The organism is Cedecea sp. NFIX57, assembly GCF_900177785.1.
Classification (GTDB): domain Bacteria; phylum Pseudomonadota; class Gammaproteobacteria; order Enterobacterales; family Enterobacteriaceae; genus Cedecea; species Cedecea neteri_C.
Window position 1 is genome coordinate 56,975 of the sequence record NZ_FXAS01000013.1, and the last position, 99,367, is coordinate 156,341.

Here is a 99,367-nt window from a genome sequence, read left to right on the forward strand (position 1 = left end):
GATTCATCGCCAGCTGCAGCGTTTGCAGGGAGCCCAGCTGTAAAAGCGCTTTGGCCGGAAAAGTCTGTAGGGGGTTGCCGGACAGATTCAAATGTTTGAGATGCGTCAGCGCGCCCAGCGATTCGGGCAGCGCCGTCAGACCTCGTTCGCTCAGATCTAATGTTTCCCCACGGCACTGAAAGTTATTCATTATTTCGCTGCTCGCGACAGCCCTGGCTTTGCCTTCTTCCGCTGTAGGAGCCGCAGCGGCCCAATTTTTGAGATCGCCGTGTAAATCACTGGCGTGCAGGCCAGAGGACGCGGCTTTCACCGCTGCCGTTGAAGATGTATTGGTCAGCGACGGCATACCTGCTGGCCGCGTCACCGTAGAATTAATATGCATAATCAGGCTCCAAAAATAGACTGCCAGTATGTGGACGTAGCTCCCCTTTCGGTTCCTTTACACCTGCTGCTCTGCGGCATTAAGGGTGGTTGCTGGCTGACGATTTAACGCCGCCTGCAGCTGATGCCCGACCCAGCCTGCCGCCGAGTTCACGGCCGCCGGGACCTTTTCCTGCAGCGTTTGCGTCATTTTGTCCGCCACAGCGTCAGCGAGAATCTCAGCCGCAGGTACGGCGAAGAACACCGGGGCAGAGGCCACGACGTTGGTCGCATGGCTGATGGCGCTCAGCGAAGCGGCATTCACTCTCGGAAAGGCGCTGGTGACAGCAGCGCCAATCGCGCTGCGCAGACTAATCACACCGGCAAAGCCGCCGGCTAGCATCGCCGTTTTCCCAAGGCTCGGCGCAGAAAGAACGCTTGCCGTCGCTTTCAGGCTGTCCGTAGCAATGTCCAGGGGCAGCTTTGCCACGCGCTGAGCAGCGTTCTTAAGCGTATCGCTCACCACGTGCGTATTTTTCAATTCAGTGAACCGCTGCTGCCAGTCGTTGCGCCCCAGCAAATACTCCGGCCCGGTTCGGCCTTTGTTTTCGTCCACCGCGTGGAGAATCGCGCTCATTGCGCCGCCAGCCACCACCCCGCCCGCAGCAGACAGCCACGTATCGGCTTCACCGGCCACTTTCGCCCCGGCAAAATGCGTCAGCGTTGCCGCCATCGCCAGGCGCGCAAGGTTACGTGCCGAATAGGTCTGAATGGCTGCCCCGGTTTCTGCCACCGTCGTCAGCAAGCTCGCTTTTGCCTCCTTTACCGCTTCTCGCATGACCGGATGCAGGTCGCTGTCTTTGGCGGACAGCCACGGATTCGTTGCCGTGGCACGGTTAAGCAACGTGGTGCCAATAGTGTCGGCGATGCTGGACTGCAGGCCAGCATGGAGGCCAATTTCCGCCGCCGTATGGGCAAAAGCGCTCAGCAGCGGGACTTTATCGTAGGCAACAGACGCAGCAGCAAAGGGAATAGCGCGTGCGGCACCTCGCGCAACTTGTCCTAGCCTGTCCAGTTGATGCCCTTTGGTCAACACGGCTTCAACAGAGGCTGGCGTTTCTCCCATTTTGTGTAATTCACGGGTTCTCGACTCAATCAGGGCATGCATTTCAGCATGGTTATCACCGTTAATGTGCTTGCCAAACAGCGCGCCAAGCTGGTGATGAATAGCAGCTTCATTGGCCGAGCCATAAACGCTGTCCCCCACAAAATGCAGGCTTTCATGCGCGCTGACGGCAGCAGAAGTGGCCACCGATGAACCCGAAGCGATCGACGCCGGTCGCTGGCCGCTGTGTTCCGGTAAGGGAGGAAGTTCCGCCGCATGTCTGTGCACGGAAGTAACGGAATTAACCATGTGAACGCTCTCCTGATAGTGGGCTAACCGATCGGGTGAGTGGCAAAAAGAGAAGAAAAGTTCCGGGGATAAAAAGAAGAAAAGCTGCTTATACAATGCGCCAAACGTTAAGCCCATTAATCAAAAAACACATCACTAAAAACCTGGCTTACCGCCGGTTAAATTACAGCCTCTGGTAGCACATCCCATCCTTACGCTATACTACTCCTTGAATTTGCTGGCTCGTTCACAAAAGCGGCCAGCATTTCTTGTGTTTGACCCCTGAGATTTATCCACTTTTCCCTTCCGAGGACCTGGCCACAACAGCCAGATAAATTATGTTAAACAGTATTTTGATAATACTTATCCTTATTGCTATTAGTGCCTTTTTCTCAATCTCTGAGATCTCGCTTGCCGCCTCTCGTAAAATCAAACTTAAGCTGCTGGCCGATGAAGGCAACGTCAATGCCCAGCGCGTGCTAAAGATGCAAGAGACGCCGGGCATGTTCTTTACCGTCGTACAAATTGGCCTGAATGCCGTGGCAATTCTCGGCGGTATCGTCGGCGATGCGGCTTTCTCCCCGGCGTTTAAAATTCTGTTGGAGCGTTTTCTGGCTCCGGAACTCGCCGACCAGCTCAGCTTTATTATCTCATTCACCCTCGTCACCAGCCTGTTCATTCTGTTCGCAGACCTCACCCCGAAACGCATCGGTATGATTTCTCCCGAAACGGTTGCTTTACGTATTATCAACCCGATGCGCTTCTGTCTGTTTGTTTTCAGACCTTTGGTGTGGTTCTTCAACGGCCTGGCTAATGTTATCTTCCGCATCTTCAAGCTGCCGATGGTGCGTAAAGACGACATTACTTCTGACGACGTTTATGCGGTGTTTGAAGCCGGTGCGCTGGCGGGCGTGTTGCGTAAGCAGGAACATGAACTGATTGAAAACGTCTTTGAGCTGGAATCGCGTACCGTGCCGTCTTCCATGACCTCACGCGAAAACGTGATTTGGTTCGACCTGCACGCCGACGAGCAAAGCCTGAAGTCCACCATCGCTGAACATCCGCATTCCAAGTTCCTGGTGTGTAACGGCGATATCGACCACGTCGTTGGCTATGTTGATTCCAAAGAGCTGCTGAACCGCGTACTGGGCAACCAAAGCATGGCGCTGAACAGCGGTGTGCATCTGCGTAACGCCCTGATTGTGCCAGACACCCTGACGCTCTCCGAAGCGCTGGAAAGCTTTAAAACCGCCGGGGAAGACTTCGCGGTCATCATGAATGAATACGCGCTGGTGGTGGGCATCATTACCCTGAACGACGTGATGACGACGTTGATGGGTGACCTGGTCGGCCAGGGGATGGAAGAGCAAATCGTTGCCCGTGATGAAAACTCATGGCTGGTGGAAGGCGGCACGCCGATTGACGACGTCATGCGAGTGCTGGATATCGACGAGTTCCCGCAGTCCGGTAACTACGAAACCATCGGTGGGTTCATGATGTTTATGCTGCGTAAGATCCCGAAACGCACCGACTCGGTAAAGTTCTCCGGCTACAAGTTCGAGGTGGTGGATATTGATAACTACCGCATCGATCAGCTGCTGGTAACGCGTATCGACAATAAGCCTGTCGCGCTGACGCCAAAGCTGCCTGACGGTGAAGAGCCTCAGGAGCAGTAAGCAAGCTCTATAAACACTAACGGCCCCTTAGGGGCCGTTTTTTTTACAATTTTTGGGCTTAGCCCATATCCGCCTGTAAGCGCATCACCTGGCGGTTGACCTCGGACATCACCGAGTAGTGCTGCTTATCCTTAACTTTCGGGACAAGGATTTTGCCCTTATCAAATTCGAAAGCGCCAACGTCCTTGATATACAACCGTCCACGGAACAGGATCTTCACGTACTTCGCCACCTGAAGGGGGTTGTAACGTTGGAAAATTTTCATTCTTCTTTACTCCTGCATGTTAACGCCTCTGCGAGCTACATTTGGCCCGACAAAATGAGGCGAAAAAGTTTGGTGCTCGAAAACTATAGTCCAGATATCGAAGGTCACCTAGTGTGTAGAAGTTTTTTTACTAAAAGATTACAAAGTTGCAGAACAATATTTTTAAATGTAAAAAACGGCAGCGTAAGCCTTCAAATTTCAGGGTTATGTGCGTCAGCCCGCAAACTGGCACTTTGCTTGCGGGACAGATGCTTATTCAGCACATATGCTTAAAACATCGACCCAAGTGGTCGGATCACCTGCTAACAACAATAAGGAGTCACCGATGACCCTGCGCAAAACGCTGGCGCTGTCTCTTCTGCTGCTGCCGCTCATGGCCTCAGCCCATAACTTTGAAAATAATCAGCGAGTGTCCCCGATTGGTATTACCGACAAGGGCGAGCTGGTGCTGGATAACGATAAGTTTAGTTATAAAAACTGGAATAGCGCGCAGTTGCCTGGGAAAGTGAGAGTTCTGCAGCATATTGCCGGTCGCACAAGCGCCAAAGAAGAAAATGCGGCCATGGTCGAAGCTATCAAAGCGGCAAAATTCCCGCATGATAAGTACCAGACCACCACCATTGTGAACACCGACGACGCGATTGTGGGCACCGGCATGTTCGTGCGCAGCAGCATCGAAAGTAATAAGAAAGAGTTCCCGTGGTCACAGTTTATCGTCGACAGTAACGGCGTAGCGGCGAAAGCGTGGCAGCTGCAACAGGGCGGATCAGCTATCGTGGTATTGGATAAAGAAGGCAGAATTCAATTTGCCAAAGATGGCCCGTTAACCCAGCAGGAAGTGCAGCAGGTGATTAGCCTGCTGCAAGGGTTACTCAGTAAATAGAAACCCGGAAGCCGGGGTTCAGGAACGACTCGCGCGGGGTATAGTCCAGCGGCTTGCCCTGCCAGTCATGAACGTGCGCCCCGGCAGCGACCGCCACGGCATGCCCTGCGGCGGTGTCCCAGATATTGGTTGGCCCAAAGCGAGGATAGAGCTGCGCCTGACCGTCGGCCACCAGGCAGAACTTCAGCGACGAGCCTATCGCAGTGGTCTGGTGCTCCCCCATCTGTTCGAGATATTCTTTCAGCTCGCTATCGTTGGCGGCATGAGACCGACTGACCACCACGCGCGGTGGACGGGCATCCCGCACATGAATCTGATTGCGTACGCCACACTCTTCTTTCCAGGCCTTCCCTTCCGCTGCGCTGTACATAATCTTCAGCACGGGCGCATAGACAACGCCCATCACCGCTTTTCCACCTTCGATAAGCGCGATATTCACGGTGAACTCGCCGTTACGTTTCAGAAACTCTTTTGTGCCGTCCAGCGGGTCGACCAGCCAGTAGCGCTGCCAGCTTTGCCGGGTATCCCACGACTGGGGATCTTCCTCTGACAGCACGGGGATGTCCGGCGTCAACGCTTTCAGCCCTTTCAGAATAATGTCGTGGGCGGCAAGATCCGCCGCCGTCACCGGAGAGTCATCAAGCTTATGCGTCGCCTGAAGCGGCTTCTCCCCCTCATAAACCTGCATGATAGCGGCCCCGGCCTCGCGGGCCAGCTGGCAAATTTGTTCTAACATTCTCCACCTCGTGTTGTGTCTCTGCGCTACATCGAGCGAATAACTTATTGTTTTACTTATATCTCATTGCACCCCGATGCGCTATCTGTGAAGCATTTCTGGTTCACCGGACTTAAATTCTGGCAAACTTCACAAAATTGTAAGCAACAGTCTGTATATACATTGCCCTTTGTGGCGTACCTCTAAAAAGGACATTTAAACATGATTAAGTTTAGCGCAACGCTTCTGGCGACGCTGATAGCCGCCAGCGTCAATGCGGCCACCGTTGACCTGCGGATCATGGAAACGACCGATCTGCACAGCAACATGATGGACTTCGATTACTATAAAGATACGCCGACAGAGAAGTTCGGTCTGGTACGCACCGCAAGTTTGATCAATGCCGCGCGCGGTGAAGTCACCAACAGCGTGCTTGTCGATAACGGCGATATTATTCAGGGCAGCCCGCTCGGCGATTACGCGGCCGCAAAAGGGCTAAAAGCCGGGGAAATTCATCCAGTTTATAAGGCGCTGAATACGCTCGACTATACGGTCGGCAACCTGGGCAACCACGAATTCAACTACGGCCTCGACTTCCTGCACAAAGCCCTCGCTGGCGCCAAATTCCCTTATGTGAACGCCAATATCATCGACGTGAAAACCCAGAAGCCAATGTTCACGCCGTACCTGATTAAAGAAACCGAAGTCAAAGACAAAGACGGCAAAACCCAGACGCTGCGCATCGGCTACATCGGCTTCGTGCCGCCGCAAATCATGACCTGGGATAAAGCCAACCTGAGCGGCAAAGTGACGGTGAACGACATTACCGAAACCGCCAAAAAATACGTGCCGGAAATGCGCCAACAGGGCGCTGATGTAGTCGTCGTGATTGCCCACTCGGGGCTGTCCAGCGAGCCTTATCAGGCGATGGCCGAAAACTCCGTTTATTACCTCAGCCAGGTGCCAGGCGTGGATGCCATTATGTTCGGGCATGCCCATGCCGTATTCCCTGGGAAAGACTTTGCCAATATTAAAGGGGCCGATATCGAAAAAGGCACCCTGAACGGCGTGCCTGCCGTGATGCCGGGCATGTGGGGCGATCATCTCGGCGTGGTGGATCTGGTGCTGAACAACGACTCAGGCAGTTGGAAGGTCACCAGCAGCAAAGCCGAAGCGAGGCCAATTTATGACAGCGTAGCCAAAAAATCGCTGGCGGCAGAAGACCAAAACCTGAAAAAAGTGCTGGAGCACGATCACACCGCAACCCGCGAGTTCGTCAGCAAGCCAGTCGGTAAATCCGCCGATAACATGTATAGCTATCTGGCGCTGGTGCAGGACGATCAAACCGTTCAGGTGGTGAATAACGCGCAGAAGGCCTACGTCGAGAAATACATTCAGGGCGACCCGGATCTTGCGAATCTGCCGGTGCTCTCCGCCGCCGCACCGTTCAAAGTGGGCGGACGTAAAAACGATCCGGCCAGCTTCGTTGAGGTCGAAAAAGGTCAACTGACCTTCCGCAACGCCGCCGACCTCTATCTTTACCCGAACACGCTGGTGGTGGTGAAAGCGACCGGAAAAGAAGTTAAAGAGTGGCTGGAATGTTCCGCCGGGCAGTTCAATCAGATCGACGTGAACAGCACTAAACCTCAGGAATTGATCAACTGGGACGGCTTCCGTACCTATAACTTCGACGTCATCGACGGCGTGAACTACCAAATCGACGTCAGCCAGCCGGCTCGCTACGACGGTGAATGCCAGATGGTGAACCCGAAGGCCGAGCGCATCAAAGATCTCACCTTCAAGGGCAAACCTATCGACCCGAATGCCGTCTTCCTGGTCGCAACCAATAACTACCGCGCTTACGGCGGCAAATTTGCCGGGACCGGCGACAGCCACATCGCGTTTGCTTCCCCGGATGAGAACCGCTCGGTGCTGGCTAACTGGATCGGCGCTCAGGGCGAAATTCACCCTGCGGCGGACAACAACTGGCGTCTGGCGCCTATAGCCAGCAAGCAGCCGCTGGATATCCGCTTTGAAACCTCGCCGACCGACAAAGCCGCCGCCTTTATCAAAGAAAAAGGTCAGTACCCAATGAAAAAAGTCGCCAACGACGACATTGGTTTTGCTGTCTATCAGCTTGATTTAAGCAAGTAAGCCCCTCAGGCGTCCCGTTTCTCGCGGGACGCCATCACCTGCGGCAAATTCCCCTCGATCCAGTCGGCCAGCGCGGCCACCTTCTCGGCAATTTCATGGCCCATTGGCGTCAGCGTGTACTCCACGTGCGGCGGCACAACCGGGTAAGATTTGCGATCCACAAAACCGTCCGCCTCCAGCCACTGCAGCGTCTGCGCCAGCATTTTCTCGCTCACGCCGCCCATCTTGCGCCTTAAATCGCTAAAACGATGAGTGCCATCCTGTAATGCCACTAAAATTAAGACACCCCAGCGGCTGGTCACGTGTTTCAGCACGTCCCGCGAGGGGCATTTGTCGCTAAACAGATTACCGTTACGCAGCTGCTCGCTCAGCGTCATGGGCGCTTCGATGATTTCACTCATTTAACACTTACCTTTTTGTACGTACTTACTAAAAGTTAGTTAGGGTGCTAGTGTGGCACAACTTGTTCGAAACATCACTCAGGAGATTGATCATGATTGCGATTACCGGCGCATCCGGCCAGTTGGGCCGCCTTGTTATTGAAGATTTGTTGAAAACGGTGAAAGCCGAAGAGATCGTGGCCGTTGTGCGCAACCCGTCAAAAGTTAACGATTTTTCCAACCGTGGCGTACAGGTTCGCGCGGCGGATTACGGCGATGTCTCTGCGCTGGCAAAAGCGTTCTCCGGCGTGGAAAAAGTGCTGCTGATCTCCTCCAGCGAGGTTGGCCAGCGCGCCGCCCAGCACAACAATATTATTGCGGCAGCTAAACAGGCAGGCGTGAAACTCATCGCCTATACCAGCCTGCTGCATGCCGACAAATCGCCACTGGCCCTTGCCGAAGAACACACTGTCACGGAGCAACAGCTCAAAGCCTCCGGCGTTCCATTCGTGCTGCTGCGTAACGGCTGGTATACCGAAAACTACCTGGCCAGCGTGCCGCCAGCGATTCAGCACGGCGTGTTTATCGGCAGCGCCGGGGAAGGCAAAATAGCCTCTGCAACGCGGGCTGATTACGCGGCCGCAGCCGCTAAAGTCCTGACGCTGGATAATCAGGCAGGTAAAGTTTATGAGCTGGCGGGAGACCACGGCTGGACGCTCGCAGAGCTGGCGGCGGAAGTCAGCCAGCAAAGCGGCAAACCCGTGGTTTATCAGAACCTGAACGAGGCCGATTTTAAAGCGGCACTTCAGGGCGCTGGCCTGCCGGAAGGTTTTGCCGCGCTGCTGGCAAACTCCGATGCAGGCGCGGAAAAAGGCGGTCTTTTTGACGACAGCCACCAGCTAAGCAAACTGATTGGCCGCCCAACCACGCCGCTTCACGACAGCGTCAAAAGCGCCCTTTAATTGTTAAAAGCTGGTTAATAACTAGCCCTGCACGCGGACATCTCTATAATAACGGGAGGATCCGCGTGGAGAGAAAGCGTGCAGGGAGTTCCCGAGCAGTTTAGCGATGAGAGAGACAGCGCCCAGTTCCGGCATTTGCCGCAGCTGCCGGGCGTTGAGCTTTATCACGCCCATATTGCGAAATACGCCTTTGAGCCACACACCCACGAAGCCTTCGGCATCGGCGCCATCACCTGGGGCGCAGAGCGCTTTCGTTACCGGGGCGAGCAACTGGTTGCCCCCACTGACTCGCTGGTATTGATGAACCCGGACGAGCTGCATACCGGCGAAGCCGCCAGCGAAGACGGCTGGCAGTACCGCATGATTTACCTGGATCCTAACCTGCTGGAGTCGCTGACCGGGGAAAGAAGCTGGTGGTTTAACGCCGCCGTGAATCACGATCCCGCCCGCGCTCGCCAGGTTTCGCAGTTTATTGCGGGCCTTTGGCAGGCCGAGGATACGCTCACCCAGCAGGGGCTTCTGCTGAATCTCGTCGAGGCGTTTCGCCCTTACGCTCGCCACCTTCCAGGGCTTCACGAGGCTGCAAACCGCTTCGCCCTCGTGCGCGAATACCTTTACGACAACTATATGCACACCATCACCCTTGAAGATTTAGCGGCACTGGTGTCCCTTAGCCCTTACCATTTCCAAAGGCAGTTCAAAGCCTGCTACCACGTAACCCCGCACCAGATGCTGATGGCGATTCGTCTGTGGCACGCCAAACAGTTTCTCACCCACGGCATGCCGGCCGCCCAGGTCGCCGCCGCCAGCGGCCTGACGGATCAGGCGCATCTGACCCGTGCGTTTGCCCAGCGCTATGGCATTACTCCCGTGCGTTACCAAAAGCAGGTTACCCGCTAACAAGACAGCAACTTCGTACAATACGCCACAGTACGGTGCCTCTACACTGCCGCTAAATTGTGTTGTTGCAGGAAATAAAGATGTTAAGTGGTGTGCTGTACGCCCTGCTGGCGGGGCTAATGTGGGGATTAATTTTTGTAGGGCCGATTATCGTCCCGGACTATCCGGCGGCCCTGCAGTCGACCGGGCGCTATCTCGCCCTTGGGTTGATTGCGATTCCTATTGCGTGGCTTGGGCGTAAGCGCCTGCGTGAGCTGAGCCGCCAGGACTGGTTTACCGCCCTGAAGCTCTCTAGCGTCGGGAACCTGATTTATTACGTCTGCCTGGCAAGCGCCATTCAGCGTACCGGCGCGCCTATCGCGACGATGATCATCGGCACGCTGCCGGTCGTTATCCCCATTTTTGCTAACCTGCTGTACAGCAAAAGAGACGGCAAGCTGCCGTGGCGACGCCTTGCCCCGGCGCTGGTGGTGATTGCCGCCGGGCTCATCATGGTAAATACCGCCGAGCTTCGCGGAGAGCAGGCCGATTTCAGCTGGTGGCGCTACGCCAGCGGTATTCTGCTGGCCTTTGTTTCGGTGGCCTGCTGGGCCTGGTATGCCCTGCGTAATGCCCGCTGGCTGCGGGAGAACCCGGATAAAAACCCGATGATGTGGGCCACGGTTCAGGGGCTTTCCACGCTGCCTTTTTCGCTTATCGGTTATATCGCCGTGTGCATTTGGATGGGGCACCATGATTCAGGCTTTACCCTGCCCTTCGGCCCACGCCCGGAAGTCTTTATCACCCTGATGCTGGCGATTGCCGTGCTTTGTTCCTGGCTGGGTAATCTGTGCTGGAACATCGCCTGCCAGCGCCTGCCGACGGTCATTGTCGGCCCGTTGATTGTCTTTGAGACTTTAGCCGGTCTGGCTTATACATTTATGATTCGCCAGAGCTGGCCACCGCTGTTAACGCTAGGCGGGGTGCTGTGTCTGACAATTGGCGTGGTGCTCGCGGTGCGTTCCAAACCGGAGAAAGTAACGGTGGTTCAGGTTTCCGAGGCATAAAAAAGCCGGGACTTAGCCCGGCTTTAAAAGAAGATCCCGGCTTAATATCGCCGGGATTTTTTTAGAAGGTTTCCCAGTTCGCATCCGAAACCGGCATCACCTGTTTTGTTTTCAACTGCGGCGTTTTTACGTGAGCTGCTTTTGCGAGAGCCGGTGCGCGGCGGCTGATTTTGAAAACCGCTACCGCTTCATTAAGGCGTGAAGCCTGCTCTTCAAGCGCCGCCGCTGCAGCCGCGGACTCTTCGACCAGCGAGGCATTCTGCTGGGTAACGCGGTCCATCTCCGCCACGGCCTGCCCAACCTGATCGATACCCCGGCTTTGCTCGTCCGACGCAGATGCAATTTCACCCATAATATCGGTAACCCGGGTTACGGCGCTGACGATTTCCGCCATCGTTTTACCGGCTTCATTCACCAGGTCAGAGCCCGCATTAACGCGCTCGCCGGAATCATCGATCAGCGCTTTAATCTCTTTTGCCGCCTGAGCACTGCGCTGGGCAAGCGTACGCACCTCACCCGCTACCACGGCAAACCCACGCCCCTGCTCACCCGCTCTGGCCGCTTCGACCGCGGCGTTAAGCGCCAGAATATTGGTCTGGAAGGCAATGCCGTCAATCACGCTGGTGATTTGGGCGATTTTGCTTGAACTGGTGGCGATTTCGTCCATCGTCCGCACCACGCCTTCGACCACATTGCCGCCTTTTTTCGCGGTGGTGGAAGCGTCCAGCGCCAGACGAGAAGCCTGCCGTGCGTTGTCGGCATTTTGCTTCACCGTGGCCGTCAGCTGTTCCATGCTGGCCGCCGTTTCCTCCAGCGAAGCCGCCTGCTGTTCAGTGCGAGAAGAGAGATCGTTGCTGCCGGCAGAAATTTCACCGGCACCGGTATAAATGGTATCGGCCCCATCGCGCACCACGCTGACGGTATTCGCCAGGGCGGTTTGCATCTCTTTCACGCTATTAGCCAGCAGGGCCATTTCGTTTTTGCCTTCGGCCTCAATAGGCCTGGTCAGGTCGCCTGCGGCAATGGCACGAATATGATCCATCACTTCACGCAGCGGCATCAGCAGGACACGACGCATCGCGACCCAGCTCACCACAATCACGCCGATGACGCCAAGCATGACGATGCCAAGGATCCACAGAATCCGCTGGTAGTCAGCCTGGTTATCGCGCACGCCCTGACTAGAAAGCTCGGCCTGCTCATCGCGCCATTCGCGGTAGACCTTCTGCATCGCCACCTGTTTTTGTTCCGCATTTTGCTTGAACATTTGCTCCAGATTGCCCTGGGCCAGGAAGGTGTTCATTTTGGCGAGCGTTGAAGCGTAGTTATGGTATTGCGCTTCCAGCTCATCGCTCAGGTGTGGACGTAAACCTGGGGTATCGGGTAACGTCTGGTACTTTTCGAAATGGCTTTGCGCTTCCGCCAGCAGTGAATTCGCCGTGGCGACTAACTCCTGAAGCTGACCACCGTTGATCTGATTCGCCATGCTGCCCTGAATACGCAGCATGCCGCGGTTCAGCGTGACGCGAGCCTGGTTGAGGCCGATCCAGGCATCGGTAAATTCAGCCACGTTCTGGCTGGAAAGTTGGGAGACGGTGAAGTTGTTCTTATCGTTATTGAGGGCATTGATGAAAACCGTGGCTGACAGCAGCTGCATGAGCCCCAGCACAATCAACACGGTAACCAGTAAGGTGATAACTTTCATTCTTTTAAACATGTATAGCCTTTTCTTATGCAGATATTGTCTGACGTCTAACTATCGGCAGCACCTCCTGGTTATTTATGCTTCGTCTACCCACAAACCACCATTTTTGGGGATTTTTTGTAATCATTCAGTATGTTAAGTGGAAAACATTTTTTGTGATCCACATCTCGCTATGATCGCTGCCCCGAAAGGGTTATAGTGCTCACATAAAGATGCATTTAAAATACATCTTATATTTTATGATAAGGAATCAAGCTATGGCCTACCGCGATCAACCTTTAGGTGAACTGGCGCTGACTATTCCACGCGCTTCTGCACTGTTCCGTAAACTGGATTTGGATTTTTGCTGCGGCGGAAAACAGACGCTGCTGCGGGCAGCAACGCGTAAGGAGCTGGATCTCGAAAAGATTGAAGCTCAGTTGGCCGCACTAGCCACAGAGCCAGCAGAGAAAGACTGGCGCGCTGCGCCGCTGGCAGAAATCATCGACCACATTATTGTGCGCTTCCACGACCGCCACCGCGAGCAACTGCCGGAACTGATTCTGCAGGCGACCAAAGTCGAGCGCGTCCATGCCGATAAGCCCAACGTGCCAAAAGGGCTGGCGAAATATCTCACCATGCTGCATCAGGAACTGAGCAGCCACATGATGAAAGAGGAACAAATCTTGTTCCCAATGATTAAGCAGGGCATGGGCACGCAGGCCGGAGGCCCGATCAGCGTGATGGAGAGCGAGCATGATGATGCGGGCGAACTGCTGGAAGTGATCAAGCACACCACCAATAACGTGACGCCGCCGCCGGAAGCCTGCACGACGTGGAAAGCGATGTATAACGGGATTAATGAACTGATTGAAGACCTGATGAACCACATCAGCCTGGAGAATAACGTTCTGTTTCCTCGCGCATTGGGCGGAGAAAAATAAGCACTTCGCCCTACAAAAAAACCTCTCCCGAAAAGGAGAGGTTTTTTTAACATTTATACTGCCCGCTTACTTGCCGATATTTGCCAGACGTTTCTTACCGATGAACAGCCAGCCAGCTCCCAGCACAATGAACCACAGCGGCGTCACGATCAGCGCCTGACGGGTATCATCTTCCAGCGTCAGCAGGACAATCACAAAGACGAAGAACGCCATGCACACCCAGCACATCAGCTTGCCCAGCGGCATCTTATAGATGGACTTCTCGTGCAGATGAGGACGCTGTTTGCGGTACACCAGGTACGAGCAAAGAATGATGGTCCAGACGAACATGAACAGAATCGCGGAAACCGTGGTGATCATAGTAAAAGCGGCAATCACGTTCGGGTTTACGTAAAGCATCACCACGCCGCCCAGCAGACAGATACAGGAGAAGGTTAAACCTTTCGCCGGTACCGCACGTTTGGAAAGCTTAGCGAACGCTTTAGGCGCCACGCCGTCCTGCGCCAGGCCGAATAGCATACGGCTGGTGGAGAACACGCCGCTGTTCGCGGAGGAAGCCGCAGAAGTCAGCACCACAAAGTTGATGATACTTGCCGCAGCCGGCAGGCCGACCAGCATGAAAAGCTCAACGAACGGACTCTTGTTCGGCACCACGGAGCTCCACGGCGTCACCGACATGATGATAATCAGCGAGAAGACGTAGAACATAATGATGCGCACCGGGATCGAGTTAATCGCTCGCGGAAGTGATTTTTCAGGATCTTTGGTTTCCGCAGCCGTGGTGCCCACCAGTTCAATACCCACAAAGGCAAAGACCGCTATCTGGAAGCCAGCAAAGAATCCGCTGATGCCTTTCGGGAACCAGCCGCCGTCGTTCCAGAGGTTGTTGAAGGAGGCCTCAACGCCGGACGGGGAATGGAAGCTGGTCAAGACCATCACCAGGCCGATGACGATCAGCGCCACAATAGCGACAATTTTGATCATCGCGAACCAGAACTCCATCTCACCGAACATTTTCACGGTGGCCAGGTTCAGGCTCAGCAGCACCAGCACAACGGCCAGCGAGGCGACCCAGTCAGAAAGTCCTGGGAACCAGAACTGGGCGTAGGCGGTTATCGCTACGACATCCGCCATGCCGGTCACTACCCAGCAGAACCAATATGTCCAACCGGTAAAATACCCGGCCCACGGCCCCAGCAAATCCGCGGCAAAATCGCTGAACGACTTATATTCCAGATTCGATAACAGCAGCTCGCCCATCGCACGCATCACGAAGAACAGCATAAAGCCGATGATCATGTAGACGAAGATGATGGATGGCCCCGCAAGGCTGATGGTTTTCCCTGACCCCATAAACAAGCCGGTGCCGATGGCACCCCCAATGGCAATAAGCTGAATATGGCGGTTTGTTAAATTACGCCGCAGCGACTGCTCGGTCGGCGCCTGAGCGTCGTCCGCGACTTTGACCTGATCTACCATGTTTGTATTTTCCTGTACCTGTCTGTTTTTTCAGGCTCTACTGGCCCGTGAACTGTTTTTACGTGATGTTGTTTTGTGTGATACGAGGTAAGAATCGGCGGGATAAATAATAAGCACAAGGGTAATGTTAATTTTTTGTTTAATTTGAGTGTGAAATCGCATTCACAGCGCGATATAGCTCACAAAAATACCCTTAAAACAGGTTAATGCAAGATAAAATCACGTTAGTTTATTATTAGGCAATGCAAAACCCCGCACCAGGCGGGGTTCTGAGCGCTTTACAGAATTTCCAGCAGCTCGACTTCAAACACCAGGGTGCTGAATGGTGGGATAGAAGCACCGGCACCGCGCTCGCCGTAAGCAAGGTTGTGCGGAATGGTCAGTTCCCATTTGGAGCCTACCGGCATCAGGGTCAGCGCTTCGATCCAGCCAGCGATAACGCCGCTTACCGGGAACTCTGCCGGCTCGCCACGCTGTACGGAGCTGTCGAAAACGGTGCCGTCGATCAGCTTACCGGTGTAATGCACGCGAACGTGATCTTTACGGGCAGGAATCGGGCCAGTGCCCTGAGTGATAACGCGGAACTGCAGGCCGGATTCGGTGCTGCTCACGCCTTCTTTCTCTGCGTTCTCAGCCAGGTATTTCTGGCCTTCTACCGCCAGCTCTTTCTGACGCTCACGACGGACTTCGTCTGCACGTTCATGAACTTCACGCAGTGCGCGGTGTACAACGTCAACAGGCACGGCAGGGGCATTCCCTTCCAGCGCGTCACGGAGGCCAGCGACCAGCGCTTCTGGCAGTAAACCTTGCAGACCGGATTCGCTCAGCTGCTGGCCTACCTGCAGACCAATACCGTAACTTGCTTGTGCTTCGACGCTGTCAAAAGAAGGGGTTGTCATGGATTTTCCTTTCATGATGTTTAAAAGCAAGCCCGAAGCATAACAGCGTCAATCCGCAGGGTAAATGACAATGGAGGAAAGGTGACAAATGCAAACGAAACGGGAACAATAGCTTAAGCAGGCGCAAAACTGTGGTTCACCATCACGGAAACCGGGATTGTTACAGGCATCAAACAGTTAGCGTTTACACTCTAAATAATTCGAGTTGCAGCCAACATCGGCAGCTTGAAGCAGGACGCGTCTATACTGGAAAGTATTCTTTTGAGGAGGGTTGCCCATGCAATTCGCTGTTAAACCATGGCTTACGCGGATTTGGCATGCACCTGAGCATATCCGCTTGTTGGATCCGTTACCTCCCCTGCACCGTCGAGGCATTATTCTTGGCTTTGCGTGCGTGATTCTCGGCTTTCTCCTGCCTGGGGCAGATAACGATAGCCGCCCGGTCACGCGCGATGCGCAGCTCTCCGTACAATCCCAGTCACCGATGCAGGCCGAACTGACGCCTTCCAACGTCCCCGCGACACGGGTTGAGCCTCCACGCGTGGAGGAGCAAACCCAGGCTCCCGTTCCCCACGACAACAATGATATCGAGCAGCAGTGGCGCTCCTATCGTGTAGCCGCCGGCCAGACGATGGCCCAGCTGTTCCGCGATCATAATTTGCCACCAGCGGACGTTTACGCGATGGCGCAGGTAGAAGGTGACAGTAAGCCGCTGAGCAACCTGCAAACTGGGCAAATGGTGCAGATAAGACAAAACGCCAACGGCGTGGTAACGGGCTTAACCATTGATATCGGTAACGATCAGCAGGTGCTGTTTACCCGCCAGCCTAACGGCAGCTTTATTCGCGCGCAGTAAACGGACCCAGCCTCAGAAAAGCAAAACGCCAGCACGAGGCTGGCGTTTTTACGAGCAGTGAATAAAAACTTATTCAGCTACAACGTTTACAGTCAGTTTAGCGAATACTTCGCTGTGAACCTGGAAGTCCACTTCGTGCTCACCGGTGGTGCGCAGAACGCCGTTCGGCAGGCGAACTTCGCTCTTAGCAACAGCAACGCCAGCTGCAGTTACAGCGTCAGCGATGTCGCGAGTACCGATGGAACCGAACAGTTTACCTTCGTCGCCAGCTTTGGACGCGATGGTTACGGTTTCCAGTGCGTTGATTTTCTCAGCGCGAGCTGCAGCAGCAGCCAGAACGTCAGCCAGTTTAGCTTCCAGTTCTGCACGGCGTGCTTCGAAGAACTCAACGTTTTTCTTGGTAGCAGGAACAGCTTTACCCTGTGGTACCAGGAAGTTACGAGCGTAGCCCGCTTTAACGTTAACCTGATCACCCAGGCTACCCAGGTTTGCTACTTTATCAAGCAGAATAACTTGCATTACCTTATCCTCTCAAAGTCGTATTAATGGACCGTGACCGATTACTGATGACGATCAGTGTACGGCAGCAGAGACAGGTAGCGAGCGCGTTTGATAGCGCGAGCCAGCTGACGCTGGTATTTTGCACGGGTACCGGTGATACGGCTTGGGACAATCTTACCGCTTTCGGTGATGTAGTTTTTCAGCGTAGCGATATCTTTATAGTCGATCTCTTGAACGCCTTCCGCGGTGAAACGGCAGAACTTGCGACGACGGAAATAACGTGCCATATGGCTAGTCTCCAGAATCTATCAATTCAATCTGCTCGGCATGCAAGACCACTTTGTTCAGGCCATTTTTCATCTGATGACAAGTAATGAACCCATGAACCGTGATTTGCGTACCGACCGTTATACTGTGAGTAATGGCCTGGTTCGCGTGCCCGCTAACAATCACTGGCATTCGGCACCATGCCTGCCGGTTAAGACCGGCTTCCTCTTGCACAGAACGGTGCTCAAGCACGAACTGGCAGTGAGGAATTCCTGAGGGGCTGACCTTACGAAGGGGCGTCTTGCACACTGTGCCAGACAACGCCAGGCGGTTGGCCATCATCAGAATTACTCTTCAGAATCCCCAGCATCTGCATCATCAGCGGTTTCGTTAGCGAAATCATCGCGACGCTCACGGCGCTCGTCTTTCGCTTTAACCATTGGAGATGCTTCGGTAACCGCGTGCTTAACGCGCATAACCATGCTGCGGATAACGGCGTCGTTGAAGCGGAAGTTAGTTTCCAGCTCATCGATCGCTTCCTGCGGAGCTTCAACGTTCAGCAGAACGTAGTGAGCTTTGTGCAGTTTGTTGATCGGGTAAGCCAGCTGACGGCGGCCCCAGTCTTCCAGACGGTGGATCGTACCTGCTGCTGCAGTGATTGCACCAGTGTAACGTTCGATCATGCCCGGAACCTGTTCGCTCTGGTCAGGATGGACCATAAAAACGATTTCGTAATGACGCATCGAATTGCTCCTTACGGATTATTCAGCCTCCTGTCAGGGTCAGCCGCGGCCCATGGAAGCAAGGAACGTGTTTGAATTGCGGCTGAAAAATTGACGCGTAATCATACTTACCCAAGCCGCTAAACTCAAGGCCGCAGGCAAATAAATTCTCTTTATGACAGGGGGAATGGCTAAGCCTGTGAATTTCAAAACAAAGCAGTAGATCGTCAAAATATTTTGAAAGAGACCATCAGAAATGGTCACTTTTTATTCAGCCATCAGGAATTACACTTATTGGTAACAGGCCGCCACAGCCATTAACAGGAGCGACGACCACGGATTTCAGGTTTGTTGTAGTGGAGCGCATCATGAAAAATATCGTTATTGCCCTCGCCGCTGTGCTGCTCTTTAGCGCCAATGCGGCCGCAGCTATAAAAATCGACGCCCGCCAGGCCAGAAATATGGACGATGTTCAGAGCCTGGGCGTTATTTACATCAACCACAACTTCGCTACCGTTTCTGAAGCGGAATCGGCCATTCAACAGGATGCTGACCAGCACAACGCGAAGTTTTATCACACGATAATCATGAGAGAACCGGGCAGCAACGGCAATATGCACGTCAGCGCTGACATCTACCGGTAGTTTGAGAGTACGCGTAAACACCTGAGAAGACACCACGACCTAAAAATCCATGTTTGACTTGCCCCCGCTTGCGGGGGCTTTTTTTCGCTTACAGATATTGAGCAAAAAATTGGCTTGTGGCATCTAACGCTTCGGGCGTGATGCGATGTTTGACGCCCGTTTCCCATACGCAAGTCAGGTTCTGGTCCAGCTTGTTAGCCTCCAAAGCCTGCTGCAATCTGAACGTTTCGACGGCGGGCACAACATCATCTTCTTCACCATGCCAGAGCAGAAGCGGCCTGTTGCTTAGCGCCTCAAGCTTCTCGCTAACATCGTAATCCTTCAGGATGGCAATAACCTTTTCACGCACCTCCGCCGGAGGTGGAAATAGCGTTTGCGCGAGCGTCGTAAAATAACCCGATCCCATCAGGCTGGCGACGCAGCGCACTTCAGGATGCCGCGACATGATACCCAGCGCCGTCATGCCCCCCATAGAAGCCCCTCCCACGGCAAGTCTGCCCTCGGCAACACCGCCGGAGTTGATTAATGCCTGATAGAGAGCCGGGAATTCATCAATACTGTTTTTTAAAATCGGCCAGAACTGCTGCAAGCGAGCATGAGCGTCGCCGCTGTAGCGAGCGCCATGATCGAGCGCATCAGGCATGACAACACGAAATCCCTGCTGCGCCAACGCCACAGCGAAATAGCTATATACCAGCTTTGAAGAGGTAAACCCGTGATAGAAAATCACCGTCGGCAGCGGGGACTGCTTCATTCCGGCAGGTACCGCATGCAACACTTCAACATCGGCGAATCGCTCATTATAAATTTCGATCATCTTCTCTTCTCCTCCGGTGAAATATCAGGGTAAGTAACGCAGATTAGGGATTATTGTAACGGTGAGATCTAGCTAGCGATTTTCATTCGAAAGTCAGCCAAAAGCGCGCCAGAGATAACAAATCGGGAACATTCCCCCTTTGCACGGCCAAACCCGGAACTACACTATGATCGTCAAGAAACGAGAAACCATCATGCCACGGCTATCCGTACTGATTCTGGCGGCCTTACTCAGCGCCTGCAGCGTGCTTCAGGGTACACCGCAGCCAGCACCGTCGCCGACGAATTACCCGCAGGAAGTGCAGCGTTCTCAGACTGCGGCATTAACAAAAATAGGCACCGTGACCGCCGTGGTACGTGGCTCTCCGATGGACTCAGAAGCCATTATTAAGAAGAAAGCCGCAGCAGCAAAAGCCGATTATTATCTCATCATTATGAATGATGAGACGGTTATCCCAGGCCAGTGGTATTCGCAGGCTATTTTGTATCGAAAATAGTCCGGGCCGATAGCCGTTATTTATTGATATTTACACAGCTTTTCGCCGCTTGATCGTTTCTTATGCACAATGGACCTCGCCCTCAGGAAGCGGGGTCAGCTTTGAGTAAGCGAAGGATTGCCCTGTCACTTCGGGGTAAAATGATAAGGAACTGACAATGAAACGATCTCTTGCCTTAACGACACTGCTGTTATCTGTTGGCCTCATTCCGACTCTGGCGCAGTCCGCCGAGTTTGCCAGCGCGGACTGCGTAACGGGCCTTAATGAAATCGGATTAATTTCGGTCAATGACATTGCTGGCAGCCCACAGGACGTCGAACGTATGATCGCGCTGAAAGCTGACGAGCAAGGTGCTTCCTGGTACCGCATTATTCAAATGCAGGAAAACTCTCTGGCCGATAGCTGGCGCGCGCAGGCCATTCTTTACGCATAAAGTCCCATCACTTTATTACGCCACGCCTCCCGTTGCCCGCAGCAGCACATCATTGATGACCTGCTCGGGCAAAAGCAATTCTCCCCGTTCATCCAGCATCATGCGGCACCAGGCTTCTGCTGCCGGGGGTGAAAGGGATTTAAGCAATTGTGCCCCACAGGCGAGAGTAGCCAGCTGCTGCGTAATTTCTCTGCCTCTCTCCTCCTGAGGCTTGTGCAGACGCTGCTGTAGCTGCCGCCAGCTGCGATCGAAATGCCGGTTTTGCCCTTTAACCTCATCAAACTCGCTGCACAGCATTTCCATCACCGCAGGCTGTTTGGCGAGCACACGCAGAACATCAAGGCTCATAATATTGCCCGAGCCTTCCCAGATGCTGTTTACAGGCATTTCACGATATAACCGAGGCAGCTCGCTCTCTTCGCAGTAGCCTACCCCGCCCAGAACCTCCATCGCTTCGGCCACAAATGGGATCCCTGCTTTGCAGATGCTGAATTTCGCGGCCGAGGTAAACAAACGGCTGTAGGCCAGTTGTAGAGCATCGCCCGGGGACTCCCACGCTCGCGCCAGGCGGAAGAGGAAGGCTGTCTGCCCCTCAAGACGTAACGCCATTTTCCCCAGCAGCTGGCGCATCATCGGCTGCTCAATCAACGTCTTGCCAAAAGCCTGCCGCTGCAGCGAGTGGCACAAGGCCACCGACAACGCGCGCCGCATCAAGCCGTGGCTGCCCAGCGCACAGTCGAAACGGGTAAACCCGCCCATCTTCAGAATATGGCGCACGCCCTCACCTTCCTCACCAATGAGCCAGGCGGTGGCATCACAGAACTCGACTTCACTGCTGGCGTTTGAACGGTTGCCCAGCTTGTCCTTGAGCCGCTCAAGGCGAACAGCGTTGCGCTGGCCGTCCGGCAGAATACGAGGTAAGAAGAAGCACGACAGCCCGCCCTTAGCCTGAGCAAGCACCAGATGCGCATCACTTTGCGGCACGGAGAAAAACCATTTGTGCCCCACCAACCGGTAAGCCTCACCGGCCCCTCGACCAGCCAGCGGTTCCGCGCGAGTCGTGTTACTCAGCACGTCAGAGCCACCCTGCTTCTCGGTCATTCCCATACCGATCAGCAAACCACGTTTTTGTTCACCCGGCAGTAAATGTGCGTCATAGCGATCGCTCAGCAAGGGCTTACGCCACGCTTCAAATGCCTTGGGTAAGTGCTGTAGCAGCAGCGGCGTTGCCCCAAACGTCATCGTAATCGGGCAAAGCGTGCCCGCTTCCACCTGTGCATGCTGGATAAACCGCGCCGCACGGGCGACAAAAGCGCCCTGTCGCGCATCTTCTTGCCAGGCCAGGTTGTGAACCCGATTAGCAAACAGGCCTTGCATCAGCAAATGCCAGGCCGGGTGAAAGCGAACGTCGTCCAGGCGCTCTCCGCTGGCGTCAAACCGCAGCAGCTCCGGCGGATTGATATTTGCCAGTCGGCCCAGCTCCAAAGATTCGGCAGATCCCAACTGTTGGCCGATGCTGGCCAGAAGTTCAACATCCCAGCCCGCCCCTTCCCGGGCGACGGCTTCTCGCAGCGGGATGTCTGAAAGAAAAAGATTGCTGTTGCTGAGAGGTTTGGGTTGATTAAAAACGGTATGAGTTTGCCAGCGCATGCTGTTCCCTCCATCTTTGGCAATGCCGGTAAGTATGGACGGAGATGCGGGTTCTGCGCGGAGGGGGATCACAAACGGGGTGTTTCCACCCCATTCAAATAATGCGGCTTAGCCGCGCTGGCGCACGATTTCAAACAGGCAAACGCCGGTGGCAACGGACACGTTCAGAGAAGAAACGGTCCCGGCCATTGGAATGCTGACCAGCTCGTCGCAGTGCTCGCGAGTCAGACGACGCATGCCTTCACCTTCTGCACCCATCACCAGCGCCATCGGGCCAGTGAATTTACTCTGGAACAGAGTATGGTCTGCTTCACCGGCGGTGCCGACGATCCAGACGTTCTCTTCCTGCAGCAGACGCATGGTACGGGCCAGGTTGGTAACACGGATCAGCGGCACGTTCTCCGCTGCGCCACAGGCAACTTTTTTTGCCGTCGCATTCAGCTGCGCGGAACGATCCTTCGGCACGATAACCGCATGCACACCGGCCGCGTCTGCACTACGCAGGCAGGCACCAAGGTTATGCGGATCGGTGACACCGTCCAGAATCAGCAAGAACGGACGTTCGTGTTCAGCAATCAGATCAGGCAGATCGTTTTCCTGATACTGGCGGCCCGGTTTCACGCGGGCGATGATGCCCTGGTGTACCGCGCCTTCGGCTTTCTCGTCGAGCCACTGGCGATTTGCCACCTGCACCGGGATCCCTTGCGCTTCAATAGCGTGGATCAGCGGCAGCAGGCGCTTGTCTTCGCGACCTTTCAGGATAAAAACTTCCTGAAAACGCTGCGGAGCACGTTCAAGCAGGGTCTGGACGGCGTGAATGCCGTAAATAATTTCACTCATCGATATCACTCATTGCGGACGAAGGTTCGCCCGTGTTGGTTTGTTCATGGTCTGGATTTGCCCCTCACCCCAACCCTCTCCCGAAAAGGGGCGAGGGAGAAAACGATAAAAGCATACATTATCGTTCTGTTTGCTCCCTCTCCCTTTTCGGGAAGGAATACGTCAGGGTGAAGGTAATATCAGCTCGCCTGCTTCTTCGCGGCGCGCTTCGCCTTGGTTGCTGCGGCTATTTTACGGGTTTTATCCGACGGCGCTTTGGCTTTCTTCGGTTTCTTTCCAGCCTTATCTTTCTTCGCTTTCGCTCCGTCTTTCTCTTTACGGAAAGCATTGTCCGGTTCGAAGTTTACGCGCTTGCCTGCCTGACGGCGTTTAGACGGTGCGCCACCATTTCCGCCTCGCTTCGCTTTGTCTTTTGCCGTTTTGCCTGCACCGCGCGGCGCACGTGAGCTTGAGATAAGCGCGAAGTCGATTTTACGCTCGTCCATGTGCACGGCTTCCACCCGGACCTCAACGCGGTCGCCCAGACGGTAAGTCTGCCCGCCGGATTCGCCGATCAGGCGTTGACCTATCTGGTCAAAGCGGTAGTAGTCGTTGTCCAGCGTCGAGACGTGAACCAGGCCGTCGATAAACAAATCGTCCAGACGCACGAAGAAACCGAAGCCAGTTACGCTGGCAATAATGCCGTTGAATACCTGGCCGACCTGATCCTGCATGAAGTCGCACTTCAGCCAGTCCGCTACGTCGCGAGTCGCTTCGTCAGCGCGGCGTTCTGTCATTGAGCAGTGCTGACCCAGCTGCAGCATCTCTTCCATGCTGTAGTGCCAGCCACCGGATTCGGTGCTGTTGCCGGTATGCCCCTGCTCTTTTGCCAGTAAGTATTTAATGGCGCGGTGCAGCGACAAGTCCGGGTAGCGACGAATTGGCGAAGTAAAGTGCGCGTAGGACTGCAGCGCCAGGCCGAAGTGACCGCGGTTTTCCGGATCGTAAATCGCCTGTTTCATCGAGCGCAGCAGCATGGTTTGCAGCATTTCGTGGTCAGGGCGATCGGCGATAGATTCCAGCAGATCGGCGTAATCACGCGGCTCTGGTTTTTGCCCACCTGGTAATTCCAGGCCCAGCTCCGCCAGCACCGAACGGAACGCGGTGATCGCATCGTTGCTTGGGCGATCGTGATCGCGGAACAGCGCAGGCTCATTATTCTTCTCGACAAAACGCGCCGCCGAGATGTTAGCGAGGATCATGCACTCTTCGATAAGTTTATGTGCATCGTTACGCACGGTCTGCTCAACACGCTCAATGCGGCGCTCTGCGTTGAAGATAAACTTCGCTTCTTCGCTTTCAAATGAGATCCCGCCGCGCTGGGCACGAGAAACTTCCAGCACTTTATAGAGGTTATGCAGCTCTTCAATGTGCTTAACCAGCGGTGCATATTGCTCGCGCAGTTCCTGATCGCCCTGCAGCATATGCCAGACCTTGGTATAGGTCAGGCGCGCATGGGAGCTCATCACCGCTTCATAGAATTTATAGCCCGTCAGACGCCCCGCTGCGGAGATGGTCATCTCGCAGACCATACACAGGCGGTCAACCTGCGGGTTCAGGGAACAAAGGCCGTTTGAAAGCACTTCCGGCAGCATCGGTACTACCTGCGACGGGAAGTAAACTGACGTCCCACGATTGCGGGCTTCGTTATCCAGCGCCGTTGGTGGACGAACATAGTAGCTTACGTCGGCGATCGCCACCCAAAGGCGCCAGCCACCGCCGCGTTTTTTCTCGCAGAAGACGGCGTCATCAAAGTCACGCGCATCTTCACCGTCGATAGTCACCAGCGGCAGATCGCGCAGATCAACGCGGCCGATTTTGGCTTCTTCCGGCACTTCTTCTTTCAGGTTTGCAACCTGGGCTTCAACTTCTTTCGGCCAGACGTGTGGGATTTCATGGGTACGCAGCGCCATATCAACGGCCATGCCGGTATCCATGTTGTCGCCAAGCACTTCAACAATCTTACCGATCGCTTTGGTACGACGCGTTGGGCGCTGAGTCAGCTCGACCACAACCACAAAGCCCATACGGGCGCCCATCAGCGCTTCCGGCGGGATCAGAATATCGAAGCTCAGACGGCTGTCGTCCGGCACCACAAAACCTACGCCAGCGTCGGTAAAGTAGCGGCCAACAATCAGCCCGGTTCTTGGCTCCAGTACGCGCACAATACGTGCTTCGCGGCGGCCCTTACGGTCAGCACCGAGCGGCTGCGCCAGCACCAGATCGCCATGCATGCACATTTTCATCTGCTCAGATGAAAGATAGAGATCGTCTTTACTCCCTTCGACGCGCAGGAAACCAAACCCGTCGCGGTGGCCGATCACTTTACCTTTCAGTAAGTCCAGACGTTCCGGCAGCGCGTAACACTGACGGCGAGTGAAGACCAGCTGGCCATCACGCTCCATCGCACGGAGGCGACGGCGTAAAGCTTCAAGCTGTTCTTCACCGGAGATTTTTAGTTCTTCCGCCAGCTCTTCGCGGCTGGCAGGTTTTTCACGTTTTGAGAGATGGTCGAGAATAAACTCCCGGCTTGGGATCGGGTTTTCGTATTTTTCGGCTTCTCGTTCCTGAAAAGGATCTTTTGACATTTCGGGTCCTCCGTTGTCATCCGCAGGTGAAATCGTGATTATTCCACCAGCAGTAATTTGTAGAGCGGTTGGTTTTGGTCCACCAGGTCGGCCAGCGTGTGCTTGTCCAGTTCCTGAAGGAAACTCTGCACCGCCTCAGCCAAAGCCTGTTTAAGTCGGCAGGCGGGGGTGATATGACAAAACTCACTGCTACAGTTCACCAATGAGAGCGGCTCCAGCTCGCGCACCACGTCGCCAATGCGGATTGTTTCCGCAGGCTTACCAAGACGAATGCCGCCATTTTTTCCTCGCACGGCCATGACATAGCCCGCGCGGCTGAGTTGATTGATGATTTTCACCATGTGATTACGGGACACGCCGTACACCTCTGTGACTTCAGAGATATTGGTCATTCTCCCTTCGGGAAGAGAAGCCATATAAATCAAAGCACGTAAACCGTAATCAGTAAAACTCGTTAACTGCACATCAACCTCATGGGTGGGAGGGGAAACGCTTTGCGCAAGGCAAGTTGCACCTTAAAGCAGGTACATATTGATGATAAACCAGCCATATGGTTGCCAGCTAATTTATTTGATTGGAATGATGAATAAAGCGGCGGGAAGAAAGCAATACGGGGTGTGATATCACACCCCGCGACATCATTATGCGTCGAACGGATCGCGCAGAATCATGGTTTCAGTACGGTCTGGGCCGGTTGAGATAATGTCAATCGGCACGCCGGTCACTTCTTCAATGCGTTTGATGTAGTTCAGCGCTGCCTGCGGCAGACCGCTGCGCTCTTTCACGCCGAAAGTGGTTTCAGACCAGCCAGGCATCACTTCGTAAATCGGTTGGATACCTTCCCAGTCATCCGCAGCCATTGGGGTCGTAGTGACTTCGCGACCATCCGGCATACGGTAGCCGACGCAGATTTTCACTTCTTTCAGGCCGTCCAGGACGTCCAGCTTGGTCAGGCAGAAGCCGGACAAGGAGTTGATCTGCACCGCACGACGCACGGCAACCGCATCCAGCCAGCCGGTACGACGACGACGACCGGTGGTCGCACCGAATTCGTTACCCTGCTTGCACAGGAATTCGCCGATGTCATCAAACAGCTCAGTTGGGAACGGACCTGCCCCCACGCGAGTGGAGTAAGCTTTGATGATACCCAGAACGTAATCCACATAGCGCGGACCAATGCCGGAGCCAGTCGCAACGCCACCTGCGGTGGTGTTAGAGGAGGTCACGTACGGATAGGTCCCGTGGTCGATGTCCAGCAGTGTACCCTGGGCACCTTCAAACATGATGAAGTCGCCGCGTTTACGCGCCTGATCCAGCAGGTCAGAGACATCAACAACCATGCTGGTCAGGATGTCGGCAACCGCCATCGCATCGTCCAGCACTTTCTGGTAGTCAACAGCTTCAACTTTGTAGAAGTTCACCAGCTGGAAGTTATGATATTCCATCACTTCTTTCAGCTTGTCTGCAAAGGTGGCTTTGTCGAACAGGTCGCCAACGCGCAGGCCACGACGGGCCACTTTGTCTTCGTAAGCTGGCCCGATGCCGCGACCGGTAGTACCGATAGCTTTTGCACCGCGAGCTTTTTCACGCGCAACGTCCAGCGCAACGTGGTAGTCAAGGATCAGCGGGCAAGCTTCTGACAGCAGCAGACGCTCACGTACTGGAATACCGCGGTCTTCCAGACCTTTCATCTCTTTCATCAGCGCAGCTGGAGACAGCACAACGCCGTTACCGATGATGCTGGTGACGTTTTCGCGAAGAATGCCTGATGGAATAAGATGAAGAACGGTTTTTTCACCGTTGATTACGAGAGTGTGACCTGCGTTGTGACCGCCCTGGTAGCGCACAACATATTTAGCCCGTTCAGTCAGAAGATCGACGATCTTTCCTTTACCTTCGTCACCCCATTGGGTGCCCAGTACGACGACGTTGTTACCCATTTTTCAAAATCACCGTTTGCTTAAAAATGGATTCTACCATCGGTTTCTCAGATGAACAGCCCTTTTAGTATACAAAATCAGTTTCTGCCGGATAAATTTCACTCAGCTACTGGCGCGACTCAACATGTAGTAGATCACGATGCCAGCAACCACAAGACCACCGCCAAAACGGCGCAGTAGTGTGTCCGGCAATTGTGCCATAGCCAGAATCATTCGCCGCCAAATGCGCGGATACAGCATTGGCCCCAGGCCTTCGAGTACCAAAACCAGCGCAAGCGCCAGCCAGATTGTTGAATTCATAATCATCCTTTGCGGGCATAAAAAAAGAGCCGGTAAACCGGCTCTTTCAAATTACTCAGCAATTAGCGTGCGCTATTTGCTGGCGTTTTCATGTAGCGGAAGAAGTCGCTGTCCGGGCTCAGCACCATAATGTCCTGATTAGACTGGAAGCTGGCTTCATAAGCGCGCAGGCTACGGATAAAGGCGTAGAAGTCTGGATCCTGGCTAAACGCATCAGCAAACAGCTTCGCGGCTTCAGCATCACCTTCACCACGAGAGATACGCCCTTCACGCTCGGCTTCTGCCAGCGTACGGGTAACTTCGTAGTCTGCAGTTGCACGCAGCTTCTCAGCTTCTTCCTGGCCCTGTGAACGGTGACGACGGGCAACCGCTTCACGCTCTGCGCGCATACGGTTGTAAATCGCCTCGGACACCTCAGCAGGCAGGTTGATCTGCTTGATACGCACATCCACAACTTCAATACCCAGCGCCGCCATACTGTTCGGGTTAACCACCGGCACTTTGCCGTTGGTTTCCTGGGTTACGCGCGCTGCGGCAGACGCAATCGCATCATCCGCTGCCGGCGTAGCAACTTCATCATCCGTGCCCGCAGAACCGGAGTTCAGGGCGTCACGAACGTCAAGCGTCAGGCGACCACGGGAATCGGTCACGATGTCTTTCACATCCAGACGACCAATTTCAGAACGCAGACGGTCACTGAACTTACGTTTCAGCAACACTTCTGCCTGAGAAACATCACCACCGCCAGTAGCAAGGTAGTAACGGCTGAAGTCGCTGATACGCCACTTGATGTAGGAGTCAACGATCAGGTCCTTCTTCTCTTTGGTGACAAAGCGATCGGCCTGGTTGTCCATCGTCTGGATACGAGCATCCAGGGTTTTCACGGTCTCGATGAACGGGATCTTGAAGTGCAGACCCGGCTCATACACGACCGGTTTGTTTTCGTCATCACGCAGAACTTTGCCGAAGCGTAATGTAATGCCGCGCTCGCCCTCATGCACCACGAACAGCGAGGTGTAGATCACGACCAGCACGATGATAATTACTGCAACAAAAGACTTACGCATCGTTATTCACTCCCTACGCGCTGGGTATCGTTGCGCAGTGCATTAGCACGACGCTGATCCATGATATCGCCACTCGAGGAGGACGAAGAGGTGCTGGCACTGCTGCTTGAGCTGGACGCTGGCGGCAGACGCAGCAGATTGTTCGCTGCACTGTTATCGCTCTTCGCGGCCGGCTGCTGAGCGCCGCCCTTCAACATCTGATCCAACGGCAGCACCATCAGGTTGCCACCTTTATCGTTAACCAGCACTTTACGGGTGTGGCTAAGGACTTTTTCCATGGTCTCGATATACAGACGCTCGCGGGTGATTTGCGGTGCGGCTTTATATTCTGGCAGCATCTTCGCGAAGCGAGCCACTTCACCCTGCGCTTCCAGAACGGTCTGTGCTTTATAAGCACGCGCTTCTTCCAGAATACGTTGAGCCTGGCCGTTTGCACGCGGCTGTACTTCGTTGCTGTAAGCTTCCGCTTCACGGATGTACTGCTGTTCGTTTTCACGAGCGGCAATCGCATCATCAAAGGCGGCCTTAACTTCTTCCGGCGGACGTGCCGTCTGGAAGTTTACGTCCAGCAGCGTGATACCCATGTTGTAAGGCTTGATGGTTTCTTCAAGCTCACGCTGGGTATCGCTACGAATCACGGTACGACCTTCGGTCAAGATCTTATCCATAGTGTATTTGCCGATAACGCCGCGCAGCGCGCTGTCGGTGGCCTGACGCAGGCTGTCATCCGCACTGGTCACGCTGAACAGATAGCGCTGTGGATCGGTCACGCGGTACTGCACGTTCATCTCAACGCGCACGACGTTTTCGTCAGAAGTCAGCATCACACCGGACGCTGCAAGTTCACGTACCGACTCAACGTTCACTGCCTGAACGCTGTCGATAAACGTCGGTTTCCAGTTCAGACCCGGTTCAACCAGATGACTGAATTTACCAAAGCGGGTCACAACACCGCGTTCGGCTTCTTTAATGGTATAGAACCCGGTTGCAGCCCAGATAATGACCGCTGCAGCAGCCACAATACCGATCACGCGACCGCCGATTGGATTGCCCGGCCCCTGCGATGCATTCCCACCGCCGTTGCCGCCGCTTTTCCCGCCGCCAAGGCCGCCGAGCTTTTTGCTCAGTTTGCGGAAGATATCATCCAGATCAGGTGGCCCCTGATCGCGCCCTCCTTTGTTACCCCCAGAGTCGCCGCCAGGCTTGCTGCTTCCCCACGGGTCGCGGTCCTGTCCGTTATTACCGGGCTGATTCCACGCCATGTTTATGCTCCATATTTGTTGTGCGGTGATATCCCCCGAGGGGGAAATAGTCTTCAGGACATTTATACCCGTCATACTTCAAGCCGCAGGTGCGTTGGCTGCGCCCGCTCACCCCAGTCACATAGTTAGCTATGCTCCTTGGGACTCTCGCTCTTGTCGCCTGCCTGCAACTCGAATTATTTAGGGTATATGAACCAGTCTGATGACATCTAAACGATGTAATCCGCGAGTGCCGGTTCTTGTTTACAAAGGCGACGCCAGTCCACGATAGGCATACGGACTTCTAACCCCACGCAGCCGTCTTCCTCTGTCCACTCTTTTTCTATTGCCTGAAGCTGATAAAAACGGCTCCGCAAACGCCCTGCCTGAGGGGGTAAACGCAGCGTATGCTGCGCAATTTCACCAGACAAACGCTCCGTCAGAGCCTGGAAAAGCAGTGGGACACCGGCACCGGTCTGTGCGGAAAGCCAGACCCGGATCGGCACATTCTCGTCGTTCCTGTCGATACGCGGCTCAAACTCATCCAACGCATCGATTTTATTCATGACCAACAGCGTAGGAATTTCATTCGCCTCAATCTCTTCCAGTACGGTATCGACTGCTGCAATGTTTTCCTGCATCCGGAAGTCGGCCGCGTCAATCACGTGTAACAACAGCGTGGCCTGACGTGTCTCCTGCAAAGTGGCTTTAAACGCCGCTACCAAATCATGCGGCAGGTGGCGAATAAAACCGACAGTATCTGCCAGCACGGTTTCGCCCACATCGGCGACGTCAATACGCCGCAGTGTAGGATCGAGTGTGGCAAATAGCTGATCCGCGGCATAAACATCGGCCGCGGTAATTCTATTAAATAACGTAGATTTGCCGGCGTTGGTGTAGCCCACCAATGAAATCGTTGGCACATCTGCTTTATTACGTGAACGCCGCCCCTGCTCGCGCTGTTTTTCCACGCGTTCTAAACGCGAGAGGATCAGCATAATACGATTGCGCAGCAGACGACGGTCCGTCTCGAGCTGGGTTTCCCCCGGACCGCGTAAACCGATCCCGCCTTTCTGGCGCTCAAGGTGGGTCCAGCCGCGTACCAGGCGCGTAGCCAAATGGCGAAGCTGGGCCAGCTCAACCTGCAATTTACCCTCATGGGTACGTGCACGTTGGGCAAAAATATCTAAAATTAACCCGGTGCGATCGATAACACGGCACTGGCACAGGGCTTCCAGGTTACGTTCCTGGGCGGGGGATAACGCATGATCAAACAGCACAACCGACGCCCCAGTGGCCTTAACGGCCTCGGCAATCTCAACGGCTTTGCCTTCACCTACGAAATACTTTGGGTGCGGGGACTTGCGGCTACCGGTTACCACCTGCAGTGCTTCGACACCGGCTGAAGAGACCAGGGATTCAAACTCCGCCAGGTCTTCCATGTCTTTGTCTTGCGAAAAATAGATGTGAACCAGTACCGCCTGCTCACCGGCATCATAACGGTCAAACAAGCGTATAACCTCTCAAAAAGACCAGCGGGGAACGCAGCTGAACTGGTCCCCCGACCGGGAAAACAGCAAGCAACCTTATTCGGTTTCTTCGCTGTCTTGTTGCGGCGCAGAACCAGCCTGCGCGCTGCCGCCGTGATGGTAGCCGCCAGAACCGCCGGTGCCGGTGTTATTGCTATGATGAGAAACCGGACGAGACGGAACAACGGTAGAAATCGCGTGCTTATAGACCATCTGGCTGACCGTGTTTTTCAACAGGATCACGAACTGATCGAAAGACTCAATTTGCCCTTGCAGCTTAATACCATTCACCAAATAAATAGAAACTGGAACACGTTCACGACGCAGTGCGTTCAAGAACGGATCTTGTAAAGATTGCCCCTTAGCCATTCTATCTTTTCCTTATATGTTTGTTGTTTGTCACTCAAGAGCGATTAGCTCTGAAAAACTGCGTAAAAATTTGCGCACGCTGACGATTCAATTGTACACATTCACCCATGCTTCGCACTAACAACCTGTAGCACTTCGCTGTATGCCTGCTCTGGTTTTTCACTGTCTAACCAGTGAACACCTTCCCAGCCACGCAGCCAGGTCATCTGGCGCTTAGCCAATTGACGCGTCGCGCAAATACCTCGATAAACCATTTCATCGTATGACGTTTCACCGGCCAAATAAGACCACATCTGGCGGTAGCCCACACAACGGATGGAAGGCATCTCCGTATGCAAATCTCCGCGAGCAAAAAGCGCCCGCACTTCTGCTTCAAAACCTGAAGCTAACATCTGATGAAAACGCTGCTCAATTCGCTGATGGAGCAGTTCACGGCTCGCCGGGGCGATGGCGAACTGATGCACCTGATACGGCAGAGCTTCTCCTGACGTTTGCGTCAGTTCCGTTAAAGTTTTACCCGAAATGAAAAAAACTTCCAGTGCCCGGGAAAGCCTTTGCGGATCATTTGGATGAATCCGGGCAGCGGCAACGGGATCGATTTCTTCCAGTTGACGATGCAACGCATTCCACCCTTGCTCTGCCGCCTGTTGCTCTATCTTTGCCCTGACTTCCGGGTTCGCCGACGGCAGTGGCGAAAGCCCTTCCAGCAGCGCTTTAAAATAGAGCATAGTCCCGCCGACCAGCAGCGGAATACGCCCGGCGGCGGTAATTTCAGCCATCTCGGCCAGCGCATCGCGGCGAAAATCTGCCGCAGAGTACGCCTGAGCCGGGTCAAGCAGGTCCAGTAACCGGTGAGGCGCCTGGGCGAGCTCTTGTTCCGTTGGCTTAGCGGTACCGACATCCATTCCACGATAGATGAGGGCCGAATCCACGCTTATCAACTCTACCGGCAAAGTTTTACGCAAATTAATAGCAAGTGCCGTCTTGCCTGAGGCCGTTGGCCCCATTAAAAAAATCGCCTGTGGCCTTTTTTTATCTTCAGTCATCTTTCAGGGCGTTCATCGCCGATTGTAAATCAACAGGTTGCAGCAAACCGCCGGGGGGTGATTTCACCAACTGCGGGCAAAGACGTTCTACGTCTGCCAGCAGGGTGATCGCCTGAGCCTGACTCCACTGTTCGTGATCGCTTGCCAAATGACGAGCAATCCACAAAGCCAGCTGGCCCGCCGAAACGTCCGCCTGTTGCGCCAGGTATCCTGGCAGTTCGTGAATCAAGATTTGTAAATTTTGTTTGCGTAAAGGTAAAGGTACCGTGCGAATTGTTATCTGCCGGGCATCAGTATCAAACTCAATGCCCATTTCTTTCAAAAGCGCCTGATATTTAACCAATACGTCATGTTCTTCGCGACTGACTTTCAGCCGCAGCGGAATCAGCAGCGGCTGAGCACGCAGACCTTCACTCCCCGGTGCCAGTTGAGCCTGTTTTAGCCACCGTTCAGCAACCACCAGCGAAAGCAGCGAAAGTTTGCCCTGTCGCTCCAGCAAAGCTTTATCCGGCGGTAAAACCGTTAACACCCGGCCAAAACTTTGCGAATGTCCCTCTAACGCAGCCGGCTCTTCAGCACGAACGGTAGGTTTGGGCTCGACGTCGGGCGTTTCAAGCAACTGATGATAAAGGGCACCCTGCTGCTTTTGATAGCCAGGTGCTGCATGTGGCCAAAGCGGTGTGCCTCCGGCCCCGGCTGGACGGCCACCGCTGCCCGATGTAGGCGAACTCTGCCTTGTCGCAGCCTCACGGGGCTCACGCGCGACGGCTGGCGTGGCAAACTGATTGCGCCCTGCGGCAACACGGTTTTCCGGCTGCCAGCGTTCAACGGGCGTTTCCGCCGTTTCTTCCAGCGCCAGGGCGTTCTCACCCTGCTGCTGAAATACGCTGATCACACCCTGATAGATAAAGTCATGCACCAGCCGTGACTGATGGAAACGCACCTCATGCTTCGCCGGGTGAACGTTAACGTCCACCTGGTGCGGATCGATCTCCAGATACAGCACAAAGGCCGGCTGCTGATCCACACCCAATTTGTCTTCACAGGCCTGGCGAATCGCATGGTTAATTAAGCGGTCGCGCATCATGCGCCCGTTAACATAACAATATTGGATCTCCGCCAGGGCCGAAGTGGTTGCAGAGGGCTCAGCAACCCAGCCACGTAGCGTCAAATCACCGTGCTGCCACTCAATGGCCAGCGCCTGTTCGAGAAATGGCGTACCGCAAATGGCCCCCAGGCGACGCTCGCGTGGCGCACCTTCCTGAACGGCGCGGTACTGGCGGATCATTTTGCCGTTGTGATTGAGCGTGATAGAAACGTCAAACCGCGCGAGCGCGATGCGGCGCACCACTTCATCAATATGATTAAATTCGGTTTTTTCGGTGCGCATAAACTTACGGCGCGCGGGCGTGTTGTAAAACAGATCGAGCACTTCAAGCGTCGTCCCGACAGGGTGCGCGGCTGGTTTGACCGTCACAGCCTGGTCACGCCCTTCAGCATAGGCCTGCCAGGCTTCGTTTTGTTCTGCCGTACGTGAAGTCAGGGTCAGGCGGGAAACGGAGCTGATACTTGCCAGCGCTTCGCCGCGAAACCCGAGGCTGATAATGGCCTCCAGGTCATCAAGCGAGGCAATTTTACTGGTGGCATGGCGAGCCAGCGCCAGTGCCAGCTCCTGCTGCTTGATGCCGCAGCCGTTGTCCCGAATACGAATGAGCTTCGCGCCACCACGCTCAATGTCGATATCAATGCGTGTGGCACCGGCATCAAGGCTGTTTTCAACCAGCTCCTTTACTACCGACGCAGGGCGCTCTACAACCTCGCCAGCGGCGATCTGGTTCGCAAGCTGCGGCGGCAGAACCTGAATCGGCATGTTATCTCCTTAGTTGGTCACCGCGACCTGCTGCGGTGAACCCAGTTGGCTACGGGCAGTTTGCTCATTCGATGGAGCAGACTGCAGCGGGTGCTCGCGGAAATAGTTACGCAGCCCCTCATAAATGGCCTGAGCTATTTGCTGCTGGTAAGTATCGCTGCCAAGCAAGCGCTCTTCGGAACTGTTGCTGATGAAGCCCGTTTCAACCAACAGTGAAGGAATATCCGGTGAACGCAGCACGCCCAGGCTCGCGTGTTCCGGGCGGCGCTTATGCAAAGAGCCTACACGCTGTAGTTGAGCCAACACTTTGGTCGCCACATCATACCCGACACGCTGAGAATGACCGAACTGCAAATCCAGCACAGCCTGGCTCAGGTAGGGATCGGCCTGGCTGTTTGCCAGCACATCTCCCGCTCCGCCCAGCAACTCAGATTGCTTCTCATGCTGCTCCAGCCAGCCCGCCATTTCACTGTTCGCACGGCGGTTAGAAAGCACCCAGACGGATGCGCCAGTGGCATCGCGATTCGGCGCTGCATCCGCATGAATAGACACCAGCAGATTTGCATTCTGCTTACGCGCTACGTCTGAACGCCCCATGACCGAGATAAAGTAATCCCCATCGCGAGTCAGCACGCCACGGAACATCGGGTCATCGTTCAACAAGGCTTTCAGCTTCCGCGCGATAGAAATAGTGACGTTCTTTTCCTGCGTACCACCAGGGCCAATCGCACCGGGATCCTGACCGCCGTGACCGGCGTCAATGGCAACCACAACGGTATCCGACGGGCCGCTGTTTTTGGCACGAGCCGCCGGGCGAGTCACGGTATTAGAACCTATCACGCCGGTGACCTGCTGAGGCTTAAAGGGATTACGAGCCGGATCAGGAGCCTGAACGGGGGCAACTGGTTCAACGCGCTTAGCCACAACTGGCGGCGGAGGTGGAGGCGGTGGAGCATCAGCATTGATCGTAAAGATAACGGTATAGCTGGCCCCGTTTTGCTGTTTCACGGCGCGGGTTTTGCCTGGCTGGGTTAAATCGACGACCAGGCGCAAAGACTGCTCGTCTTTTGGCTGCCCGGCGCTGATGCTTTTCACCAGATTACTGCCGCTAAACTGCAAGGGAAGCCCGCGAATCACGCCGGTTTGTTTGATATCCAGCGCAACGCTTCGCTTATTATCCTGTGAAAAAGTGTATTCCGGGTCGCCCATAAAACTAAAAGTGATACGAGCCTGATTCTCACCGTTAGAAACCTGAATATCCGACAGTGCTGCCGCTCCCGCTTGTACAGAGCACAGCAGCAGGAATCCGGCCATCAACCAACCTTTCACGCGATAGATCATCCCGTCATCCTTGCTATTTGGCTAACCGCGCCAGTAACGCTTCACCAGATGAGGAAACGGCGGCAATGCGCGCTTCGCGACCTTGCGCCTCGTAGCTCAGGTGAATTTCGACATCCGGGTCCGGGAGCACACCTGTCCCCTGCTGCGGCCATTCCACCAGGCAAATTGCATCGTTGGTGAAGTAGTCACGGATCCCCATAAACTCAAGCTCTTCCGGGTCAGCCAGGCGATACAAGTCAAAGTGATAAACCATCAGGTTATCAAGTTGATACGGCTCAACTAATGTATACGTTGGGCTTTTAACGTTGCCCTTGTGCCCCAGCGCCTGTAAAAAGCCGCGGCTAAAGGTGGTTTTACCCGCGCCGAGGTCGCCATAAAGGTAAATCACCGTCGCGCCCTCACAGGCCTGTGCGAGGCGCTCGCCCAGCGCTAACGTTGCCGCTTCTTCAGGTAATGCAATAACTCGATTCATCATGGCTTCAGGTATTCAAATCCGGGTTAACAAACAGGTAAAGCGTTGAAAGCAGATCGCTTGCCAGCATACCGCGCATGCCTCGCTGACGGGCTAATACATCAGCCGCCGCGCCGTGAGCTACGCAACCTGCACAGGCAGCATCATAAGGGGTAAGCTTCTGTGCCAGCAATGCGGCAATGATCCCCGACAGCACATCCCCCATTCCACCGCTTCCCATCCCGGCGTTGCCAACGTCGATAGTGCCCAGCCGATCGTGGCTGGCAACCAGCGTGCCGGCACCTTTTAAGACCACGGTTCCGCCATAACGTTTAACCAACCGCCTTACTGCAAGTAAGCGGTCACTCTCAATTTGTGACACAGCGCAATTAAGCAGCCTTGCCGCTTCGCCGGGATGAGGCGTAATCACGCGATTCTGACGTTTATCCGGGTTGATTGCCAGAAGGTTAAGCGCGTCCGCGTCCCAAAGCATCGGTTTACGGCTGTTTTCGACTTTCTGCAGCGCTTTTTTACCCCACTCCTGCTGCCCGAGCCCTGGCCCAATGGCCACCACATCGGCCCACTCCAGAGCATTATCAAGCGATTGCGACGTCAGCTCCTGAACCATTAGCTCGGGGCAAGCGGTAAGCAGTGGCGCAACGTTTTCAGCACGAGTAAGTACCCGAACAAGACCAGCCCCCGCTCTCAATGCAGCCTCACCGGCCAGACGAATGGCTCCGGCAGTACCGCTGTCGCCACCAATCAGTACCAGCCGCCCGTTATCCCCTTTATGCGACGTCGGCCGCCTCGGTTTAATCCACCCGGCAAGCTGCTGAACATCAAACCGGGAAATGGGTGCGGCCTGCCCTTCGAGCCAGGGTTCAAGCCCCAGAGCGGCAAAGTGCAGCCTGCCAACCACATCCCGCGCCTTCCCTGTGAGTAAACCAGGCTTGAGTGCGATAAACGTCACCGTATCCGCCGCCTGAACCACCGTGCCGGGCACAGCGCCCGTTTCTGCCATCAGGCCAGAAGGGATATCCAACGCGATAACCGGCGCAGGGTAAACGTTCATCTGCTCAATCAACCGGGCAATGCCTTCGCGCGGCGCGCTGTTTAAACCAATGCCCAGCAAGGCATCGATAATTAAATCAACATCAGCAGGCCAGAATTTATCGGGATCGTGCGGAACGCCGCCTGCATTAAGCCACGCTTCACGCGCCTGACCGGCTTCTTCGGGTAAAAGCTTTTCACTTTCTACAGCCAGCACCGTTGTCTGGAAACCCGCCGCCTGCGCCAGCCGGGCAACGACATACCCGTCCCCGCCGTTATTCCCATGCCCGCAGACAATCAGCCAATGTCGAGCGTCAGGATAACGCGTGCAGGCAATCTGAAATGCCGCCTCACCGGCGCGCAGCATCAGCTCATAAAGCGTGATGCCCAGGCTATCGGCTGCGTCTTTTTCAGCGTTACGCAGCCAGTCTGCTGGCCAGACCGAATGTGGTATACTTTTGCCGTACTTTTCCAGGTTATGGTCCGTCATGTCACAGCCCCTCGATTACAATCAGTTAGCGCAAAACATTAAACAATGGGGCAAAGATCTTGGCTTCCAGCAGGTCGGTATAACCGATACCGATCTCACCGCCAGCGAGCCGCAGCTACAGGAATGGCTCGACAAGCAATATCACGGTGAAATGGACTGGATGGCCCGGCACGGCATGATGCGCGCGCGCCCACACGAGCTGGTGCCCGGTACGCTCAGGGTCATTAGCGTTCGCATGAACTACCTTCCCACCAACGCCGCCTTTGCCTCAACGCTGAAAAACCCACAGTTGGGCTATGTCAGCCGCTACGCGCTGGGCCGTGACTACCATAAAGTCTTGCGTAACCGCTTAAAAAAGCTGGGAGAAATGATTCAGTCCCACTGCTCCACGCTGAATTTTAGACCTTTTGTTGACTCCGCGCCGCTTCTTGAGCGCCCGCTGGCCGAAAAAGCCGGACTGGGCTGGACAGGTAAGCACTCACTAATCCTTAATCGCGAGGCAGGTTCGTTCTTCTTTCTTGGCGAACTGCTGGTCGATATTCCGCTGCCAATTGACTCCCCTGTTGAGGAGGGCTGCGGCCGCTGCGTAGCCTGCATGACCATTTGCCCGACCAATGCCATCGTCGAGCCCTACACGGTGGACGCCAGACGCTGTATATCCTATCTGACCATAGAACTTGAAGGCGCAATCCCGGAAGAATTCAGGCCGCTTATCGGCAATCGTATTTACGGCTGCGATGACTGCCAGCTTATCTGCCCGTGGAACCGCTACTCGCAGCTTAGCGAAGAAGATGACTTCAGCCCACGTAAGGCGCTCCATTCGCCGCCTTTGACCGAGCTGTTTGCCTGGAGTGAACAGCATTTCCTGCGCGTGACCGAAGGCTCAGCGATCCGCCGTATCGGCCACCTTCGCTGGCTGCGTAATATCGCCGTTGCGCTGGGCAACGCGCCCTGGAATGAAGCGAATCTGGCCGCGCTTGAACAGAGACAAGGTGAGCACCCACTTCTGGATGAACACATTGAATGGGCGATTGCGCAACAATTAGCCAGACGAAGCGAGCAGGCCGTTGAGGTTCAGTTACCGAAGAAACAGCGCCTGGTGAGGGTGATTGAGAAAGGGCTTCCGCGCGACGCATGATATGTCCACAGCGTGTGCATAACATTCAAAAACACGTTGTCATTCAAGTGTCAAAATTTCTGCAAGCATTACATTAATATTTCGACACTAAATTAAATTATTAATTATCAATAAGTTAAAATATTGATGTAATAAATATTACATTTGTAGAAGGCGCAAGGAAGGACAGAAGGCTGTGGATAAGTCTGTTCATAGTTGTATTGCAAGACAGCAAAAAACCACCGGCAACGCCTGTTAAGCGCTGTGGATAATTTGTTCTTGAAAGGAAAATTTGGAGCGGGAAACGAGACTCGAACTCGCGACCCCGACCTTGGCAAGGTCGTGCTCTACCAACTGAGCTATTCCCGCTTGGGTGGTGCGTGGCTGTAAAAGCCAATCAAATTTTGGAGCGGGAAACGAGACTCGAACTCGCGACCCCGACCTTGGCAAGGTCGTGCTCTACCAACTGAGCTATTCCCGCTTGGGTGGTGCGTGGCTGTAAAAGCCAAATCAAATTTTGGAGCGGGAAACGAGACTCGAACTCGCGACCCCGACCTTGGCAAGGTCGTGCTCTACCAACTGAGCTATTCCCGCTCTGTGTAACGCTGCAAATTCTGCATCGGTACGGGAGGCGCATTATACGAGAATTCGTTTTTGTCGCAAGCCCTCAAACGTTTTTTTTCACGATTTTCGTCTGACTGCTGGTTAAATCGCCATGATGATTATTTTATCGTCGAACTTGGTTATTTTCCCCTCACCTTCCGGTAAGGGGACTGTTTTTAAAGCTTAATAAAATTCTCGCGATAGTAAGCCAGCTCCGCTACGGACTCGCGAATATCGTCCATTGCCTGGTGAGTCCCCTGCTTTTTGAAGCCAGGCAGAATTTCCGGCTTCCAGCGGCGCGCCAGCTCTTTCAACGTGCTCACGTCGAGGTAACGATAATGGAAGTAGGCTTCCAGCTCGGGCATATACTTAAACAAGAAGCGGCGATCCTGCCCGATGCTGTTCCCGCAAATCGGAGATGTATTCGCCGGCACCCACTGCTTCAGGAACTCCAGCGTCGCCAGCTCAGCCGCGCGATCGTCATGCGTACTTGCCTTCACGCGCTCAACCAGCCCGCTTGCAGTATGGGTACGAACGTTCCAGTCATCCATTAGCCCCAGCTGTTCACCGGACTGATGTACCGCGATGGTTGGCCCTTCTGCCAGAATGTTCAGGTTGGCATCGGTCACCAGGGTAGCAATCTCAATAATGCGATCCCGCTCGGGATCCAGACCGGTCATTTCTAAATCAATCCAAATCAGATTGTTTTCGTTTCCACTCATGCTATTTTCCACCCTTCTTGTGCGTCGCCCACCCTTGACGATGGGTTAATTCGTATAAAATAGTGTGTATCATAGAGGTTTTGCCCACCAGGGGCGACCAGGAGCCAGTACGCTTGAGCAAAAATAAACTCTCCAAAGGGCAGCAGCGCCGCGTCAACGCGAACCACCAGCGTCGTCTGACAAAAACCGTGGAGAAAGCCGATTATGACGATGCCCAGTTTGGTGAACCGCGCGAAGGCACGGTCATCAGCCGCTTTGGCCAGCATGCAGACGTCGAGTCGCATGAAGGCACGGTACACCGCTGCAACATTCGTCGCACCATTCGTTCGCTGGTTACCGGCGACAAGGTAGTCTGGCGCTTAGCGAAAGAGGCCGCCGAAGGCGTCTCGAAAAAAGGGATTGTCGAGGCCGTGCATGAGCGCACCTCCGTTCTGACCCGCCCAGACTTTTACGACGGCGTAAAACCGATTGCGGCAAACATCGACCAAATCATTATCGTTTCGGCCATCCTGCCGGAGCTGTCACTGAATATTATTGACCGCTATCTTGTCGCCTGCGAAACCCTCGACGTTGAGCCACTGCTGGTGCTCAACAAAACCGATCTGCTGGACGATGAAGGCCGGGCCTTCGTTAACGAACAGATGGATATCTACCGCAAAATTGGCTATCGCGTGCTGATGGTTTCCAGCTACAAAGCAGAAGGGCTTAAAGAGCTCGAAGCCGAACTAGTAGGCCGCATCAGTATCTTTGCGGGCCAGTCCGGCGTAGGCAAATCAAGCCTGCTGAACCACCTGTTAGGCTTCACCGATAAACAAATTCTGGTGAATGACGTTTCCGACGTCTCCGGGCTTGGTCAGCACACCACCACGGCTTCCCGACTTTATCACTTCCCTGGCGGCGGCGATGTCATTGACTCCCCCGGCGTGCGTGAGTTTGGTCTCTGGCACCTCGAGCCTGAACAAATCACCCACGGGTTTGTCGAATTCCATGATTATTTAGGCCGTTGTAAATACCGCGATTGCCGCCATGACAACGATCCAGGCTGCGCCCTGCGTGAAGCCGTGGAACAAGGCCAGATCGCTGAAACACGTTTCGAAAACTACCACCGTATTCTGGAAAGCATGGCGCAGGTAAAAACGCGTAAAAGCTTTTCTGATACTGACAACTGACAATTAAGCTGGGCGTCGCTAGAATCGCCCCTTTTCTGTATCGGCCCACATGCAGGGCATTTAGCCAGGAGGCTATTTTGTTAGACAACATTAAACTTTCGCTGCAGTACATTCTGCCAAAACTGTGGCTGACTCGCCTGGCGGGCTGGGGCGCAAGCAAACGTGCTGGCTGGCTGACCAAACTGGTCATCGATCTGTTCGTCAAATACTACAAAGTCGACATGAATGAAGCGCAAAAGCCGGACACCGCCGCTTACCGCACCTTCAATGACTTTTTTGTGCGTCCGCTGCGTGATGACGTGCGCCCGGTAAATACCGACCCTAACGTGCTGGTGATGCCTGCTGACGGCGTGATAAGCCAGCTGGGCCGCATCGAAGAAGATAAAATCCTGCAGGCAAAAGGCCATAACTACAGCCTGGAAGCGCTGCTGGCAGGTAACTACCTGATGGCCGACCTGTTCCGTAACGGCAGCTTCGCCACAACTTACCTTTCACCTCGCGACTACCACCGCGTGCACATGCCATGTAACGGCATTCTGCGTGAAATGATCTATGTTCCGGGTGACCTTTTCTCCGTCAACCACCTGACGGCGCAAAACGTCCCGAACCTGTTTGCCCGTAACGAGCGCGTGATCTGCCTGTTCGACACCGAATTTGGCCCAATGGCGCAGATTCTGGTTGGTGCTACCATTGTTGGCAGCATCGAAACCGTTTGGGCGGGCACCATTACGCCACCGCGTGAAGGTGTGATTAAACGCTGGACATGGCCTGCAGGCGAAAGTGAAGGTGCCGTTGCGCTGCTGAAGGGCCAGGAAATGGGCCGCTTCAAGCTGGGCTCGACGGTGATTAACCTGTTTGCGCCAGGCAAAGTAAACCTGGCAGAACAGCTGAAAAACCTGTCAGCCACCAAAATCGGCGAAGTGCTGGCTGTCTCAAGCGAACCTGTCATTGAGCCTGAAGTGCCGGTGAGCGAAATCCCTGCCGAGGTACTGGACACCAAAGCAGACGAATCCGACGCGCCAAAAACCGCAGAATAACGTCTAAAATCAGGCGACGGGTCACCCCGAAGTCTGAAAGCTCACAGCACTTAACCACGAAAATCAACCCATTGATTTTCTGCTAAAACATCCAGGAGGGAAACATAGTTTTCCCTCTTTCCCAGCAACGTTATAGGTAACTGACGTGCGCCTGATTATCACTTTCCTGATGGCCTGGTGCCTCAGCCTGGGGGCATACGCAGCGACAGCTCCCGACGCAAAACAAATCTCGCAGGAACTGGAGCAGGCTAAGGCCGCCAAAAACACGCCTAATCAGGCGGAAATTGTAGAAGCACTCCAGTCGGCGCTGAATGCGCTGGACGAGCGTAAAGCCTCGCTCGAACGCGCCGAACAATACCAACAAGTCATTGATAATTTTCCTAAACTGTCGCAAACCCTGCGTAAACAACTGACCAACCTGCGTGATGAACCCGAGGAGGTTTCCCCGGGCATGAGCAGCGATGCGTTGAACCAGGAAATCCTGAAGGTCAGCAGCCAGCTTCTGGACAAAAGCCGCCTTGCTCAGCAGGAACAGGAAAGAACCCGGGACATCAGCGATTCGTTAAGCCAGCTCCCTCAGCAGCAAACGGATGCACGCCGCCAGCTGAACGATATCGAGCGCCGCGCCGGTGCCCAGCAAAGCGGCAGTACCCCGCTTGCCCAGGCCCAGCACTTCCTGCTGCAGGCTGAATCAGCACGCCTGAAAGCGCAGGTTGATGAACTCGAACTGGCTCAGCTTTCCGCTAACAACCGCCAGGAGCTTTCGCGCATGCGCGCCGAACTGGCGCAAAAGCAAAGCACCCAGTTGGATGCCTATCTCCAGGCGTTGAGAAATCAGCTCAATAGCCAGCGCCAGCGTGAGGCGGAACAGGCGCTGGAAAGTACCGAACTGCTGGCGGAAACCAGCGCTAACCTGCCGCCGGAAATCGTCGAGCAGTTCAAAAATAACCGCGAACTCTCCCAGGCCCTTAATCAGCAAGCTCAACGTATGGATCTGGTTGCCTCTCAGCAGCGCCAGGCCAACAACCAAACGCTGGAGGTCCGCCAGGCACTGAATACGCTACGCGAGCAGTCTCAGTGGCTCGGTGTTTCCAACGTGCTGGGTGAAGCGCTTCGTGCCCAGGTCGCCCGCCTGCCGGACATGCCCAAACCGCAGCAGTTGGACACCGAGCTGGCTCAGCTGCGCGTAGAGCGACTGCACTATGAAGATTTGCTCAATAAACATGCTCAGCTGCGACAGGTTCGCCAGGCAGACGGCAGCCCGTTGACGTCGGAACAAAATAAGATCCTGCAGGCCCAGCTTCGCACCCAGCGTGAGCTGTTGAATTCGCTGCTGCAGGGCGGCGATACCCTGATCCTTGAACTCACCAAACTGAAAGTCGCCAACAGCCAACTGGAAGATGCCCTGAAAGAGGTGAACGAAGCGACCCACCGCTACCTGTTCTGGACGTCGGACGTCAGCCCAATCGGCATCAGTTGGCCACTGGAAATCGTCCAGGATCTGCGGCGTCTGGTGTCGCTGGATACCTTTAGCCAGCTGGGTAAGGCCGCAATCATGATGGTGACCAGCAAAGAGACGCTGCTGCCGCTCTTTGGCGCACTAATTCTGGTCGGGTTTAGCATTAGCTCTCGCCGCCACTTCACGGCCTTTCTGGAACGCTCCAGCGCCAAAGTAGGTAAAGTAACTCAGGACCACTTTCGCCTGACGCTACGTACCGTCTTCTGGTCGATTCTGGTCGCCTCTCCGCTACCCGTGCTGTGGGCAACGCTTGGCTATGGTTTGCAGGAGGCATGGCCTTACCCTATCGCAGTGGCGATTGGCGACGGCGTTACCGCCACGGTTCCCCTGCTTTGGGGGGTGATGATCTGTGCGACCTTCGCGCGCCCTACCGGGCTGTTTGTGGTGCATTTCGGCTGGCCGCGTGAGCGCGTAGGCCGGGCGATGCGCTACTACATCATGAGCATCGGCCTGATTGTGCCGCTGATCATGGCGCTGATTATGTTCGATAATCTCAACGACCGGGAATTTTCAGCCTCGTTGGGCAGGCTTTGTTTCATCATGATTTGCGGCGCGCTGGCCATCGTCACCCTCAGCCTGAAACGCGCCGGGCTACCGCTCTATCTCGACAAGCAGGGCGATGGTGACAACATCGTCAACACCATTCTTTGGAACCTGCTGCTTTGCGCACCGCTGATGGCCATTCTGGCAGCTGTCGTTGGCTACCTGGCGACGGCTCAGGCGCTGCTGGCGCGCCTGGAAACCTCCGTGGCTATCTGGTTCCTGCTGCTGGTGATTTATCACATCATTCGCCGCTGGATGCTGATTCAGCGCCGCCGACTGGCCTTTGACCGTGCCAAACATCGTCGGGCTGAAATCCTTGCCCAGCGAGCGCGTGGCGAAGAAGAAACTGCGCATGCCAACAGCACTGAAGGATCGGCCGAAACCGTGGACGAACCGGAAGTCGATCTGGATACCATCAGCGCCCAGTCCCTGCGTCTGGTTCGCTCGATTCTGACGCTGATCGCCCTGCTGTCGGTGATCGTTCTGTGGTCGGAAATCCACTCGGCGTTTGGCTTCCTCGGTAACATCACCCTGTGGGATGTCACCTCCACGGTTCAGGGTGTGGAAAGCATCGAGCCGATTACGCTTGGCGCGGTACTGATTGCCATTCTGGTGCTGATTATTACCACCCAACTGGTGCGTAACCTGCCCGCACTGCTGGAGTTGGCGATTCTCCAGCACCTGAACTTAACTCCCGGCACCGGCTATGCGATCACGACCATCACGAAATACCTGCTGCTGCTGATTGGCGGACTGGTTGGCTTCTCGATGGTGGGGATTGAGTGGTCTAAACTGCAGTGGCTGGTAGCGGCACTCAGCGTGGGCTTAGGCTTCGGTTTACAGCAAATCTTTGCCAACTTCGTCTCCGGCCTGATTATTCTGTTCGAGAAGCCGATACGCATCGGCGACACGGTGACCATCCGCGATCTGACGGGCACCATCACGCGAATCAACACCCGCGCGACAACCATCAGCGACTGGGACCGCAAAGAAATCATCGTGCCGAATCAGGCCTTTATTACAGAACAGTTCATCAACTGGTCGCTTTCGGACTCAGTCACGCGCGTGGTGCTCACCATTCCGGCCCCATCAGAAGCAAATACGGAAGAGGTCACCCAGGTCCTGCTGGAAGCCGCACACCGCTGCACGCTGGTGCTCGATATGCCAGCGCCGGAAGCCTTCCTGGTGGATCTCCAGCAAGGTATCCAGGTGTTCGAACTGCGTATTCATGCGGCGGAAATGGGCCACCGAATGCCGCTGCGCCACGAAATCCACCAGCTGATTCTGCAGGGCTTCCGCGAGCACAACATCGAAATGCCGTTCCCACCGTTCCAGATGCGTCTGGAGAGCCTCGGCGGGCAGCGTAGCAGTAAGACGATTAAATCCGCGGGAAGAGCCGCCAGAACGCCTGGCAGCCTGTAATTTTAAGGAAGGGAAAAAACGCGTTGGCAAAAGCCAACGCGTTTTTTTATTTCAGCAGCTTGGGCAGCTCACGCAGGCACCAGGCTTTGGCCTCGCCCATGCTGTCGCGCCGCCATGCCATAATGATATCAATCTCGTTGGTATATTCCGGGCTAACCACCCGCAGGCGGCCTTCGGCAATATCTTGCTCCACCAGCGGATACGGCATTGTTGCCACACCAAGCCCGGCCAGCAGCGCCAGCCGCTTCTCTTCGATAGAGCTCACCGTCAGGCGCGGCTGTTTGTCTAACAAGCGCACCGTTAACACCGGCCTTTCACGGGCGGTATCGGCCACGGCCACGCCACGATACTTCACGCGGGTCACCTCAGAAAGTGGCTCCGGCTCCTGATGAATCGGATGATCCGGGGCGGCAACGTAAACGCTCATCACTTTATATAGCTTGCGGGAGTTAATCTCAGAGGAGCTACGGAAGTGCATATCCGGCGCGATAACGATATCCGCTCTGCCCTGCTCCAGACGTTCCCAGGCCCCGGCCAGCACTTCGGTAAAAATAGATAATTGGGTGTCGGCTTTATCGGCCAGCTTATCCACCAGCGGGAACAGTTTTTCCGTCGGCACCAGCGCTTCGGTGACGATAGTCAGGTTTGCCTCCCAGCCCCGCGCCAGCGCTTCCGCGTCAGTGGTCAACTTATCCGCCGCCTCGAGTAGTACACGTCCTCGTTCCAGCAGCATGCGTCCCACGTTGGTAAATTTGGTGCGGTGACCCGAGCGGTCAAACAGCACCACATCCAACTCCTCTTCCAGTTTTTGCATGGTGTAGCTGAGCGCGGACGGTACACGTCCCAGCTCGTCGGCCGCAGCGGCAAAGCTTCCGCGTCTGTCGATCGCATCCATGACCCTTAACGCTTCCAGCGTCAACGCCCTTTCTTTCGCCATTTCGTTCTCATTCAGGAAATTTGAACATACCGAGCAGATTAACTGGCTAACAATGCAGCGTCCAGACCCTTAACATGGGTTTAGTGTAAAGAGAGGTCAAGAATTATGATTACGACAAGAACAGCCAAACAGTGTGGTAAAGCTGACTACGGATGGCTGCAGGCTCGCTACACCTTTTCTTTTGGACACTACTTCGACCCTAAACTGTTGGGCTACGCCTCTCTGCGCGTGCTCAACCAGGAAGTGCTGGCCCCTGGAGCCTCGTTTCAACCGCGCGGCTACCCGAAAGTAGACATCCTTAACCTGATTCTGGAAGGGGAAGCGGAATACCGCGACAGCGAAGGCAACCATATCCAGGCCAGCGCCGGTGAAGTTCTGCTGCTTTCCACCCAGCCGGGGATCAGCTACAGCGAGCATAACCTCAGCAAAGAGAAATCGCTGACGCGTATGCAGCTGTGGCTGGACGCCTGCCCGGATCGCGAAAATCCGCTGGTGCAAAAGATCCCGTTAGCGGGAGTATCGCATCAGTTGATTGCCTCGCCGGATGGCAGCAATCACAGCCTGCAGCTGCGTCAACAGGTGTGGATCCACCACATTGAGATGGAAAAAGGCGAGCAGCTAAGCTTTCAGCTTCACGGCCCACGAGCCTATCTGCAGTCGATTCACGGCACGGTACATGCGGTGACGCCATCAGAAGAGAAGGAAGCACTTACCTGCGGCGATGGCGCGTTTATTCGCGATGAGGCGAATCTCACCCTGGTCGCCGATACGCCGCTGCGTGGCCTGCTGATCGACTTACCGGTCTAACCTACCGTCTGCCTCTTTCGTCCTGAAAGGGGCAGTATCCCTCTATCCCTGGGTATTTCTCAGCAAAATTCACCCTCCAGAAAACCGCCTCATCCAGGCCACAAGCCGCATACGGCGAAATATTGTCACGCCTACGAATAACATCCTCGATATATTCTCATTGGTTTTGGTGCTTCATTACTTTGGTTAATCCTCACCAGCACGATCGATGCAACCGCTAACTCATTCAAATATTTCGATAAATTATTATTCAACCTTGTAACCAGCGCGCGCGTAGACTATCGATTCCAATTATGTAAAAGCCCCATATGGTAAGTAAATATTTAGTGGCTGCGTTTCCTCTAGCCCTTACTATTTATCATGATTTAAATAATAACCTAATATTTATAATAAGTTACGAAGACCGGATGGTAATTTTACTCTTCCCATACCAAAGCTAAGGGTTAGGTATATCTGAGAGCGCTCTTTTATTAGAGTAAAGCGGTAAATTGCCTTTTATATTTCTCAAATGCCAGCCTTGTGGCAGTCGGAGCAGCAGACACAGAAGCAGCAAACTCGCACCACGTTGGGAACATTCCCAATTTTTTGTCATTTTTGAAAATCAGTATCTAAACGTTTACGTAATTCATTATTTAAAAGGCCTAAAATGGATATTAATGCGCGTCAGGTTATTAAAAATACAGCTTTAAAAACAAAAACAGAATGTGTGATAACGCTCACCAACTGGAACGTTCCCGCTTTACGGTAAAAAATAGAGATGTTTAAGATTGCGTGGTCTTTTGAACAACTTTTTTTCGGAATCCAACACCACTAAAAAAATCAAAAAACTGACAATTACAAAATCAGAAAAATGCCAGATAAAGCGAACCGGAAAAATTAAGAAAACCGGTGAACGCTCTCGGCCTAAAAATAAATAAAATATAACACTGGTAAACGCCACAGCGTTTAGCTATCCCGCAAGCTTATTCTTGCAGGCACTTTGATACATACAGCACTTGAAAGTCAGCGCCAGCACGGCTGCTGGCGATGTTTTCTGAATTTGCCGGTTCTGAATGGCTTCGGGCGTTATCGAAAACGCAGTCATTCGGGATGTATCAATTGCTTACAACAAATAAGCGTAGCAGTTTCGCTTAAAAGGGGTAGTCGCCATGGACGTTTATGGTCAAAGATATGCCATGTTTATCTCTTTTGATGCTGTTGCCGTCTCGGGTATTACGGTAGAAGCATTAAAAGTCTCGCAAAACCTTAAACAAAAAGGCATCAACTCTTATCTCGATCTTGGGTATGACATTAAAGTTGACAAAGGCAACTTTAATAAGCCTTACGATCATGAACCCGAAATTTATCGCGATGCTTTTACCTTAACGCGCATCAGTGAGATTACATCTGTCCCCCATTACTCCCCAGCGTTTATTGAAAAAGCACACTCTGTACTTATCAGTGAAAGGCTTTCTGTTTCATTTGAAGAAAAAGCAGAAATAATCCGTGCCGTTGAATATTCCGCCCAAAGCCTGGCCGAAAGAATTTTACTTCAATGGGAACAACTACGAATTTGCACTGTGATTGTCGAAAACGGCACACTGCCAGAGAATATTATTTACACCCGCGCACTTTATCTCGCTATCGAACAATACGGCCACCGTCACCAGTTAGGAAATTTTGTTATCTGGCGGGATCACGACCTCATGTGGAACAGCGAGAAAAATATCATGAAGTATGGTTTACCGCCGTATAACCATGCCATTAAACCTGTCAAATCCCCTTTTATTAGCTACGTTACGCTGAATAACGATCTCAAAGAAAAGCTGGAACACTGGTGCCAGCGGGAAGTCGATATTCACGTAGTGAAAAATACCTACTGCTTTACCGGGCAACAGGCGCTGAAAAACATCCGGTCATCCCTGGATATTTCCGCCGATGACATAGTCATTGCCCGAACGACGCGCATCATTCCGCAGAAGCGCCTGGACCGTGACGTACTGCTGGTACAACGCCTTAACCACCTGTTCAGAAAGCACAATATTGATAAAACCGTCTGGCTTTTGATCGCCGGTGATACCCGTGAGCACGCCACGCATACTGGCGAGCTGGAACAGCTGGCACAGGAACTGGACATTGCCCCTTATGTGAAGTTTCTTGGCCCGCTACACCATAACTTCATGCCCATGAGTTTGGGAAAAATCACCATCGAGGATCTCTACCATTCCTGCGACCTGGTGTCGTTCCTGACCTCGTGGGACTACGACAGCTACGGCAATCCCATTGGGGAGGCGATCAGCAGCCAGCGCTGCTACATCACCACCCGCTATGAATACTACCCGGAAGTCTACGGCCAGCACGGCTTTGAAGCCCCGGTGATGCCTATCTCAGACGAGCAGGACGGCCTGCCTGACGAAGCCTTTATCAACGAAGTCTTTTTGCTGCTGATCAATAAACCTGAAATGGATCGTATAGCCGCAAAGAACTTCGCCATCGGCAAAAACATCCTTTCTAACAACGTGATGGACATTCTGAATATCACCGCCCCAGGAGTAGATATGCGCGATAACATTTTCGTCTCGGTAGTGCTGCCTGTTTACAATGAAAGCGACCGAATTGATGAAGTTTTAGCCTCATTATTTGGCCAACAAACGCATGGCCGATTAATAACCCATGACGCTTATGAAGTGATCATCGTGGACAACAACTCCCGCGATGATTCCGTGGCAAAGATAAACCGCTTCAAAGAAACACATCCGGCGATGGATGTGCACATCATTCAGGAGAAGATTCAGGGCGTATCTTCGGCCCGTAAATGCGGTATGGATTACGCAGCCCTGCGCTCAAGGGCACGCGATGCCCGGCTGGGCAAAAGCAATAAACACTATATTGTCTCCGCCGATGCCGACTGCACCGTGGATCCTTACTGGCTGCATACCCTGATAGAAAAAATGATTGCCGACGACGGCGATCTCGGGACCTGCAATTACTACTACGACCGTGAGGCTTTCCAGCAGCGCCCTAACCTCTTCCGTGAAATTCAAAAAACCCTGCGCTGCCGCGACGTGTCGTTCTCATTGTTCGGTGGCTTCCCGGATGGCAAAGGCTTCGCCGTGGAGCGCAGCCTGTACGAAAAAATTGGCGGCATCGAGATCTTCTACCAGTTGGAAAAAGGCCGCTTCGTGGAACACCTTTCGGACGACTGGGATTTCGGCATCAAGATCATCGCCTGGGGCGGCAAGCCGGTTTACGCCAAAGAATCCTTTGTGGAGATCAACAGCCGCCGCGTGGACACCATTATTGACGATGTGATCAACGGCATCGCCTACGGCAGCGACGGCATCATCATCATGAAAGACGTGCGCCCGGATGTCTCAATCCAAAAAAACACGCTGATTGACCTCACCGAGGAGCAGGCCAGGCAGGGCTGGGAATACTCCATCAAAGACTACATCCCGAAAAACATCGTTCTTCCGGCCCTGCTAAATCCGCACATCTTGCTGGAGAACGAGCGGGTACGAACCTTTTTCTCACCGCAGGTTGCTGAGCGGCTATATCAGCGCATTCACGCGATAAAGCGTGAGATGAGCATCATCGACTTCAAGCCGATCCATAGCTACAAAACGCCGGCCTACCGGCTCTATTTCGAGTTCCGCCACGAGATATTCACCGCGCTGCGTAACGCCGTCGGGGAGGATATTGGTTTTGCGCCACCGCTTCCGGCCTGCTTTGACAGCGTCGCGGAAAAAGATTTCGAACGCTTTGTCTGGTACTTCTGTGAAGATCGCGAGTCCGGTGAAGCCCACAACTACTTTGCCAACGGAGGTGTTTTCTGATGAATACCGAAGCTCTCGCGTCCTTAAAAGATCTCGATCCGGCCTATCCGGTTCCGGCAGTTTACGGCTTCCTCTCCCAACCGGAGAACGAGGCTTTTCTGGACTATGTCCATAAAGATCCTTTTGGCTGCCATGTTTTTCCCGGTGACATTGAGCACTACCCGCTGGAGTCGTTTTTTGCCGATATGGAGCACGACATCCGGGCTGCGAAACAGATCCATCTGTGGGCCTATATTCCCACCTGCCGTTACCGCTGCCACTTCTGTCAGTATCCAACGGTGATCCTCAACCCGAAATCACCTTCGGCGGAAGGCGTCTTCCGGGACCTGGTGGACTACAACATTAAAGAAGCGAAGATGTGGCTGGAAAAAGTGCCGAGTCTGTCAAAAGCGGAAATTGGCGAATTCAACATCTTTGGCGGCACGCCTTCCCTGCTCCCGGAACCGGAACTGCGCCGGCTGATGGACTTCTATTACACGCACTTTAATTTCTCTGCGGCAACGCTCCGCTTTGAAGGCGAACCCGGGACATTAAACCGCGAATACATCGGCATTCTGAAAGAGCTGGGTTTCAGCAAAATCAGCTTTGGCACCCAATCCTTCAACGACGCCATTATTGCCGCCTGTGGCCGCCAGCACACCGCCGACGAGTGTGAAGAAACCATCCGCAGCGCTCGGGAACAGGGCATCGAGTGGGTCAGCGTCGATCTTATCTACGGCATGCTGGGCCAAACCGTGGATGACGTAAAGTACGACATGGAGCGCACCCTGGAACTGGATCTCTCCCACGTCGTCTGCACCAAGCTGCACATGGAAGAGTTCATGAAAACGCGCACCGGCGTATCCGGCGAACGTGAAAGCCTGTGGCAGAAAAAAGGGCTGATCAACATGAACAACATGACGTTCCCAGGGCTGGGCAAGCAATACCAAATGCGCGAACTGGTCGAGAAATACCTCACCGAGGGCTATCGCGAACACCCCACGATGTATTTCCACCAGAACCACCTGGAAGCTGAAAAGTGGAAAGGGCTGATCACCGATCTGGATAAGCAGTATCCCGAAGTTGCCATCGGCCTGGGTGGCAGTTCGAAATGCACCCGCGCCGAAGCCATCAACATCACCGGCTATAAGCAATATAAGCAGTACCTCGACGAAGGCCGTCTGCCTATCGAAGAAAGCCACGGTATTTCACCGGAACAGCGCGAAGTTAACGCCTTCAAAATGGCCCTCTCCACGCTGATTCCGGTGGACGACGCCGTGTTCGCAACCCGCTTCAACGGCAACAGTTTTTTTGAAAACCGCATCATCAAGCCGACGCTGGAAAAACTGCAGGCAAAAGAACTGGTGGTGATTGAGCAAGGCGTGGTCACGCTGACGCCCATCGGCGTCACGCTGGTTGAAGCCATCATTAACACGCAGTTTATCTCAACCGACGCAGAGCAGGAGTAACCCATGAGCCACTCTTCAACTACGCCGGTTTTCAGTCTGTTTTACATCGCTATCGACACCGAAGCAGGCATTACCCAGCAGGCATTTGAAACCTTTGTGCAAAACAAAGGCGTGCATATTCCCTGCTATCCAGGCTGGCGCTGGACGCTGCTTCGCGGGCTGCGCGGCGAACGTGCAGGGCAATATTTGATGCTGTTTGAAATCGAAAATGCGGCAATGCGGGATCGCTATATGGCCGCAGACGGCAACCAGACCGGACAGGCTCGTGAGTTCTGGCGGCAGCATCCTGAAGCCGAAGCGCTGCTGGCAGAATGGCGTAGCTACGGCACGTTCAGCGAACTGCCAACCCTGTTCACCGATTATCGCCTGCTGGCGGAAAATAAGAAAAGTACCGTCCAGCCGGGTCCCCGCTATCAGCAGCAGCCCCCGGTTGCTCGGGTGATTGGTATTCACAACCTGGCGTTGCGCCCCAACGTCAGTGCCGAACAGTTTGAAAGTTTTATCGAGGGTAACCATCACCGGATTGAAGATTACCCGGACTGGAAATTCCGGCTGTTGAAAGGGGAGCGGGGTAACCGGCTCGATCAGTATGTGGTGCTGATGGAAATCGCCAGCCTGGAGGCACTGGATGTCTTTTACCCGGAGCCGGATATTGCCACCGACGAAGCGGCCAAATTCGCCAAAGCGCACCGCGATACCAAACAAATGTACGAGGAATGGAAAAAACTCGCCTCGTTTTCCGGGTCACCGCAAATCTATACCGATTACCTCTCGGTAGCAGAAAGCCTTAATTAACGCTTACCGCCGCGCGTGCCCGAAGGACCGGGCACGACGCATTCACGCGAGTGAATCCACACACTGAGTCACGAAATTACTATGACGATTAACTCAACCCCAACCCTGGCGGACGTACAGTCGCGGGAACAGCACGCCACACGCGCCATATTTTTTATGGCCGGTTTAGCCATGTCGTCCTGGGCCCCGTTAATTCCTTTCGCCAAAGCGAGGCTCGATATTAACGACGGCGCTTTAGGGCTACTGCTCTTTTGCATCGCCGCAGGCTCAATGCTCGTCATGCCGTTTACCGGCCGCCTGATCACAAAATTTGGCGGCCGTCGGCTGATGATCCTCAGCGTGCTGGGGCTTGCCGCGGATTTACCGCTGCTGATGCTGTTTGACCAGCGCGAAGCCATGGCGCTGGCTTTGCTGCTCTTCGGCACCTTCAACGGTCTGCTCGACGTTGCCATGAACGCCCACGCAGTGGTAGTCGAACAGGAAAGTGAGCAGGCAAAAATGTCCGGCTTTCACGGCTTTTACAGCATCGGCAGCATTGCCGGTGCGGGTAGCGTCAGCTTCTTTCTGTGGCTGGGGGCGACTCCGCTGCTTGCCGTGTCCGCTATTGCCATTTTTCTGGCTTTGCTGCTCTTCGCTTCTTCCCGCAACATTTTGCCTAAACAGAATAAAGCCACGAGCGGCAAAGGCGAGACGTTACACGTGCTGAGCCATCCGCCCGTGCTGGTCATCGCGGTACTTTGCTTTTTCGTCTTTATGCTTGAAGGCGCCATGCTGGACTGGTCGGCAGTATTTATGACCTCCGAGCGAGGTATGAGTGCTTCGCTAGCGGGCTTCGGCTACACCTTATATTCCATTACCGTCACGCTTGGGCGGCTCAGCGGCGATCGCCTGGTCAGCGCCCTGGGCGGCAAGCTCGTGCTGCTCCTCGGCTGCGCCATTGCTGGCACCGGGATTGCCCTGCTCGTCTTTACCCAGTGGGGCACCCTGCCGGGATTTATCCTGGTCGGAGCCGGGCTCGCCAACATTATTCCCATTCTCTTTACCTCTGCCGGTAACCAGCCGGGAGTTTCAGCAGATTTCTCCATCCCTGCCGTCACGCTTTTTGGCTACAGCGGCCTGCTCGCAGGGCCTGCATTGATTGGCTTTATCGCCCATCACATTGGGCTCAGTTTGACCTTCAGCGGTGCCCTGTTGCTGCTTTTGTTTGTGGCTTCAGGTTCGCCATTTATTTCTCGCCAGCGTTAACGAAACAGGAGTTTGTATGAGTCAGTCATCACCGGCAGTATTCAGTCTTCACTATGTGGGCCTTAACCTGAAAAAGGGCGTCACCGAAGAGACGTTCGAAGCCTTTGTGCAAGCCAAAGGCGTGCAAATCCCCGCCTATCCGGGCTGGCGCTGGACCTTGCTGAAAGGCCTGCGCGGCGAGCGTCAGAACCAATACCTGATGTTGTACGAAGCAGAAAATGCCGACAGCTACGCGCGCTATATCGATAGCCAGGGGGAACAAACCGAGCAGGCGCGTGCTTTTTGGCGCGATCATCCTGCGGGCATTGAGCTTATCAACACCTGGAAAACCTTCGCGACGTTTGGCGAGCTGCCAACGATTTTCTCCACCTATCAGCAGCTCGCTGAAAACGAACATAGCTCTTTGGCAGAAGGGCCAAACTACCAGCTACGCGACGGGCAGGAACCGATTAAACGTGTCGTCGGGTTGCACAATCTGGCGCTGCGTTCAGGTGTTTCACCGCAGACTTTCGATGCATTTATCCGCGACAACGTTCACCGTATTGACGACTACCCAGGCTGGAAATTCCATATGTTGAAAGGCACCGGCGGCAACCGCATCGAGCAATATCTCGTGATGCTCGAGATAGAGAGCCTCGCCTCGCTAAACTCTTTCCACCCGGAACTGGACGTCTCCACGGAGAAATCGCTGCAGTTTGTGAAGGATCATCAGGAAAGCGAAAGAATGTACGACGAATGGCGCGAACTGGCTTCCTTCTCTGGTGCCCCGCAGCTTTATACCGACTACATCACCATCGCCGGTAGCCTGTAACCTTACGTTTCCCTTCTCCTTACGGGGAAGGGAAAGCGGCGTCAGGCCAGCTGGGTCATCGTGGTTTCCCCTTTCTCAATGCCTAACTCGTACAGCGTAAACGCCGTATGTTTTTCAATAAGGGTTGCCAGTTCAGGCGAGTGGCTGGTGAGCCAAATTTGCGTGTAACGACTTGCCTCGGCAATCAGGCGGGCAAGCGCCGGGAGCATTTGCGGATGCAGGCTATTCTCAGGCTCATTAAGCGCGATAAACTGCGGCGGCCTCGGGCTGAGCAGCGCCACCGCCAGGCAGAGAAAGCGCAGCGTGCCGTCTGAAAACTCCGCGGACTCCAGCGGGCGATTAATCCCCTGCCGGTTCATCATCATCTGAAAGCGCCCGCCGCTGTTATCACAGAAAAACGTACATTCCGGGAAAGCCTGCTCCAGCACGGTAAACATCAGCTCGCTGTCGCCAATTTCGACGATGGTCTGAAATGCGGCGGCCAGGTTTAAGCCATCGCCGGACAGCACCGGAGAACGATAGCCCACCTGCGGCAGCCTCAGGCCAGCGCCTTTGGAAATATCGAACTCGTGGTAGAAGCGCCAGTTACGCAGCGTCTCCCTGGCGCTGGAGACTTCCGGGTACAAATGCGGCTCGCCAAGCTGGCCAAAGAGGGATTCATTTTCGTACAGCGTGGCGGCGTGAGTGACCTTTTCACCGTTGACGTTATTAAGGAAAACCGTCTGATTGCGCCGCTGCATGACCGACGACGAAGGGCGCCGCCGGTAGCCGCTGAGCCAAATTTGCTCCTCTTTAACGATAGGATCGAGGCCAAACATCGTCGGGTACGGCAGCGGCTCGGGGAAGCCCACCTGCAGTTCATATTCAAACGTGTCAGTTTCGACTGCCAGCGTCAGCCTGCGCGGCGCGCTGGCGTAGCCGCGGGCACGATCGCCCGCCCACATGGCTTTCTGGATCCCGCCTTCATCAGAAAGCCAATGAGACAGTTGCCCACTCCCCGCGCCGTGGATCAGATGGATCGCCTTATAAATATTAGACTTACCGCACCCGTTTGGCCCAAACACCACATTCAACCTGCCCAAATCAATGGAAAGCTTACGCACGGAACGGTAGTTGTCGATGTACAGGGATTTGATCATGATTTTTCGCCACAGTGAAACTTGAGGAGCATTATGACAAATACCCGCCAAAGCGCACTTGTTTGCCGACAGAGGCTCAAAGCGATCCCACCGCAACCGCAATGTAAAAGCACAGCACGGCAACGATCGTGCCGATCACAATCCTTCTGTCCGTTGCATCCGGTTCTCTGTTTTGCATCCTGCCCTCCTGGTCACTTGCCTGCCTGTTTAATTTCGGTATGATACACAAACTAGTTAACGGTGTTAACCAAATACATTTCCCTCATTGATGTGAGTTGCTATGCAGACCAACGAAATTGAAGAATTCCGCGCCGCGCTGCGCGAGATGGTGCGCGAGCTGGGCATGCTGAACCGGAAAAGCAGCGGGACCGATCTGTCGCCGTTACAAAGCCATATTTTGATCGAACTTGATCGCGAGCCAGCCGGGGTAACGGAGCTCGCCCGCCGCCTGTGCGTGGAAAAATCCAGCATTAGCAGAACGCTTCGCGGTCTTGAAAGTGCCCATCTGCTGGCAAGAACGCAGGATGAAAGCGACGGGAGAGCCACTGTGTTCAACCTGAGCGACGAGGGAGTTATCGCGCTGAAAGATCTCACCGAACACGCTAACGACTTCACGGCCCAGGCCCTTTCTCTGGCATCAGACAGCGAAAAGCAGCAGATCTATCAGTCGGTCAAATCGCTGACTCGCGCGCTGGTCAATGCCCGCAGCCAGCGGGATCTTCAGGTTAAGATCCGGCCCATTCGCGCAGAGGACAATCTCGCTATTGCCGACGTGATCCGCCAAAGCTTCCGCGATAATAAAATCGATCATCTGGAAGGCGTGAGCCTGCACGATCCGGCGCTGAATGACCTGACCAGCGCCTACCAAAACTCCGGTTCCGGCTACTGGGTAGTTGAACACGAAGGCAAGATTTTAGGCGGCGTTGGCATCGCCCCGCTGCAGGGCGCAGGTGAAGAATATTGTGAATTACAGAAACTCTATCTGGACAGCAGCGTGACGGGCATGGGCCTGGGAAGACGCCTGATGGCGCTGGCGATAGAGCAAGCCGAAGCGTTCGGCTATCGATACTGCTACCTGGAAACGCTAAATGAACTCAGCTCGGCGGTCTCACTCTACGAAGCGTTCGGTTTCAAGCATCTGGACGGCAGCCTGGGCAACACCGGCCACAACAGCTGTGAGATCTGCATGCTTAAAACGCTGAAATAGGCTGTGTTGAAAACAAAACGCCCCGCAAACTTGCACCTGCGGGGCGTTTATTAAGAAGTTGAAGCTGACCGATAAGCCGGGTTCTGTCGTGGACAGTCATTCATCTAGGCCAGCAATCGCTCACTGGCTCAAGCAGCCTACCCGGGTTCAGTACGGGCCGTACCATGTGAACCCCTATTTGGCCTTGCTCCGGGTGGAGTTTACCGTGCCACGGACTGTTACCAGCCGCGCGGTGCGCTCTTACCGCACCCTTTCACCCTTACCTGATCCCGCTTGCGCGGGCCATCGGCGGTTTGCTCTCTGTTGCACTGGTCGTGGGTTTCCCCCCCAGGCGTTACCTGGCACCCTGCCCTATGGAGCCCGGACTTTCCTCCCCCTCGCCCGTCTCCCCCGAAGAGGACGACGACGAAGCGGCGACTGTCTGGTCAGCTTCGGCGCGCAGTATAGAGGGTTTCATCTCCCCTGTCACGCGGGCCCGCCAGAAACGAAAAGCTAGTCGCCCACCAGCACAACCTCAATCCCGCTCTTACGCAGCGCGCTCAGGCTATCTGCAGGAATGCCTTTATCGGTGATTACCCGGTGAATGCGCTGGATATCGATGATTTTATGCAGGCTGGAGCGGTTAAATTTACTGGAATCTGTCACCACGATAATACGCTCGGCGACTTCGCACATCTTGCGGTTGAGGCGCGCTTCATCCTCGTTATGGGTACTCACACCGCGTTCCGGGTCGATAGCATCCACCCCGAGGAACAGCATGTCGAAATGATAATTTTGCAGCGACTGTTCCGCGCTGTCGCCGTAAAACGATAGCGACTGGCGACGCAGGTGCCCGCCGGTCATCAGCACCTCAACCCCTTCAGCTTCTAACAACGCATTAGCCACGTTGATACCGTTGGTCATGGCGATCACTTCTTTATGCTGGCGCATTAGCCGGGCGATTTCATATGTCGTGGTGCCGGAGTCAAGAATCACCTTGTCGCCGGGCTGGATCAAGTCCGCCGCTACACGCGCGATGCTGCGCTTCAGTGAAGTATTCAGCGAGCTTTTATCCTCCACCGAAGGCTCTGCTACGACGCTGCCGGGCTCACAAATCAGCGCTCCGCCGTAGGCACGAACCGCAATGCCCTGCTTTTCAAGAAACGCGAGATCGTTGCGAATGGTGACGGTAGAAACACCAAAAAAAGAAGATAAATCATTTACCTGCACGCTTCCCTGCTGGCGAAGGCGCTGAATAATCTGCTCGCGCCTTTCGCTGGTACCCGGAATACGTTTGTCCGTTGCGGTATCGCTGTTGCTCATAGGATAACCTTTCAATATATCTTTCGTTTCATTTCTATTTGCCTATTAACACCTTTCTTTTAGCAGAAAGCAAGCCCCGGGAATTTTCATTCAAAAGGCCCAGTCAGCACATCAATGCCTTTCATTATGTTTCTTTTGCGAAACAGATCGCAATTCCAATATCTTTCTTTTTATTCTCAATCGTCATTCAGGCACGATTAAATGAAATGAATCGAAAGAAAATGTTTTAACCCATCGCCGTGGAGAGGAAAGTGAAACAGTTGATCGAATTTGTCGCTAACCATAAACGGAACAACCAGTGCGGGATCTTTGCGGTGTGCTCCGCGCATCCGCTGGTGCTTGAGGCCGCCATGCGCCACGCTCGCGAAGCCGACACCAGCTTGCTTATTGAAGCGACCTCTAACCAGGTGGACCAGTACGGCGGCTATACCGGAATGACGCCTGCGGATTTCTGCGGTTTCGTTTATCAACTCGCGGAACAACACCGCTTTCCTTATGCCAACCTGATACTCGGCGGCGATCATCTTGGGCCAAACCGCTGGCAAACCCGGCCTGCAGAAGAAGCAATGTCCCATGCCGAAGAGCTGATTCGTAGCTATGTCGCCGCAGGCTTCAAGAAAATACACCTCGACTGCAGCATGTCTTGTGCAGACGATCCGGTGCCGCTCACGGATGACGTCGTTGCCGGGCGAGCAGCCAGACTGGCGCTAATTGCCGAGCAAACCTGTATCGACCACTTTGGCCATGCCGATTTGGTGTACATCATCGGTACTGAAGTGCCAGTCCCTGGCGGTGCCCATGAAACTCTCGCTGAGCTCGCCGTCACCACGCCGCAGGCCGCAAACGCTACGCTGGAAGCTCACCGCCAGGCCATTGCAGAACAGGGGCTAAGTGGAATCTGGCCGCGAATTATTGGCCTTGTTGTGCAACCCGGCGTCGAGTTCGACCACACCCAGGTGATTGACTACCAGCCGGAAAAAGCCCGGGCGCTAAGCAAACTCATTGCAAATTCGCCAACGATGGTTTTTGAAGCGCATTCAACGGATTACCAGACCACGCAGGCGCTGCATCAGTTAGTGGAAGATCACTTTGCGATCCTAAAAGTCGGCCCGGCCCTGACTTTTGCCCTGCGTGAAGCCCTTTTTTCCCTATCAGCCATTGAGCGAGAACTGCTCCCGGCACACAAATGCTCCGGCCTGAGGGACGTCCTGGAAAGCGTGATGCTTGACCACCCGGAACACTGGCAGCAGCACTATCACGGCAACGGCGATGCGCTACGCCTGGCACGCGGCTACAGCTACTCTGACCGCGTGCGCTACTACTGGCCGGATCGCGATATCGATGAGGCTTACGATGTGCTAGTCAGGAACCTTGCCCACGAGCCTATTCCGCTGCCGTTAATCAGCCAGTACCTGCCGCTTCAGTACGCCAAAGTGCGGGAAGCACAGCTGGCGGCTAAACCTCATGAACTGATTATCGACCATATTCAGGATGTGCTGCGCCAGTATCACGCGGCCTGTCACGGTGAGCAAAATTCTCATTAACACAATGATAATAAGGGAAATACCATGCCAAATATTGTCTTAAGCCGCATTGATGAGCGCCTGATCCACGGTCAGGTTGGCGTGCAGTGGGTCGGGTTTTCCGGCGCAAACCTGGTCCTGGTCGCGAATGATGAAGTCGCTGAAGATCCCATCCAGCAGAACCTGATGGAGATGGTGCTGGCGGAAGGAATTGCGGTGCGCTTCTGGCCGCTGCAAAAAGTCATCGACAACATTCACCGCGCAGCGGATCGCCAGAAGATCCTGCTGGTCTGCAAAAATCCGCAGGATTTCCTCACCCTGGTAAACGGCAACGTGCCGGTAACGCGCATCAACGTGGGCAACATGCACTACGTCGAAGGCAAAAAGCAGGTGGCTAAAACCGTGTCGGTTGATGAACAGGACATTACCGCCTTCTCCGGCCTGAAGCAGGCCGGCGTCGAATGTTTTGTGCAGGGTGTACCGACGGAATCAGCTCAGGATCTCTATAAACTTCTCTGAGGTATTTGCTATGGAAATCAGCTTACTGCAAGCGATAGCCCTGGGCCTGCTGGCCTTTATCGCCGGTCTGGATATGTTCAACGGCCTGACCCATATGCACCGCCCCGTCGTCCTTGGCCCGCTGGTTGGCCTTATTCTTGGCGATTTACACACCGGTATTCTCACCGGCGGCACACTGGAGCTGGTATGGATGGGCCTGGCTCCGCTCGCCGGCGCGCAGCCGCCTAACGTCATTATTGGCACCATCGTCGGCACGACTTTTGCCATTACCACCGGCGTGAAGCCCGAAGTCGCCGTCGGCGTCGCGGTGCCTTTTGCAGTTGCGGTGCAGATGGGCATCACCTTCCTGTTCTCCGTGATGTCCGGCGTCATGGCGCGTGCCGACCGCATGGCAGCAAACGCCGACACCAATGGCATTGAGCGCATTAACTATCTGGCGATGCTCGCACTCGGCATCTTCTATTTTATGTGTGCCTTCTTACCCATTTATTTTGGCGCTGAACATGCCAAAACGGCCATCGACATGCTGCCCGCGCGGCTGATTGACGGGCTGGGCGTCGCCGGGGGCATCATGCCGGCTATCGGTTTCGCCGTACTGCTGAAAATCATGATGAAAAACGTTTATATCCCCTACTTCATCATCGGCTTTGTTGGCGCAGCCTGGTTGAAATTACCGGTGCTGGCGATTGCCGCCGCCGCGCTAGCGCTGGCCCTGATGGATTTGATGCGTAAAGACCCTACTCCACCGCAGCCCGCTCGCGTCCAGAAAGAGGAATTCGAAGATGGCATCTGATACCCAAACGCTTTCACAGGCCATTGAGTCTGAGAACATCATCGCAAACGATAATATTTATGAAGATCAGAAGATTGGCGCGGAGCTAACCCGGAAAGACATCAACCGCGTGGCATGGCGTTCAATGTTGCTGCAGGCCTCGTTTAACTACGAGCGTATGCAGGCCTGTGGCTGGCTGTATGGCCTGCTGCCTGCCCTGAAAAAGATCCACACCAACAAACGCGATTTGGCGCGGGCGATGCAGGGGCATATGGGGTTCTTCAATACCCATCCGTTCCTGGTCACCTTTGTGATCGGCATTATTCTGGCGATGGAACGCTCGAAGCAGGATGTAAACAGCATCCAGAGCACAAAAATTGCCGTTGGTGCTCCGCTCGGTGGCATCGGGGATGCAATGTTCTGGCTGACGCTGCTGCCAATCTGCGGCGGCATCGGCGCCAGCCTGGCGCTTCAGGGATCGATACTCGGTGCCATCGTGTTTATCGTGCTGTTTAACGTGGTGCATCTGGGTCTGCGTTTCGGCCTGGCACACTACGCTTACCGCATGGGCGTGGCGGCCATTCCGTTAATTAAGGCCAATACACGTAAAGTAGGGCATGCCGCTTCCATCGTCGGGATGACCGTCATCGGCGCCCTCGTTGCAACCTATGTTCGCCTGTCCACTACGCTTGAAATTACCGCCGGGGATGCGGTGGTTAAGCTTCAGGCTGACGTCATCGACAAACTGATGCCGGCGTTTTTGCCGCTGGTCTATACCCTGGCAATGTACGCCCTGGTGCGCCGTGGCTGGAGCCCTTTGCGCCTGATTTGCATCACCGTCGTTTTAGCCGTTGTTGGGAAGTTCCTTCACTTCCTCTGAGGAGAAAAGCAGATGTTAAGCATCATTTTGAGCGGCCACGGAGGCTTTGCCAGTGGGATGGAACAGGCAATGAAACAGATCCTTGGCGAGCAGCCGCAGATTATTGCCATCGACTTTCCAGAAACCTCCTCCACCGCACGGCTGACGGAACAATTTCAAGCCGCTATCGGCCAGTTGGATGAACGCGAAGGTTTGGTCTTTCTGACGGATTTGCTGGGTGGCACGCCTTTTCGTGTTGCCTCGACGCTGGCGCTTGAGAAGCCGGGACGCGAGGTCGTTACAGGCGTCAATCTGCAGCTACTGCTGGAGATGGTACTGGAGCGCGAAGGGCTAAACGGCAGCGAGTTTCGCCGGATGGCGCTGGAATGCGGGCATCGCGGCCTGACCAGCCTGGTCGACGAGATGGCGCGCCACCGGGCAACGGAAGCCAGCGAAGAAGGCATCTGAAGTAAAAGATCGGATTGCTCATCTCCAGTTTCGCCCCCCGTTTAATGCAGGCGGCGGCTCCTGCTGCTTTCATTATGCATCACTTTGGCCTGTGGCGAGATCCGCTACGGGCCTTTCTTTTTCTTTTCTTAATTGTTTTATTTTCAATAAAAACGATTAAAAACAACATATTATTCACAAACGAAGATCTGCGTCATGATTTTCGTTTTATTTCATTTTGTATATTGATCTTGTCGATTCCTTTCTATAAATTTTCATAAAGCACTATAAACCATAAAATGAAACAAAACGAAAGATCATGGGCGATAAAAAGCCGACATCTGACGCTGTAATGCTAAGGACTGAGTCATGAGTGAAACTTCCACGGCCACAGATCGCAGCCACACGACCTGGACTGAAAAAGAGATCCGCCAGCAGCCCGTGAGCTGGATCCGTTCCCTACAACAGATAGACCGCACGCGCGACGAGATCGCCGCCTTCCTTAATCCGCTACTTGCGAACGACAAGTTAAAAATTATCCTTACTGGCGCTGGGACCTCGGCATTTATCGGCGACATCATTGCACCATGGCTGTCTCGTCACACCGGCAAACAGTTTGTTGCCGTGCCGACTACGGATCTGGTGACCAATCCGCTGGACTATCTCTCCCCTGAACAGCCCACGCTGCTGGTTTCCTTCGCTCGCTCCGGTAACAGCCCCGAGAGCGTCGCTGCGGTGGAACTTGCCAACCAGCTCGTGAAATCCTGCTATCACATAACCATCACCTGTAACGAGGGCGGTAGCCTCTACCGCAGCGCGCTGGAGGACAACCGTTCACTGCCGCTGCTGATGCCTGCGGAAACTCACGATCGTGGTTTTGCTATGACGAGCAGCATCACGACCATGATGGCCAGCTGCCTTGGGGTTTTCGCCCCGGACGTTATCAACACGCAGTCATTTCAGGATGTCGCTCACCGCTGTGCCCAAGTCATTCATTCACAAGGCAATTTCGGCGAAATCCCGTTTGGCGATCTTCCCTACGAACGCGTGGTCTACCTTGGCAGCGGTGGCTTGCAGGGCGTGGCGCGAGAAGCCTCTTTGAAGGTGCTTGAGCTCACTGCTGGCAAGCTGGCGGCGTTTTATGACACACCCACCGGCTTCAGGCACGGTCCAAAATCCCTGGTCAATAATAAAACGCTGGCGATCGTGCTGGTCTCAAGCGATCCGTACACTCGCCAGTACGATCTGGATCTTCTGGCGGAGCTGCGCCGCGACGGCCTGGCTATGCAAACGATCGCCATTTCAGCCTCCATCAGCCCTGAAATCACATCAGGTCCTCACATCCTGATGCCTGCGGCAGATCGCACGTTCCTCGATGTTGAGCAGGCGTTTTGCTTCCTGATGTATGCCCAGGTTTTCGCCCTCACCTCCTCTGTTAAAGCAGGCATTACGCCGGACACGCCCTCCGCCAGCGGCACGGTTAACCGCGTAGTTAAAGGCGTCGTCATTCATCCCTGGAAAGGCTGAGAGGTTCATCATGAGCATTATCTCCACGAAGTATCTGCTTCAGGACGCGCAGGCCAGAGGCTATGCGGTACCGGCGTTTAATATCCACAATGCCGAAACCATCCAGGCGATTCTTGAAGTATGCAAAGAACTGCATTCCCCAGTGATCCTCGCCGGTACACCGGGCACTTTTAAACATATCGCTTTCGAAGAGATTTACGCGCTGTGCCACGCCTATTCCGAAAGCTACGGCATACCACTGGCGCTGCACCTCGATCATCACGAAAGCCTGGTGGACATCAGCCGCAAAGTTAACGCTGGCGTGCGCAGCGCCATGATTGACGGCAGCCACTTCCCCTTTGCTGACAACGTGAAGTTGGTGAGATCCGTAGTCGAGTTTTGCCACCACAACGACTGCAGCGTCGAGGCCGAACTGGGCCGTCTGGGCGGCGTGGAAGACGACATGGATGTGGATGAAGAAAGCGCTTTTCTGACCGATCCGCAAGAAGCCCGCCGTTTTGTCGAGCTCACCGGCGTCGATAGCCTGGCGGTTGCCATTGGCACCGCGCACGGCCTGTATACCAAACGCCCGAAAATAGACTTCAAACGGCTGGGCGAGATCCGCGACGTCGTCAGCATCCCGCTAGTGCTGCACGGCGCGAGTGACGTGCCTGACGAGTTTGTTCGCCGTGCCATCGAGCTTGGCGTCTGCAAAGTGAATGTCGCCACGGAATTAAAAATCGCCTTCGCCGCAGCGGTGAAAGAATGGTTTGGCGCTAACCCGGAAGGCAACGACCCACGCTTTTACATGCGCGTCGGCATGGACGCGATGAAAGAAGTGGTGCGTAGCAAAGTCGCTGTATGCGGCTCGGCGAATAAGTTGCTGCCGGAATCAGCAGCGGCGCTTTAACTCTCTGACGTAAGGACCTCTGATGAAGACAATAATAAAAAGCTCCCTGCTTATTATGTTCATGAGCAACGCCGCGCTGGCGGCTCAGTACCAGTTGGAAAACACCAACCTTGCCGTCTCTTTCGACGATTCAGTCTCGGCAGTAGTGGTGAAAGACCGGCTGTCCGACCATAAACTGGCACCCATCGAGCTATTTTTCCTGACGCTGCCGGACGAAAAAGTTATCCATACCGCCGACTTTAAAATCAAAAACGTCAGCAAAACCGCAGATGCCATTCAGATTGATTACGAGCGGGACGATTTCTCGGTCAACGTGACCCTGAAGCTGCTGAAGGGCAAATACGCGGCGGTAGACTATACGCTGCAGGCCAAAGGCCAGCCTCGAGAAGTCGCGAAGATCACCTTCTTCCCAACCAAAGGCCAGGCTCAGGCACCTTATGTCAGCGGCGCCATCAACAGTTCCCCCATCGTGGCGGACAGTTTCTATATGCTGCCGCAAAAACCGATCGTGAATACCTACGCCTACGAAACAACCACTAATCTGAATGTTGAACTCAAAACGCCGATTAAAACCGATGCCCCGGTGACCTATACGGTCTACTTCGGCACGTTTGAAGCAACAGACCAGCTTCGCCGTAGCTTTAATGAATTTATCAACGCCATGCGCCCGCGCCCTTACCAGCCCTATCTGCACTACAACAGCTGGATGGACATCGGTTTCTTTACGCCCTACACCGAGAAGGACGTGCTGACCCGCATGGATGAATACGCCAGCGAACTGATAAGCAAGCGGGGCGTGAAGCTCGACGGCTTCCTGCTGGATGACGGCTGGGACGATTTGACCGGGAAGTGGCTATTTGGCCCGGCGTTTAAGCACGGATTTGGTGTTATCAAAGAAAAAGCGGACAGTTTGCATACTTCCGTTGGGCTGTGGCTCTCACCATGGGGTGGCTATAACAAACCACGCGACGTGCGCGTTTCACACGCCAAAGAGAACGGCTTTGAAACCGTGGACGGCAAATTTGCCCTCTCAGGCCCCAACTACTTCCGCAATTTTAATCAGCAAATCATCGGGCTTATCAAAAACGAACATATCACCTCGTTTAAGCTCGACGGCATGGGCAACGCCAACTCGTACATCAAGGGCAGCCCCTACGCCTCTGATTTTGATGCTTCTATCGAGCTTATCAAGAACATGCGCGCCGCCAACAAAGACCTGTTTATAAACCTGACAACAGGTACCAATGCCAGCCCCTCCTGGCTGTTCTACGCCGACTCCATCTGGCGCCAGGGCGATGACATCAACGTTTACGGCAAAGGCTCGCCGGTACAGCAGTGGATAACCTATCGCGACGCGGAAACTTATCGCTCCATCGTGCGTAAAGGCCCACTGTTCCCGATTAACTCACTGATGTATCACGGTATCGTCAGCGCCGAACATGCTTATTTTGGGCTGGAAAAAGTACAAACGGACCAGGATTTTGCGGACCAGGCCTGGAGCTACTTCGCCACCGGCACGCAGCTGCAGGAGCTGTACATCACGCCGTCAATGCTGAACAACGCCAAATGGGACACGCTTGCCGACGCGGCGAAGTGGTCAAGGGCGAACAGCAGCGTGCTGGTCGACAGCCACTGGGTTGGCGGCGACCCGACGCAGCTTGAGGTTTACGGCTGGGCATCGTGGAGTAAAGAGAAAGCTATATTGGGCCTGCGGAACCCGTCAGATAAGCCGCAAAGCTACTATCTCGACCTGAGTAAGAGCTTTGAAGTGCCGAACGGCGAGGCCACGCGCTTTACGCTGAAGCAGGTTTACGGCAAGAACGGAACATTAACCAACGACTACCGCAAGCCGCTGGTTGTGACGCTGAAACCGCTGGAAACGCTGGTGATTGAGGCCACGCCGGTAAGCTAACAAAATCATAAGGCCCGAATATATCGGGCCTTATTCACGCTGTTATTCACAAGCCTTCTCTGCCACCAGCACAATACCACGGCGGGATTCATCAGGAGACAGGCTCCAAATCTCAGATTCAGGAATGCTTTCACCGTCATAGCAAACACGCTCTCCGTCATAGGGATAGAAGTGCCCATTCTCGGTATTCAGCACAAACACCTTAACGTGCTTCGATGAACGTGCAATACGCCGCCAAATTCCCTGCCCGCCAGAGTACTGCTCATGATCGCTCATTAAGATCAGATCCTTAGCCAGGATAAGATGCTCATAAAGCGTGGTTGCGACTCGCGTATCACGTGCCGGGCTCTCCACAACCACCCCCTCAACCTGAGTCACGGCTTTCGCTTCCCAGTAGCGCTTCACGGCAACAATAGATTCTTCCTGCCTGGTGCTTTTACGAGGAACAAGATCCAACTTAGCTACCACGAGATGGCGAAGTTCGTTGTTGTCATCAAGAGTCGGTTCAGCATAGATAATCGCCGCCGCAGTTTTATCTCTGCGAAAAATGATTAAAGCGGGTTCACCAAGAATTTCCGTGGTTCCAGAAATCTCGAATGCTCTTTCTAATGCTGCAGGGCTGTAACTGATGGGGTAAACGACCATCCTTGAATCTCCTGGTATCAATACCGGCATAAACTTTAACTCCCTTAAAGTCATTCAGTCATGCATAAATTAACACCAGGGAGTTCGTTTTTTAAACGCTAACCGCGTTGCGATGTGAAAACCAGGAGCCGGCTCGAGAAAACTACTTCTCGCTGTTTTCTAAAGCATATTTGTACAAGGCATTCTTTTTCACACCGTGAATTTCAGCGGCAAGCGCTGCCGCCTTTTTCAGCGGCAACTCCGTCTGCAGCAACGCCAGCGTACGTAGCGCTTCGGCGGGCAGTTCGTCATCGCTTTGGACTTTAAAGCCTTCAACAATCAGCACCATTTCGCCTTTGCGGCGGTTTTCATCTTCCTTCACCCATGCCAACAGCTCGCCTACGGGCGCGCCGTGGATCGACTCCCAGGTTTTGGTCAACTCGCGCGCCAGCACCACGTAGCGGGATTCACCCAGCACCGTGCAGATATCATCGAGACTGTCGAGCAGACGGTGGGTGGATTCATAGAAAATCAGCGTTCTCGGTTCCTGCTCAATCGCCTTCAGCGCATCGCGGCGGCCTTTGGATTTTGCAGGCAGAAAACCTTCGTAGCAAAAGCGGTCAGACGGCAAGCCAGCGGCGCTGAGTGCAGCGATAGCGGCGCATGGGCCAGGAAGCGGCACAACGCGAATTCCCGCTTCGCGACAGGTGCGCACGAGGTGGTAACCCGGGTCGTTAATCAGCGGCGTACCGGCGTCGGACACCAGCGCAATGCTTTGGCCTTCCTGCAGCTTCGCCAGCAGCGTTTCAGCTTTTTGTTGCTCATTGTGATCGTGAAGTGCGAAGAGTCGCGCATTAATCGCAAAATGCTGCAGCAAAAGTCCGGTATGACGGGTATCTTCTGCGGCAATCAGATCAACGCTTTGCAACACCGAGAGGGCCCGCTGGGTGATATCCCCGAGGTTGCCGATAGGCGTCGGGACGATGTAGAGCGTACTGGCTGAAATCGCCGCCGTTTCGTGTTGTTTCATTGTTTCATCCGTATTGCCGATTTAATATTGTACATTGGGAAATAAAACCACTGGATACAGAATGCTACCCTCAACCTTGAATCGTTCAAAAGCCGGGCGCTGCCTGCCTGTGTTGCTCGCGGCGCTGATTTTTGCCGGCTGTTCAACCCAGGCGCCGGATCAGTCCGCCACGCTGCTGCAGGGCGACACCACCGCCGGGTCCGCTTACTATCTGCAGCAAATGCAGCAAAGTGCAGATGATAGCAAGACCAACTGGCAATTACTCGCCATTCGTTCCCTGCTAAAGGAAGGCAAACCTCAGCAGGCCGTGGCGTTGTATAACCAACTGCCGCAGCAGCTCAACGATGCTCAAGCTCGTGAACAACAACTGCTGGTGCCGGAAGTGAAGATTGCGCAGAAAGATTTCAGCGCCGCCTCTGCCCTGCTGGAAAAGATTGATCCGAGCGCACTCGACAAGGGCCAACAGAGCCGTTATTACCAGGCTGTGATTGACGCTTCTCAGGGACGCCCGTCTTTAGCGCTGCTGCGCGCGTACATTGCTCAGGAACCGCTGCTGAAAGGCGATGCACATCAAAAGAACATTGATGGCACCTGGCAGGTTCTGTCGCAGTTCTCCCCAGAGCAAATGAACAGCCTGGTGATTAACGCCGACGAAAATATCCTGCAGGGTTGGCTGGATCTGCAGCACGTCTGGAGCGATAACCGGAACGATCCTAACATGCTGAAAGCCGGGATTCAGGACTGGCAAACGCGCTACCCGAATAATCCGGGTTCAAAAACGCTGCCGACTCAGTTGGTGAATGTTCAAAACTTCAAACCGGCTTCAACCGGTAAAATCGCTCTCCTGCTGCCGCTCAACGGCCAGGCTGCAGTGTTTGGCCGCGCGATTGAGCAAGGGTTTGAAGCGGCAAAAAACAACGGCGTCGCACCGGTTGCAGCCGTTCAGCCTGCTGCTCAGCCCGTAGATCCTAATGCGCAACAACAGTCTGCTCAGCCTCAAGAACAGCCTCAGCCGCAAGCGGCCCAAGCCCCCGTAGATCCTAATGCTGCAGTGAGCCCGGCAAGCGCGTCCGTCAGCGATCTGACAGACCAGAAGGCACAGGCCGCAACGCCGAAAACCGCAACACCTGCCGCATCGGTTGCCCAGCCAGACGCGCAAACCGCACCATCTGTTGCCGCGAACCCGTCGGCAGAAATTAAGATTTACGACACTAGCAGCCAGCCGCTCTCTCAAGTTCTGGCCCAGGCACAGCAGGACGGCGCCACGCTGGTCGTTGGCCCGCTGCTAAAAAACAATGTTGACCAGTTGGCCAGCACCAACAGCCCGTTAAATATTCTGGCGCTTAACCAGCCTGAAAACGTGCAGAATCGCCCTAACATCTGCTATTTCGCACTTTCTCCAGAGGATGAAGCCCGCGACGCCGCGGATCACATCTGGCAGCAAAGCCACCGCAATCCGCTGATGCTGATCCCTTCAAACGCTCTGGGCGACCGGGTGGCGAAAGCCTTTGCTACCGAATGGCAGAAACTCGGTGGTGGTCTGGTACTGCAGCAGAAATTTGGTTCAGTGAGCGACCTGAAGCGCGGCATTAACAGCGGTTCCGGGATTGCCCTGACTGGCACCCCGGTAAGTACGCCGTCCAATACGCCACCAGGCGTCACCATTGGCGGGCTGACTATTCCGGCTGCACCAACTGATGCGCAAATCACTGCAGGCAGCAGCGGCAACGTCGATGCGGTCTATATCATTGCGACCTCTGAAGAAGTGGCGCTGATCAAACCGATGATTGCGATGCGCACCGGCAGCCGCAGCAGCGCTCAGCTGTATGCCAGCTCGCGCAGCTCGCAGGGCGTGAACGGCCCGGACTACCGTCTGGAAATGGAAGGTCTGCAGTTTAGCGAAATCCCGATGCTTTCCGGCGGCAATCCACAGCTGATGCAGCAGGCGTTAAGCAGCGTCAATAATGACTACTCGCTAGCGCGTCTGTATGCCATGGGCGTTGACGCCTGGACGCTGGCCAGCCACTTCTCGCAGATACGCCAGGTGCCGGGCTACCAGGTCAACGGCAACACCGGGCAACTGACCGCCAGCCAGGACTGCGTCATTAACAGGAAGTTAAATTGGCTGCAATTCAGTCAGGGCCAGATCGTTCCGGTATCCTGAACCGCAAGCAACGCGGCGCGCGCTATGAACAGCAGGCGCGTCGCTATCTTGAGCGCGAGGGAATGCGCTTCGTAGCCGCGAACGTGCATGTTCGCGGCGGCGAAATCGACCTCATCATGCAACAGCAGCAGGTTATCGTTTTTGTGGAAGTGCGTTTTCGGCGTAACGATAAGTTCGGCGGAGCCGCCGCCAGCGTAACGCGCAGCAAGCAGCTGCGCCTGCTGCATGCCGCTCAGGTTTGGCTTAGCAGCAAAGGTCAAAGTTTTGATACTGTAGATTGCCGTTTCGATGTGTTAGCTTTCACCGGCAATGAAATAGCGTGGCTGACCAACGCGTTTGCCGCCGATATCTAAAAAACTCCAGGTAGAATCAACGTGCTCGAAAGAATCAAAGTCTGCTTCACGGAAAGTATTCAAACTCAGATTGCCGCAGCGGAAGCCCTGCCGGACGCCATCTCCCGTGCCGCGATGACGCTGGTTCAGTCTTTGCTGAACGGCAACAAAATCCTCTGTTGTGGCAATGGTACCTCCGCCGCCAACGCACAGCATTTTGCTGCCAGCATGATCAACCGTTTTGAAACAGAGCGCCCTAGTTTACCGGCCATTGCACTTAATGCAGATAATGTGGTCTTAACCGCGATCGCTAACGACCGTCTGCATGAAGAAGTTTATGCCAAACAGGTCCGTGCGCTGGGCCACGCCGGGGACGTTTTGCTGGCGATTTCCACCCGAGGCAATAGCCGTGATATTGTCAAAGCGGTTGAGGCCGCTGTCACCCGCGACATGACCATCGTCGCGCTGACGGGCTATGACGGCGGCGAACTGGCAGGATTGTTGGGGCCACAGGATGTTGAAATCCGAATCCCTTCTCATCGCAGCGCCCGCATCCAGGAGATGCATATGCTGACGGTAAACTGTTTATGCGATCTGATCGACAATACGCTATTTCCCCACCAGGATGGCTAATAGCTAATTTTGAGAAAGGAGAAGGAATGAACATGAAGGCCATTACGCCAGTCGCAGTTCTTATTTCCGCGCTGTTGCTACAGGGCTGCGTCGGTGCCGTTGTTGTGGGAAGCGCCGCCGTAGCGACAAAAACTGCGACAGACCCACGCACCGTTGGGACTCAGGTTGATGACGGCACGCTTGAATTACGCGTGAACAGCGCGCTCAACAAGGATGAGCAAATCAAGAAAGAAGCGCGTATTAACGTGACGGCTTACCAGGGCAAAGTGTTACTGGCCGGTCAGTCTCCTAATCCGGATCTCGCTTCTCGCGCTAAGCAAATTGCACTGGGCGTAGACGGCGCAACCGAAGTCTATAACGAGATTCGAATTATGGCTCCGGTCGGCCTGGGCGTCGCGTCGAGCGATACGTGGATCACCACAAAAGTTCGATCTCAGTTGCTCACCAGCGACCAGGTAAAATCCTCTAACGTGAAAGTCACTACCGAGAATGGCGAGGTGTTCCTGCTTGGCCTGGTGACCGAACGTGAAGGTAAAGCCGCAGCGGATATTGCCAGCCGGGTTAGCGGCGTGAAGCACGTCACCACCGCGTTCACCATTCTGAAATAACGGCCCCTCACCCTAACCCTCTCCCCACAGGGGAGAGGGAATCAACCAAAGCCTGTCCGGAAAATCCCTCCGAAACCTTTTTGGGTGAGGGTCAATAGCGATTACAGCTTACTCAGGCACTCCATCGCCACCGCTTTAAAACTGTCAAAATCCTTACTCTCGCGCAGCCGAACCATCGCTCGCTCACGCAGGAACGTCACAAACAGGTCGTAAATCGCCATCGCCTCTTCGTATTCGCTTTTGCTAATCGCCAGCAGGAAGATCACGTGTGCCGTCTCATCCCCCCAGCTAATACCGTGCGGCGCCAGCACGGTGTAAACCACCGTTTTTTTCGCCAGCAGGCCCAGCGAGTGCGGCAGCGCAATGCCTTCGCCCAGCATGGTACTGACGATGGCCTCGCGCTCCACCACCGACGGATGAAAATCTGCATCAACCACGCCTTCCCGCTCCAGCTGCTCGCAGAGCGTCAGGAACAGCTGCTGCTGAGTCATAGGCCGATCGATAATGCGGAAATGGCTGGCATCGAAGAATTTCTCCAGCATGTAAGGCCTTGTTCTGTCCACCAGCACCAGCTTGCCAAGCTGCTCGAGCTGATAGTCCGTCGGGAACGGCGCCATCACCACCACCGGCTTTTCTTTCTCATTGATGCGCGCCGTGCTGATCACAAAGTCCTCATCCACGGTTTCGAGCTGCTCGTAGTCGCGCAGAGAAATAATGTTGGTCACTTCCACCTGCGGATATTTACGCAGCAGCATCGCCTGCAGCATACGCACCGTCGAATTCCCGGTATCGCAAACCAGCAGCACGCGAGGATGCCTCTGGTAACCAATGTTGTAATGGCGTTCCAGACCCACGCCGATGTGCAACACCAGAAAACCAATTTCGTTTTCACTGATGGCGTAAGGGGTATATTTTCCCCAGCTTGAGACCGCCGCCAGCGTCATATCGTAAGCCAGCGGATAATGCTGTTTGATGTTAGCCAGCAGGGGGTTCGGGATGTTTATCTGGTAGCGCACCCGGGTGATCATCGTCTTGATGTGGGTCAGCAGGTCGGCGTGCAGCTGCTCGTCGCTAAGAAGGTTGTAGTTATAGTGGGTGTTGATGTAGCGCAGGATGTAGTTAACCAGCGCTTCGTCATCGTCGGCGCTGATCGCGCTCGGCGCCACTTCCTGCACCTGCCGCGAGGCGATATGCACCTGCAGCCACTGCTCTTCAGCTTCGGAAAGCGGCTTACCCGCCAGTTGCTGAAGAAGAGCGGCAATCTGTCTGGCCGCCTCTTTCACCTGGACATCAACGTTATCCGCCGTAAATTCCGGGAGCGGATAGCCTTCGCTGATGCGACGAACCGCCACCGAACAATAGAGGCGAATAAACTGCTCGCCTTCATCGGTCAGGCGGATGTGGCAGCGGGTAAAGCAATCGTGCAGCGAACCGGCGAGCAACTCCGGGACACCCGCGTTCAGCGCTTCTTCCGTCAATAACGGATTTTCGCTGTCCTCTAAGGTTAACTGCCACAGCAGATCGGTCAGGCAGGCGCGAATAGCCGTTTCGCTGCCGAACAGCTTCATGCCGTGGCGCGGGCGTGTCTCAATAGTCAGGTGATAGCGGTTAAACCACTCCCGCACTTCGGCCATATCGCTTTGCAGCGTGGCCCGGCTGACAAACCACTCTTCGGCCAGATCTTCCAGCTTCAGTGAAAACGCCGCCGTCAAAAAACGCACCACAAGGTAATGCACGCGTTCTGGCGAAGTGCGAGGAATACGAAGCTGACGCGGACGATGCTGCACCAGCTCGCCGTAACGCTCAGTATCCTCGATATTCAGTTGATAGCCCGCACCGCGGGTAAGCGTAAACTGAGCCCCGAAGCCTGACATCAGCGCATTAAGCGCCGTGATATCGGCCCGAACCGTACGAGTAGAAACGGACAAACGCCGCGCCAGTTCATCCTGGGGCAGCGTTTCGTTTTGCAGCATCTCAAAAAGCTGAGCCAGCCGTTGATTGGGGAATCTCACTACCGCTTCCTTTGGTTATCGGGGCGTTTAAGCGCCCCGTCCTGCTTTACTTAAACGGGGTGAAGACCATCTGTGACGGGCTTCCCACCGCCGTATAATCCTCGATAAAAGTTAATTTACCGTTGCCCGGGGCCACGCTAAAACGAGTAATGTTGTCGCTGCGCTGGTTCAGGGCATAAAGATGTTTGCCGGTATTATCCAGCGTCAGGCCTCGTGGATAGTCGCCTCGAGTCCAGATATCGTCCTGGTGCGTAAGCTCGCCATTAGCGCCCACGCTGAAATGCGCGATGCTGTTATGCAGGCGGTTGGCCACATACAGTTGCTTGCCGTCGTGGCTCAGCACCAGGCCCGCGGCAAAGCTCGTGCCCTTATAGCCTTTTGGCAGGGAAGAAATCGTCTTTCCTTCGGTCAGCGTGCCTTTCTCTCGGTCGAGCTTGTAATGGGTAAGCGTAGAAGCTTCTTCGTTAATCAACCACAGGCTCGCGCCATCTGCGGCAAAGACAAAGTGGCGCGGTCCTGCGCCTTTTGAAGAGGCGGCGATAAACGGCGGATCGTTTGGCTCCAGCACACCTTTGTTTTGATCAAAGCGATACTGGTAGATCCGATCCAGGCCAAGATCGGTGGAGAATACAAACTTGCCGCTCGGATCGGCGGCAATCATATGGGCATGCGGGCCGTTATGGTCGCTGGCGGCAAAGCTGCCTTCTACCGCAGCTTCTGGTTTCGCCGCCCCCGGCTCACCGCTGTCCTGATGCTTGTCGCTGGCTTCCTGCAGACTGCCATCTGCATTAATCGGCAGCACGGAGATTGAGCCGCTCACGTAATTAGCCACCAGTAGGTGCTTGCCCTGCGGCGTCAGAGACAAGTAGACCGGGCCAGCGCCGCCGGAAGAAACCTGATTCAGTTCGGTCACACTTCCGTCATCGCCCACGCGCAATGCCGCTACCACGCCTTTCTCGGCTTCACTGGCCACATACAGCGTTTTACCGTCAGGCGACGCGGCGAGCTGTGCGGCGTTCGGCAACGAGCTGACCAACGTTTTCTCGCTAAGCGCGCCAGTTTTGGCGTCAACCTGGAAGCGGTAAAGCCCTTCGCCGTTTGGGTTGTAGGTTCCCACCCAGGCGTAATGACTTTGCGCCGCGCTGTTACCGGCGGCGAGTAAGGCAAATGAAGCAACAAGCAGAGTGCGTGCAGACATGCGTTTGTCCTCGAAGTGTGGTTGATGAGGATTATACCCTCACCCTAACCCTCTCCCTAAAAGGGAGAGGGGATCTTTCTTAGTCACATCAGTCTTTCTTTTCTCCCTCGCCCCTTTGGAGAGAGGGGATCTTTCTTAGTCACATCAGTCTTTATTTTCCCCCTCGCCCCTTTGGGGAGAGGGGATCTTTCTTAGTCACATCAGTCTTTATTTTCCCCCTCGCCCCTTTGGGGAGAGGGCCGGGGTGAGGGGAAACAGCGAGCGCTTTACCCCACCAGCTTCTTCGTCATTGCCAACAACGTGGCAACATCTGCCGGACGCGTATTGCCGCTGGCCTTGTCGATAATCGAACTGTAAATATGCGGGATCACTTTGCTAACGCCGGCATCCAGCGCAATCTTCAGGATCTCCTCGTAGTTCTCGAGATCGATGCCGCCGGTCGGCTCCAGCCAGAAATCATGCTTCGCACAGGCTTCCGCTACCGCCTGATACTCTTCGCGGCAGTCCAGCCCACCCATCGGGAAATATTTGATTGAGCTGCCGCCCATATCCTTCAGCAGCGCAATCGCGGTCTCCACAGGCACGATACCGTCTGCAGCGCCAGAGCTTAACGGGCCGGTGGAGATTTTTACCATCCCGACGGTGCCGGTCGGTGAAACCAGGCCGTTGACCACGCTGTCATTCTGGCTCAGCAGCGCACGGCTGGTGCCCACGCCGGTAAACACCTGGTTGACGTGCTGGGGCTGAATCTGGCCGGAGATTTCACTCACCATGGCAGATTGGTTCGGGTCGCCTGCACCAAGGCCAACGGACAGCGCGTTGTCGATGAGCGCCGCGTAATCACGCATGTCGGCGACCGCGCTTGCTACATCCGGGTAGTTTTTAGATAACACGCCGACCAGCACATGGCCTTCCGCCGCCTGGTAAATCTCTTTAGCGTTTTCTTTGGAGCCGGCCAGGACGTTCAGGCACACGCGGTCACGGTAAAAATTCGGGGTCAGTTTCATGCTTATTTCTCCTTGCTTACCAGCGCTTTGATGCAGCGGTAAATAATCTCCAGCTGTGCCGCACTTACGCTGCGCACATCCGCTTCAATAATGCCTTCGTTAGCCTTGTAGCCACGGAAGTAGATGGCGTATTCGCCTTGTTTCAGCTTGCTGACCAGTTCGCCGGTGCTGATGCCAACGGTCGCTTCATCGAACTTGATTTCGCTGCGGGCGATATCACGGCCAGCGGCGTCCCACACCACGCGCGCGGTAACGCCGTTCAGCGTGTTCAGGCTGTCGATAAACGGCGTCATTTTGGCGACCATTTCGGCCCCGCTTTCTTTGGCCGCGCTCAGGTAATGCTCAATCGCGCAGGTCAGGCCGAGAATGCCTTCTTTACCGACTTTCATCGCACGCCCGATGCCGCCAGTTTGCAGCTTCACCCACTCGACGTACTGCTCTTTGCCGATCACCAGCCCGCTGGTTGGGCCTTCAATAGCTTTCGCCCCGCTGTAAATCACCAGGTCAGCCCCGGCGCGGTAATAGCACTGCAAATCTTCTTCCGCCGCAGCGTCAACAATCAGCGGCAGGTTGTGCTTACGTGCCACGACAACAGCCTGCTCAACGCTGAGCATGCTTTTCTGCACCGAATGGTGGGATTTGATGTAAAGAATGGCCGCCGTGCGTGGAGAAATGGCCGCAGCCAGCTGGTCTGCTGAACATTCGTTGGCGTAGCCCGCTTCAACGATTTTGCCGCCGCCCAGGTTCACCATAGTGCCGACCGGCGCACCGAAGTTAACGTTGTGGCCCTTCGGCAGCACAATCTCGTTGTTCTCCAGCGGGGCGGCGTGCAGGTTCTCGATCAGCCATTGATTGTCTTTTACCAGCACCGCAGCTACAGATTGGGCAATACCGGCAGAAGCGCAGGACACCACGGTCGCCGCTTCAACGTCGAGCAGCCCGGCAATGTAGGCGCCGGTCTTGTTGACCAGATCCTTCATTTCGAAGTAGTGATTCATGCCGGTGGTGACCGCGTCCACCACTTCCGGGCGAGGCGTAGACACACCGAGGGCAGTCATGCGGCCAGATGCGTTAATCACCTGTTTTAAATTGTATTTTTCATAGATCGAAGACATGTTCAGCTTTCCCTTGTTCGGTAGTAAACCATTTCCCGGCGCGCACTGCGGCCAACGCCACCAGCGCCTGGTCACCCGTCAGCGTTTGCTGCTCTGCGTCGGTAAATACCGTTGGCTGGCGGCGCAGCTCAAAGACGGTCAGATCGCCATCCAGCCCCACGACCAGGCGGCCTTTATTTTTCAGACGTAATCCATCGGCAGCGTGAGCGGTCACGCAGTCAATAACCTGAGGCAACGACAGGCCAATGGAGAGGAATTTCGACATCACTGCGCCAAGTGAATGCACCGGGCCGCTGATGCGGTTGCGGCAGTAGATATCCGAGCTGATGCTGTGCGGCAGAATGCCCTGCTGAATAGCGACACGCGCCACGTCAAAACTAAAGCTGGCGGTGCCGTGCCCGACATCCAGACGCACGCCGCGCTGAATCGCCTGCGCCACGGAGGCTCTCAGTTGCCCGGCCGGATTAAGAATGCGGTTCGGCTTACCGTTATAGCAGTGAGTGATGATATCGCCGCTGGTCAGCAGCTCGGCCACTTCATCGAGATCCGGCGGGTTGTTGCCGATGTGCACCATCAGCGGCAAGTCACCGTTTTCTTTTTGGATAGCCTTAGCGCGCACCAGCGGCGTAATTCCGTTGTCTCCCACCACGCTGCTGCTCATCCGCGCTTTTAAGCCCACGATAAAGTCCGGGTGGCGCTTCACCGCGCCGCGCACGGCGTCAGCGTCAATATTCGCCATATTGGACAGTTCGTTCTGGGCAATCAGGCCCACGCGGGAGATGTTGAGCAACGCATAAACTTCCGTCGCGGCGCTGCGGGTGATTTGATAGAAATCGTCGACGTCATCGGCCCCGGTGCTTCCGGCATCAACGACCGTGGTCACGCCGGTATGAATCCCTACGCTGTCAGGTTCGTCGTGGTAGATAGGGGACTTGGGATAACAGTGAACGTGGGAGTCAATCCAGCCGGCGCTGACGTAGTACTCGCCGTTCAGCTGGCGCTCTTCAGTTGCCTCGCCGGTTATCTTGCCTAAGGCGGCAATCTTGCCGTCCTTCAGGGCGATATCGATCACGGTATCGTCCACCAGCCGCGCCTGGCGCAGGATCAGGTCAAACATATCTTTCTCCTTAACTGGCGGGCGAGCCGCAGCCCGTCCGCCCTGGAAATACGACTTACAACGCTACCGGGAAAATGGAACCTAAAATCATTGCGCCCAGGATCGCCCCGCCGGTAATCGGTTTGCCCCAGAGGTAAAACAGCAGAGAGCCGATCAACGAGCCGATGCCGATAGGAATCGAAGCCGTCATGGCGCTGAGGATAATCAACGGCCCAAGGAAGCGGCCGGAGGCGTTGCCCGCGCCCATCATGACGTCCGCCCCGTAGGTCGAGTCGCTCTGATTGATGGTGAACTTACGTGCCAGGATGATGATGTAGCCAATGGCGAGACCAATCACCAGGCCGGTCACCAGCGATGCGGCAAAGTTTGCCACCGGGAAGACAAAGCCCGCGCCCAGCAGCAGCGCCGGAACGCCGAGGCCTACGCCGGTTTGAATCGCCCCACCAATATCCAGGATCCCGACCAGAGAGCCTTCGATGATGCGGGCAAACAGGAAGCTGGCGCCAAACGCCGCCACCGCGCCGTAAACGCCGGTATCAATCCCGGACTTCAGCATCGCCACGAAGGCCACTTCGTTAAACGCGCCGATACCGTACAGGTAGTACATGTGTGTCCCGGCAAACACGCCGGAGGAGAGCAGGCCGACAAAGATCGGGAATGACCAGTCCGCGTACCAAAAGCCTTTATTCTGTTCCATGCGTTATCCCCTTATTTGCCGCTCAGCGAGTTATGCAGCAGATCCAGCCAGTTCGGCACGGTCATGTGGAAAGACTCGATCATCTTCATGTCGAACCCGCGGAAGAAGGCACTCAGCACAAACAGGGCCACGATAGCCGACATCATCACTTTGGTGACGCGGTGCCAGCCGCTTTCTTCAACGCCTTTACCGATCAGGATACCCAGCACCAGCCCCGGTACGGCGTTGCCCATGATCAGCTGCGCTGCGCCGCCGAAAATGGTTGCCCAGAAGCCAGATTTTTTACCGGCATCGATAGCCGCCAGCCAGAAAATAACGGGCATCACAGTGTTCACCAGCAAGTTAGCCGCAGGCACCAGCACTTTGACTGCCGTGACCTGAAGCGCCGCTGGCACCGCAGAGGCCGTAGAGTTCAGGAACGCCACCACGATCATGCCGATGATGCCGCAGGCGATAGCCATTTTTTTCGGGTCGTGGAGGGTTTCCGCCACGTTACGGTTCTTCACCATCAGTGCCGCCGCGCCCCAGTTAGGGATGATGCGGTGGTCAACGTCCTGGGTGAATGCCCCCGCCGCGACGGAAGATGCCCAGGCGTTAAAGAAGAAGCCAAGCCCAAAGGAGAAGTGAGAAGCCGGGTCCCCTTCGCAGGAGTTCAGCTCGCCGAGTGTACGAAATGCGCCCATGCCCTGAGAGGTTGGCGCATGGAACATACGCGCGGCTCCGGCACCAACGCCCACACCGACGAGGCCGCCGATAATGAGTGATTTGAATAGTATGATTAAGAACATGTATCTGCCCTTTTCTACCCTGCTTATCTGTCGCTGTAGCCGCGTGAACTACAACACCAGCTAATTGGGTATAAATGTTTGAATTAATTAGAGACGAAATCCACCTCATCGAGGTTAAGAGCCGTCACGTTGACGGAAACATCCAGCTCCACGCTGTAGCTCCGCCTTTCCCGGCGCAGGAAGAAGAACAGAAAAGCTTCTTTGCGCACCCTGACCTGCGCCTGAACAACCTGCACGTCCTGTGGCTCAATGCGCAGAAGAATGTGGTTGGTGGATTTAAGCACCGTGCCCTGAACGTGATTCAGGGCGTCGGAAAAGGCTTTGGCTTTGGTATCGCCGCGCCCGCTAACTCGCACCGTGGTAGCGAATTTTTCTTTCATACTTAACTGCCGTACTTCTTGTTCCACGCCTGTACCAGGCGCTCACCCAGCTCTTCTTTGTCCATAAAGCCAAAGCCAAGCACGTTGTTGCCTTCGTTAATCGCCGTCACACCTTCATCAACGGAGCGCATGCCGTACTTCGCTTTGTAGCCATGTTTGGTTTGTGCGGTGATGGCACCTGCGCCGCCGCTGCCGCAGAAGGAGATACCAAAGGTGGCATTTTCTGCTTTCATCACGTCGCCCAGCTTCATGTCGGCGGCGACGCCTGGAATAACCACGGCGCGACCGCCCGCTTTTTCGATCCCTGCTGCAACTTTCTGGCCTTTGCCCAGACGGTCACCAATGACTACGGTAATTTGTTCCATTGTTTTCTCCTGATTATTCAAAGATTGTCTTTCGCCACTTCGAAATGCACTGACAGCAACCACGCTTCTTCTACCGGCAGATTCCCGAACTGATCGACCACCGCCTGCGCCATTTCCATCGACTCCGCGGAGATCTCCTCGAACAAGCTCTCTTCCACTTCTGGTAACGGCTCTCCGGTCAGAGAGCGATGAATCATCGCCTTCACGTGAGAGGCCAGCATTTGTTCCTGTACCGCGTTAGGCGTGATATGTTTACTTTTGAACAGCGCGTCAATAAAACCCTGAATACGCGCCGTTAACTCCTCGGCTTCATTAACCATTACCGCTCCGTTATTCACCCTGGGTACCTCGTTAACTAATCTGTTTTTTAAGCTACCTGGCGGGGGGAAAGGTTTGTAGCGAGTTGTTTTCCACTTCGAAGTGGAAATCGCAGCTGCAATAGTGATCTGTTCCACATAAAGAGCCGGAATGACGCTTTTCCGCTGGCTTACCGTGAAATGGCTCACATAACCAGGTGATAAAAGACCGTTTTTCCAGCGGCGTTTTTTGTTTGAAAGTGTGATGAAAAGACCGTTTTACCGCCATCATTGGCGTTGCTTATGATGGATACGTTCGTGGTGTAACAGTAAATCCTGCTGCTTATTGCGGCTCATCAGTGCCGTTCGGTCTCGTTTGCTATACCTTAATGGCATAATTTTTCCGACTGGGGTTATCGCCGGGTAATGAAAATCGACGCTGAAATCACCTTCCGTAAGCTTGAGATATTCATGGAGTTTATGGAGAAAGGGAACATTGCGCGCACCGCCGAAGCGCTGGGTATCAGCGGGGTTAGCGTGCATCGCGCATTGCATACCCTGGAGGAGGGTGTGCGCTGCCCGCTGTTTATCCATAAAGGACGCAACCTGGTGCCGCTAGAGTCTGCATTTACCCTTCTGGAGCACAGTAAAGAGGTGGTTGCGCTGATGACGCGCGGCATCGATGAAACCCGTCAGGCTGCGGGTGTAGGCCAGGGACGGTTGCGCATCGGCACCCTCTATTCCCTGACGCTCGAAACCGTGCCAAAACTGATCATGGGCATGAAACTCAGGCGGCCAGAGCTGGAAATGGATCTCACTATGGGTTCAAATCAGGTGCTGCTAAATATGCTGGAAGACGGCGTGCTGGACGCCATCCTGATCTCTATTTCCGAAGGCGAAGTCGATCGCTCAAGGCTGGAAGTTCTGCCGATGTTCCGGGACGATATTTTCCTGGCGGCACCGACCAGCTTCCCGCTCGACACCAGCCATCCGGCGGATTTGCGCGAATTCCACGGTGAGAAGTTCGTTTCTCTGGCGGAAGGCTTTGCGACCTACGCGGGCTTTCAGGAAGCCTTTAGCGTCGCCGGTTTCGAACCGGAAATCGTCACCCGGGTAAACGACATTTTCTCGATGGTCAGCCTGGTACAGGCGGGCGTCGGGCTCACGTTGATGCCCGGAAGAATGAAGAAGGTGTATGAAAATTCTGTGCAGCTTTTACGACTCGCCGAGCAATACCAGATGAAGCAGACCATCGCTATCGTCTTCGCCCGTAATCGCGAACTCGATCCGAACCTGCTGGCGCTGGCCGCCGAGGGGCGCATGTACGCCCGCTCGTTTATCGATACGCCTAACGCGCCACCTTAGTTTTTTCCGCAAGATGAACGATAGCCGCCACGCTGTTTTGTTCGCGGCAGACGGTGATTCCCTCCCGAAACGCCTGTCGCGTCAGCCCCGAAAGCACGCTGCCCGGCGGCATTTCAATGGCCAGACGCACGTCCCGCTCGTTGGCAGCAACCATCGCCTCTCGCCAGCGCACCGTGCGCGCCATGTTGAGCGCAAGATCTTCCGCAATTTGTTCGGGTAACCAAAGCACGCGGCCCGTGCTACCGCTGAGATAAGCGCAGGACGGGCGGTTCAAGGCTACATCGGCAAACGCCTGCTTAAGCGTCTGAGCAGGTTCGTTCAGCAGCGCACAATGGGACGGCACGCTAACCGCCAGTTGGCGAGCTTTTTGCGCGCCCTGCTCCAGCGCCCTGTGCGCCACCTTCGCCATAGCCTGCTCGCTCCCGGCAATGACGATTTGCTGCTCGGCATTGATATTCGCGATATAGGTTCCACTCCCCGCTACAAGGGCTTCAACCTGCTCAAGGCGTAGCCCGACGATGGCCGTTAAGCCGTAACCTTCGGGATAAGCCTGCTCCATCAGGTCGCCGCGAAGTGCCACCAGTCTTAGGGCATCGGAAAAACTGATTACCCCGGCGACGACAGCCGCCGGAAATGCACCAATAGACAGGCCGCTAACCATGTCCGGCTTCACGCCGTTACGCTCAAGCTCCTGCGCCCAGGCCACGCCAGCGATCAGCAGACAAAGCTGCACGGCGCGAGTGTGTTTCAGCGCAGCAATGCTATCCAGTTGGTCGGTTTCATCCCCTAAAACCACCCTCACCTGCGCCATGATGGCATCACGCTCGGGTAAATGTTGCAGCATGCCAGCGCGCTGCGTTCCCTGCCCGGGAAAAGTAAAAAGTATCTTCATCCGTTATCCTCCGGCTGCCAGGGGTTGGCCACAAGCTGCGGCCCCTGGTTGGTTTTCAGCAGCACGCGTTTTTCCCTTAGCCATTCCGCCAGCGCAAATGCGCCATAGGGCGTTTCGATTTGCGTGTCGGCCCGGCAAAGCAGTTTGTCGGTCAGGCTCTGCCACTCTGCCAGCACCTCTTTTGCCAGTGGCTGCGGACTGCGAATCAGCAAATCCAGGTCGCTCGCGGCATGCATTACCGGCACTTCTGTTGCCAGCGCGTAGCCTACGCTCCCGGTAATCCCCCAGCACCATGTCCACGGGCGACTTGCCAGTTGAATAGCCGCCTGCACCGGCGGCATGGAAACAAAAGCAGAATTGAGCAGCAGCTCGCGGCTGGATAACGTCTCCGGACTAACAACGCGCTTCACGCTCGCCGGATGTACCCAGCCCGCCGCGCGCTGGTCGCGCCGCATTCCCCGCACGCCTACCGGCACACGGCCTTCACGCTCGACATCACGCCGTACCACCACCGGCAGCGCAGGTCGCCACTGGCTTGTGACCCATTCTTCGCTCACCCCTTCCAGCGCTTCGCGGTCGGTGAGCCAAAGGAGATCGTGGGGGCGTAATGTCGGCATAATTTAAAGTCCTGAAGTCAGCGTAATAAACAGCGGTAGCGACAGGATAGAGAGTACCGAGCTCAGCAACAACACGGCTTCTGCATCCGGCGACTGCACGCCAAAGCGGTTACCAAAAACGACGCCAAAGAAACCAGCAGCCAGAGCAATCATCAGAATGGAAGTGATCGCCACCGGGCCGGTCAGACCAAACGCTAGTACGATCCCCCAGGCGATAAACGGCTGAATAAGCAGCTTGGTGACGGTCGCGGAGATAACCATAGTGTTGATCTGCAGCTTACGGGCAGACAGGATCACCCCGGTCAGGAACAGCGCGGCGGCGGTAGCGGCCAGGCCCAGCGGTTTAATCGAAGCCAGCAGAAGGTCAGGCATACGGATACCGATAGCCGACAGCACAACCCCCAGCAACGGCCCCCAGACGATAGGTTTTTTCACCGAGCGCCACATCAGCACCGGCAGCATAGCCAGCGTAGAGCCGCTGTTTTCACCGGCCGCACGCGCTTTTTCACGCTCAAGGATAAGCAGGCAGAACGGCGTCATCAGGACGGAACCGCAGGCAATAGATACCGCCACGGAAAGTGAAGTCGAAGAGCCTTCTCCGAGCACGCTGCCTAAAATTGGCAGGCCGAGCGCGGCATAGTTAGGCAGCGCCACGGTAAGGGTTAACACGGCGGCATCCTGCGGCGACTTTTTAAATACGTTGGTCGCAAGGAAGTAAATCGCCGCGTAGGTAATCCACATCGCGAGCACCAGCACCACAATCAGTGGAGACTGCTGAACAATGCCAAGCCACGGCGTTTGAACTGTCGCGCTAAACAGCGCGGCGGGTAGAGCAAAGTCCATCACAAAAATGTTTAGCAGCGAGACATTTTTGTTATCGACCATTTTCGCTTTGCCGGCGAAAAATCCCAGCAGCATGATGACAAAAATAGGGGCCAGAGCATGAACGATCACGTAAGTCATAACTTCACCTTGAGTCAATAAAGAGAGTTAGCACGGTCGCGATATTTATTATTTTCGGACGTTTTTTTTACTCAGGCACGGCTTACCGTGCCCGGTTATAGAGTCCGGCAGGTTTGTCTTTTTTATTACCAGCTGGCGCGCATACGTTCACGAACCAGCGCCGAACTGTGGCGATTTTTCGCCAGCAGACGGCATTTCAGCGAAGTCTCGCTACGTGCTTCTTTCACCGCCGTGCTCAGGGCTGCCTGCACTTTTGCCACATCGTCACTTTGCGGAGCGTCCGGGTTGTTGATATCCAGCAGCGCGGAAAGCAGACCCAGGGTTTCATAGTTGCTGATGTCGTAGGCCATCGGTGGAATGGTGGCGGCCAGTTTTTCCAGCGCCTCCACGGTGCGCAAGGTGATACGCGCGGCGGACTCTTTTCCCATCGCGTGGATCATCACGCCCTTATCGTTAAAGGCAATCAGCCGGTTAGCCTGGTAACCGTGGGCGAGGAACGCCCCGGACATCGCTTTGCCGACAATCAGGCCCACAACAGGATGCCCGGCCAGGCGGGCATTGGCGTAAGCGCCTGCGGCACCTGCCAGCGCCTGGTGAATACCGAATGCCTCTTCGCGGCGCCCATAGGCCTGGCTTGGGACATCAATCACCGCGACGATGGCGCGCTTTTCAGCCTTATCGGCATCTTCAGCGATGGTTTCACTGACCACTTTTGCCAGCGTCCAGCCTTCTAACAGCCCTACTTCGCCGCCAGCCGCCCGGGGATAATGGTTATTGGCATCGGGCACCACGGCGATAAAGCGTGCAGGTTTCCCGTCAACGTTGCCGTCGGCGACCTGTACGGAGGCGCACAGCCCCGCCATACGTGGTGCATCCGGGACCAAAGTGTCCAGCCAAACGGCGGCGCGATTCAGTTTCTGGCTCATGAGCGTTTCTCCCCAAAAAGCTGTTTAATTTGTTCGGCATCAGCCTGCTGGCTGGTGTCGAAATGGGTCAGGCGATCCAGATACCACGCGTAGTTATCGGTGCGGTGCTGAGCCGGAACACCTTTGGCGATGGCTTCGTTGACGGCCTGCTTCACGGCATGAATGCCGTCGCCAACCAGCGCATCCACCAGCCCGCTCTGATAGCGAACTTCGCCGCCGGTCATGCCCCAGATAAACGGCCTATCGCGGGAGTCGTATTCTTCAATGCCCGCCTCCTGCTCGATAACCTGCGGGCCGTTGAGGCCAAGACGTGCCTCGCGGGTCACAATCAAGTAGCTGCAAAGCGCGGCGGCGATCGACATCCCGCCGAAGCAGCCCACGGTGCCGGCCACGACGCCAATCACCGGCGTGTAGCGACGTAAATCGACAATCGCCGCGTGGATATCTGCAATCGCTGCCAGACCGAGGTTGGCCTCCTGCAGACGCACGCCGCCGGTTTCCAGGCAAAGCACAGCCTGAGTAGGAATGCCGTTGCGGTTGTCTTCTGCCGCCAGTTCAAGCGCGGCCGCCATTTTCGCCCCGGACACTTCGCCCATGCTGCCGCCCTGGAATGCGCCTTCGATGGCAATCACCACCGCCGGGCCACCGTTAATCGTGCCTTTGGCAACGACCATCCCGTCGTCGGACTGAGGCACGATGCCCTGCTGCCCCAGCCAGGGCGAAATAATGCCGTCGAATGGGTCGAGCAATTCACGATAGCTGCCTTCATCCAGCAGCAGGCGTGCACGCTCGCGGGCTCTTAATTCAATAAAGCTGCTGTCATCACGCATGAGCCACCTCCTCAAAAACCTGTTCGATACGGATACGCGCCACGCCCGGCGTCGCACCAAAATCATGAATTTTTAGCTGCCCGGCGGGCAGGCTGCTCAGCGCGGCCAGGCGATCGAAAAGTGCTTTCCAGCGTTTTTCGCTGTTATCGACGGAAGTGGTGATGTCGATGGTCAGGGTCTGCCCTTGTGCGGCAGAAAAAAGGACTTCCATATCACCGGAGCCCACCACGCCAGCCAGAGCTTTACCTGTGACCGTGCGGGTTGCCGGAAATGACAACGTAATGTGTTCCATAACGCCCTCGTTAAATAAGTGAGTGAAGCGGGGTGGCATCGTTAGCGATGCAGTCCAGCAGAAGCGTGGCGGCGAGCAAATCTGCCGCACCACCCGGCGAAGCATTCAGCGCCAGCATGTTGCGGTCGAGCATGTCCAGCGCATCGCGGCCTTCTTTGCGCGAGATACCGCCGTTGATCAGCACGTTGCGGGCGCCGTTCTGCATCGTTTCCAGGCCAGTTAATCCGGCACGCGAGAGGACGCAGGTATCTGACAACGAAGTCATAATCGCCATCAGAGCATCAATGCGAGCTTCGCCTTCGGTTGCTCCGGACTGGCGACTGCGGCGGAGCTGAGGCAGCGCGAGACGCATAACGTGAGGAAAGCCCTGCTGAGCTTCTTCGCGCGCGCCCGGCAGGCGATAGCGTCTTGTGGCTCTCAACCCTTTGCTAAAGCTCTTGGGTGCAGCCTCATCAGGAAGCGCAGCCAGCCGTGCCGCCGTAGCGGTAATCTCCGCGCTGCTGCCTGCCATACCGTGCATAGCGGCGGCGGAAACCAGCAGGCCGAGCGCCCAGATTGCGCCCCGGTGGGTATTCACCCCACAGGTCGCCGCCATCATCTGCTGCTCCCCTTCGCGCCCCAGGCGCCCGACCAGCTGACGCAGCGCAATGTCGGCCGGACGTTCCCAGCTTTGTAATGCCAGAGCATGAAATGTCGGGGTCAGGCTGTGGGCCGATCGCTCCATCAGCGCCAGGCTGAGGTCGTGATGGGCGCCATTCCCCCGGCTGTCCACCAGACCGGGTTTCGGGCTCAGGCGGGCTTCTTCAATCAGGCTTTGGGTCGCCGCCCTTGCCAGCCAGCCCGCACCGGCCTCAACGCCTTTCTGTGGATGTAATTTCATTACCAGCTCCGGAATTTCGCTGGCGGGTTGTAGAGACCGCCGGACCATTCGACCAGATCGGCTACGCTGCTTGCCGCCAGCAGGGAACGGGTCGCCTCGCTGCGGCGGATCCCCATGTCTTCCGGGTAGGCCACTTTGCCGCTCTGGCGAAGCGCCGCGACGCGCTTAGCGTCAACGCCCAGGCCGATGTCGGTGATACCGGCAACCGCCGCCACCATCGCCCGGCGCTCTTCCAGGCTCTCCGCACGGTAGAGATATGCAATCCCTTCCTCGGTCAGGACGTGGGTGACGTCGTCGCCGTAAATCATCACTGGCGCCAGCGGCATACTGGAGGTTTTAGCCACCTCAACGGCGTCCAGAGTTTCTACGAAGGTCGGTTTCACGCCCGCCTGGAAGGTTTCGACCATCTGCACCACCAGCTTTTTGCCGCGCTGCATCGGGTCAGGTTCGGTGATCATGTTCAGCCAGGCCGGTGTGGCATGGCGACGGCCATGCGGATCATGGCCCATGTTTGGCGCGCCGCCGAAGCCCGACAGGCGGCCACGCGTCACGGTAGAAGAGTTAGCCAGGCCATCAACCTGCAGAGTGGAACCGATAAACATATCCACCGCGTATTGCCCTGCCAACTGACACATGGCGCGGTTAGAGCGCATGGAGCCGTCTGCGCCGGTAAAGAAAATATCCGGGCGAGCGCGGATGTACTCTTCCATCCCCAGCTCACCGCCGAAGCAGTGCACGCTCTCAACCCAGCCGCTTTCAATCGCCGGGATCAGCGTCGGGTGCGGGTTCAGGGTCCAGTGCTTGCAGATTTTACCTTTCAGGCCGAGCTGTTCGCCGTAGGTGGGCAGCAGTAGCTCGATGGCGGCGGTGTTGAAGCCGATCCCGTGGTTCAACGACTGCACCTGATGCTCAGCGTAAATGCCTTTGATAGCCATCATCGCCATCAGGATGTGTTCCTGCTTGATCAGGCGCGGGTCGCGGGTAAACAGCGGTTCGATAAAGAAGGGTTTGTCGGCAACCACCACGTAGTCAATCCACGAACCGGGAATGTCCACGCGCGGCAGGTCACAGTCGTCGTCTACCAGTTCATTAACCTGGGCGATAACAATGCCGTCATGGAAGGCGGCTGCTTCAACCAATGCGGGCGTATCTTCAGTACTCGGCCCGGTGTACAAGTTGCCTTTGCGGTCGGCTTTATAACCGGCGATAAGCGCGACGTTAGGCGCAAGATCGACGTACAAGCGAGCATAAAGCTCGATGTAGGTGTGAATCGAGCCAATTTCTAACTGCCCGTCCTCCAGCAGTTGAGAAATACGCAGGCTTTGGGTGCCGGAGAAAGAGAAGTCAAGCTTGCGGGCGATACCTTTTTCAAAAATATCAAGGTGTTCGCTGCGGCCTACGCTTGGCATGATCATATGCAGATCGTGCACTTTTTGTGGGCTGACTTCCGCCAGCATACGGGAGAGGAAATCAGCCTGTTTCTGGTTGTTCCCTTCCAGCACCACCCGGTCGCCTGGCGCAATCAGCTTTTCCATTACGCCGACGAGGTCCCCGGTCGGGATCACCTTGCCCTGTACGTTGCTGGACGCCATCCGCCGTTGCTTCTCGGTGCGGCGTGTGTTCCAGACGCGGGCAGGCGTTTGGCTAGCACTCATTATTAACCTCCTGATTCAGCGAATCATTTTGATTGGCTTTAGTCTGGTTAAAAGTGTGCGCCACGCCGGGTTGGCTATCAATTAAGCTCAGGAACCAATCATTAGCCTTAGAGTAATAATGGATTTACCGTTTTGTGATCGGGGTAGAAGGCGAAGAGGGCCGGGGTGCGCTACACGGACGAAGGGGAAAAAAGTGTACTCTGCCGCCCCCGATGTTAAAATTAGCGAGTCTTAAATACAGGTTTTAACGTCATGCAGCTCGTCACCATACTCAACAATCCTCTGCTAAAACAGCCGCGCATCGCTTAGCGCGCTCACACATTTTCGTCTGCAATTTGAAACGGAACTTTGTTCCGTGGGCACACTTTTGCTGTGAGAAAAAACATGTCAAAGACTGAAAAGCACTGGTCTCAGGTCGAGTACCTGCACGAAACGGTGACCAACCCCAATATTCATATCAAAGGCCAGCACAGTTATTACAGCGACTGCTGGGATAGTGGTTTTGAGCGAAGCGTGGTGCGCTACCTGCAAGGTGATGCGGTGAGCCGGGAGTGGGAACCCATTGGCAAACTTGACCAGCTGTGGATAGGTGATTACGTCAGTATAGCCGCCGAGGCGGTGATCCTGATGGGCGGCAACCACACACACCGCGGCGACTGGTTTTCCCTTTACCCCTTTATCAAGACCATCAAAGACGCCTACCGCGCCAAAGGCGACACAACGCTCGGGGATGGAAGCTGGATAGGTATGAGGGCGATGATAATGCCCGGCGTGACCATCGGTGAAGGCGCGATTATTGCCGCTGGCAGCGTGGTGACGAAAGACGTCGCGCCTTATAGCGTTGTCGGCGGTAACCCGGCCAAACCAATCGCCCTACGTTTCGAACCTGAGGTGATTGAGCGGCTGCTAAAGCTGCGAATTTATCAGCTAAGCGACGAACACTTTCAGGCTATTCGGCCCCTGTTGAGCAATAACGATATTGCTGCGCTGGAGCACGAGGTGGGAGCACTGCGGTAAAGAAAACGGGCGGGAATAACCCGCCCGTTCTTAAATCTTAGCGAAACTTCTTGTGGTAGGTATCGCGAGTGGTTTTGAAGTCAGCGGCAGCAGCCTGAGCTTCTGTCACTTTGCCTTCGTTGGCCAATTTCAGTGCACCGTCAATCTGGCCCACGAGGATATCAAACCCGTGGCGGTACTCTTTCATGTTGGCGCTGTCGGCCGCTTCATTTTCCAGCTTTGGCGGGGTGCCTTTCTGCGCATCCAGAGCCGCTTCACGCATATTGCCCAGTGAAGTTTTCAGCTCGGCGGCGTCTTTAGTGCTCAGCACGGTCTTGTAGTTTTTTGCGATAATGTCCATGTCGTCGCCAACATCTTTGGCAAACGCAGCGCCGGACAGTAACACGGATGATACGGCTAACATTGCAATCAGTTGCTTACGCATTTACTCACCTTTCCTTTATCTTTTTTATATGAGAAACGGGCGCGGCAGGGCGCGCCACATTGCTTTACTGACCGGCTATCTTCATCTCCGGAAGTAAGACTGAACCACACTGAATGTTGCTACGTGTTTCTATATCGTTGCCAATAGTAACTATCTCGCGCCACATGTCCTTCAGGTTGCCGGCGATGGTGATTTCGCTCACCGGATACTGGATCTCGCCGTTCTCAACCCAGAAGCCCGCCGCGCCGCGAGAATAGTCGCCGGTAATGCCGCTCACGCCCTGCCCCATCAGCTCGGTTACGACCAGACCGGTGCCCATCTGTTTCAGCATTTCCTCAAAGCCCAGCCCCTGGCCAGCAATGCGCCAGTTGTGGATGCCGCCCGCGTGACCGGTGCTTTTCAGCCCAAGCTTGCGCGCGGAATAGTTGGTCAGCAGCCACTGCTGCAGCACGCCGTCCTTGATGATATCGCGGCGTTCGGTGCGCACGCCTTCGCTGTCAAACGGCGTGGAAGCCAGACCTTTCAGCAGGTGCGGATGCTCTTCAATGGTCAGCCAGTCCGGCAGGATTTGCTTGCCGAGGGAATCCAGCAGGAAAGTTGATTTGCGGTACACCGCGCCGCCCGCAATCGCGCCGACCAGGTGACCAAACAGCCCGGTCGCCACTTCATTAGCGAAAATCACCGGCGCTTTCATGGTGGACAGCTTACGTGGAGACAGACGAGATAACGTGCGGCGCGCGCAGTCGGCCCCGACCCATTCAGGTGATTTCAGGTCTTCCATCGCGCGACCGATGGTGTAAGCATAATCCCGCTCCATATCACCGTTTTCTTCGGCAATTACGCAGCTCGACAAGGAATGACGAGTGGAGCAGTAGCTCTGCAGCATACCGTGGCTGTTGCCGAAAACTTTGATGCCGTAATGGCTGTTAAAGCTGCCGCCTTCGGTATTGGTAATGCGTTTGTCCACGTTCAGGGACGCGTTTTCCGCTCTCGCGGCAAGCTCAATGGCGCGCTCCGGGTCAATTTCCGTTGGGTGGAAAAGATCCAGATCGGGTGCATCAAAGGCCAGCAGTTCTTTATCCGCCACGCCAGCGTAAGGGTCCGGCGAGGTATAGCGCGCAATATCCAACGCGGCCTGCACGGTACGGGCAATGGCGTCCGGACTCAGATCCGTGGACGAAGCGCTGCCTTTGCGGTTTTGGTGATAAACGGTGATGCCCAGCGCACCATCGCTATTAAATTCGACGTTCTCCACCTCACCGTAGCGGGTGCTGACGCTGATACCGGTGGTTTTACTGACCGCCACTTCCGCGCCGTCTGACTTGCCCTTTGCCAGCTCCAGCGCCTGTGAAACCGCCTGCTCCAGAACCTGACGTTGTTGTGCTACTTGCGTGTTTACTTTCATCGCTACTGCCATAATGTAAGGTGAGTCGTTCAAGTCTAACAGGATCAGAACAATTTCGCAGTGCAGGCCCATTGCTGGTAATATCCGCGTCAACTTTTTAAGGAGCCTAATATGACCAAGCAGCCCGAAGACTGGCTCGACGACGTGCCCGATGATGAAAATGAAGACGAAGATGATGAAATTATCTGGGTCAGTAAAAGTGAGATTAAGCGCGACGCCGAAGAGCTAAAACGTCTGGGCGTTGAGCTGATGGAACTGGGCAAAAATGCCCTGGAAAAAATCCCGCTCGACGATGATTTACGTGCCGCCATTGAGCTGGCGCAGCGCATCAAGAAAGAAGGCCGCCGCCGCCAGGTGCAGCTGATCGGCAAGATGATGCGTTCCCGCGATATGGACCCAATCCGTCAGGCGCTCGACAAGCTGAAAAACCGCCACAACCAGCAGGTTTCGCTGTTCCACAAGCTGGAAGCCCTGCGTGACCGCCTGGTTGAAGAAGGCGATGACGCGATGAGCGAAGTCCTGAGACTTTATCCGCAGGCGGACCGCCAGCAGCTGCGCGTGTTGATCCGTAACGCGCAAAAAGAAAAAGCGGCCAATAAGCCGCCTAAGTCCTACCGTCAGATCTTCTCTTACCTTCGCGAACTCGCCGAAGAGCAGGAAAGCTAAGACGCTAGCGCTGGCCTGTTTTCCCCGGCCAGCGCTCAATTTCTTCTGACCTTTCTCAGGTCAAATTACTGCGTCGATACAGCGCCACGCCCACCGCCAGCACGGCAAGCATCCCCGCACAGCTGCGGTTCACCCAGCGCATCACGTTGGCCGAGAACTTACGCATCGCGTGGCGGCCACCCCAGGCGTAAATCGTCATCATAATGCAGTCGATAATCGCGCTGACCAGCGCCAGAATCATGTACTGCATCGCCACCGGCTCCTGCGGGCGGATGAACTGTGGCAAAAAGGCCGAGAAGAACAGCAGCCCTTTGGGGTTGGATAAACCGACCATCAGCGATCGCAGAAACGCCGTTTTTCCCGTAGCCACCGCCGTCGAAGCGCTCACGCTTAGCGCCTTAGCAGGTGCGCGCCACAGCACGTAAGCCAGATAGACCAGGTAAAGTGCCCCGCCCCACTTCACTACCGCAAACAGCTGCTCGGACGCCTGCAACAACGCCCCCAGGCCACAACCCACCGCGCCAATCAGCAGCAGGTCAGCCAGTACGGCACCGAGAAAACCGTAGCCCGCAATACGCATCCCGTAAGTCGCCCCGTTATTGAGCGCTAAAAGCATTGACGGGCCGGGCGTCACCATGACCGCGCTAACGGCGATGACGTAAAGAAAAAGCGTGGTGATATCCATCCATCTAGTCCTGGTAAAAAAATACATTTGCACCCGGCGGCCATTGCCTGCCGGGTACTTTAAAACGTTTAGGTTAAAGCGGGCGTTCCATCACGACGCGACAGAGATCGTCAAAAAATCGCTGATACCGCGCCTCGTCAATGGGCTGCGGATAACTCAGCACAATCAGCTGATGATCGGGGATGTCCGCATGGTAAGTCGGATGGTGATGTACATAGTCGTTTTCGCAGAAGCCGAGGCTCTGGTAGAAACGCAGCCGCTTATGGGCGATCTCGGTAGTGAGCGGATCGATTTCGAGGATGGTTTGCGGGTAAAGCTGCAAAAACTGGCTCAGCATTCTCTTGCCGTAGCCCTGCGCACGCAGCTGGCCGTTCACGGCGAGATGCTCAATATAGGCATAGTCGCCAAAATCCCACGCGCCGATCATGCCGACAAACTGCTCGCCGTCGAACCAGGCCTGCAGGCTGTAGTTTGGGTTGGCTAGTGCGCTAATTTTTGCGGCGGGCTGGCGTTTCTCATGGCGCGGAAAGGCGCTTTCATACAGCTCGTCCACGTGGTCAAAATACGGGGAGCTGCGGTCGGTAATTCGTTTTATCGTTAGCATGGCGCGCAGTTTACCAAATGCAGGCGGAGAAATAACCTGGCGGCGGGCTACTTGCCTTTGATCTGAAACGCCTTGCGGTACAAAGAAGGCGACGTTTTAAATTGCTGCTGAAAATGCCTCCGCAGCGAAAGCGCGGAGCTAAAACCGGAGGCCATTGCCACCTGTTCCACCGGCTGATCCGTTTTTTCCAGAAAGCGCTGTGCCAGAGCCAGGCGTTGATTAAGCAGCCACTGAGTCACGGTTGTGCCGGTCGTTTGCTGAAAGCGGCGGGTAAACGTCCGGCGGCTCATACAGGCTCGGCTTGTCAGGACATCAACTGAAATAGCTTCCTGCAGATTTTGCGTCGCCCAGCCGAGCGTCTGCATAAAGCGATCCCCACCGTGGGTGTTATACACCGGCTGCTCGATAAACTGCGCCTGCCCGCCCTGGCGCTGCGGAGGCACCACCAGCAGACGAGCCACGTGGTTAGCCACTTCGGCACCGCACTGTTGCCGGACCAGATGCAGGCAACAGTCAATGCTGGCCGCCGTTCCAGCCGAGGTCACCACGTCGCCTTCATCGACATAAAGCACGTTTCGGTCCAGGGAGACCGAGGGGTAAAGCTGGCTGAAAGCCTGCATCCAGTTCCAGTGGGTGGTCGCCGGGCGACCATCAAGCAGCCCACAGGCCGCCAGCACAAACGCGCCCATGCACAAGCCCACCACTTTCGCGCCACGAACATGGGCATTTTTAAGGGCCGCCAGCAGCTCTGTCGGAGGTGCGATTGCGGGGTCGCTCCAGCTCGGCACAATGACCATGTCCATCTCGTCCAACGCCGCCAGGCTGTGTTCAGCGGCGATCGTAAAACCGGCATTAGTTCTTAACGGCCCCGGCTGCGTCGCGCACACGACCAGCTCATAATAAGGCAGGCCTGCCTCATCGACGGCTTTTTCAAACACCGCACAGGGCACCGAGAGGTGAAAAGGAATGATGTCAGGAAACACGACAATCCCTATTTTAATCGCTGACATCCTGCCTCCGACAATTTGGCGCAATACGCACGGTTTTGGGTATCACGGTAGCTATTTTCAATCCGGCTAGCGCGGCAAACTTTATCTCGTCCACGGCGCAGATCGCGCCTCCTCAGTAACATACCCAAGGAAGAGCAAAATGAGAAAATTAATTGCCAGTAGCACTTTAGCCCTGTCAATGGCCGCCGCCAGCCTGAGCCTGCAGGCTGAAACCAAAACCGCCGAGCAGGCCCCTACTATCCGTACCATGAGCGGTGCAGAGAAAACCCGCACGCTGGATGCCAAAACCACGGCACTCATCGTCATTGATTTCCAGAACGAATATTTCAGCGGCAAGATGCCCATCCCGGACGGTAAAAAAGCGCTGGATAACACCAAACGCCTTGTGAGCTTTGCCCACAAAGAAGGGATGCCGGTTTACTTCGTGCAGCACCTCGGCCCGGCGAACGGCCCGCTGTTTGCCAAAGGCAGCCGCTTTGCAGAATTCCATAAAGATCTGCAGCCGACCAAAGCTGACTATGTTATTACCAAAGAAACGCCAAGTTCATTTGTGGGCACCACGCTCGACAGCCAGCTAAAAGCGAAAGGGATCAAGCAACTGGTCGTGACCGGCCTGATGACCCATATGTGCGTCTCTTCGACCGCTCGCGACGCGGTTCCGCTGGGTTATCAGGTGATTATTCCTGAAGATGCCACGGCCACGCGTGATCTGTAAGCGCCCCGTCAGCGACGTCTGGATAAGCTGACTCATCCAGGTAACGATAATGTCCACTATTTTTCCGGATAATGGACACAGAACATTGAATAATCGGGCATGGATAAATGAAGCTCTGCATCTTCGCTTTGATAAAAAAATACATGGAAAACAGATAAGTAAGCGAATCAATATTCCCAGAACCACCCTGCAGAGTCTGTACCGGCGTTTTGCCCGCTCAGGTCTGAACTGGCCCGTTCCCGCGCACATATCACCTGAGCAACTCGAACAGCTTCTCTACCCCGGGAAAAACCAACAATACGAACCTGTTCCCGCCAGAGAAATTCCCGAAAAACGCCGGCGACCTAATTTCTCCACGGAGTTCAAACTGCATCTTGTGGAACTGTCGATGCACCCTGATACCAACGTGGCACGCCTTGCCCGGGAACACGGTATTAATGACAATCTGCTGTTTAACTGGCGCCACCAGTATAAACAGGGAAAACTGAATCGCGTGGATGACCAGTCAGCCGAACTGCTACCGATAAGTATCGTGCCACCCTCAGTCGCGCCAGCCCACCTGACAGTACCGTTACCTGCAGATGCACTCTGTTGCGAGGTGGAGTTACCCGGTGGAACGGTAAAACTACACGGCTCTGTGACCCCGGCCTTGCTGAGGGTATTACTTAACGAGCTGAAAGGCGGTTCCCGATGATAACGCTGCCGACCGGCACCAGAGTCTGGATCATCGCGGGCGTTACAGATATGCGTTGCGGCTTCAACGGTCTGGCCTCAAAGGTCCAGAATACGCTGAAAGATGACCCGTTCTCCGGGCATATCTTCGTCTTCCGGGGCCGTAGCGGAAAAATGGTAAAAATACTGTGGGCCGATCGCGATGGGCTGTGCCTCTTCACCAAACGTCTGGAGCGTTCCTGCTTCGTCTGGCCAGTGGCCCGGGAAGGTAAGGTGCACCTGACGCCAGCACAGTTGTCCATGCTACTGGAGGGGCTCGTGTGGCTACATCCAAAACGAACAGAACGGCCTGGCATACGGATATAGCCCATGATAAAACAAGGGGAATGGATAACTCACTCCCCGATGATATTGACCAGTTAAAAGCCATGTTGCGTGAGCAGCAGGCTGTACTGCTGCAGCAAAATGCTGCCATGCAAAAACAGCAATCCCGGCTCCGTCAGTATGCGGGCCAGGTCGCAGGTTATGAGCTCGAAATCAACCGACTGAAAGCCCAACTGGATAAACTGCGGAGAATGCTGTTCGGCCAGCGTTCGGAAAAGAGCCGTAATAAGCTGGAGAACAAAATCCGCCAGGCAGAGAAACGGCTGGCAGAGCTGGAAAACCGACTGGAGGCGGCAAAAAACTGCCTGAACGACGACAAACCGATCCTGGATACGCCAACAGATGCTGAGGTTGCGCCACAAACGACGCCAGAAAAACCCACCCGCAACACCTCCCGAAAACCGCTGCCAGCCGACCTGCCACGGGAAACACTGACTCTCCAGCCAGCGGACAGCGTCTGCCCGTCCTGTGGTGGAGAGCTGAAGGTCATGGGTGAAACCATCTCTGAGCAACTGGAAATCATCAACACCGCCTTTAAAGTCATCGAAACGGTCCGTCCAAAACTGGCGTGCAGCCGGTGCGACGTCATCGTGCAGGCGCCACTCCCGGCCAAACCAGTAGAAGGC

97 protein-coding genes, 3 tRNA genes, 1 other RNA gene and 1 pseudogene (1 of these 102 only partly in view) are annotated in these 99,367 nt (G+C 55.0%); 41 read left to right on the forward strand and 61 right to left on the reverse strand.

Annotated features, from left to right (window positions below; genetic code table 11):
* Together B9Y90_RS12940 and B9Y90_RS12945 are read right to left on the reverse strand one after the other, a co-directional pair.
* On the reverse strand, positions 1-382 hold the 5' portion of the coding sequence (locus B9Y90_RS12940; RefSeq protein WP_085541459.1) for a leucine-rich repeat domain-containing protein. It extends 467 nt beyond the left edge of the window; only the first 382 of its 849 coding nucleotides appear in the window; it begins with the start codon at positions 380-382; the stop codon falls past the left edge of the window.
* Positions 383-439: 57 nt separating this feature from the next.
* Positions 440-1,774, reverse strand: a complete 1,335-nt coding sequence (locus B9Y90_RS12945; RefSeq protein ID WP_085541460.1) for a hypothetical protein — start codon at positions 1,772-1,774, stop codon at positions 440-442.
* Positions 1,775-2,091: 317 nt separating this feature from the next.
* Between B9Y90_RS12945 and B9Y90_RS12950 the strand changes: the two genes are divergently transcribed.
* The gene (locus B9Y90_RS12950) at positions 2,092-3,429 is read left to right on the forward strand and encodes a polyamine export protein PaeA (protein ID WP_039289752.1); all 1,338 of its coding nucleotides are present in this window, start codon (positions 2,092-2,094) and stop codon (positions 3,427-3,429) included.
* A 58-nt stretch (positions 3,430-3,487) separates the two neighbouring features.
* Here B9Y90_RS12950 and B9Y90_RS12955 read toward each other — a convergent pair whose 3' ends face one another.
* Complete coding sequence (locus B9Y90_RS12955) at positions 3,488-3,694, reverse strand: DUF1107 domain-containing protein (protein ID WP_008460430.1); 207 nt, start codon at positions 3,692-3,694, stop codon at positions 3,488-3,490.
* A 325-nt stretch (positions 3,695-4,019) separates the two neighbouring features.
* Here B9Y90_RS12955 and B9Y90_RS12960 point away from each other — a divergent pair, with 325 nt between their 5' ends.
* Positions 4,020-4,577, forward strand: coding sequence for a YtfJ family protein (locus tag B9Y90_RS12960; protein ID WP_085541461.1), 558 nt, complete (start codon positions 4,020-4,022; stop codon positions 4,575-4,577).
* Here B9Y90_RS12960 and cysQ read toward each other — a convergent pair.
* Entirely contained in the window at positions 4,567-5,313 is a 747-nt protein-coding gene (cysQ, locus tag B9Y90_RS12965) for a 3'(2'),5'-bisphosphate nucleotidase CysQ (protein ID WP_039289749.1), read from the reverse strand. The genes B9Y90_RS12960 and cysQ overlap by 11 nt on opposite strands.
* A 201-nt stretch (positions 5,314-5,514) precedes the next feature.
* Between cysQ and B9Y90_RS12970 the strand changes: the two genes are divergently transcribed.
* Complete coding sequence (locus tag B9Y90_RS12970) at positions 5,515-7,446, forward strand: bifunctional 2',3'-cyclic-nucleotide 2'-phosphodiesterase/3'-nucleotidase (protein WP_085541462.1); 1,932 nt, start codon at positions 5,515-5,517, stop codon at positions 7,444-7,446.
* 5 nt (positions 7,447-7,451) lie between these two features.
* Here B9Y90_RS12970 and B9Y90_RS12975 read toward each other — a convergent pair whose 3' ends face one another.
* Positions 7,452-7,847 carry a winged helix-turn-helix transcriptional regulator gene (locus B9Y90_RS12975; RefSeq protein ID WP_008460422.1) on the reverse strand — a complete coding sequence of 132 codons (396 nt, stop codon included), beginning with the start codon at positions 7,845-7,847 and terminating at the stop codon, positions 7,452-7,454.
* 92 nt (positions 7,848-7,939) lie between these two features.
* Here B9Y90_RS12975 and B9Y90_RS12980 point away from each other — a divergent pair, with 92 nt between their 5' ends.
* From B9Y90_RS12980 to B9Y90_RS12990, 3 genes are all read left to right on the forward strand, one after another.
* Positions 7,940-8,788, forward strand: coding sequence for an SDR family oxidoreductase (locus tag B9Y90_RS12980; protein WP_085541463.1), 849 nt, complete (start codon positions 7,940-7,942; stop codon positions 8,786-8,788).
* Between the two features lie 78 nt (positions 8,789-8,866).
* Entirely contained in the window at positions 8,867-9,688 is an 822-nt protein-coding gene (locus tag B9Y90_RS12985) for an AraC family transcriptional regulator (protein ID WP_039289742.1), read from the forward strand.
* 80 nt (positions 9,689-9,768) lie between these two features.
* A complete protein-coding gene (locus B9Y90_RS12990; protein WP_085541464.1) occupies positions 9,769-10,734 on the forward strand; it encodes a DMT family transporter in 966 nt (321 codons plus the stop codon).
* A 61-nt stretch (positions 10,735-10,795) separates the two neighbouring features.
* Here the strand turns inward: B9Y90_RS12990 and B9Y90_RS12995 are convergent, their stop codons facing one another.
* Positions 10,796-12,451 carry a methyl-accepting chemotaxis protein gene (locus B9Y90_RS12995; RefSeq protein WP_085541465.1) on the reverse strand — a complete coding sequence of 552 codons (1,656 nt, stop codon included), beginning with the start codon at positions 12,449-12,451 and terminating at the stop codon, positions 10,796-10,798.
* Positions 12,452-12,696: 245 nt separating this feature from the next.
* On the opposite strand from B9Y90_RS12995, the gene ytfE reads away from it, so the two are divergent.
* The gene (ytfE, locus tag B9Y90_RS13000) at positions 12,697-13,362 is read left to right on the forward strand and encodes an iron-sulfur cluster repair protein YtfE (protein ID WP_039289736.1); all 666 of its coding nucleotides are present in this window, start codon (positions 12,697-12,699) and stop codon (positions 13,360-13,362) included.
* Between the two features lie 66 nt (positions 13,363-13,428).
* On the opposite strand, the gene cycA is transcribed toward ytfE, so the two are convergent.
* Entirely contained in the window at positions 13,429-14,841 is a 1,413-nt protein-coding gene (gene cycA, locus B9Y90_RS13005; protein WP_039289735.1) for a D-serine/D-alanine/glycine transporter, read from the reverse strand.
* A 278-nt stretch (positions 14,842-15,119) separates the two neighbouring features.
* A complete protein-coding gene (fklB, locus tag B9Y90_RS13010; RefSeq protein ID WP_008460415.1) occupies positions 15,120-15,740 on the reverse strand; it encodes an FKBP-type peptidyl-prolyl cis-trans isomerase in 621 nt (206 codons plus the stop codon).
* A gap of 271 nt (positions 15,741-16,011) precedes the next feature.
* Here fklB and B9Y90_RS13015 point away from each other — a divergent pair, with 271 nt between their 5' ends.
* Entirely contained in the window at positions 16,012-16,596 is a 585-nt protein-coding gene (locus B9Y90_RS13015; RefSeq protein WP_085541466.1) for an OapA family protein, read from the forward strand.
* Positions 16,597-16,665: 69 nt separating this feature from the next.
* Here B9Y90_RS13015 and rplI read toward each other — a convergent pair whose 3' ends face one another.
* Genes rplI through rpsF form a run of 4 tightly spaced genes read right to left on the reverse strand, consistent with a single transcriptional unit; the run spans position 16,666 to position 18,107 of the window.
* The gene (gene rplI, locus B9Y90_RS13020) at positions 16,666-17,115 is read right to left on the reverse strand and encodes a 50S ribosomal protein L9 (protein WP_008460412.1); all 450 of its coding nucleotides are present in this window, start codon (positions 17,113-17,115) and stop codon (positions 16,666-16,668) included.
* Positions 17,116-17,156: 41 nt separating this feature from the next.
* Positions 17,157-17,384, reverse strand: coding sequence for a 30S ribosomal protein S18 (gene rpsR, locus B9Y90_RS13025; protein ID WP_000135199.1), 228 nt, complete (start codon positions 17,382-17,384; stop codon positions 17,157-17,159).
* 4 nt (positions 17,385-17,388) lie between these two features.
* Positions 17,389-17,703, reverse strand: coding sequence for a primosomal replication protein N (priB, locus tag B9Y90_RS13030; protein WP_008460409.1), 315 nt, complete (start codon positions 17,701-17,703; stop codon positions 17,389-17,391).
* An 8-nt stretch (positions 17,704-17,711) separates the two neighbouring features.
* Positions 17,712-18,107, reverse strand: coding sequence for a 30S ribosomal protein S6 (gene rpsF, locus B9Y90_RS13035; RefSeq protein WP_008460407.1), 396 nt, complete (start codon positions 18,105-18,107; stop codon positions 17,712-17,714).
* Positions 18,108-18,454: 347 nt separating this feature from the next.
* Here rpsF and yjfY point away from each other — a divergent pair, with 347 nt between their 5' ends.
* Positions 18,455-18,730, forward strand: coding sequence for a DUF1471 family protein YjfY (gene yjfY, locus B9Y90_RS13040; RefSeq protein WP_008460405.1), 276 nt, complete (start codon positions 18,455-18,457; stop codon positions 18,728-18,730).
* A gap of 88 nt (positions 18,731-18,818) precedes the next feature.
* Here yjfY and yjfP read toward each other — a convergent pair whose 3' ends face one another.
* Positions 18,819-19,547 (reverse strand): esterase, encoded by a 729-nt coding sequence (gene yjfP / locus B9Y90_RS13045; RefSeq protein ID WP_085541467.1) that lies wholly within the window; start codon positions 19,545-19,547, stop codon positions 18,819-18,821.
* 166 nt (positions 19,548-19,713) lie between these two features.
* Here yjfP and bsmA point away from each other — a divergent pair, with 166 nt between their 5' ends.
* Together bsmA and yjfN are read left to right on the forward strand one after the other, a co-directional pair.
* Complete coding sequence (gene bsmA, locus B9Y90_RS13050; RefSeq protein ID WP_039289722.1) at positions 19,714-20,043, forward strand: biofilm peroxide resistance protein BsmA; 330 nt, start codon at positions 19,714-19,716, stop codon at positions 20,041-20,043.
* Between the two features lie 157 nt (positions 20,044-20,200).
* On the forward strand, positions 20,201-20,476 hold the full coding sequence (gene yjfN / locus B9Y90_RS13055; RefSeq protein WP_039289719.1) for a DUF1471 family protease activator YjfN: 276 nt from the start codon (positions 20,201-20,203) through the stop codon (positions 20,474-20,476).
* 15 nt (positions 20,477-20,491) lie between these two features.
* Here yjfN and B9Y90_RS13060 read toward each other — a convergent pair whose 3' ends face one another.
* The 15 genes from B9Y90_RS13060 to nnr all read right to left on the reverse strand — a co-directional run bounded on the left by B9Y90_RS13060 (position 20,492) and on the right by nnr (position 38,287).
* Positions 20,492-22,126 carry an isovaleryl-CoA dehydrogenase gene (locus tag B9Y90_RS13060; protein ID WP_085541468.1) on the reverse strand — a complete coding sequence of 545 codons (1,635 nt, stop codon included), beginning with the start codon at positions 22,124-22,126 and terminating at the stop codon, positions 20,492-20,494.
* A gap of 108 nt (positions 22,127-22,234) precedes the next feature.
* Positions 22,235-22,966: a 23S rRNA (guanosine(2251)-2'-O)-methyltransferase RlmB gene (gene rlmB / locus B9Y90_RS13065; RefSeq protein WP_085541469.1), complete on the reverse strand. Its 732-nt coding sequence runs from the start codon at positions 22,964-22,966 to the stop codon at positions 22,235-22,237.
* Positions 22,967-23,145: 179 nt separating this feature from the next.
* Entirely contained in the window at positions 23,146-25,593 is a 2,448-nt protein-coding gene (gene rnr, locus B9Y90_RS13070; RefSeq protein WP_039289713.1) for a ribonuclease R, read from the reverse strand.
* Positions 25,594-25,631: 38 nt separating this feature from the next.
* On the reverse strand, positions 25,632-26,057 hold the full coding sequence (gene nsrR, locus B9Y90_RS13075; RefSeq protein ID WP_008460383.1) for a nitric oxide-sensing transcriptional repressor NsrR: 426 nt from the start codon (positions 26,055-26,057) through the stop codon (positions 25,632-25,634).
* Positions 26,058-26,234: 177 nt separating this feature from the next.
* Entirely contained in the window at positions 26,235-27,533 is a 1,299-nt protein-coding gene (locus B9Y90_RS13080; RefSeq protein ID WP_039289709.1) for an adenylosuccinate synthase, read from the reverse strand.
* Between the two features lie 102 nt (positions 27,534-27,635).
* On the reverse strand, positions 27,636-27,833 hold the full coding sequence (locus B9Y90_RS13085; protein ID WP_008453600.1) for a DUF2065 domain-containing protein: 198 nt from the start codon (positions 27,831-27,833) through the stop codon (positions 27,636-27,638).
* Positions 27,834-27,895: 62 nt separating this feature from the next.
* Positions 27,896-28,900 carry a protease modulator HflC gene (gene hflC, locus B9Y90_RS13090; RefSeq protein ID WP_039289706.1) on the reverse strand — a complete coding sequence of 335 codons (1,005 nt, stop codon included), beginning with the start codon at positions 28,898-28,900 and terminating at the stop codon, positions 27,896-27,898.
* A 2-nt stretch (positions 28,901-28,902) separates the two neighbouring features.
* Positions 28,903-30,162, reverse strand: a complete 1,260-nt coding sequence (hflK, locus tag B9Y90_RS13095) for an FtsH protease activity modulator HflK (RefSeq protein ID WP_039299799.1) — start codon at positions 30,160-30,162, stop codon at positions 28,903-28,905.
* A gap of 209 nt (positions 30,163-30,371) precedes the next feature.
* Positions 30,372-31,652, reverse strand: coding sequence for a ribosome rescue GTPase HflX (hflX, locus tag B9Y90_RS13105; protein ID WP_008453606.1), 1,281 nt, complete (start codon positions 31,650-31,652; stop codon positions 30,372-30,374).
* A 75-nt stretch (positions 31,653-31,727) separates the two neighbouring features.
* Positions 31,728-32,039, reverse strand: a complete 312-nt coding sequence (gene hfq / locus B9Y90_RS13110) for an RNA chaperone Hfq (protein ID WP_008453608.1) — start codon at positions 32,037-32,039, stop codon at positions 31,728-31,730.
* Between the two features lie 101 nt (positions 32,040-32,140).
* Positions 32,141-33,085: a tRNA (adenosine(37)-N6)-dimethylallyltransferase MiaA gene (miaA, locus tag B9Y90_RS13115; protein WP_039289701.1), complete on the reverse strand. Its 945-nt coding sequence runs from the start codon at positions 33,083-33,085 to the stop codon at positions 32,141-32,143.
* On the reverse strand, positions 33,078-34,955 hold the full coding sequence (gene mutL, locus B9Y90_RS13120; RefSeq protein WP_085541470.1) for a DNA mismatch repair endonuclease MutL: 1,878 nt from the start codon (positions 34,953-34,955) through the stop codon (positions 33,078-33,080). Before mutL ends, miaA begins: the two co-directional genes overlap by 8 nt.
* 9 nt (positions 34,956-34,964) lie before the next feature.
* The gene (gene amiB / locus B9Y90_RS13125) at positions 34,965-36,296 is read right to left on the reverse strand and encodes an N-acetylmuramoyl-L-alanine amidase AmiB (protein WP_085541471.1); all 1,332 of its coding nucleotides are present in this window, start codon (positions 36,294-36,296) and stop codon (positions 34,965-34,967) included.
* Positions 36,297-36,309: 13 nt separating this feature from the next.
* A complete protein-coding gene (gene tsaE, locus B9Y90_RS13130) occupies positions 36,310-36,771 on the reverse strand; it encodes a tRNA (adenosine(37)-N6)-threonylcarbamoyltransferase complex ATPase subunit type 1 TsaE (protein ID WP_008453617.1) in 462 nt (153 codons plus the stop codon).
* Between the two features lie 4 nt (positions 36,772-36,775).
* A complete protein-coding gene (gene nnr, locus B9Y90_RS13135; protein WP_085541472.1) occupies positions 36,776-38,287 on the reverse strand; it encodes a bifunctional ADP-dependent NAD(P)H-hydrate dehydratase/NAD(P)H-hydrate epimerase in 1,512 nt (503 codons plus the stop codon).
* Here nnr and queG point away from each other — a divergent pair.
* The gene (queG, locus tag B9Y90_RS13140) at positions 38,286-39,425 is read left to right on the forward strand and encodes a tRNA epoxyqueuosine(34) reductase QueG (RefSeq protein ID WP_085541473.1); all 1,140 of its coding nucleotides are present in this window, start codon (positions 38,286-38,288) and stop codon (positions 39,423-39,425) included. The genes nnr and queG overlap by 2 nt on opposite strands.
* A gap of 272 nt (positions 39,426-39,697) precedes the next feature.
* On the opposite strand, the gene B9Y90_RS13145 is transcribed toward queG, so the two are convergent.
* From B9Y90_RS13145 to orn, 4 genes are all read right to left on the reverse strand, one after another.
* A tRNA-Gly gene (locus B9Y90_RS13145) sits at positions 39,698-39,773 on the reverse strand.
* A gap of 36 nt (positions 39,774-39,809) precedes the next feature.
* Positions 39,810-39,885 (reverse strand) — tRNA-Gly (locus B9Y90_RS13150).
* A 37-nt stretch (positions 39,886-39,922) separates the two neighbouring features.
* A tRNA-Gly gene (locus B9Y90_RS13155) sits at positions 39,923-39,998 on the reverse strand.
* Positions 39,999-40,183: 185 nt separating this feature from the next.
* Complete coding sequence (gene orn / locus B9Y90_RS13160; RefSeq protein ID WP_085541474.1) at positions 40,184-40,729, reverse strand: oligoribonuclease; 546 nt, start codon at positions 40,727-40,729, stop codon at positions 40,184-40,186.
* Positions 40,730-40,842: 113 nt separating this feature from the next.
* On the opposite strand from orn, the gene rsgA reads away from it, so the two are divergent.
* The 3 genes from rsgA (at position 40,843) to mscM (ending at position 46,419) form a co-directional block, all read left to right on the forward strand.
* Positions 40,843-41,898 (forward strand): small ribosomal subunit biogenesis GTPase RsgA, encoded by a 1,056-nt coding sequence (rsgA, locus tag B9Y90_RS13165; protein WP_008453624.1) that lies wholly within the window; start codon positions 40,843-40,845, stop codon positions 41,896-41,898.
* Between the two features lie 77 nt (positions 41,899-41,975).
* Positions 41,976-42,935 carry an archaetidylserine decarboxylase gene (gene asd, locus B9Y90_RS13170; protein WP_085541475.1) on the forward strand — a complete coding sequence of 320 codons (960 nt, stop codon included), beginning with the start codon at positions 41,976-41,978 and terminating at the stop codon, positions 42,933-42,935.
* Between the two features lie 145 nt (positions 42,936-43,080).
* Positions 43,081-46,419, forward strand: coding sequence for a miniconductance mechanosensitive channel MscM (gene mscM, locus B9Y90_RS13175; RefSeq protein ID WP_085541476.1), 3,339 nt, complete (start codon positions 43,081-43,083; stop codon positions 46,417-46,419).
* 46 nt (positions 46,420-46,465) lie between these two features.
* On the opposite strand, the gene B9Y90_RS13180 is transcribed toward mscM, so the two are convergent.
* On the reverse strand, positions 46,466-47,356 hold the full coding sequence (locus B9Y90_RS13180) for a LysR family transcriptional regulator (RefSeq protein ID WP_008453630.1): 891 nt from the start codon (positions 47,354-47,356) through the stop codon (positions 46,466-46,468).
* 105 nt (positions 47,357-47,461) lie between these two features.
* On the opposite strand from B9Y90_RS13180, the gene B9Y90_RS13185 reads away from it, so the two are divergent.
* The 6 genes from B9Y90_RS13185 to B9Y90_RS13210 all read left to right on the forward strand — a co-directional run bounded on the left by B9Y90_RS13185 (position 47,462) and on the right by B9Y90_RS13210 (position 56,277).
* Positions 47,462-48,163, forward strand: a complete 702-nt coding sequence (locus tag B9Y90_RS13185; RefSeq protein ID WP_085541477.1) for a pirin family protein — start codon at positions 47,462-47,464, stop codon at positions 48,161-48,163.
* 1,148 nt (positions 48,164-49,311) lie between these two features.
* Positions 49,312-51,978, forward strand: coding sequence for a glycosyltransferase (locus tag B9Y90_RS27315; RefSeq protein WP_085541478.1), 2,667 nt, complete (start codon positions 49,312-49,314; stop codon positions 51,976-51,978).
* Positions 51,978-53,426 (forward strand): radical SAM protein, encoded by a 1,449-nt coding sequence (locus B9Y90_RS13195; RefSeq protein ID WP_085541479.1) that lies wholly within the window; start codon positions 51,978-51,980, stop codon positions 53,424-53,426. Before B9Y90_RS27315 ends, B9Y90_RS13195 begins: the two co-directional genes overlap by 1 nt.
* Before the next feature lie 3 nt (positions 53,427-53,429).
* On the forward strand, positions 53,430-54,221 hold the full coding sequence (locus B9Y90_RS13200) for a hypothetical protein (RefSeq protein ID WP_085541480.1): 792 nt from the start codon (positions 53,430-53,432) through the stop codon (positions 54,219-54,221).
* Positions 54,222-54,302: 81 nt separating this feature from the next.
* A complete protein-coding gene (locus B9Y90_RS13205; RefSeq protein WP_085541481.1) occupies positions 54,303-55,466 on the forward strand; it encodes an MFS transporter in 1,164 nt (387 codons plus the stop codon).
* 16 nt (positions 55,467-55,482) lie between these two features.
* Positions 55,483-56,277, forward strand: a complete 795-nt coding sequence (locus tag B9Y90_RS13210; protein WP_085541482.1) for a hypothetical protein — start codon at positions 55,483-55,485, stop codon at positions 56,275-56,277.
* Positions 56,278-56,318: 41 nt separating this feature from the next.
* Here the strand turns inward: B9Y90_RS13210 and B9Y90_RS13215 are convergent, their stop codons facing one another.
* Positions 56,319-57,416 (reverse strand): AAA family ATPase, encoded by a 1,098-nt coding sequence (locus B9Y90_RS13215; RefSeq protein WP_085541483.1) that lies wholly within the window; start codon positions 57,414-57,416, stop codon positions 56,319-56,321.
* 280 nt (positions 57,417-57,696) lie between these two features.
* On the opposite strand from B9Y90_RS13215, the gene B9Y90_RS13220 reads away from it, so the two are divergent.
* Positions 57,697-58,623, forward strand: coding sequence for a bifunctional helix-turn-helix transcriptional regulator/GNAT family N-acetyltransferase (locus B9Y90_RS13220; RefSeq protein ID WP_085541484.1), 927 nt, complete (start codon positions 57,697-57,699; stop codon positions 58,621-58,623).
* Between the two features lie 56 nt (positions 58,624-58,679).
* On the opposite strand, the gene rnpB is transcribed toward B9Y90_RS13220, so the two are convergent.
* Both rnpB and B9Y90_RS13230 read right to left on the reverse strand, forming a co-directional pair.
* Positions 58,680-59,056, reverse strand: an RNA gene (gene rnpB, locus B9Y90_RS13225) — RNase P RNA component class A.
* Positions 59,057-59,115: 59 nt separating this feature from the next.
* Positions 59,116-59,925 carry a DeoR family transcriptional regulator gene (locus B9Y90_RS13230; RefSeq protein ID WP_008453648.1) on the reverse strand — a complete coding sequence of 270 codons (810 nt, stop codon included), beginning with the start codon at positions 59,923-59,925 and terminating at the stop codon, positions 59,116-59,118.
* Positions 59,926-60,176: 251 nt separating this feature from the next.
* On the opposite strand from B9Y90_RS13230, the gene kbaZ reads away from it, so the two are divergent.
* The 8 genes from kbaZ (at position 60,177) to B9Y90_RS13270 (ending at position 68,373) form a co-directional block, all read left to right on the forward strand.
* Positions 60,177-61,469, forward strand: coding sequence for a tagatose-bisphosphate aldolase subunit KbaZ (kbaZ, locus tag B9Y90_RS13235; protein WP_085541485.1), 1,293 nt, complete (start codon positions 60,177-60,179; stop codon positions 61,467-61,469).
* A gap of 24 nt (positions 61,470-61,493) precedes the next feature.
* On the forward strand, positions 61,494-61,967 hold the full coding sequence (gene agaV, locus B9Y90_RS13240; RefSeq protein WP_061274525.1) for a PTS N-acetylgalactosamine transporter subunit IIB: 474 nt from the start codon (positions 61,494-61,496) through the stop codon (positions 61,965-61,967).
* A 10-nt stretch (positions 61,968-61,977) separates the two neighbouring features.
* On the forward strand, positions 61,978-62,760 hold the full coding sequence (agaW, locus tag B9Y90_RS13245; protein WP_039289638.1) for a PTS N-acetylgalactosamine transporter subunit IIC: 783 nt from the start codon (positions 61,978-61,980) through the stop codon (positions 62,758-62,760).
* Complete coding sequence (gene agaE / locus B9Y90_RS13250; protein WP_085541486.1) at positions 62,750-63,619, forward strand: PTS N-acetylgalactosamine transporter subunit IID; 870 nt, start codon at positions 62,750-62,752, stop codon at positions 63,617-63,619. The genes agaW and agaE overlap by 11 nt, the downstream gene beginning before the upstream one ends.
* Before the next feature lie 12 nt (positions 63,620-63,631).
* Positions 63,632-64,066 carry a PTS galactosamine/N-acetylgalactosamine transporter subunit IIA gene (agaF, locus tag B9Y90_RS13255; protein ID WP_039289633.1) on the forward strand — a complete coding sequence of 145 codons (435 nt, stop codon included), beginning with the start codon at positions 63,632-63,634 and terminating at the stop codon, positions 64,064-64,066.
* A 348-nt stretch (positions 64,067-64,414) separates the two neighbouring features.
* On the forward strand, positions 64,415-65,572 hold the full coding sequence (locus tag B9Y90_RS13260) for an SIS domain-containing protein (protein ID WP_085541487.1): 1,158 nt from the start codon (positions 64,415-64,417) through the stop codon (positions 65,570-65,572).
* Between the two features lie 10 nt (positions 65,573-65,582).
* Positions 65,583-66,461 (forward strand): tagatose-bisphosphate aldolase subunit KbaY, encoded by an 879-nt coding sequence (kbaY, locus tag B9Y90_RS13265; protein WP_085541488.1) that lies wholly within the window; start codon positions 65,583-65,585, stop codon positions 66,459-66,461.
* Between the two features lie 22 nt (positions 66,462-66,483).
* On the forward strand, positions 66,484-68,373 hold the full coding sequence (locus B9Y90_RS13270) for an alpha-galactosidase (RefSeq protein ID WP_085541489.1): 1,890 nt from the start codon (positions 66,484-66,486) through the stop codon (positions 68,371-68,373).
* A gap of 42 nt (positions 68,374-68,415) precedes the next feature.
* On the opposite strand, the gene B9Y90_RS13275 is transcribed toward B9Y90_RS13270, so the two are convergent.
* Positions 68,416-69,018, reverse strand: coding sequence for a hypothetical protein (locus tag B9Y90_RS13275; RefSeq protein ID WP_039289619.1), 603 nt, complete (start codon positions 69,016-69,018; stop codon positions 68,416-68,418).
* A 142-nt stretch (positions 69,019-69,160) separates the two neighbouring features.
* Positions 69,161-70,027 (reverse strand): 16S rRNA (cytidine(1402)-2'-O)-methyltransferase, encoded by an 867-nt coding sequence (rsmI, locus tag B9Y90_RS13280; RefSeq protein ID WP_039289618.1) that lies wholly within the window; start codon positions 70,025-70,027, stop codon positions 69,161-69,163.
* 61 nt (positions 70,028-70,088) lie between these two features.
* Between rsmI and B9Y90_RS13290 the strand changes: the two genes are divergently transcribed.
* Genes B9Y90_RS13290 through dolP form a run of 4 tightly spaced genes read left to right on the forward strand, consistent with a single transcriptional unit; the run spans position 70,089 to position 73,764 of the window.
* The gene (locus B9Y90_RS13290; RefSeq protein ID WP_085541490.1) at positions 70,089-72,191 is read left to right on the forward strand and encodes a penicillin-binding protein activator; all 2,103 of its coding nucleotides are present in this window, start codon (positions 70,089-70,091) and stop codon (positions 72,189-72,191) included.
* A complete protein-coding gene (locus B9Y90_RS13295) occupies positions 72,149-72,544 on the forward strand; it encodes a YraN family protein (RefSeq protein WP_085541491.1) in 396 nt (131 codons plus the stop codon). Before B9Y90_RS13290 ends, B9Y90_RS13295 begins: the two co-directional genes overlap by 43 nt.
* A 21-nt stretch (positions 72,545-72,565) precedes the next feature.
* Positions 72,566-73,156 (forward strand): DnaA initiator-associating protein DiaA, encoded by a 591-nt coding sequence (gene diaA / locus B9Y90_RS13300; RefSeq protein WP_008453676.1) that lies wholly within the window; start codon positions 72,566-72,568, stop codon positions 73,154-73,156.
* Between the two features lie 32 nt (positions 73,157-73,188).
* The gene (gene dolP, locus B9Y90_RS13305) at positions 73,189-73,764 is read left to right on the forward strand and encodes a division/outer membrane stress-associated lipid-binding lipoprotein (protein WP_008453679.1); all 576 of its coding nucleotides are present in this window, start codon (positions 73,189-73,191) and stop codon (positions 73,762-73,764) included.
* Between the two features lie 101 nt (positions 73,765-73,865).
* Here dolP and B9Y90_RS13310 read toward each other — a convergent pair whose 3' ends face one another.
* The 10 genes from B9Y90_RS13310 to B9Y90_RS13355 all read right to left on the reverse strand — a co-directional run bounded on the left by B9Y90_RS13310 (position 73,866) and on the right by B9Y90_RS13355 (position 82,763).
* The gene (locus tag B9Y90_RS13310; RefSeq protein ID WP_085541492.1) at positions 73,866-75,776 is read right to left on the reverse strand and encodes a BglG family transcription antiterminator; all 1,911 of its coding nucleotides are present in this window, start codon (positions 75,774-75,776) and stop codon (positions 73,866-73,868) included.
* Between the two features lie 46 nt (positions 75,777-75,822).
* Positions 75,823-76,974: a lactonase family protein gene (locus tag B9Y90_RS13315; RefSeq protein WP_085541493.1), complete on the reverse strand. Its 1,152-nt coding sequence runs from the start codon at positions 76,972-76,974 to the stop codon at positions 75,823-75,825.
* 266 nt (positions 76,975-77,240) lie between these two features.
* Entirely contained in the window at positions 77,241-77,981 is a 741-nt protein-coding gene (gene dagF / locus B9Y90_RS13320) for a 2-dehydro-3-deoxy-phosphogluconate aldolase (protein ID WP_085541494.1), read from the reverse strand.
* 2 nt (positions 77,982-77,983) lie between these two features.
* Positions 77,984-79,096, reverse strand: a complete 1,113-nt coding sequence (locus tag B9Y90_RS13325) for a DgaE family pyridoxal phosphate-dependent ammonia lyase (RefSeq protein WP_039289599.1) — start codon at positions 79,094-79,096, stop codon at positions 77,984-77,986.
* A complete protein-coding gene (locus tag B9Y90_RS13330; protein ID WP_085541495.1) occupies positions 79,080-80,213 on the reverse strand; it encodes an amidohydrolase/deacetylase family metallohydrolase in 1,134 nt (377 codons plus the stop codon). Before B9Y90_RS13330 ends, B9Y90_RS13325 begins: the two co-directional genes overlap by 17 nt.
* 55 nt (positions 80,214-80,268) lie before the next feature.
* On the reverse strand, positions 80,269-80,910 hold the full coding sequence (locus B9Y90_RS13335; RefSeq protein WP_008453690.1) for a DUF4310 family protein: 642 nt from the start codon (positions 80,908-80,910) through the stop codon (positions 80,269-80,271).
* 11 nt (positions 80,911-80,921) lie between these two features.
* A complete protein-coding gene (locus B9Y90_RS13340; protein ID WP_085541496.1) occupies positions 80,922-81,698 on the reverse strand; it encodes a DUF4311 domain-containing protein in 777 nt (258 codons plus the stop codon).
* 83 nt (positions 81,699-81,781) lie between these two features.
* Positions 81,782-82,078, reverse strand: a complete 297-nt coding sequence (locus tag B9Y90_RS13345; RefSeq protein WP_039289594.1) for a DUF4312 family protein — start codon at positions 82,076-82,078, stop codon at positions 81,782-81,784.
* A 2-nt stretch (positions 82,079-82,080) separates the two neighbouring features.
* Entirely contained in the window at positions 82,081-82,443 is a 363-nt protein-coding gene (locus B9Y90_RS13350) for an SFCGS family glycine-rich protein (RefSeq protein ID WP_008453696.1), read from the reverse strand.
* 17 nt (positions 82,444-82,460) lie between these two features.
* Positions 82,461-82,763 (reverse strand): glycine dehydrogenase, encoded by a 303-nt coding sequence (locus B9Y90_RS13355; RefSeq protein WP_039289591.1) that lies wholly within the window; start codon positions 82,761-82,763, stop codon positions 82,461-82,463.
* A gap of 402 nt (positions 82,764-83,165) precedes the next feature.
* On the opposite strand from B9Y90_RS13355, the gene B9Y90_RS13365 reads away from it, so the two are divergent.
* The gene (locus tag B9Y90_RS13365; RefSeq protein ID WP_039289588.1) at positions 83,166-84,104 is read left to right on the forward strand and encodes a LysR family transcriptional regulator; all 939 of its coding nucleotides are present in this window, start codon (positions 83,166-83,168) and stop codon (positions 84,102-84,104) included.
* Here B9Y90_RS13365 and mdcH read toward each other — a convergent pair.
* The 8 genes from mdcH to mdcA all read right to left on the reverse strand — a co-directional run bounded on the left by mdcH (position 84,088) and on the right by mdcA (position 91,159).
* Positions 84,088-84,996 (reverse strand): malonate decarboxylase subunit epsilon, encoded by a 909-nt coding sequence (gene mdcH, locus B9Y90_RS13370; RefSeq protein ID WP_085541497.1) that lies wholly within the window; start codon positions 84,994-84,996, stop codon positions 84,088-84,090. The genes B9Y90_RS13365 and mdcH overlap by 17 nt on opposite strands.
* A complete protein-coding gene (locus B9Y90_RS13375; protein ID WP_176227866.1) occupies positions 84,993-85,616 on the reverse strand; it encodes a malonate decarboxylase holo-ACP synthase in 624 nt (207 codons plus the stop codon). Before B9Y90_RS13375 ends, mdcH begins: the two co-directional genes overlap by 4 nt.
* Positions 85,617-86,576, reverse strand: a complete 960-nt coding sequence (locus tag B9Y90_RS13380) for an AEC family transporter (RefSeq protein ID WP_039289577.1) — start codon at positions 86,574-86,576, stop codon at positions 85,617-85,619.
* A gap of 125 nt (positions 86,577-86,701) precedes the next feature.
* Complete coding sequence (gene mdcE / locus B9Y90_RS13385; RefSeq protein ID WP_039289574.1) at positions 86,702-87,502, reverse strand: biotin-independent malonate decarboxylase subunit gamma; 801 nt, start codon at positions 87,500-87,502, stop codon at positions 86,702-86,704.
* Positions 87,499-88,332, reverse strand: coding sequence for a biotin-independent malonate decarboxylase subunit beta (locus tag B9Y90_RS13390; RefSeq protein WP_085541499.1), 834 nt, complete (start codon positions 88,330-88,332; stop codon positions 87,499-87,501). The genes mdcE and B9Y90_RS13390 overlap by 4 nt, the downstream gene beginning before the upstream one ends.
* Positions 88,325-88,624 carry a malonate decarboxylase acyl carrier protein gene (mdcC, locus tag B9Y90_RS13395; RefSeq protein ID WP_039289567.1) on the reverse strand — a complete coding sequence of 100 codons (300 nt, stop codon included), beginning with the start codon at positions 88,622-88,624 and terminating at the stop codon, positions 88,325-88,327. Before mdcC ends, B9Y90_RS13390 begins: the two co-directional genes overlap by 8 nt.
* Positions 88,625-88,634: 10 nt before the next feature.
* A complete protein-coding gene (locus B9Y90_RS13400) occupies positions 88,635-89,504 on the reverse strand; it encodes a triphosphoribosyl-dephospho-CoA synthase (protein ID WP_039289565.1) in 870 nt (289 codons plus the stop codon).
* The gene (gene mdcA / locus B9Y90_RS13405; RefSeq protein ID WP_085541500.1) at positions 89,504-91,159 is read right to left on the reverse strand and encodes a malonate decarboxylase subunit alpha; all 1,656 of its coding nucleotides are present in this window, start codon (positions 91,157-91,159) and stop codon (positions 89,504-89,506) included. Before mdcA ends, B9Y90_RS13400 begins: the two co-directional genes overlap by 1 nt.
* A gap of 384 nt (positions 91,160-91,543) precedes the next feature.
* Between mdcA and B9Y90_RS13410 the strand changes: the two genes are divergently transcribed.
* The gene (locus B9Y90_RS13410) at positions 91,544-92,176 is read left to right on the forward strand and encodes a CatB-related O-acetyltransferase (protein WP_085541501.1); all 633 of its coding nucleotides are present in this window, start codon (positions 91,544-91,546) and stop codon (positions 92,174-92,176) included.
* Positions 92,177-92,213: 37 nt separating this feature from the next.
* On the opposite strand, the gene cybC is transcribed toward B9Y90_RS13410, so the two are convergent.
* A complete protein-coding gene (gene cybC / locus B9Y90_RS13415; protein WP_008453720.1) occupies positions 92,214-92,600 on the reverse strand; it encodes a cytochrome b562 in 387 nt (128 codons plus the stop codon).
* Positions 92,601-92,664: 64 nt separating this feature from the next.
* Positions 92,665-94,017, reverse strand: coding sequence for a metalloprotease PmbA (pmbA, locus tag B9Y90_RS13420; protein WP_039296438.1), 1,353 nt, complete (start codon positions 94,015-94,017; stop codon positions 92,665-92,667).
* 99 nt (positions 94,018-94,116) lie between these two features.
* Between pmbA and yjgA the strand changes: the two genes are divergently transcribed.
* Entirely contained in the window at positions 94,117-94,671 is a 555-nt protein-coding gene (gene yjgA / locus B9Y90_RS13425; RefSeq protein ID WP_008453724.1) for a ribosome biogenesis factor YjgA, read from the forward strand.
* Between the two features lie 55 nt (positions 94,672-94,726).
* Here yjgA and B9Y90_RS13430 read toward each other — a convergent pair whose 3' ends face one another.
* The 3 genes from B9Y90_RS13430 to B9Y90_RS13440 form a co-directional block, all read right to left on the reverse strand.
* Entirely contained in the window at positions 94,727-95,356 is a 630-nt protein-coding gene (locus B9Y90_RS13430; RefSeq protein WP_085541502.1) for a LysE family translocator, read from the reverse strand.
* 73 nt (positions 95,357-95,429) lie between these two features.
* On the reverse strand, positions 95,430-95,960 hold the full coding sequence (locus B9Y90_RS13435) for a GNAT family N-acetyltransferase (RefSeq protein WP_085541503.1): 531 nt from the start codon (positions 95,958-95,960) through the stop codon (positions 95,430-95,432).
* Positions 95,961-96,007: 47 nt separating this feature from the next.
* On the reverse strand, positions 96,008-96,970 hold the full coding sequence (locus B9Y90_RS13440; RefSeq protein WP_085541504.1) for a GlxA family transcriptional regulator: 963 nt from the start codon (positions 96,968-96,970) through the stop codon (positions 96,008-96,010).
* 139 nt (positions 96,971-97,109) lie between these two features.
* Between B9Y90_RS13440 and B9Y90_RS13445 the strand changes: the two are divergent.
* The 4 genes and pseudogenes from B9Y90_RS13445 to B9Y90_RS13460 all read left to right on the forward strand — a co-directional run.
* Positions 97,110-97,682 (forward strand): annotated as a pseudogene (locus B9Y90_RS13445) (cysteine hydrolase family protein); the annotation flags it as partial.
* Between the two features lie 52 nt (positions 97,683-97,734).
* Positions 97,735-98,379 (forward strand): IS66-like element accessory protein TnpA, encoded by a 645-nt coding sequence (gene tnpA, locus B9Y90_RS13450; RefSeq protein ID WP_254902699.1) that lies wholly within the window; start codon positions 97,735-97,737, stop codon positions 98,377-98,379.
* Complete coding sequence (gene tnpB / locus B9Y90_RS13455; RefSeq protein WP_085541506.1) at positions 98,376-98,723, forward strand: IS66 family insertion sequence element accessory protein TnpB; 348 nt, start codon at positions 98,376-98,378, stop codon at positions 98,721-98,723. Before tnpA ends, tnpB begins: the two co-directional genes overlap by 4 nt.
* 20 nt (positions 98,724-98,743) lie before the next feature.
* A partial coding sequence (locus tag B9Y90_RS13460; RefSeq protein ID WP_176227865.1) for an IS66 family transposase zinc-finger binding domain-containing protein occupies positions 98,744-99,367 on the forward strand: 624 nt, incomplete at its 3' end.

Excerpts from the sequence above, each read along its gene's own strand:
- B9Y90_RS13230 (WP_008453648.1), bottom strand. The coding sequence starts at position 59,925 with ATGAGCAACAGCGATACCGCAACGGACAAACGTATTCCGGGTACCAGC.
- mdcA (WP_085541500.1), bottom strand. The coding sequence starts at position 91,159 with ATGAGTGCTAGCCAAACGCCTGCCCGCGTCTGGAACACACGCCGCACC.
- B9Y90_RS13440 (WP_085541504.1), bottom strand. The coding sequence starts at position 96,970 with ATGTCAGCGATTAAAATAGGGATTGTCGTGTTTCCTGACATCATTCCT.
- mdcH (WP_085541497.1), bottom strand. The coding sequence starts at position 84,996 with ATGAAGATACTTTTTACTTTTCCCGGGCAGGGAACGCAGCGCGCTGGC.
- B9Y90_RS13335 (WP_008453690.1), bottom strand. The coding sequence starts at position 80,910 with ATGGAACAGAATAAAGGCTTTTGGTACGCGGACTGGTCATTCCCGATC.
- B9Y90_RS13330 (WP_085541495.1), bottom strand. The coding sequence starts at position 80,213 with ATGTTTGACCTGATCCTGCGCCAGGCGCGGCTGGTGGACGATACCGTG.
- nnr (WP_085541472.1), bottom strand. The coding sequence starts at position 38,287 with ATGACGGACCATAACCTGGAAAAGTACGGCAAAAGTATACCACATTCG.
- B9Y90_RS12955 (WP_008460430.1), bottom strand. The coding sequence starts at position 3,694 with ATGAAAATTTTCCAACGTTACAACCCCCTTCAGGTGGCGAAGTACGTG.
- miaA (WP_039289701.1), bottom strand. The coding sequence starts at position 33,085 with ATGACTGAAGATAAAAAAAGGCCACAGGCGATTTTTTTAATGGGGCCA.
- B9Y90_RS13365 (WP_039289588.1), top strand. The coding sequence starts at position 83,166 with ATGAAAATCGACGCTGAAATCACCTTCCGTAAGCTTGAGATATTCATG.
- rnr (WP_039289713.1), bottom strand. The coding sequence starts at position 25,593 with ATGTCAAAAGATCCTTTTCAGGAACGAGAAGCCGAAAAATACGAAAAC.
- B9Y90_RS13430 (WP_085541502.1), bottom strand. The coding sequence starts at position 95,356 with ATGGATATCACCACGCTTTTTCTTTACGTCATCGCCGTTAGCGCGGTC.
- agaF (WP_039289633.1), top strand. The coding sequence starts at position 63,632 with ATGTTAAGCATCATTTTGAGCGGCCACGGAGGCTTTGCCAGTGGGATG.
- B9Y90_RS13215 (WP_085541483.1), bottom strand. The coding sequence starts at position 57,416 with ATGATCAAATCCCTGTACATCGACAACTACCGTTCCGTGCGTAAGCTT.
- hflK (WP_039299799.1), bottom strand. The coding sequence starts at position 30,162 with ATGGCGTGGAATCAGCCCGGTAATAACGGACAGGACCGCGACCCGTGG.
- cybC (WP_008453720.1), bottom strand. The coding sequence starts at position 92,600 with ATGCGTAAGCAACTGATTGCAATGTTAGCCGTATCATCCGTGTTACTG.
- B9Y90_RS13220 (WP_085541484.1), top strand. The coding sequence starts at position 57,697 with ATGCAGACCAACGAAATTGAAGAATTCCGCGCCGCGCTGCGCGAGATG.
- tnpB (WP_085541506.1), top strand. The coding sequence starts at position 98,376 with ATGATAACGCTGCCGACCGGCACCAGAGTCTGGATCATCGCGGGCGTT.
- hfq (WP_008453608.1), bottom strand. The coding sequence starts at position 32,039 with ATGGCTAAGGGGCAATCTTTACAAGATCCGTTCTTGAACGCACTGCGT.
- B9Y90_RS12990 (WP_085541464.1), top strand. The coding sequence starts at position 9,769 with ATGTTAAGTGGTGTGCTGTACGCCCTGCTGGCGGGGCTAATGTGGGGA.
- B9Y90_RS13400 (WP_039289565.1), bottom strand. The coding sequence starts at position 89,504 with ATGAAATTACATCCACAGAAAGGCGTTGAGGCCGGTGCGGGCTGGCTG.
- fklB (WP_008460415.1), bottom strand. The coding sequence starts at position 15,740 with ATGACAACCCCTTCTTTTGACAGCGTCGAAGCACAAGCAAGTTACGGT.
- B9Y90_RS13200 (WP_085541480.1), top strand. The coding sequence starts at position 53,430 with ATGAGCCACTCTTCAACTACGCCGGTTTTCAGTCTGTTTTACATCGCT.
- mdcC (WP_039289567.1), bottom strand. The coding sequence starts at position 88,624 with ATGGAACACATTACGTTGTCATTTCCGGCAACCCGCACGGTCACAGGT.
- B9Y90_RS13180 (WP_008453630.1), bottom strand. The coding sequence starts at position 47,356 with ATGGCGAAAGAAAGGGCGTTGACGCTGGAAGCGTTAAGGGTCATGGAT.
- B9Y90_RS13355 (WP_039289591.1), bottom strand. The coding sequence starts at position 82,763 with ATGGTTAATGAAGCCGAGGAGTTAACGGCGCGTATTCAGGGTTTTATT.
- dolP (WP_008453679.1), top strand. The coding sequence starts at position 73,189 with ATGAAGGCCATTACGCCAGTCGCAGTTCTTATTTCCGCGCTGTTGCTA.
- pmbA (WP_039296438.1), bottom strand. The coding sequence starts at position 94,017 with ATGGCAGTAGCGATGAAAGTAAACACGCAAGTAGCACAACAACGTCAG.
- agaW (WP_039289638.1), top strand. The coding sequence starts at position 61,978 with ATGGAAATCAGCTTACTGCAAGCGATAGCCCTGGGCCTGCTGGCCTTT.
- hflC (WP_039289706.1), bottom strand. The coding sequence starts at position 28,900 with ATGCGTAAGTCTTTTGTTGCAGTAATTATCATCGTGCTGGTCGTGATC.
- bsmA (WP_039289722.1), top strand. The coding sequence starts at position 19,714 with ATGATCGTCAAGAAACGAGAAACCATCATGCCACGGCTATCCGTACTG.
- yjgA (WP_008453724.1), top strand. The coding sequence starts at position 94,117 with ATGACCAAGCAGCCCGAAGACTGGCTCGACGACGTGCCCGATGATGAA.
- rplI (WP_008460412.1), bottom strand. The coding sequence starts at position 17,115 with ATGCAAGTTATTCTGCTTGATAAAGTAGCAAACCTGGGTAGCCTGGGT.
- priB (WP_008460409.1), bottom strand. The coding sequence starts at position 17,703 with ATGGCCAACCGCCTGGCGTTGTCTGGCACAGTGTGCAAGACGCCCCTT.
- tsaE (WP_008453617.1), bottom strand. The coding sequence starts at position 36,771 with ATGATGAATCGAGTTATTGCATTACCTGAAGAAGCGGCAACGTTAGCG.
- B9Y90_RS27315 (WP_085541478.1), top strand. The coding sequence starts at position 49,312 with ATGGACGTTTATGGTCAAAGATATGCCATGTTTATCTCTTTTGATGCT.
- rsmI (WP_039289618.1), bottom strand. The coding sequence starts at position 70,027 with ATGAAACAACACGAAACGGCGGCGATTTCAGCCAGTACGCTCTACATC.
- B9Y90_RS13325 (WP_039289599.1), bottom strand. The coding sequence starts at position 79,096 with ATGTCTTCGATCTATGAAAAATACAATTTAAAACAGGTGATTAACGCA.
- B9Y90_RS13380 (WP_039289577.1), bottom strand. The coding sequence starts at position 86,576 with ATGACTTACGTGATCGTTCATGCTCTGGCCCCTATTTTTGTCATCATG.
- mutL (WP_085541470.1), bottom strand. The coding sequence starts at position 34,955 with ATGCCGATTCAGGTTCTGCCGCCGCAGCTTGCGAACCAGATCGCCGCT.
- B9Y90_RS12995 (WP_085541465.1), bottom strand. The coding sequence starts at position 12,451 with ATGTTTAAAAGAATGAAAGTTATCACCTTACTGGTTACCGTGTTGATT.
- rpsR (WP_000135199.1), bottom strand. The coding sequence starts at position 17,384 with ATGGCACGTTATTTCCGTCGTCGCAAGTTCTGCCGTTTCACCGCGGAA.
- B9Y90_RS13210 (WP_085541482.1), top strand. The coding sequence starts at position 55,483 with ATGAGTCAGTCATCACCGGCAGTATTCAGTCTTCACTATGTGGGCCTT.
- B9Y90_RS12960 (WP_085541461.1), top strand. The coding sequence starts at position 4,020 with ATGACCCTGCGCAAAACGCTGGCGCTGTCTCTTCTGCTGCTGCCGCTC.
- B9Y90_RS13350 (WP_008453696.1), bottom strand. The coding sequence starts at position 82,443 with ATGGAACAAATTACCGTAGTCATTGGTGACCGTCTGGGCAAAGGCCAG.
- B9Y90_RS13345 (WP_039289594.1), bottom strand. The coding sequence starts at position 82,078 with ATGAAAGAAAAATTCGCTACCACGGTGCGAGTTAGCGGGCGCGGCGAT.
- B9Y90_RS12945 (WP_085541460.1), bottom strand. The coding sequence starts at position 1,774 with ATGGTTAATTCCGTTACTTCCGTGCACAGACATGCGGCGGAACTTCCT.
- orn (WP_085541474.1), bottom strand. The coding sequence starts at position 40,729 with ATGAGTGGAAACGAAAACAATCTGATTTGGATTGATTTAGAAATGACC.
- B9Y90_RS12950 (WP_039289752.1), top strand. The coding sequence starts at position 2,092 with ATGTTAAACAGTATTTTGATAATACTTATCCTTATTGCTATTAGTGCC.
- yjfY (WP_008460405.1), top strand. The coding sequence starts at position 18,455 with ATGAAAAATATCGTTATTGCCCTCGCCGCTGTGCTGCTCTTTAGCGCC.
- B9Y90_RS12980 (WP_085541463.1), top strand. The coding sequence starts at position 7,940 with ATGATTGCGATTACCGGCGCATCCGGCCAGTTGGGCCGCCTTGTTATT.
- agaE (WP_085541486.1), top strand. The coding sequence starts at position 62,750 with ATGGCATCTGATACCCAAACGCTTTCACAGGCCATTGAGTCTGAGAAC.
- B9Y90_RS13290 (WP_085541490.1), top strand. The coding sequence starts at position 70,089 with ATGCTACCCTCAACCTTGAATCGTTCAAAAGCCGGGCGCTGCCTGCCT.
- B9Y90_RS13435 (WP_085541503.1), bottom strand. The coding sequence starts at position 95,960 with ATGCTAACGATAAAACGAATTACCGACCGCAGCTCCCCGTATTTTGAC.
- rpsF (WP_008460407.1), bottom strand. The coding sequence starts at position 18,107 with ATGCGTCATTACGAAATCGTTTTTATGGTCCATCCTGACCAGAGCGAA.
- amiB (WP_085541471.1), bottom strand. The coding sequence starts at position 36,296 with ATGATCTATCGCGTGAAAGGTTGGTTGATGGCCGGATTCCTGCTGCTG.
- agaV (WP_061274525.1), top strand. The coding sequence starts at position 61,494 with ATGCCAAATATTGTCTTAAGCCGCATTGATGAGCGCCTGATCCACGGT.
- B9Y90_RS13085 (WP_008453600.1), bottom strand. The coding sequence starts at position 27,833 with ATGAATTCAACAATCTGGCTGGCGCTTGCGCTGGTTTTGGTACTCGAA.
- cysQ (WP_039289749.1), bottom strand. The coding sequence starts at position 5,313 with ATGTTAGAACAAATTTGCCAGCTGGCCCGCGAGGCCGGGGCCGCTATC.
- cycA (WP_039289735.1), bottom strand. The coding sequence starts at position 14,841 with ATGGTAGATCAGGTCAAAGTCGCGGACGACGCTCAGGCGCCGACCGAG.
- B9Y90_RS13340 (WP_085541496.1), bottom strand. The coding sequence starts at position 81,698 with ATGTTCTTAATCATACTATTCAAATCACTCATTATCGGCGGCCTCGTC.
- yjfP (WP_085541467.1), bottom strand. The coding sequence starts at position 19,547 with ATGATCGAAATTTATAATGAGCGATTCGCCGATGTTGAAGTGTTGCAT.
- mdcE (WP_039289574.1), bottom strand. The coding sequence starts at position 87,502 with ATGAGCCAGAAACTGAATCGCGCCGCCGTTTGGCTGGACACTTTGGTC.
- B9Y90_RS13195 (WP_085541479.1), top strand. The coding sequence starts at position 51,978 with ATGAATACCGAAGCTCTCGCGTCCTTAAAAGATCTCGATCCGGCCTAT.
- B9Y90_RS13205 (WP_085541481.1), top strand. The coding sequence starts at position 54,303 with ATGACGATTAACTCAACCCCAACCCTGGCGGACGTACAGTCGCGGGAA.
- B9Y90_RS13080 (WP_039289709.1), bottom strand. The coding sequence starts at position 27,533 with ATGGGTAACAACGTCGTCGTACTGGGCACCCAATGGGGTGACGAAGGT.
- queG (WP_085541473.1), top strand. The coding sequence starts at position 38,286 with ATGTCACAGCCCCTCGATTACAATCAGTTAGCGCAAAACATTAAACAA.
- tnpA (WP_254902699.1), top strand. The coding sequence starts at position 97,735 with ATGTCCACTATTTTTCCGGATAATGGACACAGAACATTGAATAATCGG.
- B9Y90_RS13275 (WP_039289619.1), bottom strand. The coding sequence starts at position 69,018 with ATGGTCGTTTACCCCATCAGTTACAGCCCTGCAGCATTAGAAAGAGCA.
- dagF (WP_085541494.1), bottom strand. The coding sequence starts at position 77,981 with ATGAAACTGACCCCGAATTTTTACCGTGACCGCGTGTGCCTGAACGTC.
- B9Y90_RS13410 (WP_085541501.1), top strand. The coding sequence starts at position 91,544 with ATGTCAAAGACTGAAAAGCACTGGTCTCAGGTCGAGTACCTGCACGAA.
- B9Y90_RS13390 (WP_085541499.1), bottom strand. The coding sequence starts at position 88,332 with ATGCGTGATGACAGCAGCTTTATTGAATTAAGAGCCCGCGAGCGTGCA.
- B9Y90_RS13315 (WP_085541493.1), bottom strand. The coding sequence starts at position 76,974 with ATGTCTGCACGCACTCTGCTTGTTGCTTCATTTGCCTTACTCGCCGCC.
- rlmB (WP_085541469.1), bottom strand. The coding sequence starts at position 22,966 with ATGAGTGAAATTATTTACGGCATTCACGCCGTCCAGACCCTGCTTGAA.
- B9Y90_RS13270 (WP_085541489.1), top strand. The coding sequence starts at position 66,484 with ATGAAGACAATAATAAAAAGCTCCCTGCTTATTATGTTCATGAGCAAC.
- B9Y90_RS12975 (WP_008460422.1), bottom strand. The coding sequence starts at position 7,847 with ATGAGTGAAATCATCGAAGCGCCCATGACGCTGAGCGAGCAGCTGCGT.
- B9Y90_RS12970 (WP_085541462.1), top strand. The coding sequence starts at position 5,515 with ATGATTAAGTTTAGCGCAACGCTTCTGGCGACGCTGATAGCCGCCAGC.
- ytfE (WP_039289736.1), top strand. The coding sequence starts at position 12,697 with ATGGCCTACCGCGATCAACCTTTAGGTGAACTGGCGCTGACTATTCCA.
- yjfN (WP_039289719.1), top strand. The coding sequence starts at position 20,201 with ATGAAACGATCTCTTGCCTTAACGACACTGCTGTTATCTGTTGGCCTC.
- B9Y90_RS13060 (WP_085541468.1), bottom strand. The coding sequence starts at position 22,126 with ATGCGCTGGCAAACTCATACCGTTTTTAATCAACCCAAACCTCTCAGC.
- B9Y90_RS13185 (WP_085541477.1), top strand. The coding sequence starts at position 47,462 with ATGATTACGACAAGAACAGCCAAACAGTGTGGTAAAGCTGACTACGGA.
- B9Y90_RS13260 (WP_085541487.1), top strand. The coding sequence starts at position 64,415 with ATGAGTGAAACTTCCACGGCCACAGATCGCAGCCACACGACCTGGACT.
- kbaY (WP_085541488.1), top strand. The coding sequence starts at position 65,583 with ATGAGCATTATCTCCACGAAGTATCTGCTTCAGGACGCGCAGGCCAGA.